This window comes from Sphingobacterium sp. lm-10 (assembly GCF_023554555.1).
Taxonomy (GTDB): Bacteria; Bacteroidota; Bacteroidia; order Sphingobacteriales; family Sphingobacteriaceae; genus Sphingobacterium.
Genome location: NZ_JAMJWC010000001.1, coordinates 1,787,814 through 1,903,156, shown reverse-complemented (window position 1 = coordinate 1,903,156; position 115,343 = coordinate 1,787,814). Strand labels below are relative to the sequence as shown.

At 42.2% G+C, this 115,343-nt stretch carries 109 protein-coding genes (1 of these 109 only partly in view); 65 read left to right on the top strand and 44 right to left on the bottom strand.

Translation table 11 applies throughout. The features are described from left to right. Positions 1–74 precede the first annotated feature (74 nt). From M8998_RS07770 to M8998_RS07750, 5 genes are all read right to left on the bottom strand, one after another. Positions 75–890, bottom strand: a complete 816-nt coding sequence (locus M8998_RS07770) for an endonuclease/exonuclease/phosphatase family protein (RefSeq protein ID WP_249992007.1) — start codon at positions 888–890, stop codon at positions 75–77. Positions 891–971: 81 nt separating this feature from the next. Continuing rightward, complete coding sequence (locus M8998_RS07765) at positions 972–2,582, bottom strand: RagB/SusD family nutrient uptake outer membrane protein (protein WP_249992006.1); 1,611 nt, start codon at positions 2,580–2,582, stop codon at positions 972–974. Between the two features lie 72 nt (positions 2,583–2,654). Then, positions 2,655–6,032 carry a TonB-dependent receptor gene (locus M8998_RS07760; RefSeq protein ID WP_249992005.1) on the bottom strand — a complete coding sequence of 1,126 codons (3,378 nt, stop codon included), beginning with the start codon at positions 6,030–6,032 and terminating at the stop codon, positions 2,655–2,657. A 144-nt stretch (positions 6,033–6,176) separates the two neighbouring features. Continuing rightward, the gene (locus M8998_RS07755; RefSeq protein WP_249992004.1) at positions 6,177–7,388 is read right to left on the bottom strand and encodes a FecR family protein; all 1,212 of its coding nucleotides are present in this window, start codon (positions 7,386–7,388) and stop codon (positions 6,177–6,179) included. Between the two features lie 62 nt (positions 7,389–7,450). Further along, on the bottom strand, positions 7,451–8,020 hold the full coding sequence (locus M8998_RS07750) for an RNA polymerase sigma factor (protein ID WP_249992003.1): 570 nt from the start codon (positions 8,018–8,020) through the stop codon (positions 7,451–7,453). A gap of 392 nt (positions 8,021–8,412) precedes the next feature. On the opposite strand from M8998_RS07750, the gene M8998_RS07745 reads away from it, so the two are divergent. The 3 genes from M8998_RS07745 (at position 8,413) to M8998_RS07735 (ending at position 10,453) form a co-directional block, all read left to right on the top strand. Continuing rightward, the gene (locus M8998_RS07745) at positions 8,413–8,985 is read left to right on the top strand and encodes a hypothetical protein (RefSeq protein ID WP_249992001.1); all 573 of its coding nucleotides are present in this window, start codon (positions 8,413–8,415) and stop codon (positions 8,983–8,985) included. Next, the gene (locus M8998_RS07740) at positions 8,975–9,829 is read left to right on the top strand and encodes an alpha/beta hydrolase (protein ID WP_249991999.1); all 855 of its coding nucleotides are present in this window, start codon (positions 8,975–8,977) and stop codon (positions 9,827–9,829) included. Before M8998_RS07745 ends, M8998_RS07740 begins: the two co-directional genes overlap by 11 nt. 129 nt (positions 9,830–9,958) lie before the next feature. After that, positions 9,959–10,453 carry a GNAT family N-acetyltransferase gene (locus M8998_RS07735; protein ID WP_249991997.1) on the top strand — a complete coding sequence of 165 codons (495 nt, stop codon included), beginning with the start codon at positions 9,959–9,961 and terminating at the stop codon, positions 10,451–10,453. Between the two features lie 49 nt (positions 10,454–10,502). On the opposite strand, the gene M8998_RS07730 is transcribed toward M8998_RS07735, so the two are convergent. The 5 genes from M8998_RS07730 to lon all read right to left on the bottom strand — a co-directional run bounded on the left by M8998_RS07730 (position 10,503) and on the right by lon (position 21,110). Beyond that, positions 10,503–12,005, bottom strand: coding sequence for a cryptochrome/photolyase family protein (locus M8998_RS07730; protein WP_249991995.1), 1,503 nt, complete (start codon positions 12,003–12,005; stop codon positions 10,503–10,505). Between the two features lie 177 nt (positions 12,006–12,182). Beyond that, a complete protein-coding gene (locus tag M8998_RS07725; RefSeq protein ID WP_249991993.1) occupies positions 12,183–13,679 on the bottom strand; it encodes a DUF4886 domain-containing protein in 1,497 nt (498 codons plus the stop codon). A gap of 33 nt (positions 13,680–13,712) precedes the next feature. Continuing rightward, positions 13,713–15,197, bottom strand: a complete 1,485-nt coding sequence (locus M8998_RS07720; protein ID WP_249991992.1) for a RagB/SusD family nutrient uptake outer membrane protein — start codon at positions 15,195–15,197, stop codon at positions 13,713–13,715. A gap of 22 nt (positions 15,198–15,219) precedes the next feature. Beyond that, complete coding sequence (locus M8998_RS07715; RefSeq protein WP_249991990.1) at positions 15,220–18,237, bottom strand: SusC/RagA family TonB-linked outer membrane protein; 3,018 nt, start codon at positions 18,235–18,237, stop codon at positions 15,220–15,222. Positions 18,238–18,632: 395 nt separating this feature from the next. After that, positions 18,633–21,110, bottom strand: a complete 2,478-nt coding sequence (gene lon, locus M8998_RS07710; protein WP_249991988.1) for an endopeptidase La — start codon at positions 21,108–21,110, stop codon at positions 18,633–18,635. Between the two features lie 330 nt (positions 21,111–21,440). On the opposite strand from lon, the gene M8998_RS07705 reads away from it, so the two are divergent. After that, positions 21,441–22,079, top strand: a complete 639-nt coding sequence (locus tag M8998_RS07705; RefSeq protein ID WP_249991986.1) for a tetratricopeptide repeat protein — start codon at positions 21,441–21,443, stop codon at positions 22,077–22,079. Between the two features lie 361 nt (positions 22,080–22,440). On the opposite strand, the gene M8998_RS07700 is transcribed toward M8998_RS07705, so the two are convergent. From M8998_RS07700 to M8998_RS07690, 4 genes are read right to left on the bottom strand one after another with little or no spacing between them, the layout of a single operon-like run. Further along, on the bottom strand, positions 22,441–23,868 hold the full coding sequence (locus M8998_RS07700; RefSeq protein WP_249991984.1) for an amino acid permease: 1,428 nt from the start codon (positions 23,866–23,868) through the stop codon (positions 22,441–22,443). A 9-nt stretch (positions 23,869–23,877) separates the two neighbouring features. After that, on the bottom strand, positions 23,878–24,018 hold the full coding sequence (locus tag M8998_RS16355; protein ID WP_502957356.1) for a FeoB-associated Cys-rich membrane protein: 141 nt from the start codon (positions 24,016–24,018) through the stop codon (positions 23,878–23,880). A gap of 19 nt (positions 24,019–24,037) precedes the next feature. Next, positions 24,038–26,140, bottom strand: a complete 2,103-nt coding sequence (feoB, locus tag M8998_RS07695; protein WP_249991980.1) for a ferrous iron transport protein B — start codon at positions 26,138–26,140, stop codon at positions 24,038–24,040. After that, the gene (locus M8998_RS07690) at positions 26,140–26,379 is read right to left on the bottom strand and encodes a FeoA family protein (RefSeq protein ID WP_249991979.1); all 240 of its coding nucleotides are present in this window, start codon (positions 26,377–26,379) and stop codon (positions 26,140–26,142) included. Before M8998_RS07690 ends, feoB begins: the two co-directional genes overlap by 1 nt. 100 nt (positions 26,380–26,479) lie before the next feature. Here M8998_RS07690 and M8998_RS07685 point away from each other — a divergent pair, with 100 nt between their 5' ends. After that, positions 26,480–26,944, top strand: coding sequence for a MarR family winged helix-turn-helix transcriptional regulator (locus M8998_RS07685; protein ID WP_249991978.1), 465 nt, complete (start codon positions 26,480–26,482; stop codon positions 26,942–26,944). Here M8998_RS07685 and M8998_RS07680 read toward each other — a convergent pair. Both M8998_RS07680 and M8998_RS07675 read right to left on the bottom strand, forming a co-directional pair. Next, complete coding sequence (locus tag M8998_RS07680) at positions 26,941–27,756, bottom strand: ZIP family metal transporter (RefSeq protein WP_249991977.1); 816 nt, start codon at positions 27,754–27,756, stop codon at positions 26,941–26,943. The two genes, M8998_RS07685 and M8998_RS07680, sit on opposite strands and share 4 nt — an antisense overlap. After that, complete coding sequence (locus tag M8998_RS07675) at positions 27,753–28,355, bottom strand: phosphatase PAP2 family protein (RefSeq protein ID WP_249991976.1); 603 nt, start codon at positions 28,353–28,355, stop codon at positions 27,753–27,755. The genes M8998_RS07680 and M8998_RS07675 overlap by 4 nt, the downstream gene beginning before the upstream one ends. A gap of 198 nt (positions 28,356–28,553) precedes the next feature. Here M8998_RS07675 and glmM point away from each other — a divergent pair, with 198 nt between their 5' ends. From glmM to M8998_RS07660, 3 genes are all read left to right on the top strand, one after another. Beyond that, a complete protein-coding gene (glmM, locus tag M8998_RS07670; RefSeq protein WP_249991975.1) occupies positions 28,554–29,936 on the top strand; it encodes a phosphoglucosamine mutase in 1,383 nt (460 codons plus the stop codon). Between the two features lie 255 nt (positions 29,937–30,191). Next, entirely contained in the window at positions 30,192–33,662 is a 3,471-nt protein-coding gene (locus M8998_RS07665; protein ID WP_249991974.1) for a SusC/RagA family TonB-linked outer membrane protein, read from the top strand. 22 nt (positions 33,663–33,684) lie between these two features. Further along, positions 33,685–35,112, top strand: a complete 1,428-nt coding sequence (locus M8998_RS07660) for a RagB/SusD family nutrient uptake outer membrane protein (RefSeq protein WP_249991972.1) — start codon at positions 33,685–33,687, stop codon at positions 35,110–35,112. A 158-nt stretch (positions 35,113–35,270) separates the two neighbouring features. Here the strand turns inward: M8998_RS07660 and M8998_RS07655 are convergent, their stop codons facing one another. Then, positions 35,271–35,576 (bottom strand): hypothetical protein, encoded by a 306-nt coding sequence (locus M8998_RS07655; RefSeq protein ID WP_249991970.1) that lies wholly within the window; start codon positions 35,574–35,576, stop codon positions 35,271–35,273. A gap of 168 nt (positions 35,577–35,744) precedes the next feature. Between M8998_RS07655 and M8998_RS07650 the strand changes: the two genes are divergently transcribed. Together M8998_RS07650 and M8998_RS07645 are read left to right on the top strand one after the other, a co-directional pair. Next, positions 35,745–37,028 (top strand): sensor histidine kinase, encoded by a 1,284-nt coding sequence (locus M8998_RS07650; RefSeq protein WP_249991968.1) that lies wholly within the window; start codon positions 35,745–35,747, stop codon positions 37,026–37,028. A 113-nt stretch (positions 37,029–37,141) separates the two neighbouring features. After that, complete coding sequence (locus M8998_RS07645) at positions 37,142–37,621, top strand: copper resistance protein NlpE (RefSeq protein ID WP_249991966.1); 480 nt, start codon at positions 37,142–37,144, stop codon at positions 37,619–37,621. Between the two features lie 66 nt (positions 37,622–37,687). Here M8998_RS07645 and M8998_RS07640 read toward each other — a convergent pair whose 3' ends face one another. Continuing rightward, the gene (locus M8998_RS07640; RefSeq protein ID WP_249991964.1) at positions 37,688–37,975 is read right to left on the bottom strand and encodes a hypothetical protein; all 288 of its coding nucleotides are present in this window, start codon (positions 37,973–37,975) and stop codon (positions 37,688–37,690) included. 118 nt (positions 37,976–38,093) lie between these two features. Between M8998_RS07640 and M8998_RS07635 the strand changes: the two genes are divergently transcribed. The 5 genes from M8998_RS07635 (at position 38,094) to M8998_RS07615 (ending at position 43,690) form a co-directional block, all read left to right on the top strand. Further along, entirely contained in the window at positions 38,094–38,600 is a 507-nt protein-coding gene (locus tag M8998_RS07635) for a pyridoxamine 5'-phosphate oxidase family protein (protein ID WP_249991963.1), read from the top strand. Between the two features lie 84 nt (positions 38,601–38,684). Next, positions 38,685–39,164: a glutathione peroxidase gene (locus M8998_RS07630; RefSeq protein WP_249991961.1), complete on the top strand. Its 480-nt coding sequence runs from the start codon at positions 38,685–38,687 to the stop codon at positions 39,162–39,164. Positions 39,165–39,220: 56 nt separating this feature from the next. Then, entirely contained in the window at positions 39,221–40,978 is a 1,758-nt protein-coding gene (locus M8998_RS07625) for an aromatic amino acid hydroxylase (RefSeq protein ID WP_249991959.1), read from the top strand. Between the two features lie 306 nt (positions 40,979–41,284). Further along, positions 41,285–42,412 (top strand): 4-hydroxyphenylpyruvate dioxygenase, encoded by a 1,128-nt coding sequence (gene hppD / locus M8998_RS07620; RefSeq protein ID WP_249991957.1) that lies wholly within the window; start codon positions 41,285–41,287, stop codon positions 42,410–42,412. Between the two features lie 9 nt (positions 42,413–42,421). Beyond that, positions 42,422–43,690: a Glu/Leu/Phe/Val dehydrogenase dimerization domain-containing protein gene (locus tag M8998_RS07615; protein WP_249991955.1), complete on the top strand. Its 1,269-nt coding sequence runs from the start codon at positions 42,422–42,424 to the stop codon at positions 43,688–43,690. Here the strand turns inward: M8998_RS07615 and M8998_RS07610 are convergent. The 3 genes from M8998_RS07610 to M8998_RS07600 form a co-directional block, all read right to left on the bottom strand. Next, a complete protein-coding gene (locus tag M8998_RS07610) occupies positions 43,685–44,041 on the bottom strand; it encodes a diacylglycerol kinase (protein ID WP_249991953.1) in 357 nt (118 codons plus the stop codon). The genes M8998_RS07615 and M8998_RS07610 overlap by 6 nt on opposite strands. Before the next feature lie 291 nt (positions 44,042–44,332). After that, positions 44,333–45,118, bottom strand: coding sequence for a response regulator transcription factor (locus M8998_RS07605; RefSeq protein ID WP_249991952.1), 786 nt, complete (start codon positions 45,116–45,118; stop codon positions 44,333–44,335). A 584-nt stretch (positions 45,119–45,702) separates the two neighbouring features. Next, the gene (locus tag M8998_RS07600; RefSeq protein ID WP_249991950.1) at positions 45,703–46,836 is read right to left on the bottom strand and encodes an NYN domain-containing protein; all 1,134 of its coding nucleotides are present in this window, start codon (positions 46,834–46,836) and stop codon (positions 45,703–45,705) included. 316 nt (positions 46,837–47,152) lie between these two features. Here M8998_RS07600 and katG point away from each other — a divergent pair, with 316 nt between their 5' ends. Then, positions 47,153–49,432 carry a catalase/peroxidase HPI gene (gene katG, locus M8998_RS07595; protein ID WP_249991948.1) on the top strand — a complete coding sequence of 760 codons (2,280 nt, stop codon included), beginning with the start codon at positions 47,153–47,155 and terminating at the stop codon, positions 49,430–49,432. A 162-nt stretch (positions 49,433–49,594) separates the two neighbouring features. Next, positions 49,595–50,497: a TIGR01777 family oxidoreductase gene (locus M8998_RS07590; RefSeq protein ID WP_249991946.1), complete on the top strand. Its 903-nt coding sequence runs from the start codon at positions 49,595–49,597 to the stop codon at positions 50,495–50,497. A 33-nt stretch (positions 50,498–50,530) separates the two neighbouring features. On the opposite strand, the gene M8998_RS07585 is transcribed toward M8998_RS07590, so the two are convergent. From M8998_RS07585 to M8998_RS07575, 3 genes are all read right to left on the bottom strand, one after another. Beyond that, positions 50,531–51,205, bottom strand: coding sequence for a YiiX/YebB-like N1pC/P60 family cysteine hydrolase (locus tag M8998_RS07585; RefSeq protein ID WP_249991945.1), 675 nt, complete (start codon positions 51,203–51,205; stop codon positions 50,531–50,533). 22 nt (positions 51,206–51,227) lie between these two features. Continuing rightward, a complete protein-coding gene (locus M8998_RS07580) occupies positions 51,228–51,434 on the bottom strand; it encodes a hypothetical protein (RefSeq protein ID WP_249991943.1) in 207 nt (68 codons plus the stop codon). Positions 51,435–51,788: 354 nt separating this feature from the next. Beyond that, entirely contained in the window at positions 51,789–52,952 is a 1,164-nt protein-coding gene (locus tag M8998_RS07575) for a metallophosphoesterase family protein (protein WP_249991942.1), read from the bottom strand. Positions 52,953–53,379: 427 nt separating this feature from the next. Here M8998_RS07575 and M8998_RS07570 point away from each other — a divergent pair, with 427 nt between their 5' ends. After that, entirely contained in the window at positions 53,380–54,207 is an 828-nt protein-coding gene (locus M8998_RS07570) for a M12 family metallopeptidase (protein WP_249991941.1), read from the top strand. A gap of 115 nt (positions 54,208–54,322) precedes the next feature. Here the strand turns inward: M8998_RS07570 and M8998_RS07565 are convergent, their stop codons facing one another. The 6 genes from M8998_RS07565 to M8998_RS07540 all read right to left on the bottom strand — a co-directional run bounded on the left by M8998_RS07565 (position 54,323) and on the right by M8998_RS07540 (position 60,494). Then, a complete protein-coding gene (locus tag M8998_RS07565; RefSeq protein WP_249991940.1) occupies positions 54,323–55,312 on the bottom strand; it encodes a beta-ketoacyl-ACP synthase III in 990 nt (329 codons plus the stop codon). 493 nt (positions 55,313–55,805) lie between these two features. Then, on the bottom strand, positions 55,806–56,450 hold the full coding sequence (locus M8998_RS07560) for a superoxide dismutase (protein ID WP_249992431.1): 645 nt from the start codon (positions 56,448–56,450) through the stop codon (positions 55,806–55,808). Positions 56,451–56,554: 104 nt separating this feature from the next. Next, positions 56,555–57,118 carry a Crp/Fnr family transcriptional regulator gene (locus M8998_RS07555; RefSeq protein WP_249991939.1) on the bottom strand — a complete coding sequence of 188 codons (564 nt, stop codon included), beginning with the start codon at positions 57,116–57,118 and terminating at the stop codon, positions 56,555–56,557. Between the two features lie 12 nt (positions 57,119–57,130). After that, positions 57,131–58,990: a mechanosensitive ion channel family protein gene (locus M8998_RS07550; protein ID WP_249991938.1), complete on the bottom strand. Its 1,860-nt coding sequence runs from the start codon at positions 58,988–58,990 to the stop codon at positions 57,131–57,133. A gap of 86 nt (positions 58,991–59,076) precedes the next feature. Then, complete coding sequence (locus M8998_RS07545; protein ID WP_249991937.1) at positions 59,077–59,676, bottom strand: alpha-ketoglutarate-dependent dioxygenase AlkB family protein; 600 nt, start codon at positions 59,674–59,676, stop codon at positions 59,077–59,079. Beyond that, positions 59,652–60,494, bottom strand: a complete 843-nt coding sequence (locus M8998_RS07540) for a methylated-DNA--[protein]-cysteine S-methyltransferase (protein ID WP_249991936.1) — start codon at positions 60,492–60,494, stop codon at positions 59,652–59,654. Before M8998_RS07540 ends, M8998_RS07545 begins: the two co-directional genes overlap by 25 nt. 183 nt (positions 60,495–60,677) lie before the next feature. Here M8998_RS07540 and M8998_RS07535 point away from each other — a divergent pair, with 183 nt between their 5' ends. Continuing rightward, positions 60,678–62,426 carry a chloride channel protein gene (locus M8998_RS07535; RefSeq protein ID WP_249991935.1) on the top strand — a complete coding sequence of 583 codons (1,749 nt, stop codon included), beginning with the start codon at positions 60,678–60,680 and terminating at the stop codon, positions 62,424–62,426. A 50-nt stretch (positions 62,427–62,476) separates the two neighbouring features. Here the strand turns inward: M8998_RS07535 and M8998_RS07530 are convergent, their stop codons facing one another. Further along, entirely contained in the window at positions 62,477–63,763 is a 1,287-nt protein-coding gene (locus tag M8998_RS07530; protein ID WP_249991932.1) for a deoxyribodipyrimidine photo-lyase, read from the bottom strand. A 211-nt stretch (positions 63,764–63,974) separates the two neighbouring features. On the opposite strand from M8998_RS07530, the gene M8998_RS07525 reads away from it, so the two are divergent. The 4 genes from M8998_RS07525 to M8998_RS07510 all read left to right on the top strand — a co-directional run bounded on the left by M8998_RS07525 (position 63,975) and on the right by M8998_RS07510 (position 69,031). After that, complete coding sequence (locus tag M8998_RS07525; RefSeq protein WP_249991930.1) at positions 63,975–64,838, top strand: SDR family oxidoreductase; 864 nt, start codon at positions 63,975–63,977, stop codon at positions 64,836–64,838. A gap of 102 nt (positions 64,839–64,940) precedes the next feature. Then, entirely contained in the window at positions 64,941–66,779 is a 1,839-nt protein-coding gene (locus M8998_RS07520; protein WP_249991928.1) for a UbiD family decarboxylase, read from the top strand. A gap of 169 nt (positions 66,780–66,948) precedes the next feature. Then, complete coding sequence (gene asnB, locus M8998_RS07515) at positions 66,949–68,637, top strand: asparagine synthase B (protein WP_249991926.1); 1,689 nt, start codon at positions 66,949–66,951, stop codon at positions 68,635–68,637. A 139-nt stretch (positions 68,638–68,776) separates the two neighbouring features. Next, positions 68,777–69,031 carry a hypothetical protein gene (locus tag M8998_RS07510; RefSeq protein WP_249991924.1) on the top strand — a complete coding sequence of 85 codons (255 nt, stop codon included), beginning with the start codon at positions 68,777–68,779 and terminating at the stop codon, positions 69,029–69,031. Positions 69,032–69,326: 295 nt separating this feature from the next. Here M8998_RS07510 and M8998_RS07505 read toward each other — a convergent pair whose 3' ends face one another. Both M8998_RS07505 and M8998_RS07500 read right to left on the bottom strand, forming a co-directional pair. Continuing rightward, a complete protein-coding gene (locus tag M8998_RS07505) occupies positions 69,327–69,800 on the bottom strand; it encodes an NUDIX hydrolase (RefSeq protein WP_249991922.1) in 474 nt (157 codons plus the stop codon). A 24-nt stretch (positions 69,801–69,824) separates the two neighbouring features. Continuing rightward, a complete protein-coding gene (locus M8998_RS07500) occupies positions 69,825–70,565 on the bottom strand; it encodes a hypothetical protein (protein ID WP_249991920.1) in 741 nt (246 codons plus the stop codon). 138 nt (positions 70,566–70,703) lie between these two features. Between M8998_RS07500 and M8998_RS07495 the strand changes: the two genes are divergently transcribed. Beyond that, on the top strand, positions 70,704–73,121 hold the full coding sequence (locus M8998_RS07495; RefSeq protein WP_249991918.1) for an alpha-ketoacid dehydrogenase subunit alpha/beta: 2,418 nt from the start codon (positions 70,704–70,706) through the stop codon (positions 73,119–73,121). A 72-nt stretch (positions 73,122–73,193) separates the two neighbouring features. Here M8998_RS07495 and M8998_RS07490 read toward each other — a convergent pair whose 3' ends face one another. The 5 genes from M8998_RS07490 to M8998_RS07470 form a co-directional block, all read right to left on the bottom strand. Beyond that, positions 73,194–74,087, bottom strand: coding sequence for an ROK family protein (locus M8998_RS07490; RefSeq protein WP_249991916.1), 894 nt, complete (start codon positions 74,085–74,087; stop codon positions 73,194–73,196). Beyond that, complete coding sequence (aroC, locus tag M8998_RS07485) at positions 74,077–75,168, bottom strand: chorismate synthase (protein WP_249991914.1); 1,092 nt, start codon at positions 75,166–75,168, stop codon at positions 74,077–74,079. Before aroC ends, M8998_RS07490 begins: the two co-directional genes overlap by 11 nt. Positions 75,169–75,268: 100 nt before the next feature. Continuing rightward, a complete protein-coding gene (aroA, locus tag M8998_RS07480; RefSeq protein WP_249991913.1) occupies positions 75,269–76,525 on the bottom strand; it encodes a 3-phosphoshikimate 1-carboxyvinyltransferase in 1,257 nt (418 codons plus the stop codon). Then, positions 76,525–77,631: a chorismate mutase gene (locus M8998_RS07475; protein ID WP_249991911.1), complete on the bottom strand. Its 1,107-nt coding sequence runs from the start codon at positions 77,629–77,631 to the stop codon at positions 76,525–76,527. Before M8998_RS07475 ends, aroA begins: the two co-directional genes overlap by 1 nt. Before the next feature lie 30 nt (positions 77,632–77,661). Further along, a complete protein-coding gene (locus M8998_RS07470; protein ID WP_249991909.1) occupies positions 77,662–78,495 on the bottom strand; it encodes a prephenate dehydratase in 834 nt (277 codons plus the stop codon). A 524-nt stretch (positions 78,496–79,019) separates the two neighbouring features. On the opposite strand from M8998_RS07470, the gene M8998_RS07465 reads away from it, so the two are divergent. The 5 genes from M8998_RS07465 to M8998_RS07445 all read left to right on the top strand — a co-directional run bounded on the left by M8998_RS07465 (position 79,020) and on the right by M8998_RS07445 (position 82,787). Next, positions 79,020–79,880: an EamA/RhaT family transporter gene (locus M8998_RS07465; protein WP_249991907.1), complete on the top strand. Its 861-nt coding sequence runs from the start codon at positions 79,020–79,022 to the stop codon at positions 79,878–79,880. Between the two features lie 79 nt (positions 79,881–79,959). Beyond that, complete coding sequence (locus tag M8998_RS07460) at positions 79,960–80,295, top strand: hypothetical protein (RefSeq protein ID WP_249991905.1); 336 nt, start codon at positions 79,960–79,962, stop codon at positions 80,293–80,295. A 35-nt stretch (positions 80,296–80,330) separates the two neighbouring features. Then, a complete protein-coding gene (locus tag M8998_RS07455) occupies positions 80,331–80,675 on the top strand; it encodes a hypothetical protein (protein ID WP_249991903.1) in 345 nt (114 codons plus the stop codon). Between the two features lie 167 nt (positions 80,676–80,842). Then, the gene (locus M8998_RS07450) at positions 80,843–81,073 is read left to right on the top strand and encodes a hypothetical protein (protein WP_249991901.1); all 231 of its coding nucleotides are present in this window, start codon (positions 80,843–80,845) and stop codon (positions 81,071–81,073) included. Between the two features lie 475 nt (positions 81,074–81,548). Beyond that, positions 81,549–82,787 carry a phage integrase SAM-like domain-containing protein gene (locus M8998_RS07445; protein WP_249991899.1) on the top strand — a complete coding sequence of 413 codons (1,239 nt, stop codon included), beginning with the start codon at positions 81,549–81,551 and terminating at the stop codon, positions 82,785–82,787. Here the strand turns inward: M8998_RS07445 and M8998_RS07440 are convergent. Beyond that, positions 82,759–83,082: a helix-turn-helix domain-containing protein gene (locus M8998_RS07440; RefSeq protein ID WP_249991898.1), complete on the bottom strand. Its 324-nt coding sequence runs from the start codon at positions 83,080–83,082 to the stop codon at positions 82,759–82,761. The two genes, M8998_RS07445 and M8998_RS07440, sit on opposite strands and share 29 nt — an antisense overlap. Before the next feature lie 20 nt (positions 83,083–83,102). After that, positions 83,103–83,864, bottom strand: a complete 762-nt coding sequence (locus M8998_RS07435; protein ID WP_249991897.1) for a S24 family peptidase — start codon at positions 83,862–83,864, stop codon at positions 83,103–83,105. Positions 83,865–84,076: 212 nt separating this feature from the next. On the opposite strand from M8998_RS07435, the gene M8998_RS07430 reads away from it, so the two are divergent. The 23 genes from M8998_RS07430 to M8998_RS07320 all read left to right on the top strand — a co-directional run bounded on the left by M8998_RS07430 (position 84,077) and on the right by M8998_RS07320 (position 103,072). Beyond that, positions 84,077–84,322, top strand: a complete 246-nt coding sequence (locus M8998_RS07430; RefSeq protein WP_249991895.1) for a hypothetical protein — start codon at positions 84,077–84,079, stop codon at positions 84,320–84,322. Beyond that, complete coding sequence (locus M8998_RS07425) at positions 84,322–84,606, top strand: hypothetical protein (RefSeq protein WP_249991893.1); 285 nt, start codon at positions 84,322–84,324, stop codon at positions 84,604–84,606. The genes M8998_RS07430 and M8998_RS07425 overlap by 1 nt, the downstream gene beginning before the upstream one ends. Before the next feature lie 192 nt (positions 84,607–84,798). Next, positions 84,799–85,581 carry a recombination directionality factor gene (locus M8998_RS07420; protein ID WP_249991891.1) on the top strand — a complete coding sequence of 261 codons (783 nt, stop codon included), beginning with the start codon at positions 84,799–84,801 and terminating at the stop codon, positions 85,579–85,581. Beyond that, entirely contained in the window at positions 85,581–85,892 is a 312-nt protein-coding gene (locus M8998_RS07415) for a hypothetical protein (protein ID WP_249991889.1), read from the top strand. The genes M8998_RS07420 and M8998_RS07415 overlap by 1 nt, the downstream gene beginning before the upstream one ends. Before the next feature lie 3 nt (positions 85,893–85,895). Further along, entirely contained in the window at positions 85,896–86,993 is a 1,098-nt protein-coding gene (locus M8998_RS07410; RefSeq protein WP_249991887.1) for a hypothetical protein, read from the top strand. Positions 86,994–86,996: 3 nt separating this feature from the next. Then, positions 86,997–88,160 carry a hypothetical protein gene (locus M8998_RS07405; RefSeq protein ID WP_249991885.1) on the top strand — a complete coding sequence of 388 codons (1,164 nt, stop codon included), beginning with the start codon at positions 86,997–86,999 and terminating at the stop codon, positions 88,158–88,160. Positions 88,161–88,308: 148 nt separating this feature from the next. Then, positions 88,309–88,680 (top strand): hypothetical protein, encoded by a 372-nt coding sequence (locus tag M8998_RS07400; protein ID WP_249991882.1) that lies wholly within the window; start codon positions 88,309–88,311, stop codon positions 88,678–88,680. 132 nt (positions 88,681–88,812) lie between these two features. Next, complete coding sequence (locus tag M8998_RS07395; RefSeq protein WP_249991880.1) at positions 88,813–90,348, top strand: DEAD/DEAH box helicase; 1,536 nt, start codon at positions 88,813–88,815, stop codon at positions 90,346–90,348. A 1-nt stretch (position 90,349) separates the two neighbouring features. Beyond that, positions 90,350–92,908 carry a bifunctional DNA primase/polymerase gene (locus M8998_RS07390; protein WP_249991877.1) on the top strand — a complete coding sequence of 853 codons (2,559 nt, stop codon included), beginning with the start codon at positions 90,350–90,352 and terminating at the stop codon, positions 92,906–92,908. A 136-nt stretch (positions 92,909–93,044) separates the two neighbouring features. Continuing rightward, positions 93,045–93,368 (top strand): hypothetical protein, encoded by a 324-nt coding sequence (locus M8998_RS07385; protein WP_249991875.1) that lies wholly within the window; start codon positions 93,045–93,047, stop codon positions 93,366–93,368. A gap of 2 nt (positions 93,369–93,370) precedes the next feature. Further along, positions 93,371–93,640, top strand: a complete 270-nt coding sequence (locus M8998_RS07380; RefSeq protein ID WP_249991873.1) for a hypothetical protein — start codon at positions 93,371–93,373, stop codon at positions 93,638–93,640. 243 nt (positions 93,641–93,883) lie between these two features. Further along, positions 93,884–94,645 carry a BRO-N domain-containing protein gene (locus M8998_RS07375; RefSeq protein ID WP_249991871.1) on the top strand — a complete coding sequence of 254 codons (762 nt, stop codon included), beginning with the start codon at positions 93,884–93,886 and terminating at the stop codon, positions 94,643–94,645. A gap of 51 nt (positions 94,646–94,696) precedes the next feature. Further along, entirely contained in the window at positions 94,697–95,356 is a 660-nt protein-coding gene (locus tag M8998_RS07370; protein WP_249991869.1) for an Ig-like domain-containing protein, read from the top strand. A gap of 66 nt (positions 95,357–95,422) precedes the next feature. Further along, positions 95,423–96,091 (top strand): Ig-like domain-containing protein, encoded by a 669-nt coding sequence (locus M8998_RS07365; protein ID WP_249991867.1) that lies wholly within the window; start codon positions 95,423–95,425, stop codon positions 96,089–96,091. A gap of 46 nt (positions 96,092–96,137) precedes the next feature. Then, on the top strand, positions 96,138–96,521 hold the full coding sequence (locus tag M8998_RS07360; protein WP_249991866.1) for a lipocalin-like domain-containing protein: 384 nt from the start codon (positions 96,138–96,140) through the stop codon (positions 96,519–96,521). A gap of 3 nt (positions 96,522–96,524) precedes the next feature. Further along, on the top strand, positions 96,525–97,133 hold the full coding sequence (locus tag M8998_RS07355) for a hypothetical protein (RefSeq protein ID WP_249991864.1): 609 nt from the start codon (positions 96,525–96,527) through the stop codon (positions 97,131–97,133). A 10-nt stretch (positions 97,134–97,143) separates the two neighbouring features. Next, positions 97,144–97,707 carry a hypothetical protein gene (locus M8998_RS07350; RefSeq protein ID WP_249991862.1) on the top strand — a complete coding sequence of 188 codons (564 nt, stop codon included), beginning with the start codon at positions 97,144–97,146 and terminating at the stop codon, positions 97,705–97,707. 535 nt (positions 97,708–98,242) lie between these two features. Beyond that, a complete protein-coding gene (locus M8998_RS07345) occupies positions 98,243–98,608 on the top strand; it encodes a VRR-NUC domain-containing protein (RefSeq protein WP_249991860.1) in 366 nt (121 codons plus the stop codon). Beyond that, positions 98,605–98,994 carry a hypothetical protein gene (locus tag M8998_RS07340; protein WP_249991858.1) on the top strand — a complete coding sequence of 130 codons (390 nt, stop codon included), beginning with the start codon at positions 98,605–98,607 and terminating at the stop codon, positions 98,992–98,994. Before M8998_RS07345 ends, M8998_RS07340 begins: the two co-directional genes overlap by 4 nt. 13 nt (positions 98,995–99,007) lie before the next feature. Continuing rightward, positions 99,008–99,766 carry a terminase small subunit gene (locus M8998_RS07335; RefSeq protein ID WP_249991856.1) on the top strand — a complete coding sequence of 253 codons (759 nt, stop codon included), beginning with the start codon at positions 99,008–99,010 and terminating at the stop codon, positions 99,764–99,766. A gap of 12 nt (positions 99,767–99,778) precedes the next feature. Further along, positions 99,779–100,039, top strand: a complete 261-nt coding sequence (locus tag M8998_RS07330; protein ID WP_249991854.1) for a hypothetical protein — start codon at positions 99,779–99,781, stop codon at positions 100,037–100,039. After that, entirely contained in the window at positions 100,039–101,544 is a 1,506-nt protein-coding gene (gene terL / locus M8998_RS07325; RefSeq protein WP_249991852.1) for a phage terminase large subunit, read from the top strand. The genes M8998_RS07330 and terL overlap by 1 nt, the downstream gene beginning before the upstream one ends. Positions 101,545–101,572: 28 nt before the next feature. Further along, on the top strand, positions 101,573–103,072 hold the full coding sequence (locus M8998_RS07320) for a phage portal protein (protein WP_249991850.1): 1,500 nt from the start codon (positions 101,573–101,575) through the stop codon (positions 103,070–103,072). Between the two features lie 575 nt (positions 103,073–103,647). Here the strand turns inward: M8998_RS07320 and M8998_RS07315 are convergent. Next, a complete protein-coding gene (locus tag M8998_RS07315) occupies positions 103,648–104,667 on the bottom strand; it encodes a coiled-coil domain-containing protein (protein WP_249991848.1) in 1,020 nt (339 codons plus the stop codon). 144 nt (positions 104,668–104,811) lie between these two features. Beyond that, complete coding sequence (locus M8998_RS07310; protein WP_249991846.1) at positions 104,812–105,240, bottom strand: hypothetical protein; 429 nt, start codon at positions 105,238–105,240, stop codon at positions 104,812–104,814. A gap of 102 nt (positions 105,241–105,342) precedes the next feature. Here M8998_RS07310 and M8998_RS07305 point away from each other — a divergent pair, with 102 nt between their 5' ends. Together M8998_RS07305 and M8998_RS07300 are read left to right on the top strand one after the other, a co-directional pair. Continuing rightward, the gene (locus M8998_RS07305) at positions 105,343–106,500 is read left to right on the top strand and encodes an AbiH family protein (RefSeq protein WP_249991845.1); all 1,158 of its coding nucleotides are present in this window, start codon (positions 105,343–105,345) and stop codon (positions 106,498–106,500) included. 119 nt (positions 106,501–106,619) lie between these two features. After that, the gene (locus M8998_RS07300) at positions 106,620–106,850 is read left to right on the top strand and encodes a hypothetical protein (protein WP_249991844.1); all 231 of its coding nucleotides are present in this window, start codon (positions 106,620–106,622) and stop codon (positions 106,848–106,850) included. A 32-nt stretch (positions 106,851–106,882) separates the two neighbouring features. Here M8998_RS07300 and M8998_RS07295 read toward each other — a convergent pair whose 3' ends face one another. Then, positions 106,883–107,323 (bottom strand): hypothetical protein, encoded by a 441-nt coding sequence (locus M8998_RS07295; protein ID WP_249991842.1) that lies wholly within the window; start codon positions 107,321–107,323, stop codon positions 106,883–106,885. A gap of 223 nt (positions 107,324–107,546) precedes the next feature. Next, positions 107,547–107,777 (bottom strand): hypothetical protein, encoded by a 231-nt coding sequence (locus M8998_RS07290; RefSeq protein WP_249991840.1) that lies wholly within the window; start codon positions 107,775–107,777, stop codon positions 107,547–107,549. A gap of 204 nt (positions 107,778–107,981) precedes the next feature. Here M8998_RS07290 and M8998_RS07285 point away from each other — a divergent pair, with 204 nt between their 5' ends. The 11 genes from M8998_RS07285 to M8998_RS07235 form a co-directional block, all read left to right on the top strand. Continuing rightward, positions 107,982–108,629, top strand: a complete 648-nt coding sequence (locus tag M8998_RS07285; RefSeq protein ID WP_249991838.1) for a hypothetical protein — start codon at positions 107,982–107,984, stop codon at positions 108,627–108,629. A gap of 9 nt (positions 108,630–108,638) precedes the next feature. Further along, positions 108,639–109,037 carry a hypothetical protein gene (locus tag M8998_RS07280; RefSeq protein ID WP_249991836.1) on the top strand — a complete coding sequence of 133 codons (399 nt, stop codon included), beginning with the start codon at positions 108,639–108,641 and terminating at the stop codon, positions 109,035–109,037. Between the two features lie 6 nt (positions 109,038–109,043). Beyond that, positions 109,044–110,132, top strand: coding sequence for a major capsid protein (locus M8998_RS07275; protein WP_249991834.1), 1,089 nt, complete (start codon positions 109,044–109,046; stop codon positions 110,130–110,132). Further along, positions 110,132–110,383, top strand: coding sequence for a hypothetical protein (locus tag M8998_RS07270; protein ID WP_249991831.1), 252 nt, complete (start codon positions 110,132–110,134; stop codon positions 110,381–110,383). Before M8998_RS07275 ends, M8998_RS07270 begins: the two co-directional genes overlap by 1 nt. 3 nt (positions 110,384–110,386) lie before the next feature. Beyond that, positions 110,387–110,716: a DUF6706 family protein gene (locus M8998_RS07265; protein ID WP_249991829.1), complete on the top strand. Its 330-nt coding sequence runs from the start codon at positions 110,387–110,389 to the stop codon at positions 110,714–110,716. Positions 110,717–110,718: 2 nt separating this feature from the next. After that, positions 110,719–111,003, top strand: a complete 285-nt coding sequence (locus M8998_RS07260) for a hypothetical protein (protein ID WP_249991827.1) — start codon at positions 110,719–110,721, stop codon at positions 111,001–111,003. Between the two features lie 11 nt (positions 111,004–111,014). Continuing rightward, the gene (locus M8998_RS07255) at positions 111,015–111,491 is read left to right on the top strand and encodes a hypothetical protein (protein WP_249991825.1); all 477 of its coding nucleotides are present in this window, start codon (positions 111,015–111,017) and stop codon (positions 111,489–111,491) included. Positions 111,492–111,494: 3 nt separating this feature from the next. Further along, positions 111,495–111,935 (top strand): hypothetical protein, encoded by a 441-nt coding sequence (locus M8998_RS07250; protein ID WP_249991823.1) that lies wholly within the window; start codon positions 111,495–111,497, stop codon positions 111,933–111,935. An 89-nt stretch (positions 111,936–112,024) separates the two neighbouring features. After that, entirely contained in the window at positions 112,025–112,564 is a 540-nt protein-coding gene (locus M8998_RS07245) for a hypothetical protein (protein ID WP_249991821.1), read from the top strand. A 98-nt stretch (positions 112,565–112,662) separates the two neighbouring features. Further along, positions 112,663–113,154 (top strand): hypothetical protein, encoded by a 492-nt coding sequence (locus tag M8998_RS07240; protein ID WP_249991819.1) that lies wholly within the window; start codon positions 112,663–112,665, stop codon positions 113,152–113,154. Positions 113,155–113,440: 286 nt separating this feature from the next. Continuing rightward, a protein-coding gene (locus M8998_RS07235) for a phage tail tape measure protein (protein ID WP_249991817.1) crosses the window boundary here: on the top strand, positions 113,441–115,343 show its start. The gene runs 3,059 nt beyond the window's last position; 1,903 of the gene's 4,962 nt are visible here — the first part of the coding sequence; the start codon lies at positions 113,441–113,443; the stop codon falls past the right edge of the window.

The following is a 115,343-nucleotide window of genomic DNA, read 5'->3' as shown; positions in this document are numbered from 1 at the left end:
CGTTCGTTTACTATTGGTGTAGAAGTAGATTGTACTAAATGAATGTATTAAGATAGAAAAAATATTACAAAAAGTTAAAGAACCCATCGCAACAGGGCTGTGACAGGTAGGTGATCGGACGCGTAATGCTCCTGTACGACATGATGTGACACGACTTCCCAAGAATCTTGATTTCTTAACAAGATAAAATCAATCGTTTTCTTCGGAGTGATAACGGGGATAGTGAATCCACAGGTAGTGCAAGTCGGTTTGAGTACCTTTTCGAATAGTGCAAATGCCTCTTGATCTGTCGTCATATTAAGATCCCCGGCGATTACCATCGGATGCTTGCTGTCTCTTGCGATACGAACTAATTCTTTTGCCTGCAAAGTGCGGTTTTGCGGGTCTCTTTGTGCATCTAAGTGGGTGGTCGCAAAAGTAATTAATTGCTGATTTCCCAAATCGATATCAACAGTCGCCAAGATTCGAGGTTCAGCGTTGGAGCTGGCGATAGAAGGAAGATGGTGTATCTGCGGATTGTTAAATGGTCGTTTGGAAAGTATCGCTTGTCCGTATTCACCTCCATCAAAATCGATGGCTTTTGCAAAATAATAATGCATGCTCAACGCTTTCGCTATCTGCTTTGCCTGATCAATGTGACCACTACGTTTGGTGCGTACATCCACTTCTTGCAAAGCAACTAGATCTGGATCTTCATTTCTAATTACGGCAATAATCGCCTCTATATCGATTTTGTCGGGTGTGCTCGGTGGGCTGGCGTGATGAATATTGTACGACATAATCTTCAACTGCTTTCCTGTTGTATTCATGGCTTTTTGCTTTGCATGCAAAGCCGCAGATGCGGTTGACAATAGTAAGCATAGGATCAGAAATTGGTTTATTTGATTCATATTGGTCTTTTTGATGATTAGTTATAAATGGCACGGCAGTATGAAATCTGCCGTGCCAATGATGATGTAAACACGAAGGGGTTACCAACCGGGATTTTGGCCCAAATTAGGATTTCGTTCCCACTGGGTTTGCGGTACTGGCCACAGGTAATTTTTTGGACTTTCAAAGGCGCGCGTCCACTGAACGACTAAATGCCCATCGGTACTTTTTCTATAGGTAGCAGCATTCAATTGAGGGAACCAGCTTGCTTTTACGCCTTCAATATCACGACCCAGCAATTCTCCTTGTTGCCAACGTCGCACATCAAAATAGCGGTGTCCTTCCAACGCCAATTCTACCCGACGTTCGCGCCTGATTTCTGCACGAATATCCATACCATGCTGTGCCAGAAAGCTTAAGTTCATGTGAACCATACCGACGCGATCGCGCAGTAGGTTAATGGAGATGTCGAGATCAGCTTGTGTCAATTTATTTTGCTCCAGTCTAGCCTCTGCGTAGTTGAGCAATACCTCCGCATAACGCATATGATGGATGTCATTATCATCTCTACTCACCAACCCTACGGCAGAAGGCTCCACATATTTTTTGTAATAATAACCCGTTGTCGTGACCGATCCGCGACCGTCTTGGCTAAATTTTGGCACTTGAAAGATGGTCGGGTCTGGATTTTGTGCTACCGGTCTACCATCAAATCTGCCACCCCACTTGTCACCCGGGACTAAGATGGTTTGGGTCATGCGGGGGTCTCTGTTTTTAAACACATCTGCATAGGCGGCATCGCTGTATAACGGAGACTTATCAATAGGAAGTCCATCGGCACATAGATAGGACTCTACGAGTGAACGTGTCGGCACAAAACGTGCAAATTGGTCAGGTACCTGGATTTCCCTACTTAGGTTATGCATAATCACATCCGTCAAATGTAGGCGCGCAAAGATGGTTTCTTTATTTCGTCCTCCAGCCAGTTTACCCGCACGGGTAAATAACTCCCAATAATTCGTTTGTGGATCACCCGTATTGTACAGTTCGTAAACGCCTAAATCCATTACGGCTTTAGCAGCCTGTTCAGCCACTTCATAGCGTCCGTAAGTAAGTGCGATGCGTGATTTCAGTGTTAAAGCCGTGCCCTTGCTTACGCGACCAAGATTCTGTCCGGTAGGAATAGCGCTAGGTAGTGCTGCGGCTGCAGCATCCAAATCCCCTAATAGGAAATCGACTACCTCTGATTGCGGAGTACGATCGTCGTATAGCTCTGGATCGTCGGGATTTAATGTTTTTGTGAGCAAGGGAATATCGCCATAGAAGGAGGTCAAGAAGCTATAGGCCAGTGCACGAATCACACGCACCTCTGCTGCTAATCGTTCTTTGGCACCAGGTTGGTTTTCGCTCGCTCCGGCGTAATTCTCCAAGAATGCATTGCATTCCCGAACATCTCGGTACATATTAGCCCATTCGCTGTTCACCGTAGGTTGTGTAACCGGAAATACTCCAGAACCAATATCCTTGTATTGATTGGTTGTTGGCCACATGGTATTCTCTGCTAAGTTTTCCATGTCCACGAAGTTTTTCGCTTTTACTCGAGAGTAAATAGCGGTCGCTGCCATCTCCAGATGTTCCTGCGTTTTCCAATAAGTCTCATTGACAATCTCATCTTGCGGCACTCGGTCCAGAAAATCGCTGCAACTTGCCATGCTGATTAGGCTGATTGCCGAAATAGCGAATGCCAACCTATTGTATGTTTTATATCGTAATGTCATTGCCGTCTATCTTAAATTTAAATTAATACCCAATACATACGTCTTTACTTGCGGATAGTATCCGCCCGTATTGCCGACAGGAACCTCTGGGTCATATCCATAGAAAAAGTCAGTTCTGGTCAGTAGATTATCTGCCGAAGCATACAAGCGCAATTTGCTGACGCGGAATCTTTCCATCCACTCCGGAGAGAAGGTATATCCAATCTGTATATTCTTCAGTCTTAAATACGAAGCATCTTCAATCCATTTGGAAGACAACCGCGTATTATGATCACGTAGGTATACCAATCGAGGATAGGAAGCATCTGGATTATCCGGGGTCCATCGATCCAAGTGCACCTCCTGTGGCATGGCACTGTTGTTCATAAATGGGTGTCGCGCGTTACCGGCGAGGTATCCATCAGCCTTACCTACGCCTTGTAGGAAAAAACTGAAATCTATGTTTTTATAGGATAAGTCGCCACGGAAACCATACGTGTAGCGTGGAATATCACTACCCAATACATGGCGATCGTTACCTACTGTGATTTCTGTTGCTTCGGGATCTGTCGGTACGTAGATCAAATCGCCCGGTCCCACAAGATCTCCGCGCTGAAACGGGAAGTTGGGAACCCGCTGCCCATTGACGATGCTGAAGTCGCTTTCCTGTGCGATACGGTCTACTTTGAATCCATAAAAAGCATCTAATGGATGGCCGACCAGACGGACACGATCCCCGAGGTTTACCGCGTAATCGTCTAAATGGGTAATTTTATTTCTGACGTCGGATAGGTTGAAGTTGGCGCGATAACTAAAATCACCGATATGATCTTGCCATCCGACGACCACTTCCCAGCCCTTATTTTGCATGGCTCCTGCATTTTGGGCAGGATAACCGGTGCCCACACCGATCACATCAGGTAATGGTGTATTGAGCAACAAATCACGGGTATTGTTGACAAAATATTCTCCCGTTACGTTTAATCGCTGACTGAAGAAGGCGAGGTCCATACCGATATTCATCTTTTCGGAAGACTCCCAAGACACGAGCTGGTTTGGAATAAAAGACTGCCGAAAGCCAACGCGACCGATATTACCGATTGGATTATTAGAGTTGACTTGGGCAGAAGATAGAATAGCCATAAAAGGATGATCGCGCCCAACGCGGTCATTGCCTTGCGTTCCATAAGAGAACCGGATTTTACCGAAATTCCATGTGTCGCGCAAGCTTTCAAAGAAGGTTTCTTCTGTAAATACCCATCCCGCGGAAAAGGAGCCAAACCAGTTCCAGCGAACATCCGGATGAAACCGAGAAGAACCATCCCGGCGGAAGTTACCTTCCAAAAGGTAACGGCCTTCATAGTCATAATTCACGCGACCGAAGAAAGACATCAAGGCATTTTGACTGCTTGAACTCTGATTTAGCTGGTTTTCGGTACCTAGCGCTAACGAAGGGAGATCGACCGGAAGATGTGTACGTGATGCACCAAAATCTGCTCCCACATTTTCTTCGACAGAATAACCCAATAAGCCGGTCAGGTGATGTTTTTCCTGAAATGTTCGGTCATAGTTGGCTGTTCCAATAAAGGTTTGGTATGTGCCAGAATAGTGATCCATATTAATTCTATTCGGAAAATTGGTTTGGTAGATCAGCTGGTCGTCATCTGGACTATAATAGTTGATGGTTTTAAGAAGCGTCGTTCTTTTTGAATTGTACTTCACTAGGCCGTACTGGCCTTTCAGATCCAAACCTTTTGCGATGTTTAATGTAGCACCCAAATTGGCGGTTATTTCCTGCGAGGTAAAACTATTTGTACCGCCATCTGTCGCAATGGCGACTGGATTGCTTTGTCCACCGTGGTAACCCCAGCTATTATTAGTAAACCGAACTGGCACGAGCGGGCGAATGCTTAATGCAGCTGAAAGTGCTCCTGTGCCCGATGCACTGCCATCATTAGAGCGATCTACATATCCAAGGTTACCGTCTATTTTAAGGCGATCTCCAATTTGTGTGTTCAGGCGGATACGCGCATTGTGACGGTGCGCTTTAAAATTGTCGCCTACTACTAATCCCCCTTCGTTGAGATAACCATATGATGCATAATATTGCGTGTTGTCGCTTCCACCGTTCAGACTTAGGTTGTGGTTTTGCTGTGGAGCACTTGCCCGGTATACTTCGTCAATCCAATTTGTGTTAGCGAAGTAATTGGGGTCGCTACCATCGCGTGCCATGGCAATTTGCTCTTCTGTGTAGGTTGGGTTAGTGCCGGCATTGATATTGGCTTCGTTTTGCAAAGTCATGTAATCTGCCGAACCTAGAAACTTAGGCAGAGCCGTAGGTGTTTGCTGCCCGAAATAGCTATTCAGGCTGATATTAGTTTGGCCGGATTTACCTTTTTTCGTGGTAACAATGATGACACCATTTGCACCTCGTACCCCATAAATAGAGGAAGAAGCGGCGTCCTTCAATACGGAAATACTTTCTACATCATCCGGGTTTAAGATATTGATGTTTCCTCCCGGAATACCGTCTATAACGATTAATGGATTCGCATCTCCCCAAGTGCCGACTCCACGAATACGAAATTGCGGTGCACGGTTGCCCGGTGTTGTATTGCCTGTATTTCTTACCGTCAAACCCGGCATCTGCCCCTGCAGGCCTTGTCCGATATTAGCAAGTGGTCTGCTTTCCAGTGCTTCGCCAGATATCGAGCTTACCGAACCCGTCAAATTTGCTTTTTTCTGTGTTCCGTAACCCACAACGACGACCTCGTCGATATTATCATTGCCTGGCTGCAAAATCACATTCATTTCGCCTGATCCTTGCACAGCTTGCTCTTTTGTGACAAAGGAGATATGCTGAAACACCAAGGTTGCATTAGGTTGACTTACTGCAAGACTAAATCTGCCATCCTGATCGCTTCCGGTACGTTGGCTTGCCTGACCTTTTACGGCAATATTTACTCCCTCAACAGGCTGAGCTGCCTGGTCAAGTACAACACCTCTTATGGTATATTGTTGCGTCTGGAATTTACGTGTCGTTGAGCCCTTTCCGCGGCGGATGATGATGTAGTCATCAAAAATTTTGTAATCAAGACCCTGCTCAGGAAGTAACCTATCTAATCCTTCCGTTAGGGCTACCGACTGGAGGTCGGTAGCTGGAATATAGATTTCTCCGATCTCTGAATGGTCATATACGAATCGATGTGGAATCTGCTTTTCAATCTTGCTAAGCAAGATGGTGAGTTTGGTCTGTGGCTCTCGTAGCGTAAATCGCTGTGCGTAACTGGTGGCGCCAACATTTGAAATGGATAGCAAAAGCGCTAGCACTACATATTTTGTAATTTCTAGGAAGCGATAAAATATATTTTTTACACTTCCACACACATTCAAATCAAAATGCATATTTTTAAATGGATTTTTGTTCGTTAAATAGGTGATTGGTACAGTTGCTTTAGGAACAGATCATTTTTTCAGAAGGTGTTGCTGCACCTTCTGTTTTTTTATCATACTGCCTAGCATTTTAAATAGGGGTTTTATTTCATAGGCTTAAGGATTTTTAATATTAACAGTGAGGTTGTTGTTTTTGTAACTCGATTGTAATCCCAGGTAATCCAACATTTCAAGCATTTTTGAAAGCTTCACGTTGCGCGATATGGTTCCGTTGATTGCTGTATGCTTGCGTTTTCCAGTAATCTTCACGTCGATATCGTACCATCTTTCCAATTGACTGGCTATTGTACTGACATCAGCGCGATCAAAATGGAAGTATCCATCTTTCCACCGTGTCATATCTTTTACATTCGGGTTATAGGCTGTTTTCATGTTGCCATTTGCCGCAATGGTCGTTAATTGATTTGGTGACATTTGTACCGCACCTGTGGCGGTTTCTAAGCGAATAGCACCGCTCAATAATGCAGCTGTCGTTAGGTTCTTATCATACGCGTTTACGTTAAATTTTGTTCCCAAAACTTCGATCGCTCCGAATTGGCCTTGCACCAGAAAATTGCGACCTTCCGATTTGGTCACTTCAAAATATACTTCACCGGTCATGTGTACTACCCGATCTGCCGTACCTAAATTAGAAGCAAAACGGATAGAAGATTCTGCATTCAACCATACTTTTGTGCCATCAGGTAATAGAAAATTTATTTGTCCGCCACGTGGCGTTTTTACGGTATGCTGCTCTATTTGAGTATTGTCGGAGTTTGTATACTGAATTTCGCCCGTTTCCAATCTTACAATAGAGAAGGTTTCTCCAGCCTCAATAATGCCGACCTGATTGCTATCTAATGCGATTTGCTCCCCATCTTCCGTTAGGAATAACGCGCGATTACGACCGGGTTCTACGTCTTGTTGATTGGTGTGTTTTTGCGCAAAGGGTTGAGGGATCACATCTTCGTTACTATGTGTGGAGTACATAAACTTCACACCAAAGCTTATTAGGATCAATGCAGCAGCAGTAGAAATCCATTTCACTATTTTCTGAGAGGGTATAGTCTTTTTACGAGGTTTGACTTGATTATTGCCTGCATCGATAATTTTGTGGAACAATTGATGAGATTCTGCCGAAGAAAAGGGTTGATTCAGGGGTTTATCTTTTTCTATAGTTCGATCCCAAACGATCTCAAACAAGGCTGCTTGTTCCAACTCAGGAATTTGGATTGAAAGGTGTTTGAGGCGAATCGATTCTTTTTGTGTAATCGTTTCGTCAATTTGTTTCTGTACTAAATCAATAAATTCTTTTTTCTCTTGATGCATGTATTGGTGTTCAAGCTGATGCTTTACACTTAGAGGACAATGCTATTCGAGAAAAGGGGGTATTAAAAAATAAGAAAAGTAAAAAAAAGACTAACTATGGAGTCACGATGCTTGGTGAGGTAGGTTTTGATAGATAAGCGCGCAAGCTGCAGGTATTTCTTAACCGACTCTCGGGAGATATTCATTTCAGTCGCAATTTCTAAATATTTTTTTCGTTTAAACTGGCAAAGAATAAAGGCTTTTTGTTGTTGCGCAGGTAATTGCGCTATTGCTTGATCGATCCAAGGTAGGTAACGCTCTTCCGCGGAAGTCTCGTCGGTATCTTCTTCCCAAAGATCTTGCTGCTGGACGAAATCTATTTCTACTTTGGCTCTACGTATGTTGCGCCGCAATTGATTTAACGAAGCATTTCGTGCTAATACGAATAGGTAGCCCTCCAGGTTAGCGATAGAAAGAATACCTTCTCTTTTATTCCAAATCGTAGTAAATACATCCTGCAATACTTCTTCGGTTTGGCTTTTATCTTTTAAAATATGAAAAACTTCGGTTGCCAGTCGGTAGAAATGAGCGTGATAGAAAGCTGCAAATGCCGATTCATCTCCCTTGGAGATAGCCGTCAGATTTTTTTGCATTTGATGTCGCTTTAGCATCGTTTTCATCAGTAGATAGAGCGTCACAAAAGTACCATTATCTTAAACCCAACGGCTTCACCATTGCGTTAAGTTTATATTAATAATAACGTGACGTGTTCATAATTCCGCTATCCGGAACGGTCGTTAGTTTCATTTGTATTGTTATAAATCTAGGTAATTTTTTTGAAGAATTACAAAATAACACTAAGCGTTTTTGAGCGCAAGCTATGCAGGTATACTCCGTTCCATACCCGCATTACTCATTTTTGTTAATGATGGTTAAAATTCTTTTAATCAGTATACTATGCTGTTATCTTCATTGAAATTATCACGACCTATTGAAAAAGCTATTGATCCTTTGTAACTATTTTATAGTCTTATCTTTTACGACGTTGCTCGCAAAAGATGCTGCACATCGCGTGTTGATATCAGGAGCCGCCGGGACTTTTCCAGAATTTACCGCCCAGCCTTTTTCATTCAGCGTGTTTAAGAGTTCAGCATCATCAGAAAGTTATGCAGATACTGTGATCTTGGAAGAGATACATATACATCGTAAGATCATCCATCCGGATAGTCTTCAAGTGCATGATTATCTTAAAAATTTGTCCAAAGGATCATCACCGAGCTGGAAGAAGGTTTTTATAAATCGCTCCTCCCTGAAAACCCCTGTTCTGCCAAATCGAACCGGCACTACTTCCAGTTTGGTATATGTAGACCTATTAACTTTAATCGGAGGAATTGCAAAAAAGAAAAGGTCGAAAGTTGAAAATCAATCTCTGCTGGATGAGAAGGAGCGCTACATTGAGCAGCATTTTGATTCCACCTTGGTCAAGCAATTGACCGGACTTTCGGGTGATGCTATAAGCGAATTTGTCCGGATAAATCGGCCATCGGCAGATGATCTCTCAGATACGATTGTTTACGAACTTATGAAACATATTAAAACCAAGTACTATGATAGGTAAACCAATAATCTTTAGCTTTCTGCTACTATTATTTTTAGGTAACAGCGCATGCCGCGAGGAAAAGGAGGCCGGAAATGAAACGAAGCAAGAACCAATACGGGTTACAGAACTTGTTTACTCAACACATGTGCGAGATACGTTTGCCATCAGCACTCAATACCCTAAAGCATATGATAAAGACTCTTTAAGTAACTATCCGGTTGTAGTACTTACAGACGCTGATCTGTATTTTCCGTTACTAGCGCCCATTCTTCACCAATATGAAGAGGTGGGTATTTGGCCTCCCATAATTCTGGTTGGAATTGGTTATGGATCTTTTGAGCGGATGGATTCTCTGCGAAATCGCGATTATCTCTATCCGGAGGCATTAGCATCCGACGAAATTACAGGACATGCTGGAGGAGAAGATTTTTATCAATTCCTCACTCAGGAACTGATTCCTAAATTGAAGGGGGATGGACTAACGCATCCGAAACGGATGTTAATGGGACATTCATTTGGAGGATATTTTTCCTTGTATGCTTATTTGAGACAGGCTGAATTGAAGAGACAGGATTTCGCTGGCTTTCTATCGGCTAGTCCTTCTTTGTGGTATCATGACTTTTATCTTTCAAAACTGCTGACCAAGCAGCTATCTGTATCGGGTGATCAGGAAATTTTTCTGACTGTAGGAGGGCAAGAAGATGCGGAATGGGGATTGAAACCCTTTGATCAAATAGTACAGGGCTTGGAAGAATTAACGGCAAGCCAAAATTTACATAGTCAAGTGTATACTGGACTGGGACATATGGATGTCGCATTAATTTCTTTTTTGCAGGGAATTCCGCTATTGCTTGATCAATAGTGGGCTCTTATGGGGGCATAAATTATCGCATAATTGAGCAATGAGATTGTTTCTGCTACAGTAATATCCTGCAATTTTTCGTAGGTGCAAAAAAGATAGTAAATTAGTGTGTTTCCAAAATATACTAACATGGATAATAACCTAATTACTTTAAAAAAATACGAATCTGCGGATTTTGCTGATTATTATAGCATGGTTGGGGAATATGCGGTGATGAGGTACATTACTGAAAAGGCTTTGAGCGAGGAAGAAGCGCGAGATAAGTTTGATAGTATATTGAAAATAAATGCTGAAAACAATCGGTTGGGGTATTTCAAAGCGATAAATGAGGAAGGGTTATTTATCGGAGACTGTAAGCTCGAACCTTATCCGCAGGACAGGCGCTGCCTAGAAGTAGGGTATATCCTAAAAGAAGTATTCTGGGGTAGGGGATATGCTACGGTGCTTTGTAAGAGAATGCTGGAATTGGCAGATTCAATAAAGCCTGAAGCGGATATTATCGGAATCATCGATCCTGCGAACGTCGCGTCGAAATACATCTTGCAGAAGGCCGGGTTTGAAAGCTATTTTATAGGTACAGAAGATGACTTGCCTACCGAGAAGTTGAGGTTGTCAAGACAATAAACGTAGAGTAATGAATGTTTTGATGGGAAGTATCATCACTAGAATAGGATTAATCAAGCGATAGCTGCCGCAAAAATCCAGCAGCCCGATCCAGATGTTTTTTGCGTTTTTCGCTGTCCATTTTGTCGAACGTGCTCAATAGCATGCCGAGGCGCGGATTTTTGCTGAATACGGCTCGATGTTGGTGCATAAAACGCCAGAAAAGCCCATCCCATACTTCCTGCCATTCCCCTTTTTCCCAATTCCCCATCTTAAGTAAATAATTGCTGCCGGATATATAGGGTTTTGTTGTCATCAGTCCGCCATCGGCATATTGCGTCATACCGTAAGTATTAGGTACCATCACCCAGTCGTAGCTATCTACAAACAGTTCCATAAACCAGCGATACACCTCGTCGGGATCAAACTCACACAATAACATAAAGTTTCCAAGTACCATTAACCGTTCGATATGATGGCAGTAACCATATTTCAATACCCTTTTAATGACAGTATCTACAGGATGTATACCCGTATTGCCCGTCCAAAAAGACTTGGGAATCTTCCGCTTGAAGTTCCAGAAATTTTTAGTGCGCTGAACCGAACCTTCTCTCTCATAAACCAGATGGATGAACTCTCGCCAACCCATAACCTGGCGGATAAAGCCTTCTAGGGAATTGAGCGGAATTTCGTATTCGCTAGCATAAAGTAAGGCTTCATCGATGATTTGTTGAGGGTCTAGCAATCCGATGTTGAGCATGGGGCTCAGTACCGAGTGATGCAAGAAACCTTCAGATACGACCATCGCATCCTCATAGTCTCCGAATTGAGCGAAGCGATTCTCGAAGAAATTTTGTAGCCATTTTTTCGCGTCAGCATGGGTTACCGGATAGAAGTTGACTTGATCATTCAGCGGATCGGTGGACGAGCCGTAATTGTTTGGATAGTGCTTTTCTACCCATTGGCCTGCTTCTTTAACGAATGAGTTTTCCGCAAGGGTTCCCAAAGAGGGGATTGGTTGCTTTGCGGGGAATCTTTTTCTGTTCTCCTGATCATAGGACCACTTTCCTCCCAATGGTGTTTGATCTTGCTCCAGTAGTATACCTTTTAACTTTCGTTCTGCGGCATAGAAATCTGCTTGAAAATATCTTTTTTTCTGATCAAAGAAATCATGTTCTGAAGCGTCGTTGAGGAAATTTGGAGTCTTAAATTTTTCGTGGGCAAGACCTTCTGTTTCACAAGTTGTTACAATCCGTTTCGCAAGCCAATTGTCGGTTACGTCAGCATAGAAAACAATTTCTACGCCATCTTTTTTGAGTTGCTTCAGTAGAAAACGCACATCTGAATTTTCATCCGTTGCCTCCATATACCGTACCTCATAACCATCCTTTTTTAAGCGATCGGCGTAATACTGCATACTTGCACGGTGTAGCATCAGCTTTTTCTTATGAAATGCGTACTGATTAAAAAACAGCGTTTCTTCTATCAGGTAGATTGCTCGGGATTTTTTAATCGCTGGATGTTTAGCAAAAAGCTGATGCGGAAAGATGAGGCAAACCTGTGTGTTATCCATGCCGAATAAACATGGATAGTTCGTTTTAGGTTTTGAAAATTATTGGCTTTGAAAGCAGGTGATGCTTCCTAGCCAAGCATCATCAGGAGAAGTAATTACAACAAAATGGGCTAACCAATTAAGATTAGCCCATGCTACATTACGCTAGTTTCTCAACCTCTTTATCTAATTTGCATGTTATGTTGCCGGTTGAATCCGCATTGCAGAGATATAGTAAAATTTATTAGCATTATTATTATTGGGGCCAGCACCTACGGTAACAAGTATTTCTCCCTTCGCATTCGGACGAATACCATTGGTACAAACTACTTCCGAACGATTTCTGGAGGTATTGGAATAGACTGTTGCCTCATTTGCTCCGGTTGATGTGAAGGCTGTTTCTCGGTTGTCGTTCACCGCATCTCGAGAGCCATAATAACATATGTCGTAGGATTTGGCAGGGTCAAGTCCAAATAGGCGCAATATGCTTTTCTCTACCACCATCCCGTTGAATGCTGTCCCAGCATTTCCAAATAGTGAGTTTCGCGCGACGCTTTCCGGCATATTAAATCCTGTACTTGTATTCAAAACCCCGTTATTATTGACGCCGTTAAATCTGGAATCTATGCTGAATGAAATGCCCGTAAAATCACCATTCCTATCTTTTAAGTTGGAGATGGCAAACCCAGCCATAAATCCGGTTACTCCATTCCAGCCACTCGCAGCAACAGACTGGCCAAAATCCAGGTAGATGGGACGCGTAAAATCAAAACTACCACCCCAATCTTTATAATTCACCATATCGGTAACCTGTAGTGGTGTGGCTAAGGCGGTGTGCGCTGCTTGCTGAGCAATCTCCGCTTCGTACTTAGACATGCCTGCGGGCATGTAACTATTGCCTATGACGCTTTGCCCAGTTAATGCTTCAAACCAGGTGCAGGCAGCAGTATAACGACCAATATTGGGATCGAGATGGTATCCATCGGAAGTGACATTGTCGCCGATGATACTTGTGCGAAGATTTTGAATAGCCGTACCTGCAGGCACCACTTGATCGATATGTACTAGTGATTTTGCTTTTTCTACGGCTTCCACGATCGCTTTATACATCACATCTTGATCCCTGTTGTACTGCACAAAACCATCGTGTGTAGATGTTTTGGCATAAGCCCATGTTTGGTGTAAAAGGAATTTTGCGGACGTATTCTTCGCACGAGGTGCTGTATACTCATAGATTAAAGGGAGCGATGTTTCCCATGTAGGATACTGCCCAGATAATTGGCTAACCTGCTGGAAGCTAATGTGCGTCCAGTTTTCATCTGCCAGTGCACGCGCGATGGAGTAGCCAGCCGTTATTGTTTTCTCACCTGTTCTGTTTATTTTCCGATAGCTGTAGGCGCCGGCATTCTGCCGAATATTATTCTCGTGTTGTAGAAGCGAAGCTCCTGCGATATACAAGTTGCCAATAGTCAATGGAATGCCCGCTGCCTGCGCTAGTCCGGATAAATGATGTTCCACTGCGTCTTCAGAAAAGCTGTTTCCAACGGTCAGTATACGGATGCTGCCGTCATCTGCCGGATCGGGGATAATTTCGGCCATCTGCGGCCTATCCATCTTTTGGCAACCGCCAAGTCCTATGTTTAGCAGCGCCATGGTTAGCCCTGCAAATAGACTAAGTATGCTATGTTTTTTCATGTTATTCTTATTTCGCTTGAATAAATCAGCTGATTAATAATTGGGGTTTTGGATCAAAACGCCATTCGAACGGTCGATTTCCGGTTGCGGGATAGGGAAGAAGCGGTGTCTCAACTGGTAGCTGTTATGCCCTGCAGCGTGCATCGTAGCTACATCGACATTCCAGCGTATCAAATCGTAAAAACGTTCATTTTCCATGCCTAACTCCACTTGCCTCTCATGTCTTATGTTTTGGCGCAATGGTTCCTGATCGCGCGTGGTTATCGCAGGAAGGATTGCCTGATTAGTTCCTCTAGCGCGTGCACGAACCATTTCAAGATAGTTCAGCGCTAGATCTGTATTACCGACTTCATTCGCTGCTTCGGCAGCTAACAAGACGATATCGGCATAACGGATGATACGCACATTGAACCATTGCCCCATTCGGCTACCATATCTCGCACGTAATGCTGGATTGGTATATACTTTTTTGTTCCAGTACGGCCGTGGTAGGTTATCTGGAAGGTTTTCACCATAAGGTGTATTGGTGCGTCCGCTGTACAATACCGTGGTTTCTAAACGAGGATCGCCCGCTTCGAATGCATCTATCAATCGCTGGTGAGGCACGTTCCATCCCCAACCCATATCCCATTGTCCGGATCCACGAACACCCTGTCTACTAGCATAGGTTACGCCGAAATTTTGAACACCATCGAACAGCGCCTGGATTTCGAAAATGGATTCTCGGTTATTCTCACTTTCTTCTCGAAAAATCATGTTATATGGGGTATTTAAATCGTACACACCAGATTGGATTACGGCTTGTGCATGAGATAGTGCTTCACTATAGCGTTGTCTGGCCATCAAGGTTTTTGTTTTGACCGCATGAGCAGCACCGCGCGTTATTCGCCCAGGATGATTGGGCCAGGTGTCTGGAAGGTGCGTGATGGCATGAGCCAGATCGGCATCAATCAACTGGTAGATCGCGTCGATAGTGGATTTCGGTCTGTTAGCATCTGCCTGCTCGATGATCCGAAAATCAATCAGCGGGACTTCACCAAAGGTGCGTACCAGATTGAAATAAGCCCAAGCGCGAATAAATTTGGCCTCGCCAACATTTGTCATTGTCACATCCGTGATATTATCAATCGAGTCTGCTGCCGCAATAACATTGTTAGTTAGGTTGATGAGCGTATAATGGCCAGTCCAGTAGCTGTTGGTTAGCCAGTGTTGCAGCGGATAGTTGAATTCATCGTAGATGGGGCCAGCCGCCGCATAATCTCCGGCATTGCTTCCTAAATGAACATCGTCGGCGCGGATGCTGTGCGCAGCGACATACGGCAAGCCGCTGGTTGCTTCGCTGCGCAAGCCAGAATAAGCTGCGAATACCTGTCCTTCCAGATTACCAGAGGGCAGGTCTTCTTCTGTAAATCGCCCTTTTGGCTGAATGTCCAGCCAATCGGTGCCGCAACTCCCCAGTAGGATGGTGGAAATTAGCAGCGTTAGTAGACGTAGGGTGGTGTATATCGTGATTTTCATCCTAAACATGTTTTTAAAAAAATTAGAAATTGAGGTTTAAGCCGAATGTATAGATTGCAGGCACGGGATAGGTGCCGTTGTCTACGCCAAAGGAAATCGCACTGCCACCGATTTCTGGTGTGAATCCGGTGTTGTTGGACCATGTTTTCACGTTTTGCGCGTTGAAAAATAGACGTAAATTAGTCAAGCGCATGCGCGATACAGTTGCTGTGGGAAAAGTATAAGCAATGGTGATGTCACGTAAACGGAAGAAACTTCCATCCTCCACAAAATAGCTTGAGTACACTCGGTTTGAAGCACGGCCCTCATGCAAAATGGGCTCCCAGTTGCTGGTGCCTGGCCCATTCCAACGTGCGGCACGATCTTGCAAGAAATTGTAAGTAGCAAACTGATTCTGATTCCACGTACGCATAATTTCATTACCGTATACGCCTTGAAATTCCATACTTAAATCAAAACGCCTATAGGAGGTTGCCAAAGATAATCCATAGTAAAAATCGGGAGTCGGATTTCCGATCATGGTGCGGTCATTTGCATCGATTACCTCATTGCAATCTTCGCTAAGTGTAATGTTGCGGTAGCGAATATCACCAGGAATAAACGGCCCGCCGCCCAATCCATTGGTTGGACTTTGATCAATCTCGGTTTGGGTCTGGAAGATACCATCGTGAATATGCCCAAAGAAATAGCCAATTGGATATCCTGCTGTAGTGCGTGAAGGGCCGCTGATAATTTCATGCCCATCTCGTACGAGTTCTTTCACTGTATTTTTTACCGTCGTGATGTTACCGCCGGCGCGGAATGTCCAGTTTTCAGAGAGGCGTTGATTCCAGCTCGCAGAGGCTTCTAATCCTTTGTTTTCGATTTTCCCCTGGTTGCTAAGTCCTGGTACACTTCCCAATAATCCTGGAACGGTTACCAATAGGCCATCCGTTTCTTTCTTGTAATATACCACTTCCATGTTCAAGCGGTTGCTTAATGCTGTCAATTCAAAGCCGGCTTCCCATGAACTAACGATCTCCCAAGTCAAGTTAGGATCTGGAATGTAGGCCGGAGAATAAGCAGGGATCAGTTGATCACCAAATACAGCAGAGTTTCCGGCTACTAATTGAGGATACATAGGATAGCGATTGCCGCCTACATTCTGATTGCCCAGTGAACCCCAAGAACCTTTGAATTTAAGATTATCAATCATCGATTGATTTTGCATAAATGCTTCGTTGGAAAGTACATATGCACCACCTACGGCATAGAAATTCTGCCATGGCCTACCCCCTTTTGCAAAGGCGGAAGAACCATCGCGACGGAATGATGCATTTAACAAATATTTTCCATCGTAATTATACAAGGCACGTGTCATGTAAGATACTGTCCTGAATTCAGATCCTGTACCGTTGCCTGTTTGAGTTTCCGGATCGCCAATACCTACGTACCACTGATTTGGATCGTTCGGAATTTCCATACCTCGCCCTTGGGTTCTGGAGGCACTTACGCTCTCTACACCTTGCAGGTAGGTTGTATATCCGGCCAAAGCATTGATACTATGTTTATTAATTTGGTTTTTGTAGTTCAGTAACCAATCAGTCTGATATTTGTAATGCTTGTTTTGTTCCTGACTCAAACTTGTTAGCAAATTACCGATGGGCTCCGACTTGTCATCACCCGGGATATCTGGATTGTATACCGACACCAAGCCTTGATAGTTACGAAATTGGTTGAAGCCATAGTCCGCTGATAGGTTGGCACGGAAGGAGAAATTTTCTAAGAAATCGATCTCCGCGAAGCCATTGGTTACGATACGATAATTGGTGCCAATAAAAGTGTTTTTACGATCTTCAATAGATACCAATGGATTATTAACTTGTGCACGCTGAAAGTCTGGAAGGCTATGATACAGTCCAAAAGCCTCATTGTATACGGGTGCAATCGGACTTGCCAGTATAGCGCCGAATACATCTCTATTTTGAGGCAATTGTGCACGGTAACCGTTCATTACAATACCTGTACGGAAGTTATCTGTAAGACGTAGCTCATCGGATAAATTAAAGGTAAATTGCTTATGTCTTTCGTGCGCGATAATACCCTCATCGTGTGCATAACCAACGCCTAAACGGAATGTATTGCGTTCTGTGGCACCGGCTACACTGAGGTTATTGTAATTAATGATACCATTTCTGAAAATCTGATCCTGCCAATCCGTATCGCCAGTCCAGTTAGTATAGTCGTAACCCAGGTTGCCTTGATTAAAAAGCTGCTCATCATATAACTCTTTAAATAGGGAGGCGTTGGCTAACTTCATTCGATGATTCACGTCTTTAATACCGATACGGGAACTGAACTCAAAATTTAATTGTCCGTTACGTGCGCGTTTTGTCGTTACCGCAATGACACCGTTGGCTCCACGTACACCAAAGATGGCTAGTGAAGAAGGATCTTTTAACACTTCAATGTTTTCAATATCCGAAGGGTTTAGAAAATCGATGTTATCATTTAGTAAGCCATCTACTACGTATAATGGTTTTACTGCGTTAATGGAATTGGTTCCGCGGATGCGGATATCCGGTTCCTGTCCTGGTCTTCCAGAGTTAGTAACCTGCAAACCTGCTACCTTACCTTGCAAACCTGCCACGGGGTTTGTGCCGGGCCTGTCAACAATCTCAGATCCTTTAATTTGTGTGATTGAGCCCGTAAGATCGCGTTTTTGGGCAGTACCATAGCCGATAACGACGACTTCGTCCATGGGAGTTTCGGCAGAGGTCAATGCAATCTCCAACGCAGTTTGATCGCGAATAACCAGCGTGTAGGGTGTATATCCTACGTAGTTGAATTGTAATTCATCGCCAGACCTAGCCTGAACGGTAAATTGACCTAGCTCATCGGTCTGTGCAGCCTGACCTGTTCGTGTTACGCGAACGGTGGCGCCAGAGATTGGAGTATGGGTAGCTACGTCTTTGACCAAACCTGTAATGGGTCTGGTCTGTGCGTACACAGCGGTATAAGCCCAAAAAGTTAGGAATGTTAATAGGAATAACGTTCTCATTTGATAGTTATTGGTTTATTGGTTTGTATTAGTTTATATTGGTATGTTGATCTGTATGGCAGTCAACAAAACAAATATAAGTAGGTAGTTAGCTAATGTTCCCCATGAGCAGGTCGAATGAGGAGTATTATTGGCTTCACATTACTACACACACGATTTTTTCAAGATAGTAATGTTTCTAATTTTATTTTTAAAATTCTGATTTTCAGAGTTATAAATTTAATTAGTGTTTGAAGGAGTATTTATGGTAAGAACGAAATAACACGCGGCTTTGAGAGGAGATGATGTAGTCTTTTGGGTACTAGCGTATACATTTTTACCCCAATTTAGCCCTTTACTAAGCAAGAAGACCCGACGTTTCCGCCGGGTCTTCTTCTTTTTCGGTGCAAATATTCTTATTTCTTACTTTGATCTAGTCCCACATAGGTCAGGTCTTTAGCATGTGTTACCTTTTCGTCTAGAAGTGCAATCTTGATGACATCGCGCATATCTTTTACGTAATGGAAGTTCATGTTCTTTATGTAATCTTCTTTGATCTCCAAGATATCTTTCTCGTTGGATTTGCACAGGATGATCGTATCAATGTTAGAACGCTTTGCCGCTAAAATCTTTTCTTTAATACCACCTACTGGCAATACTTTACCTCGCAACGTTATCTCACCAGTCATAGCCAGCTTTTCCCGAATTTTACGTTGCGTAAATAAGGAAGTCAAGGCGGTCAACATCGTTACTCCGGCCGATGGCCCATCTTTTGGTGTGGCTCCTGCAGGTACGTGGACATTTACATCCCATTCGTCGAAAATACGGTAGTCAATGCCAAAGTCTTCCGCATGCGAACGCAGGTATGCCATTGCAATTGCGGCAGATTCTTTCATGACGTCGCCTAAATTTCCGGTAAGGCTCAGCTTGCCTTTTCCACGGCTCAGGCTAGACTCAATATACAGAATATCACCCCCTACTGCAGTCCATGCCAATCCGGTGACTACTCCGGCAATACTATTATCTTCATAAAGGTCTTTATCAAAAATCGGAGCTCCCAAAATCTCTTCGACCTGCGTAGCAGAAATAGCCGTCTGGTAGGGTTTCTCCATCACGATTTTCGTTGCGATACCGCGTACTACACTACCTATCTTTTTCTCAAGACCGCGCACGCCCGATTCCCGGGTATACTCTTCAATGATTTTTTCAATAGTTTTTGCATTCAGAGAGATATCTTTGGTTTTCAAGCCATGCATCTCTCTTTGTTTCGGCAACAAGTGTTTCTTACCAATTTCTACTTTCTCTTCAATGGTGTAACCATTCACCTCAATGATTTCCATCCGATCGAGCAAGGCCGGTTGAATGCTGCTTAACGAGTTTGCTGTCGCGATAAACATCACTTTAGAAAGGTCGTATTCCATTTCCACATAATGGTCATAGAAGTTGGTGTTTTGCTCTGGATCCAACACCTCTAAAAGTGCGGACGATGGATCTCCTTTAAAGTCGGAGCCAATTTTGTCGATCTCATCCAGTACAAATACTGGGTTGGACGAACCTGCTTTTTTCAATGACTGGATGATACGCCCTGGCATCGCACCGATGTACGTCTTGCGATGGCCTCTTATTTCTGCTTCGTCGCGTACGCCACCCAATGCCATTCGTGTATATTTACGGCCCAATGCCCGTGCAATGGATTTACCCAGAGAGGTTTTACCCACTCCCGGAGGCCCTACCAAACACAAGATTGGCGCTTTCATATCATTTTTTAGCTTGAGTACCGCTAAGTATTCTACAATACGTTGCTTTACTTTCTCCAAGCCATAATGATCTTTGTCCAACGTTTTCTGTGCGCGCGACAAATCAAAATTATCCTTGGTATAGCTATGCCATGGAAGTTCCAATAGCAACTCCAAGTAATTGAGTTGTACGGAATAATCCGCTGCTGCAGGATTGATACGGGCTAACTTTTCCAGTTCTTTATCGAAATGAGTTCCTACATCCTTCGGCCATTTTTTGGATTTTGAACGGGTTCGCAAGCTATCTATTTCCAGATCTGGGGTATTCCCACCTAATTCCTCCTGGATGGTTTTAAGCTGCTGGTGTAAGAAATAATCTCGCTGCTGTTTGTCCAGATCGACACGCACTTTGTTTTGAATCTGGTTCTTCAGCTCCAACATCTGAATCTCTGTAGTCAGATGCTCCAAAAGCAATTTCGCACGTTTTACGAAATCCACTTTCTCCAACAATTCTTGCTTACTGGTTAGTTCCAGCGAAAGGTTGGATGAAATAAAGTTTACCAAGAACGTCGGGCTATCGATGTTCTTGATCGCAATGCCTGCTTCACTTGGAAGGTTTGGAGAGAGCTGAATGATCTGCTGAGCCAATTCCTTAATAGAAGAGATCAACGCTTTGAACTCTTTACTACTGGTTTTCGGCTTCTCTTCATCGTAACGCTCTACTTGCGCCAGCATATACGGTTCTGTCTGCACCACCGCATTCAATTTGAAGCGTTGTTTACCTTGAATGATGACCGTTGTGTTGCCATCCGGCATCTGTAGCAATTTTATGATATTGGCCACCGTACCTACCGTATTCAATTCTTCGAAGGCAGGGTCTTCGACCGTCATATCTTTTTGCGCTACAACACCAATGGTGCGATCGCCTTTGTACGCTTCTTTGATTAATTTGATAGATTTATCACGGCCTACTGTAATCGGTATGACCACGCCTGGAAACAATACGGTGTTTCGCAATGGAAGAATGGGCAATACTTCAGGAATATCGGCATTACTCATTTCTTCCTCATCTTCCTGACTAAGAAGTGGGAAAAACTCTGTTTCTTCGTTTATGATAGGTAGTACGTTATTAAAATCGAAAGTGTTGTCTTTGCTCATATATTAGCTTACGCTTGCTGACATCTTGTCTTCGTGAAAATGCTGCTGCGAATCTTTAAATTGTAAAATGCAGATGCTGCAACCGGAGTGCCAAAGTTTATTTTGGTACTATTTATGCTTATACCCTCTCTAATAACTGCAATATCGTCAGTTTTGTTCGCGCTGATGTCAGACGGATTGACGTGAATTGCAAGTATGGTTAAATGCCTGATAGGAAGAATGTGGAAATGTTTATAAATATTGATTGGACGATTAAACTATTTGCCACATTTTTACTCCATACAGGGGATTTATTTGAAGGTGTTTTGTAACTAAAGTAAGTGATTGAATATGAGAAAATTAAAAATTGGAATGGCAGCCTTAGCGCTTGCATTATCTGTTTACTCGGCGGAAGCACAGCAAGCAGAACATAAAAACCCGAATGTACGTGCGGGAGAGAAGGCCTTGATGGGTGGAGATTTTAAAACCGCAATAACTCACTTGCAGAAGTCTCTGCCTGCAGAAGCAGCGGATGCAGATGTACACTATTTGTTGGGATATGCACAATTCCAAAATGGAGATTTTAAGAAAGCGGCAGAGTCTTTTACGAAGGTAGTAGCATTAAACCCTAAAAATACGTCTGCTTACTATTACAAAGCTAAAGCAAACAATGCAGTAGCGGTTAATAATGAGGAGAAGATAGATGCGAAGCAACGTCAAGCCTTGCTAGAGTCAGCGATCGCTGATTACACAAAAGCAATAGCGATGGACGCGCAAGACGCAAAATTGTACCAAAACAGAGGTACAGCTTACCGTGACTTGGGAATTTTGAGAGGGAATTCAGGTGCCGGTTACAATAAAGCAGTGGCTGCTGAATCATATAATAAAGCAGTAACGGATTTCGAGAAGGTATTAACGTTTGATGCGTCACGCAAAGACATCCAAACAGAAGTTAAGAAAGCGAAAGTATACCGCGACAACTTGAAATAGATCAACCAGTCAACAATTAAAATCCAATAAACGTTAAAGTGCCCCGATGTTTCACATCAGGCACTTTTTCTTTTTATTTGCCACGTCCTTGCGAAGCCGAGGCACGAAGGCTGTGGCAATCTTTTTCTATAGCTGTAATTTAGATAGATTGCTTTGTCGTACCTCCGCGCAATGACGAAGGTTTTTAATAGCACGGTTTGTCTTCAGTGGTTGTTTTGCGCTCAATTCCTTGAATGAGAGTGGACGTCCTTGCGAAGCCGAGGCACGAAGGCTGTGGCAATCTTTTTCTATAGCTGTAAATTAAATAGATTGCTTTGTCGTACCTCCTGATTAGGAGAGTTTCAACACAATCTGAAAGTAATTACTGTTGTACCTTCGATTTTCTTTGTACAATAAATCGATAGCAGATCCAGAGGATTAAGATCCATACTGGCATCAGGAATACAGAGATTTTGAACACGGTGAAGCACATCATCACCAATACCCCACTTAGAAATATAAGAGATAAGTAATTGGTAAACGGGTAAAAGATGGTCGGAAACCGGGTAACGGTTTGCTGCTTTTTCATTTCTTTCCGAAAGAATATGTGCGTCAGCGTGATCATGATCCAGTTAATGACCAATGCGGATACCACCAAGGACATCAGAATTTCCAAAGCCTGTTCTGGAATCAATTTGTTAATCAATACCGTAACAGCGACAAATATCGCTGACACCAGAATTGCATTGATCGGAGAGTGGCTCTTATTGAGTTTAGTCAAAAATTTGGGAGCATTCCCTTGTTTGGCCAGGCCATAAAGCATGCGAGAATTGCTGTATACACAGCTGTTGTATACCGACAATGCTGCAGTCAACACAATCATATTAAGCGCGTTAGCAATTAGGTTCGAAAAAGAAACCATATGGCCAAAGAAGCTGAATTTCATGGCATCCAATGAAGCAAATACCGTTACAAATGGACTGGTATCTCGATCGATCTGCTGCCAAGGGAGCAAAGAGAACAAGATCACTAATGCTCCGATATAGAAAATAAGGATCCGAAACAAAACCTGATTCGTTGCTTTTGGAATATTTTTTTCGGGATTCTCTGCCTCGGCAGCGGTAATGCCCACCAATTCCAATCCCCCAAAAGAGAACATAATCACGACTAGGGCGACCAGCAAACCTTCATAGGATCCGTCCGGCAGCTGCGCGATGAGACCTTTGGGGAAAAATCCACCATCTTGGTATAAGTTGCTGATAGAAGCTTGATCGCCACCCGTACCGCTAATCAATAGGTAAGAGCCGAAAAGAATCATACCAATGATGGCGACGACTTTAACGATGGAGAACCAAAACTCTGTTTCTCCATAAATCTTGACAGAGGCCAAATTGATCAGATTGATTATCACAAAAAATACTAGGCTGGAAACCCATAGTGGCAACTCTGGCCACCAATAATTCATGTATTTACCAATTGCAGTTAACTCTGCCATACTGACCAAAATATAAAGTATCCAATAATTCCATCCTGAGGCAAATCCGGCAAAGGATCCCCAATAACGGTTTGCGAAATAACTAAATGAACCGGATACCGGTTCGTGCACCACCATCTCACCGAGCTGGCGCATAATTAGGAAAGCAATAATTCCGGCAATACCGTATCCTAAGATTACGGCGGGCCCTGCAAGTATGGCCGCTTGGCCAACACCTAAAAATAAGCCTGTTCCGATAGCGCCCCCTAGCGCAATCAATTGGATATGGCGGTTGCTTAAGCCGCGCTTAAGCTGGTTGTCGTTTTGTTCTTGCACGTTAGTTAGCTATTTCTTCTGAAGTCCCGTATCACATTTGCAATTCCCACCACAACCCGCATCAGTAGACTTTTTAGGGAATACATGACGAACTACTACGAGGAGTGCTATTAAAAATAAGATGCCGATAATAATGTATTGTACAATCATAAATAATAATAGTTGGTCATTATTTTAATAGCTGATAGGCAACTAATGCTGCAATATAGGCGATTCCGGTCATAAAACCAAGTTGTATTAGCGTCCATTTCCAAGAACCCGTTTCTTTCTTTACTACCGCGATTGTCGCCATACATTGCATAGCAAATGCATAAAAGAGTAATAAAGAGATGCCCGACGCAAAGTTGTATGCAGGGCGTCCGGTATTGCGGTTTGTTTCATTTTTCATACGCTCAAAAAGTGTCGCGCGCTCCCCGTCATCTTCAATGTCTACATCGTCGCCCAAACTATAAACCACCGCCATCGTCCCTACAAATACTTCGCGCGCCGCAAAAGAAGAAATCAGACCGATACCCATTTTCCAGTCGTAACCGAGTGGCCGCACGATTGGTTCGATGCCCATGCCAATATACCCTAAAAAAGAATGCTCCAACTGGTAAGACGCTACGGCTGTCTCTAACTCTTCACCTTCCAGCTCTGGCTGTTCCGTTGCTACATAACTTTCTGCGTCGTAAAAACGATCATTCGGTCCAAAGTTTCCTAAAACCCAAAGAATAATAGAAATAGCAAGAATGATTTTACCAGCACCGATTAGGAAGCCAGATGATTTTTCCCATACATTCGTCACTACATTCTTCCAATCCGGAACTTTGTACGTAGGGATTTCGAATACGAGATAACTTTTATGAACACTTTTAATAAAGATGTTCAGTAACCAGGCCGAAGCCAAGGCACTGACAATGCCTAGTAAGTATAGTCCAAACAATACTAAGCCTTGGATATTAAATCCTAAGAAAGTTCCTTCGGGAATTACCAATCCAATAATTACGATGTAAATTGGAAGTCTTGCAGAACAAGTCATGAAAGGAGTGACCAACATGGTTAGTAAGCGTTCTTTCGGATTCTCAATATTTCGAGCCGACATGACCGCCGGAATTGCGCAGGCGGCTCCAGACATCAAAGGAATCACTGATTTCCCGTTGAGTCCGAATGGGCGAAGCCATCGATCCATTAGGAATACGACCCGGCTCATGTAGCCGGTTTCCTCCATGAATGAAATGAAAATAAACAAGATAACAATTTGTGGAAGAAAGATGACGATGCCACCAATACCGGTCACGATGCCATCAGTAAGTAGTGAACTCAAAGGCCCTTCCGGAAGCTGTACGCTCAGGTAGGCCGCGAAGTCACTAAAGGTATTGTCGATCCAATCCATTAATGGTGCCGACCAGGCAAATATTGCTTGAAAGATCAGTAACAAAATTCCTAGGAAAATCGCGTAACCTACCAGAGGATGCATTAAGAACCTGTCAATTTGATCGGTAGTTTTTAATGCTTTACTTTCGCCACGCGTTACGATAGGCTCTAGTGCCTGTTCTAATTCTTGATTACGAATCAGCGATTCGTCTCGTTGCAGTTGTTGTGCTGCAATCGAGTGCTGCTGACGGATTTGTAGAATAGCCGTTCGTTGATCGCTAGTCAGTGCTTTAGAGTTTTCTTTCGCCAGATAGAGCCAAGTTCCATACTCTTTTGCTAGCGGGAAAAGTCTTTTTGCTTCCGTTAGTGCAGTCGCATATTTTGCAGGTACTTGAAAAGAACTGATATACAAAGACGGCTCATTGTCTAAGCCTTCGATCAATTCAGGAATACCTTTACCCGTTCGGGCATTCGTCTGATATATGTCTGTGCGGAGAAGTTGCCGTAATGCTTCAAAATCAATACTTATGCCCTTCTCGACCATTTCATCGACCATATTTAACACGAAAATGGCGGGCAATCCCATCTCTCTAACCTGCTGATACAACACGATAGCACGTTTCAGAGTCGCTGGTTCTGCAACAACCACTACTAAGTCGGGATAATACGGTCCATTTGGATCGGAGAGTGTATCATACACCACTTCTTCGTCCAAAGAGTTGGGATAAATGGTATAGGTACCGGGTAAGTCTACAATCTGATACTTTTTGTCTTGATGAACCAGTGTACCCTCTCTTTTCTCGACAGTAACACCAGGGTAATTTCCAACTTTTTGATTTAATTTGGTCAATCGGTTGAATAGAGAGGTTTTCCCTACGTTTGGATTCCCAAGTAAAGCGATGACTTTTTTCTTCATTATATTCTTTCTGCAGTAATGCGTAATGCTTCCGATTTGCGTAATGCAATAAGTGTGTTATTCGCGATAATATTGATACAGATAGGTCCGTGAAATGGTGCTTTGTGTTTTATCTCAATCAGCGCGCCAGGTACAAAGCCCAACTCATAAAATTTAGCGGGTAAAGACTCGGTGTCTAACTGACTTATTTTTGCTCTTTCACCAGAAATTAAACTTCCCAGATTAACATTCTTTTGCATTTTTTGTTATTTTAGTACTTCGTGAATGGCAGACTACCTATGCAAATATAAATAAATGCCCACTATTTGCTATTTTAAATCACGTATATATAATCTAACTATGGCAAGATTGGAAGATAAGATTCAGGCTAAGAAGTTTAGCAGCGAGTGGCATAAGGCCACAATCAATATCGTGTATACCCACAATTGGTTGACCAATCTGCTAGAAGAGCGTGCGAGTAAGCATGATCTGACGCTACAGCAATTTAATGTGTTACGTATTCTGCGTGGACAATACCCCTTGCCTGTAAAGAATTCACTTTTACGTGAACGTATGCTCACTAAGACTTCCGATATTTCACGATTGATTGATAGAATTATAGCAAAAAAATTGGTCTCTCGCACGTCGTGCGAAAAAGATAAACGTGCGGTAGACCTCCTGATTACCCAAAAGGGATTAGATCTTCTGGAAGAGATTGAAGATCAGATGATGCTGGTTGACGTGCTCCCGCATAATCTAACCGAAAAGCAGTGCTTAGAACTCAATAAATTGCTCGATAAGTTTCGGGGTAAGGATATGCCCTAATGGACGTGGTCATGTCCTTCGTGATGATCGTGATGCTCATGCTGGTGTCCTTCATGGCCATCCTGGCCGTGAAGCGAGTGATCATGACCATCAAATAAGAAATTAGCCAGTGATACCAATATGCCCACAATGATGGCAATCAGCTTCTTGCGGTTGAATTTGTGATGATCTGCAGAGCCGGATTCAAAAAGTATCGTAGTAGAAATATGCAAAAATATACCAATAACGATAGCCATCAATTTATCGAAATGCTGTGAAATCTCTCCAACACCCCCCGAACTGATGGTCTTGCTAGTCATAAAGCCAAGTGGCGTCATGGCGGCGAAGATACCGAGATACAACATGATTTTTGCTCTGGATAAGTTGGTATTCAATAATAAGCTTCCTAAAGCAAAGGCCGCAGGCACATGGTGAATCGCAATGCCAAATACCAATTGATTCTGATGACCCGCCACAAGCGGCATTCCTTCCAAAAAGGCGTGTAAACACAAACTTATCAAAATTCCTAACGGAAATATTTTGTAATCATGCTGATGTATGTGCCCATGCTCGATGCCTTGTGAAAATTGCTCCAACAGCAGCTGAAAAATAAATCCTCCTAAAATATATAGTCCGATAATCTCTGGTGCAGTCTGCCCGCCCATGTAAGCATGTGGTATCAGATGCAATACGGTGATGGCAAATAAATAAGCACCACTAAAAGATAATATTAGTTTTAAAAACTGTGCATTGTCTCTCTTCACGAAAAACACACTGATCCCAGCTGCAAAGGCGGAGATAAAAAGAATAGAGACAATAGATGCCGGACTCATATAGATGTAGTTACTGTATTTTGCTGTTTAGGCGTAAGAAACGTGGGGAAAAAGCGATGAAATAGGTAGCCATTGAGTACTCCAATGCCCGTGCCTAATAGTGCCCCAAAAAGAATATCTAAGGGGTAATGTACGCCTACATAGACCTGAGAAATAGAAATCATAAATGCCCACAGAAAGCCTAACCAAAAAATGTGTTTCCAGCGTCGGCGAAACAAGACAATCCAAAAGAAAGCCATGGCAAAGTGATTGGTGGCATGTGAGGATGTAAAGCTATAACCACCGCTACAACGTACCCTCAGATTAATACTCTCTTTAAATGTTTCGTCGTTACAGGGGCGTACGCGTTTCACCGTTTTCTTAATCAAGTGAGAGGATACCCCGTCCGATATACCAAAGTTTACTAAAGTCATTGCGACAATCAGGATCCCCATCTTGCCATAGTGTTTGATGAAAAATATAACCAGGAATAAATAGAGCGGCGCCCAGGTAAAAGGGTTTCGCAGGATCGGCAATAGCCAGTCGAAAACTGGATTGCTGGCGCCCTGATTGAACATCAGAAAAACTTCTTGATCTATTTGTATGATTCTTTCAAGCATAATGATAACAATTTCACAGATAGTAGCTGGATCTATAAGGATCCAAATCTATAAAATATTTCATTGCAATTTACCTTTTGGGCTTCAAATGAAACAATGTTGCGACAAAGATACTCCGACAATTCGAATTTCAAAATTAAAGTTTCAGTTTGTAGGAATATTTCGTGTATTTTAGCCCTAAAACTTATTTAATTACGTATGACATTAATAAAGTCTATATCGGGAATACGAGGTACTATCGGCGGTAGGGCGGGAGATAACCTTACACCGATTGATATTGTAAAGTTTACAGCAGCTTTTGGTAAGATTATTATCCAAAACAGTACATCACGCACGATTGTAGTCGGAAGAGATGCACGCGTCTCCGGAGATATGGTCGCCAGATTGGTTATTGGTACTCTGCAAAGCATCGGGGTAGATGTGGTAGATCTTGGTTTATCTACTACACCAACAGTAGAGTTGGCGGTGCCATTGGAATCTGCTGCTGGAGGCATCATCCTGACCGCTTCTCATAACCCTGGCCAATGGAATGCTTTAAAATTATTGAATGCACAAGGTGAATTTATAAATGATGTAGAAGGACAGGAAGTGCTTTCTTTGGGAGAAAGTCTGGAGTTCGATTTTGCGGAATATAACCAGTTAGGTCATGTGCGTGCAGACGATAGTTACCTGAAAAAACATATTGATGCTGTGCTAGCGTTGCCGCTGGTAGATGCAGATGCTATTCGCCAAGCCAATTTTAAGGTGGCAGTCGATGCGGTAAATAGCTCCGGCGGAATTTACATCCCGGCGCTGTTAGAAGCATTGCGAGTACATACCATCTATCCGATTCATTGTACGCCAAATGGAGAGTTTCCACATAATCCGGAGCCACTAAAGGAGCATTTGGTCGATCTGTCTCAAACAGTGACTGAGCAAAATGCTGATTTAGGAATCGCTGTAGATCCAGATGTAGATCGCCTGGTATTCATGATGGAAGATGGTGAATTGTTTGGAGAGGAGTACACCTTAGTTGCTGTAGCTGATTATATTTTGTCAAAACAACCGGGCAATACGGTTTCCAATTTATCTTCTACGCGTGCGTTAAGAGATGTAACCCTTCGTCATGGCGGACAATATTATGCTGCTGCGGTTGGGGAGGTAAATGTGGTTTCCAAAATGAAAGAAGTAAATGCGGTGATCGGAGGAGAAGGAAACGGTGGTATTATTTATCCGGATTCGCATTACGGTAGGGATGCGTTGGTGGGGGTAGCTCTGTTCCTCACACATTTGGCTCAATTGCAACAGAAACCTTCTGCTTACCGCGCTTCGTTGCCACAATATTATATGTCTAAAAATAAAATCACGTTAACACCAGGGCTTGATATTGATGGGTTGCTCGCAAATATGCAAGAAAAATATGCACACGAAACGCACAGTACCATTGATGGTTTAAAGATTGATTTCGAGCAGGAGTGGGTGCATTTGCGCAAATCTAATACAGAGCCGATTATTCGGATTTATAGCGAAGGGGCGACCAAAGAATCAGCTGAGGCTATTGCGCAAAAAATCATCAACGAGATCCATGCTATTATTGCATAAATTTTTTTAGGGATTGGCCTTCTTCAGGGCTAATTTTATCATACACCTGCACGGAGCACACCTCGCTCGGTTCAGGTGTTTTTTTATGCGAAAAAATCAAACAAAGTAATTGTTAATTGGTTAGGTGATAGGAAAACATACTAACGTAACAATTTAGATATAGTCGAGAGGACCTCTGAACATCCATTAGGATATTTCAGAATAATAAAGTAGCAATACCCATTACCACCTCCGTTCAGACACGCACTACAGATTATGAAACGAACCATGGCGAAACACAGCTATCCCATCATTCTATTGACCTGCATTTTTGTGTGGGCCTTCAATACACTACATGCTCATGCCTTACCTCCGCTCGGGTCGACTGTTTTGGCAGATTCAATTCAGGTACAGGGAAAAATAACAGATTCCGTAGGTATGGCTATCGCCGGAGCAGTAATCACTGAAAAAGGGACCTCCAATTCAGTTACTTCCAATGCCGCAGGTGAGTTTAAAATCGACGCCAACCCTAATGGTGCTTTGCTAGTGTTAAAATCTCCCTACGCAGTAAAGGAGGTGTTCATAAACAACCAAAGACAGCTCGATTTTGCCTTGACTGTTACCGCTGCCGCAGAGCAATTAGCCGCAGAAGCACGAGCAGACAGCATCCGAAATGTGACAGATACCGTCAGCGCAGTAGCCGCACAATCCGAGGATAGCACTAGGGTATCTACACCAGTTGCTGCGACAGATACCGTCATTGCTGGTTCCAGCAGAAGCGGCGTTGTATCAGGGCCCTCTGGCCCACTCGGTGGTGTTAGTGTACAAGTGCAGGGTACTTCTAACACGGTATCAACCGATAGCGAGGGGCGTTTTCAATTAACCGCGAGTAGCGAGCAAATTTTGGAATTCACCTCTTTAGGTTTCCAACCTGTGCGGCAGCCTGTAGGTGATCGTGCTACTATTCAAGTCGTCATGACGCCAGAGACTAACACCATTGAATCGGTGAATGTCGTCGCTGTGGGATATGGTACGATGCGCCGAGAAACCTTGCCAACAGCAGTTTCCAGCATCGGGTCTGATGAGATAGAAAATGAAGTTTTACCGAGTATCTCTCAAGCAATACAAGGAAAAGCGGGAGGTGTACAGGTTACGCAAAAATCCGGATCGCCGGGTGGTGGACTAAATATCCGGGTGCGTGGTACTACTTCGATCAACGCCAGCTCAGATCCATTATATGTGGTAGATGGTATTCCTGTCAATAGTACCACGAACTTTACAGGTGGGTCTACATTCGATTTTGGTGGTGGTACTCAGGGGATCAATATCTTAGCGTCCATCAATCCTTCGGATGTACAATCCGTGGAAATTCTAAAAGACGCCGCCTCCTCATCCATCTACGGTGCAAGAGCGGCAAATGGTGTGGTATTGATTACGACTAAGAAAGGTACCGCCGGTACCAGTGAATTTAGTTTTAATATGTACGAAGGTTTCTCGCAAGTTCCACGTGAACGCTATTATGATATGATGAATACCAGTCAGTATCAGGATTATATGCGTGACTTTTATGCACAATTGCAGCGGCAAGCACAAGTGCTGGATCCTAATGCTGTCGTCACTATTCCAGAACAGATACTCAGTAATTCTAATATAAATACCAATTGGCAAGATGAAATCTTCCGAACGGCACCTACACGTAATTATGAAATTTCTTCCAGGGGTGGCAGCGAACGAACACAATACTATACTTCCTTTGGATACATGCGCCAGGGCGGTACCCTACTTTACTCGGACTTTAACAGGTTAAGCGGACGCTTAAATCTGGATCACCAGCACAATGACAAACTGCGTTTTTCTACTGCCGTGAATGTAACCCGAGCGATGAACCTTCGTGTGCAAGAAGAAAACTCCCGTGAAGGAGCCACCAAAAGTGGATTTGTATCTCCACCAAACCTACCTGTCTTCGACGAAGCGGGCAGATATGTATACGATGAAGTGATCACTTCTCGAGAGAATCCGGTAGCCATGCTACAACTCCCTACCAATGAAGCGCAAACATTTAGAATTCTGGCCAATGGACAGGTTGATTATAACTTCATCCCTTCTTTAACTCTAATGACGCGTTTCGGAGTGGATGTGAGTTTTATAGATGAAACGTTTTTTATGCCACCTACGGGTTTGCGTGCGTTCACGGCTCAACGCGGCGTCGGTGCGCGGCGTAATACCCGCGATCAGCTCTGGATTAATGAAACTACGTTAACTTTCGATAAGCAATATGGTGATCATCATATCAATGCTTTGGCTGGTTTTTCACTGCAAGAGTCCCGTTTGGAATTTGTGCACGGACAGCGATCCAACTTTGTGGACAACGATGTCAATCAAATTGTGGCAGGCGGAATTATTACTGGTGCAAATGCCTTTCCTGAAGAGTGGGCTATTGCTTCTGGATTCGGACGTGTTAATTATGTGTTACAAGATAGGTATATCCTAAATGCAAATATTCGATGGGATGGCTCTTCGCGCTTTGGTGCCGACAACCGCTGGGCAGTATTTCCAGCGTTCGCTGCCGCATGGCGTATTTCCGAAGAGGATTTTCTAAAGGATTCGCAAACGCTGAGTGATTTGAAACTTCGCGCCAGCTGGGGAAAGACGGGTAACCAGAATATTGGAAACTACGCTAGCTACACACTCTATTCTGCCGGCAATAACTACATAGGTTCTCCAGGTTTCATACCGAATATTCTGGGAGATACGCAGTTGAAGTGGGAAACCACTACGCAGACAGATATCGGCGTGGATTTTAGTTTGTTTAATAACCGCATTTCTGTCTTGGCAGACTATTATTACAAGCGCACGTCAGACCTGTTGATCAGTGTTCCGGTACGCCATAGCTTGGGCTTTACCAACCGTTTTACCAATTTTGGAGAGATCGAAAACAAGGGTTTTGAGTTTGAATTGACTTCCCGCAACTTAGTAGGTGATTTCCGGTGGACGACCTCTTTCAACATGACATTTAACCGCAATAAAGTACTGTCTCTGCCAGATGGTGTGGATGAGATGCTTGGTGGTGTTGGCGACTTAAATATAGCTCGGCCAGGGTTGCCGCTAGGATCGTTTTCAGGCTGGCAAACCATTGGTGTGAATCCACAAACAGGGATGATCGACTACTTGGGTGTAGACGGAAACGTAGTACTACCAACTGAATACCGCGACCGTACCGTTATTGGCGATCCCAATCCAGATTTCTTTGGCGGAATTACCAATAACTTCTATTATAAGAACATTGATCTTAGCATCATGGGACAATTCTCTTACGGTAACGATATCTTCAATTACAATCTCTTCACCGCTTTATCGGGTTTCAATAATAGTAGCAATGGTTTAGTGGACTGGGTAGACAGATGGCGCCAGCCAGGTGATATTACCGATGTGCCGCGAGTATCTCCTGGAGATCTGAACAATGCAACTGTATCCGACCGCTTCGTAGAAGATGGATCTTTCTTTCGCTTACGCAATATCACATTAGGTTACACATTCTCCGAAGGATTGAACTCACGCCTACGTACTAAAGGCTTGCGTTGGTACTTCACGGTACAGAATGCCTTTGTATTCACTAAGTACCGTGGCTATGATCCAGAAGTAGCATCTAGTCATGGCGGTGCTAACACAGGTCTGATTTATGGATATGACTACGGTAGTTATCCACAACCACGGATTTTTACAACAGGTATCAATTTAACATTTTAACAAACATCCAGATTTCAACAATATGAAAACCAGCTATATCATACCCTTATTTTTAGCCGTTGTATTGACGACTTTTGCGACATCCTGCAACGATTTTCTGGATAGAATGCCTGTAGCACAACGTTCTCCGGATAATATTTTTACCTCTGAGGAGAGTGCCAATGCGGCGGTTAGCGGCATGTACCGCTCGATGATGAACAGCTTTTCCTATGGGCAAGCGATATTAATGATTCCAGAGTTTTCGGCCAATCACCTGGCGCATGTCAGCAGTTTTCCAGAATTTGAAAATTTTGCCACACACGGAATTCTGGATGCCGGTGGTACCACACCTCAGCCCTTGCCGCCTTCCAATATCTGGCTGGCAAACATGTGGCAAGCTACCTATGCGACCATCAATGCTGCCAATGGAATTATTGCATTAGTTCCGCAGATGGATGCCGCAGTAATCAGTGATGAAAGAAAAAGTCAGTACGAAGGAGAGGCAAGATTTATCAGAGCATTGCATTACTTCTTTTTGGCGAGGGCATTTGGGAACGTCCCTTTAGAGATAGAACCTACCAGTGAAGAAACGGATGTATACGTTGCCCAAGCAAATACAGAAGAAATTTATGAACTAATTATAGCCGATCTCAATCGGGCAGTGGAGCTCTTGCCTTTGTCGGCAGGTTCAGGTCTGGCAGAAAAAGGAAGAGCTTCGCGCTGGGCAGCAAAAGGATTACTGGCTAAAGTTCAGCTGTATCATGCCAGCCTTTTTAGTAATGATTTCACGGAGGCCGCTCGATTAGCGGAGGATGTCATTAATAATGGGCCTTTTAGTCTGGTGGATAATTTTATCAATATCTGGCAATCAGAAAATACGACAGAATCTATTTTCGAACTACAGTTTGAAGAACAAGCTACCAACCCCTGGGCCAATGAGATGGGAGATAACGATGGCAACCGCACCTTTGCGCGTGGAAATATTGTATCTAACTTATATGATTCTTTGGATCTACGTAGGGCGGCAACCGTTTGGCTGGGCACTCGGACAGGCTTGACCGATCGCTGGTACATTGCTAAGTACCCTAACCTCGTGCCAGCAACTCAAAACTTTACCATTATCCGCCTGGCAGAGATATACCTGATTCATGCGGAAGCGCGTGCTCGTATCGATAACGCCGTTAGTACAGCGTCTTACGCCTCACTATCGGCCGTGCAAACACGAGCTGGTGTATCCGAGCCAATAGGCACATATACCAGTCTTGCCGCTTACATTATCGCGATTCAGGAAGAGAAAGAAAAGGAGCTGATGTTTGAAGGAGAGACCTGGTTTGACTATTGTAGGACAGGTTTAGCACTCACAAAATATAGTACACTAACAGATGAACGCTATTTTATCTATCCTATTCCAGCGGCACAATTTCAGGTAGATCGTACCTTGGTGCAAAATCCAGGTTACAATCCCGCATAAAATTTAGCTTATCATGTATCTTTAACCGGTAGATCGTTTGTGAATATTAATTAGTGTGATAGCGCTATTGTACAAATATAAATTACATCATTAAGCCGCCTGCTCCAACAGCAGGCGGCTTAATGATGTAATAGTCATATCTCTGATTTTATTTCATTTTAAAATGATTCATCTCGCGTATTGGAATCATTAAATGCGGCAGTAAACTCTTCTTTCTGTGCAGCCTCTAAGCCATCCTCGAAAAGTAAAGACATCTCGTAATCACTGAAATTGTCTCCTTCCGGCAGTGATTTACTAATCTGTTGTAAATGCTTTTCTACCGCATTGCTGATAGCAATTTTGTCGTAGTGCTGTTCATCTAAGGTCGAGGTGCCAGATTGGCTGCTGCCTTCGATACTCCACGAAAGCTGTTTGTAGTCTGATTCGTAAAATGAGGCGACGTTAATATTGATCTCTTTTTTCATGGCTTCTCCGTTTATTATGTACAACGACCATGACCTCAATATGTTTTCGTATAAGGTACATAGAGACACCGGGCTTGCTGGCTACATTACTTTATACGAGTTTTGAATGATCATTGATTTTGGATAGATAATATATAGTAATATTAGCTATTTTTGCCCGTTGGAATTATGGATAAGATGACGTTTTCTCGCCTTTGGCGAGCTCTTTCTCATCTGGGGGTCGATCCTCAAATGACTTATATGGAGATTAAGCGTGTGCATATGGTAAACCTGATTGCCATTAGCTGCGTACCTGCTATGTTTTTTTTCTCCATCGTCAATTTTTTCGAAGGCCGTTATTTCTTGTCATTGATCAACATGGCCAACTCCCTTTTTTGTCTTTCTGTTTTATTTCTTCAACACTATAAACGGCAGGAGTTGGCTAAAATCATCTTGTTGGGGGTGAGCTTTTTTTTCTTCTACTTTGGAGCGCTATTCTATGGTAATGCCGGTGAGAATTTCCTGCTCTGCATCATGATTGTTTGCATGCTGTTGTACGATAGTCGCGTTGTACAATGGTCTGTCGGTATTTTAGTGATAGCAGGCATCGTTTCTATCAAACTATTTCCAAAAGAAGTGTTGTTCACCAACCATGTGCCCCAAAGTCGGGTATTAATCAACACGATTAGTTCTCTCGTTTTCATTGTTATAGCGGTGCACTTCTTCAAAAATATTATCTACAATAACATGATGCTGATAGAAGAGCAGCGGCAAAAACTACAATTGCTCAATCATGATAAGGAACGTATTTTTTCCATTGTAGCACATGATATTCGGAGTCCGCTGTCTACGTTGGATGGGATGGTGCATTTGCTGCATAAACAAGTGATCGACGGCGCCGTATCCGAAGAATACATTCTACAGCTACAACGACAAATTGCGAAGCAGAAAGAAGTGTTGGATGATATCTTGAGCTGGAGTAGTCGCAGCATGCTCGGAGTGCCTAAACCTAGCGTGACTACTCGTGTTGCAGATGTTATAGAAACACTAGTGCTTGTTTTTAAATCAGCTTGTGATATGAAAGGAATTGAGCTTTTGGTGGAGATCGATAAAGTTTTTCATGTATATGTGGATCGAGATCACCTCATAATCATTCTACGAAATCTACTAAGCAATGCTGTTAAATTTAGTCATACAAATAGTGTCATAAAAATTTCGGTTTCCCACGATTTGGGGTACGGATTTATTCATGTTACGGATAGCGGTATAGGAATGCATAAAGATCAGGCAGAATATTTGTTCCATACCATTCAGCAGCGTTCTGTAGGGACCGATAATGAGCCTGGTGCTGGGCTTGGTTTGCTACTTTGCAGTGAATTGATCAAACATAATAACGGCATCGTGCACGTGGATAGCGTGCTTGGCAGCGGTAGTCGGTTTACAGTTGGTTTTCCTATTTTGCTGGATGGATAAGCATTAGAAAATCAACATTGGGTTTTGTGGCGAAAAAACATGATTTATCTTATGGAAAGGAATTTATAGATTATGGCAAGGAATTTGCAAAACACATAGGAAAAACAAATGATATGAGATACATCTTCAGTTACTTAATAGGAATAGCCGTCTTAACAGGATGCGGGCAGTCTAATACAGATAAAGCCAATGACGCAGCTACGTCAGAAGAATCAATGGGAGCCACTTCTTCAGAAGAGGGAGCAGCGCCAATCGCCGAAACTACGGGCGAATGGCCCGGTACGTATGAAGGCGTATTACCTTGTGCAGATTGCTCTGGTATCAAAACTACGGTAGTATTAAATAGCAACGACACGTTTCGCATTACAGAGGATTACGCAGATAGCGACTATAAAGTGGACGATAATGGGCGCATTATGTGGCATGACGGAGGTAAAGTGGCTCACCTAAAGGGTACGACTATCGATACTAAATTCAAAGTTGGTAAAGATAATTTGAAACAGCTGGGTGAAGATGAGAAGGAGATAACTGGTGCTCTGGCTGAGCACTATGTTTTGAAGAAAATCAAGGAGGCGGAGCTACCGACCGAATAATTTACAATAGTTCAATATTTGTACTAACAAAAAAGATGGGGTAAAGCCCCATCTTTTTTGTTAGTATTATTTAGGTATGGCACACACTCTATATGTGCTCGATCCGATCGTTTCACAGTAGGAAGCATTTTCCTCAATTTTTTTATACCGCTCCATGAATTTTTCGTGTCCATCGGCATCGCTTATTGATAATAGGGCAGGATCACTTACGTCTGCGGTATTATTATCCAAAAAAATAGAAAATTCCTCATTCTCATCTACTAAGTGAAAGCCTTTGTCTTCCTCGATACTATTGCCAGCTACGCGATCCTGGTAATACGCTTTGCCTTTGTTGATTGCTTCTTGTTGCGTCATGTTTTCTAGGTTTATAGTTTACACAGGATAAACAACCAATTACCGTATTTGATTTTTTTAAATGCAACCTAACAAATGCCTACGCCAGTTGTTGTAATATCAAACAAATAGATTTGATATGAGTACAGAAAATCTTCACAACCAAGAAGCTATAGATAAACTAAAAGAATTGGTCGATAAAATTGATATCGGTATGTTAGGTAGTTATCCTTCGGGAAGTAGTTATGTACATGCAGTGCCGATGAGCCGCCAAGAAGTCGATGAGTCTGGAAACATTTGGTTTCTATTTTCTTCTGAAAGTGACACACATTCACATCTCGAAGCAAATGATCAGGTCAGTCTTTTATATGCTGATGTCAGCAACTATAGCTTTCTAAGTATCAACGGACATGCAGAAGTGTCAAGAGATCAAAGCCGAATCGATAAGTATTGGAATAAAATGGTCGAGGGATGGTTTGAGAAAGGAAAAGAAGATCCGCGCATACGCGTATTACGTGTAGCACCCAGTGAAGCGCACTATTGGGATAACAAGTCTAATAAACTCGTTACCTTTTTTAAAGTAGCAGCGAGCGCAGTGACTGGCGCTAAGAAAGACATAGGACGCCAGGGAGATCTAAGTATCTAGCGAATATTTCCGACATTTATTTCTAAATTTAAAAGAGCCGTGTCACTATTTTGTGATTTCCGGCTCTTTTACTTATCCATTAAGATGATGCAAACATTTTATGATTTAAGTGCCCACAAGCCTAATGGTGAGACACTGGCTATGGACAGCTTACGCGGTCAAGTGGTTTTGATTGTGAATACAGCTACTAAATGTGGCCTAGCACCCCAGTTTGAGGGCTTAGAAAAGCTGCATCAAAAATATGGCAAGCGAGGGTTGGTTGTACTTGGCTTCCCTTGCGATCAATTTGGTAATCAGGAACCCGAAACCGACCAAAATATGGAGACCACTTGCCAAATTAATCACGGGGTCACTTTTCAGCTGATGGCAAAGTCAGATGTGAATGGCGCCGACACAAATCCTATATTTCAATACCTTAAAAAGAATCTATCTGGGTTTTTGGGTGCTCGTATCAAATGGAATTTTACCAAATTCCTAGTAGATAAAAATGGAAAACCTGTTAAAAGATTTTCACCGATTACCAAACCACAGGCGTTGGAAGCGGAGATACAAAAACTCTTATGAACTTAATTTACAATTGAGTTAAAAAGTCTGTAGATTTGTTTTTCAACCGATTGTAAATGGAGACGTATAATAACCCGGTGTTGGACGCATTACCAACACATCTAAGACAGTTTGTCGTGCCACAATGCTACTCGCGCTATTCTTCTATAGATCAGGCAGTGTGGCGGTACGTTATGCGACAGAACTATGCGTATCTGAAAGATGTAGCCTATTACCCTTATATTCCTGGTTTGCGCAAAGCGGGATTATCAATAGAGCGTATTCCCGATTTGCAAGCAATGAATGATAGCCTGTCGCAGATAGGCTGGGGAGCCGTCACCGTGGATGGGTTTATTCCGCCATCGGCCTTTATGGAATTTCAAGCACATCGCGTTTTGGTGATTGCAGCGGATATACGGCAGCTTGAACACATAGAATATACGCCAGCTCCAGATATTATCCATGAGTCTTCTGGCCATGCGCCAATTATCGGCGAACCAGAATATGCCGATTACTTACAATACTTTGGAGAGATTGGTAGCAAGGCCATGTTTTCAGCACAGGATTTCCAGCTATATGAAGCGATTAGGCAATTGTCCATTTTAAAGGAACGTACAGATGTTACTTCCGACGAACTGGCAACAGCAGAAAAATCCTTGGCGGATATTCAGCAAAATATGGGCGAACCATCGGAGATGACGTTGCTGAGCAGGTTACATTGGTGGACGGTAGAATATGGATTGATAGGAACGGTAGAAAATCCCAAAATTTATGGGGCAGGGCTGTTATCTTCTATTGGTGAGAGTGCCAGTTGCATGCAACCCAGCATACCTAAGCTCGATTATACCATTGAAGCCTTGCAGTACACATACGATATTACCACGGCACAACCACAATTATTTGTAACGCCAGATTTCGCACATCTGCGTGCAGTTTTAGATGACTTTGCGGATACGATGGCTTTTAGAATCGGCGGGAAACACGGTGTTGATAAGGCAATTGCCAGTGGGAATACCTGTACGATCGTGTACAGCTCAGGATTGCAGATTTCTGGTACATTTCAGAAATCTGGGCGAGCAGATATGCTATCATATATCCGTACGGAAGGCCCAACTGCATTGGCATATGACGATCAACAGTTATCAGGGCATGATAAGTTGACACATCCGAATGGTTTTGGTAGTCCGGTTGGTGCTGTCGTAGGATTGGAAACTGAGTTGGAAGATTGTAGTGCAAAGGATTTGGCAGAGCGCGGATGGATATCAGGGAACTCTGTTGTGCTACATTTAGAATCGGGCATAACCGTTCGCGGCCAATTAGTTGATCAAGTTTTTAAAGAATCAAAGTTATGTTTGCTGAGCTTCAGCGATTGTACTGTAGAGGATACAATTAGCGGAGAACTCTATTTTGAACCCACATGGGGAAGATACGATATGGCAGTGGGGCAGAAAATCATTTCTGTATTTTCTGGTGCAGCCGATAAGACTGCTTTTGAATCTAAGGTAGCTATGTCTGCACATAAGACGATCGTCGCTGCGGAGAGTACGGAAAGGCATCAGAAAATACAACTTTACGAGAAGATCCGTATAATGCGCGAAAAGGGTGATTGGATAGATCTTGAGCATTTTTATAACGGAAATGATCAGGAGTTGTCTAAAAATTGGTTGGCATTAATCGAATTATTGGAGCTAGCGGTAGACGACTGCCAAAAAGAGGCCGCAACTACCATAGAGCGTGAGCTAAACGTATTGTCAAAGGCAAATCCATCTTGGAAAAAACTCATTTCGGATGGCATTCGCTTAGCAAAAAATAAGGAAATGGAGATCTTGTTGTAGGTAGTCTATTTCTCTTTTCAATGGAGATGTTAATTTGGGGTTAAAACTTGTATTTTAGATTCCTCTTAGCTATATTTGGATAAGAATGAACCACTTATGAACAGTACACACATATTAGCTGCTGTCTTATTTTCGCTAGGTTTAGCCTTGCTTCGCAAAGCATTGCTAGCAGATTTGGTATTTGCACAATACTAATCACAAAATTTCTTTGTCTGGCTCTCTTACCAGATAGCGCTTATCTTAAGCAAAGTATTCTTAGTGTAAATCACTAATTTCTATACACCAATTCACTATAAATCCATTATTATGGCACAATCATTTGCCGAAAAAATCTCGCACGCTGCAGATTTTTTGCCGATCAATGGCACAGATCACATCGAATTTTACGTAGGCAATGCAAAACAGGCAGCGCATTTTTACAAAACTGCCTTTGGTTTTCAATCCGAAGCATATGCCGGGCCGGAAACCGGAGTTCGGGATCGCTGTTCCTATGTTTTAAAGCAGCATAAAATTCGACTAGTACTCACTACTGCCCTACATTCCGACCACCTCATATCAGAACATGTGAAGAAGCATGGCGATGGCGTAAAAATTCTAGCGCTATGGGTAGACGATGCCTACAAATCTTTCGAAGAAACAGTCAATCGTGGAGCGCGCGTCTATCAGGAACCACAGGAACTATCCGACGAGCATGGGGTCGTGCGAACCGCAGGAATTTATACCTACGGGGAGACTGTTCACTTGTTTGTCGAGCGCAAGAATTACCAAGGGCCCTTTATGCCTGGGTTTCAGACTTGGAAAAGCGATTATAATCCAGAAGAAACGGGACTGCTCTATATCGACCATTGTGTAGGCAACGTGGGTTGGGATCGCATGAACGCGACAGTAGAATGGTATCAGGATGTGATGGGGTTTGTGAATATTTTATCCTTTGATGATAAGCAGATCAATACCGAATATTCTGCACTGATGAGTAAAGTGATGAGCAATGGCAATGGTTATGTAAAATTTCCTATTAACGAGCCTGCCGAAGGTAAAAAGAAATCACAGATTGAGGAATACTTAGATTATTATGAAGGCGAGGGCGTACAACATGCCGCATTGGCTACCAATGATATTGTGTCTACTGTGCGGGAACTGAAATCCCGAGGGGTTGAGTTCTTGTCTGCTCCGCCAGAAAGTTATTACGATATGCTGCCAGACCGTGTTGGCGCGATAGAAGAAGAAGTGAAAACCATTCAGGATTTAGGAATCATGGTCGACCGGGATGAGGAAGGTTATCTCTTGCAGATCTTTACCAAACCAATAGAAGACCGGCCAACCTTATTTTATGAAATTATCCAGCGAAAAGGAGCACAAAGTTTTGGTGCAGGTAATTTCAAAGCACTTTTTGAGGCGATCGAACGGGAACAGGAAAAGCGTGGTAATCTATAATTATAAGATATGAAAGGGTTATTGTCAACTTTCGAGGACAAATGTCCCGAAATCGTTTTTGAGTGGAAGGATACCGAAACAGAAGCAGAGGGATGGATTGTTATCAATTCACTTCGCGGTGGTGCCGCCGGTGGTGGCACGCGCATGCGTTTGGGGCTGGATCGGCACGAAGTGGTCGGCCTGGCAAAGACAATGGAGGTGAAGTTTACGGTTTCCGGACCCGCCATTGGTGGCGCGAAGTCTGGGATCAATTTCGACCCTTCCGATCCTCGGCGTTATGGTGTGTTGGATCGATGGTTTAAGGTGGTGACACCTTTACTTAAAGCCTACTATGGTACGGGTGGAGACCTCAACGTAGATGAGATCCATGATGTAATTCCCCTTACGGAGCAATACGGATTGTGGCATCCGCAGGAAGGTGTATTGCACGGGCATTTTAATGTGCGGGAAAATGCGCGCATTCATCAAATTGGCCAATTGCGGTACGGCGTTTCTAAGGTGATTGAAGATGCTTTGTACAGCCCTGATCTGAAACGTAAATACAGAATAGCCGATATGATCACGGGATACGGCGTAGCCGAATCTATTCAGCATTTCTTTTCGTTGTACGATGGATCGTGTATAGGCAAGCGGGCAATAATTCAAGGATGGGGCAATGTGGCTGCTTCTGCGGCATTCTATCTTGCACGAATGGGCGTTCGTGTAGTGGGTATTATTGATCGAGTGGGAGGGCTTATCAATCCAGAAGGCTTTACTATGGAGCAGATCGAGAAATTGTTTTTAGATCGTGATGGGAATGTACTTTCATCAGACCAGCTTAGGCCTTTCGAAGAAATCAACGAGGAAATATGGCAGGTTGGGGCAGAAATATTCGTGCCTGCGGCGGCATCACGTCTTGTTTCAAAAGATAATGTAGAAGTACTTATAGCGCATGGCCTGGAACTTATCGCATCTGGAGCAAATGTTCCTTTTGCTGATCGGGAGATATTTTATGGTCCGGTCATGGAATTTGCAGATAGTAGGGTCGCTGTGATTCCAGATTTTATTGCTAACTGTGGCATGGCGCGTGTATTTTCGTATCTCATGCAGCCAAATATTGAAATTAGCGATGATGCTATATTTTCAGATGTGTCCAATGTGATCTTTAATGCTTTATCTGCTATCAGGAAAGAACAGGCAGATGGTCTATTAATGTCGTCTAAAGCCTACGAATTAGCTTTGAAGCAGCTAGTCCCAGCTTTTCCAGAGTCTGAACAGCTAGTGAAGGTGGAATTATAAGAATGCCCAAATCTTGGGAGCAAAGACTAAGATGCCTACAGCAGCTGCGGCCAGTGCACTAATCAGCACAGCGGCAGCTGCTACATCTTTTACCTGTTTTATCTGTTCGTTTCTTTCTGGAGAAACGAAGTTAGCCAGATACTCGATCGCGGAATTAATGCACTCCATACTAATGACCAGCCCGATGCATAATATGATCACCGCCCATTCCCAATTAGCAATATTCAGTACATAACCTGCTATTAATACCAAAACAGTAGCCAGCACATGTATCTGCGCATTGGTTTCTCTCGCGAATACAGAGCGTATTCCTTGCCATGCATATTGAAAACTTCGGATTCGCCGTTTCATATTTTTCATCGGTTTAAGCTGATGACTAATATATACACTATTTCTGTACCAAGAGCGAGAGATCACGCTAAATGTAAAAGAAAAAGGCCTCCGATCAGGGGATCAAAAGCCTTTTAAACTAACTAATATTAACCTAAAATTATGAATACATAAAGATAGTGTTTAAGTCATTATAAATAAAATAATTAATTTATGATAACAAATTTTTTACATTTACAAATTTTTATAACTAATGAGTAATATTGAAATAAGGCTTTTCTATCGCATGCAGAATCTATACTAGATTCCAAATTAGGAAACATTGGCGGATTGCTTCATTTTATATATAAATTCTTTAGGGCTGATACCAAATTGTTTTTGAAAGTTTCTGGTAAAGTGAGATGGCGTACTAAAGCCTAATTTATTTGCAATTTCATATACCTTATATTCCTGATTTGTCAATAGTTGGGTAGCTTTCTTTAATCGGGTAATATTGATTAGCTCATTTGGTGATAGGTCAGAAAGTGCTTTTATCTTACGATATAATGTTGGTCTACTCATACACATCCGCTCGGCCAGCATATCTACACATAGACTTTGCTCAGACATATTTTCCAAGATTAAAGCATTTAGTTTTTTTAGAAATACTTGATCCCCTTTGGTATGCGCTCCTATCTCAATCGGTGTAGAAGGAGCCGAATGATAATGCTCCCGCAATGATTTGCGATTACGTAGTAAACTTGTGATCTGCGCTTGCAGAAAATTGGGCGAGAAAGGTTTTTCTATGTATGCATCAGCTCCAAATTCCAATCCTTCGATTTTCGATTGCAGACTGTTTTTGGCAGTCAACATGATAAAAGGAATATGACTGTATAATAGATCATCTTTTATTGCAGTACAAAACTCATAACCATCCATTACGGGCATCATCACATCACTCACAATGAGATCGACAGGGTGCAGCCGTACATATTCTAAGGCTTCCCTTCCGTTCGTTACTTTTATCACATGGTATTGCTCTTCGAGATCTTCGGCGATAAAGTCCAATATGTCTTGATGGTCGTCGGCTATCACGATGGTGGCCTTAGTAGGATTCATCGAATTTATCATAGATTTATAAGGTAGCTCTAAAACAAATATATCAAATAAAAAAGGAAATCCTGAAATAGGGTGGGGCAGGGTTTTATCAACCTATGAGGTAATATTTACATTATGATACTTAATGTGACAAATAGCATCGATATGATTGGATGATTTAAGCTTTAGTCCTGCAAATGCCTCCGAATAACATCGAGACCATTTTAAAATGAATATGTCAGACAAAAAAGAAAGTCTTGAAATGGGAGTTTCAAGACTTTCGACAAACCAATTATTAACCAAACACGATAGATAAAACAATATTTATGCCAGCTATGAGAATTTTAAAATATTTTTTTATTTGTGATAATACTGATATGGAATATGCGAGGAGAGATTAGAAATTATTGCATAGGCATTGAATGCGGATAGTATTGTAAAAAAGAAGTCCTGAAGTGGGGAACTTCAGGACTTCTAACTAACTAACCAATTATTAACCTATTATTAACCTATTATGAAAAAATTACTACTGCCTATAGAACGCAGCTAATCTTCAAATAGTACAATCAGCGTCTTAGCTTAACTTTTTTTAACATCCAACATGATTAAGTTGTTGCCTTGGATAACTTATACGTCGTTTCATTTATTCTCTGCACCAAATAGGTGGTGTCTTCTGCTAGTCCCAGCTGTGCAGCGGCCTCTTTTCCGAGATTTAATACATCAGATCGATCTCTACGATGAGAGAATGTGCATTCAAACTTGTCTTGAATAATAATCGTGATCTTACGGGTGCGCGTTGGAAAGAGCGGCTTAAGGTCTTTGGTGATGCGAATTTGATTCTTCCGTACATCATCTGCCGTAATCTTATTCCTCGGGGAAGGCAACGTAGCTTGATCTGCTGCTGGCTCCGTTGCAGGAGTTGCAATTACAGGTGTTGTGTCGACAGCTGGCGTTTCGTTCGTTAGGATATTGCGTACATAATATAGTTTATTCTTCGATTTTTCTGTGGTGCGCTCATCCACCTCGAAGTCTACTGTCCGAGATTTAAATAAATGTGATATCTTTTCAAATCCATAATTTCGGGCATCAAAATCTGGTTTGCGCTTAATCAGTAAATTGCCTATTTCTCCAAGAAATGCCCATCCGCTTTCATCTGCGGTATCATCTACCGTATCTTTCAATAACAACAGGGTGTCATCATCCAACGGATTACTTTCCTTTGCGGAAGGCCGAGGATTTGTCTTAGTACCTGTAGAAGGAACATTGTTTTCCGTTGCTTTCTTCTTGGAAGCGGATTTATGGTCGAGGATTTCTACGTAGATGAATTTATCACAGGAAGCGATAAACGGCTTTGGCGTTTTACGTTCTCCAATACCGATAACCAGTTTTCCGGATTCGCGTAGCCGGGTCGCCAATCGGGTAAAGTCACTATCACTGGATACAATACAGAAACCATCTACCCGGTCCAGGTGTAGAATGTCCATCGCATCAATAATAAGGGCTGAGTCGGTAGAATTCTTTCCATGCGTGTAGCTGTACTGCTGTATGGGTGTGATAGCGTGTGTTAATAAACTGGGTTTCCAGTTCTCTACAAATGGACTCGTCCAATCACCATATATTCTTTTTATAGTTGGTATGCCGTAGCGATTCACCTCATTAAGAATTTCTTCTATTTTTTTGTAAGACACATTGTCTGCGTCTATCAACATTGCTATTTTTTGGTCTCTGCGATCCGCCATGATGTACTGCTCAAAGATATATGCGATTAAAGGTAATTGTAAATGAGATAATCTGCAAGCAACTTCGTCATACAATAAATGGATCAGCTTGCTGATGCAGTAAGAAGAGGGTTAACTTCTTAATCATGAAAGACATCTGGATGTATCATTGTGGCAACGAATTTGTGCAGATCTTGATGCGTATAAATAGTCAATTAATAGTTTTTAACTATGTTATTATCGAGTTAATTGATTTTCATTAATTTACGTATTATCATATCTTTATGAAGATTGAAGAGGTTATTAAATAAAATATATTAAATCATACGTTATAAAAATGGAAAAAGAATCGAACGATTTAGGGAAATGCCCATTTCATAATGGCAATGGAGCGATTAAACAAGAGGTCGGTGGCAATGGTACAAACAACAGAGACTGGTGGCCAAAGCAATTAAAGTTAAATATCTTAAGACAGCATTCTACGCTTTCCGATCCGATGGATCCGGATTTCAATTACGCTGATGCTTTTAACAGCCTGGATCTTGAGTCCGTGAAGCAAGATTTGCATGCGCTGATGACAGATTCTCAGGATTGGTGGCCAGCCGATTTTGGTCATTATGGTCCTCTTTTCATCCGTATGGCCTGGCATAGTGCAGGTACGTATCGTGTAGGAGATGGGCGTGGTGGTGCTGGAGCTGGGCAGCAACGATTCGCACCATTAAACAGTTGGCCAGATAACGTTAGTTTGGATAAAGCACGTCGGTTACTATGGCCTATTAAGCAAAAATATGGGCGTAACATTTCCTGGGCAGATTTATTGATCTTAACAGGGAACGTGGCACTAGAGTCTATGGGATTAAAAACCTTTGGATTCGCTGGTGGCCGTGCAGATGTTTGGGAGCCTGATGAGGATGTATATTGGGGATCGGAAACAACCTGGTTAGGTGGCGATCTTCGTTATGGACATGGATCTGATGGCGCCGAGAAGCAGCACGGCGTCGTGGTATCAGACGATGATGCCGATGGAGATGTGCACTCTCGCAATTTGGAGAAGCCTTTGGCTGCGGTACAGATGGGCTTAATTTATGTAAATCCAGAAGGACCAGATGGTAATCCGGATCCTATTCTAGCAGCGAAAGATATTCGTGATACCTTTGGCCGTATGGCGATGAATGATGAAGAAACAGTCGCCTTGATCGCAGGAGGCCACACCTTTGGGAAAACACATGGTGCTGCACCGGCAGATGATCACGTGGGTAAAGAGCCGGAAGCTGCGGGATTAGAATTACAAGGGTTGGGTTGGCAAAATAGCTTCGGATCGGGTAAAGCAGGTGATGCCATCACCAGTGGATTAGAAGTAACCTGGACAACGACACCAACCAAATGGGGAAACAACTTTTTTGAAAACCTTTTTAATTTTGAGTGGGAGTTGACTAAAAGCCCCGCAGGCGCACATCAATGGGTAGCAAAAGATGCTGAAAATAGTATTCCTGATGCTTTTATAGAAGGTAAAAAACATGCCCCAATGATGTTAACTACCGATCTATCGCTGCGCTTTGATCCAGAATATGAGAAGATTTCTAGAAGATTTTTTGAAAACCCAGAGGAGTTTGCGGAGGCATTTTCTCGCGCCTGGTTTAAGTTGACACACCGGGATATGGGACCGCGCGAATTGTATCTCGGTCCAGAAGTGCCAGAAGAAGTGTTACTATGGCAAGATCCTATTCCAGAAATAGATCATCCATTGGTCAATGATCAGGATGTATCCAATCTCAAAAAGCAAGTTTTGGAATCTGGTCTTTCTGCGGCAGAATTGATTAGCACAGCTTGGGCTTCGGCTTCTACTTTTCGTGGATCAGATAAGCGGGGTGGTGCTAATGGGGCGCGGATTCGCTTGGCGCCACAAAAAGATTGGGAAGTCAATAATCCTGCTCAACTACAAAAGGTATTAGCGAAGTTAGAAGAGATACAAGTATCCTTTCAACAATCGCAGTCGGAGGGCAAAAAGATATCTTTGGCAGATCTAATTGTGCTAGCAGGCGACGCTGGTGTGGAGCAAGCTGCACTAGCCGCTGGTCATTCTCTGCAAATTCCATTCCGCGCAGGCCGTATGGATGCGCTGCAAGAGCAAACGGATGTCGAATCTTTCGGCTATCTGGAGCCTATTGCTGATGGTTTTAGGAACTACCATCCTAAGCAATACAGCGTGTCATCAGAAGAGCTATTGATTGATAGAGCGCAATTATTGACGCTTACCAGCCCAGAACTAACCGTGTTGGTAGGAGGTTTGCGTGTGTTAGGTGCTAATTATGATGGTAATTCCGACGGTGTATTTACTGCAAATCCGGGCAAACTCACGAATGATTTCTTTGTCAATTTGTTGGATATGAGTACCGAATGGAAAGCCCTTTCAGGAGATAAGCAACGTTACGAAGGGCGTCACCGCTCGAACGGTGACGTACGATGGACTGCCAGCCGTGCCGATCTTGTATTTGGCTCCAATGCCGAGTTACGTGCTGTTTCAGAAGTATATGGTAGCGCTGATGCACAAGATAAATTTGTGCAGGATTTCGCTAAAGCATGGACTAAAGTGATGAATGCGGATCGCTTTAATTAAAACCGTATCAATTTTGTAGATTAATAAAGGCGCGGATTATTTTTTCCGCGCCTTTTTTGTGTGGTGCTATGGTTCAAAGTGTAGCATATTAAAGAGAACAATTAGGAATGTTTGGCTGTTGTTCTAGCAATACATTAGGCGTTATTCAATAGACATCAAAAGATGAAAAATATTCTGCTATCCGGAGGAACCGGTTTTATTGGTACTAAACTAGTGTCACATCTTTTAAAGGCATTTAGCGACGTGCATATTACCGTGTTAATCCGGGATGAGAAAGACCAGAGGCAGGAGTCACGAGTACGTTACTGTTTATGGAATGTACAAGATGAATTTATTTCGCCGGATGTGCTGCAGGATATTGATACGGTTATTCATCTGGCGGGAGCCAGTATAGCTGAAAAACGCTGGACTGCTGATCGCAAAAAGGTGTTATTGGAAAGCCGTACAAAGAGCACACAGCTTTTAGTAGACTGGATTACTACTCGTGGGAGTCAAGTAAAAACTTTTGTCTCCGCTTCTGCCATGGGTTGGTACGGTGCTGCCACCGGTAAAATACCTTTTGTAGAGCAAGACCCTGCAGGTGATGATTTTTTAGCCCATGTATGTGCCGAGTGGGAAGCTGCTGCTAAGCCATTACGGCGCACCGACGTGCGTACGGTTTGGATTCGGACAGGGTTAGTATTGCATCCTGATGGTGGCATGTGGAAGGAGATGAAAAAAGCATTTGCATTTCGCGTAGCACCCCGTTTTGGCCATGGTAAGCAAGTGTTTAGTTGGATCGGCCTCGACGACCTGCTTCGTATGTATACTTTTGCCGCAGTCACCACTTCTATAACAGGGCCGATAAATGCGGTTGCCCCATATCCTGAACAGCAGGCAATACTTACCAGAAAGTTGCTTAAAAAATCATCGGGCATTACCATTGGGTTACCAATACCAGCTTTTGCCCTTAAGATAGGTTTGGGCGAATTATCGCAGGAATTGTTAAAAAGTGCCCCAGTATCATCAAAAAAAGTAGAGGATGCTGGTTTCACTTTCTTACAGCCGAGGCTAGAAGATTTGTAATAGTTCTCCTTTACGAAAAGGAAATCAATTCACTTACCATTGGCCAATATAATCCAGTTTGTCGCTGGCCGCCATGCCATTTGGATTACAGCCGGGTAGCCCTTCGGGTACATCTATCTGCAATTTTTGGTAGTAAGACTTCCAGAACGTGTCCAGCTGTTGTGTTTCGGGATTTTTGAACGTCATGGGTTCAAGTTCAAAAATATGATCTGCCCGAAATATACGCTCAATAAAATCAGAACAATAAAGACTATCATCATTCAATATATAGGTGTGGTTGTACGGACGACCCAATAGTTTTTTGGCTTGCAATAAGGCATTCGGAATTGCTTGCTGATAGTCAGGCTGCAAGCGATACACACTGTAGTGTTGTTGACGATCTTTTTGATCTATCAAAAAGTCAGAAAGCAATTCTCTTACAGATCCTGCTCTCGTATTGGCGTGTAAAATAAATATGGAATCCGATGATACTTCTATTATTGCAACATGATCTAATGCCGTTTTTGCACTTGTCTGTGTTACCCGATCTATTGCTCCGGACAGATTGGCTGTTGAAGCTCCTACAAACAGCAAATCTCCGTTATGAAATTCGATATCAGGAACTCGTGGCAATGTTTTGCTTTGAGCAAACGCGATCTGTATTATGGTAATATACATCCCAAAATAACATAGGAGCGTACGAAATGTGCCTTTTTTGATGGTGATCATATACAAATGTCGTTATTATACATTAAATGGAGGCAGAGCTGCAAAATGGAAATAAGAAATCTAGGTCTCCTTCCATGTGTAGGGCTATAAAGCAAAGAGAGGTGGCCGCATAGCGACCACCTTCTTTTATAGTTGGTGTGATAGTGTCTTTTTGTAAAGCTACTTTAAAGTATGGCAACTTATACAAGTCCCAATTCTTTGGCTTCAGCTCTTTATTCGCAACAAACATGCCAAGATCGTTTTTTCAAGAGTTAAATTCAGGTCTCTGTAGGTTATGCTGTAAGATCTTATCGAATTTTTAGAAGACATCTTATGAAACAAAAAAAGGCTTTCAACCGGGGAGGTTGAAAGCCTTTAACTAACCAATTATTAACCTAAAATTATGAATATACAAAGCTACAAAATATAGGTGTAAACACCAATTAATTATTGAGTGTCCCGCCTATATAGTGCCACAAATTTTATGCTAATTGGTATTAGCTGTCGATTTTAATGGTGTTTAAACGTGTAAAAAATGTTAAATTCTATAATCGATGATTTCGTATCGCACTGAGCGAGAATGGTATGGCTTATAACTTATGCTTTAATCAAAGCAATTCTCCACTTCGTTTTTGTCTATCAAATTTTTAGTCGTTAAAAATGAAAACTTATCCACACATTCAGGAGTTTCATTCGCATCAAATTTGCCTTTTAACGCAAAGTAATATCCTGAAATTTGTAAATCATTGGTCTCTTTTACTTTCTCTATGGTAAGCGACAGAAATCCGAAACGCGTATCACAATAACTCTCCAGTGTTACATTTCCATATTGCTCAGGCAGAGGAGCTACGCTATTATCCGATCGGTTCGCTACTGTATGAAGATCAGCATACCCACCTGCTCCGGCCACTATATACGGGACATCCTTACCTTCATAATGCTTTACAAAACGCTGATAATTATGTACGTGGCCGCTAAATACGGCATCGGGAAGTATATCTATCTCCTTAAAGGCTTCCTCAAGCAGCTCAATCATCGGTATGCTGGAGCCGTGGTTGCTGTCTGCCGAATAAGGGGCATGATGTAAGCAGATAAGTAATGCTTGCTTCTCTGGATGCTCTTTAGCACGTCGTAGTTCTGCTTTAAACCATTTCTTTTGTGTATCATCAATCATCCCATGCTTGTTTACATTCCCATAAAGTCCAATGATACGAGCTAAAGGAGTCTCTAACGTCCAATACACATTTGGTTGTGTTCCAGTAAGCCTTTTACTATTCTGTCCGAAGCGTATCGGTGTGGGCTCTTTACTACAAAATACATGTATAAAAGCATCGAGACTCTCATAAGGTTCGGCCTGCGGATTAATATCGCCATCGTGATTGCCTGGAATAGCAAAGATTGGTGCTTCATACATCTCATAATGCGATAAAAACTGCTGATGGTATTCTGATGCTTCACCATGATTGTACACCACATCGCCCAAGTGGTATAGGAAGGCAGGTGATTCTTCACTTTCCTTACGGTGAATATTGATATTTGCAGCCAATACAGATTGAAAAGGGGAATGTCTTGCACTGCCGGTATCACCTACCAAATGAAATGTCATTATGTCTTTTAGATCTTCCAGCTGCTCTTCTGTTACAATCGATGTTAATGGTAAACTATAAGGATATGCCCCTGATGGTGGCGGTAAAGGCTTGAAGGCATGGGCATCTTCAGTGATTCTATTTAATGCTACAGGTACTGTATATTTTGCTGAATTCGACATAAGTGACAAGTTTGTTCTCCGCTTTTAAAATAAGTATAACTTGTTTTATAAAAGAAAGATTTTCAAACGGGGAGAATGAAAATCTTTGCTAACCAATTATAAACCTAAATTTTTGATACTACAAATGTACATTACATCGGTGAGGTTAGTATGCTTTTCAATGTTAAATTTTTGTGAAGTTTTTATTTTAATATATTCTCAATATAGAGGTGCTTTTACATGCTTATTGTGTAATTTTTAACTTCAAGTTTTTTGTAAGTCGGAATGATTGGTGTAATTAACGTTGTGTTTTCTTTCAAAGAAATTCATCATTATGGTATTTTTATAATATTTTATTTTTAAATTAGCTCAACTAACAGCTGTAATTTCTTGCTCTTTCCATGGGTTAAGAAAAAGAAATTACGTAAACACACTAACTAAAAGAAATATGATTAAAAAGCAAAGTATTTGGAAATGGTCCGCAGCGGTAACGCTATCGGCAATGGTTACAATTTCCTGTCAAAAGGAAGCGTCTCAGGTAGATTTGGATGCTATCTCAGAAGAAATCTCGAACGTGAATGCGGTTAATTATGATCAGTATGTGGGAGATCCTCGGGCAGAAGCGTGCCGCATCGTTGGATTGGATGGTGAAACCGAACCCCGTGGCGCCGCACTTACGGCCAAACTTTGGCGTCGTGGCCAAGTGATTACCGTAAGTTTTATTGGAGGGACCAATTTTGTGCGCCAGAAAGTAATTGCTTATGCAAAACAGTGGGAACAGCATGCTAATATCACCTTTAACTTTGTGGCGAATAATGGTATGTTGCGGGTATCATTCAGACAGGGACAAGGCTCTTATTCCTATCTAGGGACTGATGCACTGCGTATCCCTACCAATCAAGAAACAATGAATTTTGGCTGGTTTAACAACAATACCTCAGATACCGAATTTAGTCGTACCACTATTCATGAATTCGGACATGCTTTAGGAATGATCCATGAGCAACAACATCCGGAAGCGCAGTTGAATTGGGATCGCGAATTTGTATATGACTATTATGCGGGTGCCCCAAATTATTGGAGCAGACAACAAGTAGATGTCAATCTATTAAATAGATATAGTGCTTCTCAGACGACCTACAATACCTACGATCAATTATCTATTATGCATTATCCTATTTTGGGCAGGATGATCAATCAAACTCAGAATACGCCTAACAATTCCGTTTTATCTAATGGCGACAGGCAGATTGCAGGTATATTATATCCATTTTAAGTGAACTAATTTTTCTGGATCATAAAAAAACGGTGCAAAATTTATTTTTTGCACCGTCCTTTTATTTTTAGCCTCCTTATCGGCTGTTGTGCCGTATAGGATATCCAAATGTGAGTTACTCAATCATCCAACGCATTAAACTTGCTCCCCAAGAGAAGCCAGCTCCAAAAGCGGTAAGCATCACCAAATCTCCTTTATTTAGCTTCTTTACATTTTCCCAGATACACAGTGGTATGGTTGCCGCAATCGTATTTCCTAAGTATTCAATGTTAGAAAGTGTTTTTCCTTCTTCAATATTGATCTCTTTACCAACCGCGTCGATAATTCGTTTATTCGCCTGATGTGGTACCAACCAGCGGACATCCTCAATGGTGAGATTGTTTCTATTTAGCACATGTTTGCAGGCATCGCTCATAGATTGTATAGCTTGTTTGAAAACTACTTTGCCATCCTGACGAATGTATTTTCTTTCGTTTTCCACGGCATCTCCATTGAAAGGGTACAACGACCCTCCGGCTTCGATGTTCAAATACTCTTTTCCAATCCCATTGCTCTGTAAGAAAGCATCCATAATACCCTCCTCCTGAGATGGTTCTAGCCATACTACGCCGGCGCCGTCTCCAAAAAGAATATTGGTAGAGCGGTCTTCAATGTTTACAAATGAGCTAATGTTATCCGCACCTACAACAATTACATTACGGTAGCGATTTGTCTCCACTAGGGAGGCACCCAAGTCTAGCGCATATAAAAAGCCTGAACAAGCGGCGTTGACATCAAAAGCCCATACATTAGTAAGACCTAGTTTTTCTGCGATCAAATTTGCTGTAGCAGGCATCAACATATCAGGTGTAGAAGTAGCAACGATTATCGCATCGATATCGGTGATATTTCTATTGTAATCTGCAACCATATTTTTAATTGCCGCTACTGCCATATCAGATGTAGCTAGATCCTTTTCTAATATGCGTCTTTCCTTGATTCCGGTACGCTTTACAATCCATTCATCTGAGGTCGCGCAGGATTGCTCTAAATCATGATTTGTTCTTTTTTGCTGGGGAAGGTAACCACCTATCGCTGTGATCGAAGCGTATTGTCTATTGTACATGCTCTGCAACTGTATCTCTCCTGTAAAAGTTTATTCTGTGTAGTTATTGTTTTTTGTGACGCAAATCTCTTCGAATGTTTAGTATGCGTTATCATCTTAACTGTAAGGAAGTGCATACTTACTTGCCTGTGCAAAAATACATGCAAATATCGTTAAAACTTATTGTAAATCGTAAGTTATTTTTTTCTATTATAAACTTTACCTGAAATGGATTAATGCCCAAAACGTACGCTTTTGCTTCTTTTGCCTAAAGAAATCATCTTCGAAAAAAAGAAGTGTTAGCTTATAAGATAGGCCATCAATCCAGCGGCAATTACTGCCGATTTTTTGGCACTACCTGCTTTAACAGCTCAATCAAATATAATCTGCCTATTGGGTAACTTAGTTTGGATGTAAGCATCAATACAACTTATATAGAAAATAATAGGGCTTACTTTCGAATATAGAAAGCAAGCCCTATTATTACAAATTACTTATCGCAAGATCGAAAATATTACTTCTTTTTGATCATCTGAAGAGCCTCATCATAACGACGACTAACTTCTGGCCAGTTCACGATAGTCCAAAACGCGGTTAAGTAATCCGGTCTCTTGTTTTGATATTTCAAGTAGTACGCATGCTCCCATACATCAATACCCAAAATTGGCGTTCCTTTTTTCTCTGCAATATCCATCACAGGATTGTCCTGATTGGCAGTAGAAGACACAAATAGTTTACCTTTGTTATCTACAGATAACCAAGCCCATCCAGATCCGAAGCGATCTGCTCCTGCTTTATTTAATTTTTCTTTCAAGGCATCCATAGAACCGAACTCTTGGTTAATGGCAGCTGATAGTGCAGCAGTAGGTTTCGTGTCTTTATTCGGTGTAAGGATTGTCCAAAAAAGTTCATGGTTGTAATGTCCACCGGCATTGTTGCGAATAGCATCACTATTTGACGATACTTTTGCAAGAATTTTTTCAAGACTTTCTTTCTCCAAAGCTGTTCCGGCAATTGCTTTATTTAAATTGCTCGTATAAGCCGCTCCATGTTTCGAGTAATGTATTTCCATTGTCTCGGCATCTACTGCACGTTCCAATGCGTTGTATGCATATGGAAGTGGAGCTTGTTTGAACTGTGCTATAGCCGCCTGACCCATGATCAAAGCAGAAATTAGAAAAGTAGCTTTATAAAATTTCATCGTTTTATTGTTTTTGTTTGTTGTTTAACAAATAAAGATAGGTATAGTTTTGTATAAGACACCTAACTTCCTTTACGAATTCGACTCAAACTTACTTGTGTAACGCCTAAATAAGAGGCAATAAATTTCAACGGAATACGCTGTATAAGGCGCGGATGCTCTGATAGTAGGGTCTGATAGCGATCTGTGGCAGAGCGCAATTCTCTCGATATCGCTCGACGTTCTGCCTTTATCAATTCATACTCTGCTAATTTCCGACCCCAATTCGCCAGGTGAATATCACTTTTATATAGCTCTTGAAGATCAAACTTTGCGATTTGATAAAGAGTACAATCCTCAATAAGCGCGATGTTTTCGTAGCTAGGTATATCCATTACATAGCTGGCCATTGATAGAATCGCTTCTCCTTCTTGACCAAACCAAAATGTAATCTCACCTTTTTCGGAATCAGCATATGCTCTCACGACACCTTTTTTAATTAGATAAAGATGTTTTTCCAGGCGATCTGCTCGCATCAGCAAATGGCCTTTTTTTAGATTAATTAACGTAATCTTCTCTTTTAGACGCGCAATGGATTCTGGCGGGAGTGGATATATTTTTTCTAGTATATGCTTTACAGCATCCATGATTTGGTTGATTTAATGCTGCGAATCTTTTGGCGAAATAAAGGCGTCTGGTATGTCGGGTTTATTGCCATCCCGTATCGCACTATAATGTGGTGACAACAATTCTATACCTGCCTCATGAAAGACGTCCATCAAACTTTTGTGCAACTCCGAATAGATCTGAGCCTGTTTGTTAGGATGCTTAGTGTATGCATTGATTTCATAGGTTATGTAAAAATCATCCAGACTGTTTTGCAGCACAAATGGTGCCGGTTCGGCTTCGATCAGTTCTACTTGTAAAGCGGCTTTTTTAGCCAACTCATGCACCACCTGCCAACGTGTTTCGTAAGACATTGTTAAGTTGGTATGTATGATCAGGCCCTTTTCTTGAGAATCCGCGCTGTAGTTAATCGTGTGGCTATTCATGACCTGAGAGTTTGGGACAGAGATAACCTCATTCTTCGTTGTACGAATACGAGTTACGAGTAGCGATTTTTCAATAATGTCTCCACTGATATCTCCGATTTTTACACGGTCGCCCAACGAGAAAGAACGCATATACGTCAACACCAATCCTGCTACGATATTTCCTAATGCGCCAGCGGAGCTGAATGTAAATAGCACACCGATAAAGACGGAAACACCTTTAAAGATAGAAGAGTCGGACCCTGGTAAGTAAGGAAAGATCACGATCATTAGAAAAGCCAGCAGTAAGACACGTAAAATGTGATATGTAGGTAAGGCCCAATCCGGGAAAAATCCAGGGATATGTAATGCACCACTTCTCAGCTCTCCAGCAAAAAATTTTAATACCTTGAGTGCGTAGAAAAATACGATACAAATGACGATTATCGTGATCAAATTTGGGAAATAAGCGATCACGGAAGCGCCAATATCGTGCAAAGGATTCAGGAAATAACTCAACAAAACAGGGGCGTAACCTCGCGTGCTAGGAAACAGATTGAGCATCATAGGTAATGCCAAATAGAAGGATGTAAGGATTAACAGCCATTTAGCTCCTGTAATCAGTATCCACAAAATGCGAACCTGTCGCTCAGGGGATATCAGCTGATAGCCACGCACTCGAATTCCGAGCAGCCTTTTTCCGCGGTTGCCAATTAATTTACGCCGGGTCCAGGCTGCCAATTTATTCATTCCAATCAGGAGCACCAATAAGACCGTAATGATAAGCGCAGCTTGTAAGATGGAGGTCAGCAAGTTTTTTAAACTCGTTTCTTCTCGGTACTTAGTAATTGCAGATTTAATATCCTGAAGTTTCATTTCCGCGAGCGAGGCGATATCGGTGTTAGTCCATAGCGCATCCTGATCATTGAAGCTCATAATCATCTGGTCATTCCATGCAATGATCCAATTGTTTTCGTTTTGCCAAGCGCGCAAGGAGTCGACTTGAAAGTCGAGGTTTGCAGCCAAATTTCTAATACGATCTTCGATCGCTGATGCTCGATCCCGAGCAGTGTAGCTGCCTAAACTGGTGTAGATGCGAAAAATAGTGTCACGAAAAGGGACTACAGGTGCGCCGTTGTTCAGCAGTTTTAATGAGTCGACCTTTTGTTTTCGACGTGCCAACAAAATGGAATCCCGGCTGCGTAGCACATGTAATTCCTCTACCAGTTGTTTGTTTTCTTTTCGGTCGCTCAATTGTATGGTGAGCAATTGGTTCTCCAGAGCAAGCCTTTTTACAGAATCACGCCGTTGCTGTTCCAACAATTGCATGAGATCCACAGACCGTTGATTGATGGCCGATACAGTATCAGCACGAGATTGTAGTGTGTCTTGCGTCAGTCTTTGGTTAGCAAAGGCTACCGTATGGCAAAACATGCCTAGTAAGAGGATAAGAACAGAGGTAACAGGCTTACTTTTAAATAATATCATACACGGAATATGCCGAAAGGTAAACGTTCGATTCTGGGTAAAAATACGATATTTCAAACATTCGACCTAAGCGAGTGTGGATTTGTTTACCGCTTTACAATCGTTCGAAAGGTAAGATTCACCCGCGGACCGTGTATTTTTTTGGTAGGAGGGATGCGATGCAACCAGTGTTGCTGCGTTGTGCCCGACATCACCAACAAACTACCATGCTCCAGCTGTATATCTATCTTTTCTTTGGATGCTTTGTGCTTGAAAGCAAATTTGCGCTGCGCACCAAAACTGACCGATGCAATCGCGCCATACTTCTTCAACTCAGATTCGCTATCGCTATGCCAGGCCATCCCTTCCGAGCCATCGTGGTAAAGGTTTAATAGGCAGGAATTAAAAGTTTCTCCGGTAACTAGTTCTACCTCTTGCTTAATGCGTTGTAGAAGTGTGGTCCACGGTAGCGCTCGCTTCGTAGTATTCGAATAGGTATATTCGAATGGATGATCACCGTACCACGCTACCTTTCTTTTGGTAAGAATGCGCTTGCCAAACATAAGTGCTTCGTCTTGTTTCCACGCTATGTTTTCGAGCAGTTCCATCAAAAAACCGTTCGCCTCTTCAGTGCTCCAGATCGTGCCATAGTAAACACTGCTCCCGTCTTGCGGTAGGTATTCTACTGTTTCTTCGCGGCTTCCCATCCAATAATTGCTTTTTTTCTGTTTATACCCCACATATATCCTCCGATGCCACCCGCCGATTGAATAACGCGGTGGCATGGTATTAAATAGGCTACAGGATTACTGCCAATGGCGGTACCAACCGCTCTGGAGGCTAAGGGTGTGCCTATTTCATGTGCAATTTGTCCGTAACTACATAGTGATCCTTTCGGGATTTCTAAAAGGCATTGCCATACCTTCAGCTGAAAATCTGTACCCTTTAAGTGTAGTTTAATTTGTGGCATATCTGCCCAGTCATGATGAAAAATCCGTAGTGCCTGATCTTGCATTTCGTTGCGTCCTGCGGTGAAAGTAGCTTCAGGAAACTTTGCTATTAATGCTTGCAGACTCTTTTCCAAATTGTGTTCTATAAAACTCAGATAACAGATGCCTTTCCACGTGGTAGCAATCAGCACTTCTCCAAAAGGCGTGTTGTCAACACGGTATTCGATGTGTAGGTTTTTTCCACCTTGTTTGTATTCTGCTGGTGTCATTCCTTCCAGTTGTATGAAAAGATCATGTAAGCGGCTTGTACTGGATAATCCGGTGGCCTGCGTTGCTTCCCACAGGGTAGCTCGCTCTTTACTTAGTATTTCTTTAGCATATTGCATGCTGATGTATTGTAAAAAACGCTTGGGAGTGGTGCCGGCCCATTCCGTAAACAGCCGTTGAAAATGGAAAGGGCTGAGATGTACTTGCTCCGCAATTTCCTCCAAACTTGGCTGTCGCTCAAAGTTAGTGCTAATAAATGCGATCGCCTTCTCAATGCGTTTATAATTAACTGCGGCCGAATTTTCCATATTCATTTATTTATTATCCAAAGTTCCGAAAGATAACACGTAAATAAAATCCGAAATTTGCTGAATTCCAAACACAATCCCTAATTTTGTACGTAATTACTCACTACGTTATCCATTCCCGTAATTGAAATGAATATATCCCCCAAACTCTACCGCTTCATAGATCAATTGAACAAGTGGCGTATGCAAAAAATTTCAAATCGAAATTTTTTAATCTTGGTCGCATTGCTGGTGGGAATTGTGGGTGGTTTGGCTGCAGCACTGCTAAAAGGCATGACGCACGGCATTGCTGCGTTTTTGCAAGACGAGGTACGTTCTCAGTACAAGTATTACCTCTACCTGCTTTTTCCATTGGTAGGTATTCTTTTGAGTGTGGTGTACGTACGTAGATTTATCCGTAAAAAAGAACTTGGACATGGGATGACGCCAATTATGTACGCTATCTCCCGAAACTCAAGTAAGATTGAGCCACATAATATCTATTCGCAAATCGTGACCAGTGCCATCACGGTAGGTTTTGGAGGGTCTTCTGGTTTGGAAGCGCCTATCGCATATTCTGGTGCCGCGATTGGTTCCAATATGGGACGTTTCTTCGGTTTAAGCTACCGTGAAGTTACTTTGCTACTTGCTTGTGGTGCCGCGGCAGGTATTTCTGGAGCTTTCAATAGCCCTGTAGCAGGTATGATTTTCGCGATTGAGATTCTACTGCCCGAGTTTTCTATTCCGGTATTTATACCACTACTTATTTCAACAGCAACTGCTGCAGTGATATCGCGCTCAATCTATAGTGAACCCTTATTTCACCTGGTTACCGATGATTGGGTATTTAGTGCGCTATTCTTCTATATCCTACTCGCCATCATTGTCGGCGGCTTCTCTATTTACTTTGCTAAGCTCGCAGGATGGCTTCGATTACAATATAATAAGGTACACAATCCATATCGCAAAGTATGGATTAGTGGTGTCAGTCTGGGCATTTTAATATTTATCTTTCCGGCGCTCTACGGAGAAGGCTATTTGGCCATACAGCAAATACTGGACGGAAATCATACCGCGATGCTGGAGAATAGTATTTTTTCTGACTACAGCCATACGGGCATCATGGTAGTTTTATTTGCTTTGTGTACCGTATTTGCTAAATCATTTGCTGCGCTCATCACCTTGAATGGTGGGGGTAATGGTGGTGTTTTTGGACCAAGTTTAGTAGTCGGTGGCTTGTTGGGTTTTGCCTTTTCTTACGGTCTTAACCTAACCGGAATGGTGGATCTGAATATTACTAACTTTACCGTGGCAGGTATGGCGGGTGCCTTGGCAGGAATGATGCATGCGCCGCTCACGGCCATCTTCCTGATTGCAGAGATTACAGGTGGTTATGCTTTGATGGTACCGCTGATGCTAGTAACCGCCATCGCGTATTTTATAAATCGTGTCGTGCTAAAACACTCTATTTATACTAAAGGACTAGCGGAGCAAGGCGATTTAATCAGTCATGAGGATAAGGACCGTACCGTGCTAAGCATGATGAAGCTTCGTTACGTTTTGGAAAATAATTTTACAATCCTGCGCCCAAATGAATATCCGCAGGAAAGAAGCCACGATATCATTCACACAAAAAGAAATATCTTTCCAGTAGTTGATCTCGACGGAAAATTTCTGGGCGTAATCTACAGCGAACGATTGTTGGAAATTCTACTGGGAGAGCAGCCTGAGGGGTTGAAAAAGACCATGGCCGAACTAGCAGAAAAGCCGATGGATACAGTTTCTACAGATGCTAATATGGAGTTAGTGATGCAAAAGATGAACCGGGAAGATGTATGGATATTGCCGGTACTGGATGCTGATGGTCGCTATCAAGGCTTTGTTTCTAAATCTGCCGTTTTCAATAAATACCGTGCCCTATTAGTGAGACAGGCATCCTACTTCGATCAATAGGATTGAAGTACTAAAAGAATTCAATAGAGAAGGAAGTTAGGCCATACGAATTACATGGGTATTTCTCCGGAAAGTTTTTCAAATTGCAAACCTTTTGGGTATTGTTTTGATAGGGCATCTTGCCAACGTGTAGTGCTTAAATTATCCTTTTTGCTCGTGCCAACACCGGCAAGATGAGCCCAAATGCCATAGGTCGTGGCCGGACTATAATCCAATAGGTGTTCCTCAAAAAAAGAAGCACTTTCCAGCCAGCTGTTTGGAGTTTCCTGCAACAAATAAAGACCCAGTATAGTCCTGGCTTCAGAAGGTAAATTCCCGGTGTTCGTTAATATCTGAATGGCTTCATCGATAAAGGGCTGTCCAGTGTTTCCTGATTTCCAATTGTTTTTCTGGTCTTCATCCATTACAGCAGGCGTCTCTGCTGGAGGAGTGCCTTGGTGTCCTAGCGGTTTAAAGTATACGTTAGGATATTTTTTTAGCATAAATCGAAAATAATCGCGCCACAAAAGACGTGCTGTTCTCCTTTCCAATCGTTTCTTATTCGTTGGCGTCATCGCGGCATGCATTCGATGATAAACGAGGATGGGCGACAAGGCGCCTGTAGCCATATAGGGCGACAAGAGGGTGAAGTCGTGAAAACCTTTGTAAGAGTCATTTAAAATCAAATCCAAATTTTCCAGGCCATGCTTTTCTCCTCCGATCAACTGTTTTTGCGTTGTAGACGCAATCTCTTGTTCCGAAAATCCTAGCTCCGCTAAATCAGGAATCTCGGTGGTTTCTAAGTGTGCCGGAATTAAGATTTGATCAATTGCTGGTAATACAGGTCTTACTTGGCTTTCTCGCTCTATCTTCTTTTTAAACAGCGGAAAGGAATCAGGAATATCACGTACCGGAAAAGGAAGATCCTCCTTATGATACATGGTGTGTCCGATAAAATGTTTGAGGTTAATGCGATTAGATTGCCACAACGCAGACTCTACTTTCTCTGAAATTTTAGTTTCTCGCTGAGCTACCTCTCGGTGATGATATACTTCATCGGCATCGTATTTCGCCGCTAGTCTAGGAATGATTTCCTCTGGATATCCCCAGTAGGTCATCAGATCTCCCTGAAGGCTGCGCAAGCTTTCTTTGAAAGATTGTACTGTTTCTCGGATAAATTGCGCACGAACAACTCCCGTATTTTTACCACCATATTTATTAGTAGTATAATAACGGGGATCGAAGCAATAGACAGGAATAACCAAATCGGCCTTCTGGACTGCTTCGAGTAGAATCTCATTGTCATGTAAACGCAAATCATTCCTGAACCAAACAAGAACAACTCTCTTTTTATCCATAAAATATGTGAATTTGACCGTATACAAATATAAGTTTTCAATACTGCAATCGCGTTAGAGGTCTTATATTTGACACGATTACGACATTATATAGCACGTATAAATTCGTGAAGCAAATAGTACTAAAACAAAACGTTTGACGATCGTGTTCTAATGATGATGTTTAATTCTACTGTATAAAGTTCAGTTAGAACGCAATTAATAATAATATATGAGTATGCTTATCAGCGGACTTAATAGCTACTTGGGGAGGCGAGCAGCAAGTAATTTAGCCTCAGACGACTGTCAGGTGTACGGTCTGATTAGAGATGCTAAGCTATTTGAGGCTACTGGTTTTGAGCCGGTAACAGCAAAGCTGCTGCCGGTCGATTTGCTGAGAAAAGAGCATGCCTATACCGATTGTGCTTTAGAAAATTTGGAAGTTGGTATTTGTTTCGCACCATCTACCAATCTAGATGATCACGTAAGTTTGCAAGTGGAGCTTACCCGATTAAAGAATTTTATTACCCTATTGCAAACCAATCAGTGTAATCGGGTCGTGTACTTCGCTCGCTTAGTAGATCGCGACTATATCACCTATATTCAGCAATTATTTGTAGAATACCAGATCGATTACACACTTGTATTAGCAAATATTGCACTGGGCAAACATAGCCTTGCCGATCGTTATTTCAGGCAATTAATGATGGAAAAGTACGTGTGGTACGATGAGGCTCTCGCTAATGTGGAGTTTCGGCCTATTGCCGCTTTAGACGTGCTGCGTTGGATTCGTACCATCAACTGGCAGACTGATTTTATTAACCAAGTGCTCGAATTGGGCGGTGTGCAGCAGATGAGCGTGCGTGAGCTATTCAGGATGTATAAAAATCTAAATGACGTTAGTAGCGTAGGCGTTGCCGTACCACATTTTATTTATTCTTTATTCTTTCAACGCAAACGTAAACTGCAAAAAGAAGATCATTTAGAAATAAAGCGCATGTTTCGCTATGAATACCCGCTCGATAATACTACTTGGGCCAAACGCGTATCCTTCTCTTTTACGCCGATTGAAGAGGTCATTCTTCAGGATCAATAAAGAAGTCAAAGGCTTCTTCTACACTTTCTGCGTATTTTTTACAGTTTTAGACAAAGGCGCTAATTATACTGCTATTTTTGCAATAGCTACATATATTATAATATGGGATACAAAAGTTTAGCAGATTGCGTTGCCGATCTGGAGCAGCATGGTCATTTGATACGGATAAAAGAAGAAGTAGATCCTTACTTGGAGATGGCCTCCATACACATGCGGGTGTATGATGTAGGTGGTCCAGCGATTTTTTTTGAACGCATTAAGGGGAGTCGCTTTCCGGCGGTATCTAATTTGTTCGGCACGTTGGATCGATCCAAATTCATGTTTCGTGATTCACTAGCTAACGTAAAGAAGTTGGTGGATGTGAAAATGGATCCGATGTCGGTTGTGAAAAAACCTTTTTACTATGCCGGCTCGGCAATGACAGCGCTTGGAGCACTTCCTTGGAAGAAAAAAAACAATGCGCCAATCCTGCATAGCCGTACCACAATCTCAGAATTGCCACAAATAGTGAATTGGCCGATGGACGGCGGTGCCTTTGTCACGATGCCACAGGTGTACACGGAAGATGCAGACCGTCCGGGTATCATGAATGCGAATCTCGGTATGTACCGAATTCAGCTTTCTGGCAATGACTATATCGCTGACGAAGAAATCGGCTTGCATTACCAACTCCATCGTGGGATAGGAGTGCACCAAACTAAAGCCAATGCGCTTGGCCAACCACTTAAAGTATCCATCTTTGTGGGAGGTCCACCATCACATCCACTATCGGCGGTGATGCCACTTCCTGAAGGATTGTCTGAAACGATCTTTGCCGGTGCACTGGGAAACAGAAGATTTCGCTATTTCTATGATGAAGAAGGATTTTGTATTTCATCTGATGCCGACTTCGTGATTACCGGCACGGTGTATCCAAATGAAAATAAGCCGGAAGGTCCTTTTGGAGATCATATTGGCTATTATTCACTCACACATCCGTTTCCACTGATGAAAGTCCACAGCGTGTATCACCGTAAAAATCCTATTTGGTCATTTACGGTTGTCGGTCGTCCACCGCAGGAAGATACAAGTTTTGGTGCGTTGATCCACGAAATTACCGGATCCGCAATTCCTATGGAGATTAATGGTTTGCATGCCGTGCATGCGGTAGACGCCGCTGGTGTGCACCCACTTTTGTTTGCGATTGGCAGCGAAAGATATACGCCGTACCAGCAGGTAGAGCGCCCGCAGGAATTACTGACGATTGCCAATCAGATTTTGGGTAAAAACCAATTGAGCCTGGCAAAATATTTATTCATTTCTTCTCATGAGGATAATCCAACATTGGATATCCATGATGTTGTAAGCTACTTAAAACATATTTTAGAACGCATCGAATGGGATAGAGATGTGCATTTTCATACTAACACGACGATTGATACATTAGATTATTCTGGCGATGGATTGAATGCTGGCTCCAAGGTTGTGTTTGCTGCGGTCGGCCTTCCTAAGTATGCATTAGCTACGGAGATTCCGGTCGGTTTAGATTTCCCACGACCATTTGGGTATGCCAAATTAGCACTTCCTGGAGTGGTAGTCGTAGAAGGGAGTGCCTTCGAGAACTACGAGTCAGAACAACTCAAGATAGACGCTTGGTCAAAATCCATAAATGCAGAGACATTGGATGGAGTCCGATTAATTGTACTGGCAGATGACGCTGCTTTTACAGCAGATTCACCTGCCAATTTTGTATGGGTCACCTTTACGCGTAGCAATCCGTCGCACGATATATATGGCGTGGATGCTTTCACTCGTTTCAAACATTGGGGGTGCAATGGGCCGCTTATTATTGATGCACGAGCCAAGCCGCATCACGCTCCTGCATTAATTAAAGATCCGGAAATTGAACGTAGGGTAGATCAACTCGGCGCTAAAGGAGGATCGTTACATGGTGTGATTTGATGTTTGTTTCAAGTATTTTGTGGAAATGATACGATATAAATAGTTAATATTTGTTTATTTTATAAATAATTCAATAAAACTTAATAAATGTTATGAATTTAATTTTTTAATCTGTTTCTTTGTTATAGAGTATTGACAAAAGGTTCGATTCGATTAAATTTTAAACATTATGTGCGGGATTATTGGAGCATTTGATATAAAGAAAAAAGAAGAAGTATTAAGACCTCAGGTCTTGGAAATGTCCAAAAGGATCCGTCATAGAGGGCCAGATTGGTCTGGTATTTTCAGTTCTTCTAATGCACTTTTGGCACATGAGCGATTAGCTATTGTCGATCCGCAATCAGGTAGTCAGCCGCTGTATAGCGAAGATAAACAAGTAGTGCTTGCTGTAAACGGTGAAATCTACAATCATCGGGAATTGCGTGCCACTTTACCAGACTATCCATTCGCTACACAGTCGGATTCAGAGGTGATACTAGCGCTTTACCTAGAACATGGAGCTTCTTTCTTGGCCGACTTAAATGGGATTTTTGGATTTGCTTTATACGACGCTAGAAATGATAGCTTCTTAATCGCACGCGATCATATGGGTATCATTCCGCTCTATTACGGATATGATGAGCATGAGCAGCTATTCGTAGCGTCCGAACTGAAGTCATTAGAGGGTTATTGTACTCGAATAGAGCAATTCCCTCCAGGACATTATTTGTATAGTGCGGAAAGCCTGGTTCCTCAACGTTGGTACACCAAAGATTGGGAATCCTATGATGCCGTGGCAGAGAATGATACCGATTTAGATGTTTTGAAGCAAGCGCTCGAAGACGCCGTCCATCGTCAGTTAATGTCTGACGTGCCTTATGGGGTATTACTTTCCGGCGGATTGGATTCTTCAGTGATTGCTGCAGTAACCAAGAAATATGCTTCCAAGCGAATAGAATCTGGCGATGCTGAGGAAGCTTGGTATCCACGCTTACATTCATTTGCTGTTGGATTGGAAGGCGCTCCAGACCTCATTGCTGCAAAAAAAGCTGCTGATCATATTGGGACGATACATCATGAAATCAACTTTACCATTCAAGAGGGTCTAGATGCGGTTCGCGACGTGATTTATCATTTGGAAACTTATGATGTTACCACAATAAGAGCATCTACTCCCATGTACTTGTTGGCCAGAGTCATCAAATCGATGGGGATTAAAATGGTACTTTCTGGAGAAGGTTCTGATGAGCTGTTTGGCGGTTATCTTTACTTCCATAAGGCACCAAATGCACAAGAATTTCATGAAGAAACAGTACGTAAGCTCAAAAAACTTCACTTATATGATTGTCTGCGAGCCAACAAATCATTGGCGGCATGGGGAGTAGAAGGTCGCGTGCCGTTCTTGGATAAAGAATTTATGGATGTCGCGATGCGTATAAACCCTGCCGACAAAATGATTAAAGATGGACGTATGGAGAAATGGGTCGTACGTAAAGCCTTTGAAGACTACCTTCCGGAGAGTATCGCATGGAGACAGAAAGAGCAATTTTCGGATGGCGTAGGCTATAGTTGGATCGACACCTTAAAAGCACAAGCGGAATTAAATGTAAGCGATGAAGCTTTTGCCGCTGCAGCTAGTCGTTACCCTATTAACACTCCGAAAAGTAAAGAAGAGTTCTATTATCGTTCCATCTTTGAGTCGCATTTTCCTTCTGAAGCTGCGGCTAGTACCGTGCCTTCTGTAAAATCAGTCGCATGTAGCACGCCAGAAGCACTGGCTTGGGATGCTTCTTTTCAAAATATGAATGATCCCTCTGGACGTGCGGTAGCAAACGTGCATAACGACAGTTATTCGAAAACACCAGAACAGGTAGTATGACTTTAATTAAGTATTAATTTATAGATGAATGATAGAGGCGCTTAGGCGCCTCTTTTTGTTTAAATCTACTTGATTATTGTCTAAATAATTTATTTGTTCTCAAAGAAATAAATTTATCATTATTTTTCTATATTTGAAAATGCGTGATAAAGCAGAGAAATTCTTAGAACATTATTTATTGCATCATAAAGTGGCCGCTACGCTTGAGCCAGATGATTTAATGTTATTAAGAAAGGTATTATACAACTTTATTGAGGCCAAAAAAGATTTTGTTGCCTTCAGTATGTTGCTATCATACTGCTCTCATACCTTAACCAGTAAACAAAGTTTCTCCAAGGATTTGGCAAAAATAAGTATTAGAGCGTTGGAGATGATTTTAGATGTTGAAGAATAATGTCTGACAGGCTAAACAAAAAAGGCGATACGGGGAGTATCGCCTATAATCACACTAACTATTAATAAAAACCCTATGGAACTAGGTGTTTTTCGAATCTAAAAGGCCGGATGAAAATTAGGTAAAACGTTTGTGCTTTACGATATATTTTCCCATCTAGCGATAGATAAAGATAAATAGTTATGGGATATAATACAATAGTATCGAAAAAAAAACGTTGCAAAACACTTGTAAATTTTTAAATCACTGAATATCAGTATTTTAAAAATTTATCATGCTTTGTATTGTCGATAACTTACAGTGATAATCTATCAGACTCTTTTAAAATGTATGTTTCCCAAGCCACTTGGTCTGTCTTAAAGGTAAAATTTTTCGTCTTATTTTGACTCACTGGGACTAGGCGAAAAATGATTTCTTTGTTTGGATTATCTGCAGCAGGCATGGGCAGAGGAGCAAACATCGGGTGGTCCAATGTTAAATTATGTCCCGACTTGGGACGTATTAAGTAATAAATAGATATAATCTGACTATCATTGAAGGACGACTTCTCAAAAAAATCGGTGGTGTACAGGTGCTTGATGATTTCAATCTCCAGATTACACTCTTCCAAGAATTCCCGCTTAAGTGCATCGATGATACCCTCCCCGTATTCCAGTCCACCACCAGGGAATTTAGTGAAGGCAAAATTGCCCAATTGTTCATCACTGACGAGTACTTCGTTTTGCTTGTTTACCAATATCCCATATACCCTTACGTTGAATAAAAACATGTTTGATTGTTTTTTGAGATGCTGTTAGATCTGTGCAAAACCCGATTCGACACTCAATTCATCTACACCAGCGATAGAGTAATGTCTTGGTAAGAACCAGGAGATGGTATTCATGACCTGTACATAGGCATCTTGTGTGGCAAACAATTTTGGGGTTATATTGAAAATCAGGTCCTGCGTCATGTTTTGTTCATCCTCATAATTTCGCGCAATCAGCATTACCTTACCATTATTCATGCCGGAATAGGCCAGGAATTCCCGTAAATGTGTTCTCGTCTGAGCCGGCAAGATAGCTTCCGAAGGTTGGCCTACTAAAACTTGTTCGTCTTTTGGTAATACAAAATCCTTACCGTGTTCAGAGAAGGCACTTTCATCGGTGTAAAATTCGTTGTTGAGCTTTAAATTTAGCAAATCTCCATGAGAGAATATCCAATCTGGTTGATCATTGTGTGCATTAATGACCAAGCCAAAGCCGTTAGCCAGAATAGTGTCGAGTTCATTTCGAATTACGAATGCTTTGAAATTTGTTTCTGGAGCTACTGTCCGCGCATTCATGTAGGGAAAGCTATCATTGGCCACTGCCACCTCAGGCTCTGCCAGTTGTAAATTACACTCGTCTATGTTATCTAAAAAATCTGCTATCCAATTCGCATCGCGATTCGGTAGAGGAGTCTCTAGCAAATGCTGCAGGTTGATGGTCTTTTCTAAGTTTCCTAAAGAACCTGAAGAACTCTTATTGGCATCAAAAAAATGAATCGTACTCATATCGTTTAAAAGAGGCTAAAAGTAAGTAATCTTTGCCAAATTTCGTCCCAAATATATTAATATAGGCGCTTTTAATTAGAAGAACGTGTATAGAACGATATAAAATTTTACTATTTTTGTTAGAAACCATATTTAATAATGTCTAATACGAACGCTACCCACACCGTAGATTTTGATTCATCAAAGCTCAGTTTCGAAGAGTTTCGTGATCTGATCATTAATGATTACCGCCTGGCAGTTGAAAGTAGGCAGGTGAGTTTGTTAGGTCGAAAGGAGGTGCTTACTGGGAAGGCAAAGTTTGGCATTTTTGGAGATGGAAAGGAGCTCGCGCAAATTGCATTATCTAAAGTTTTTCAGGATGGCGATTGGCGTTCTGGTTATTACCGGGATCAAACCATGGCGCTGGCATTAGGATTTACTACTGTATATCAGTTCTTCAGTCAGTTGTATGCAACACCCAATCTGGATATTGAACCCGCATCGGGAGGCCGACAAATGAATTGTCATTTTTCTACGCAGCTCTTAGATGAGGATGGACAATGGTTGAATCAGACGCAGCAAAAAAACTCTGCTTCCGATATCTCGACTACCGGCGGGCAAATGGCACGTGCTGTAGGTTTGGGATTGGCTTCCAAATATTATAGAGGGAATGAATCGCTTCGCTATTTGCAATACTTCTCTAATAATGGTGGTGAAGTGGTTTTTTGCAATATAGGAAATGCCTCCACTTCCGAAGGCGTCTTTTGGGAAACTATTAATGCTATCGGTGTAAAGCAACTGCCTATGGTTGTGTCGATCTGGGATGATGGGTACGGGATTTCAGTACCTAATGAAGTGCAGACGACAAAATCAGATATTTCGCAAGTGCTCAAAGGGTTCCAGGCAGATGAGTATGGTGAGGGCTTCGAAATTTTCAAAGTATGTGGTTGGGATTATCCTGGATTGTGCGAAGTATATAAGAAGGCGACGGATTTAGCGCGCGAGAAACATAAACCTTGTATCGTTCATGTTTACGAGATGACGCAGCCACAAGGCCATTCCAGCTCCGGCTCTCATGAGCGCTATAAGACACCGGAACGTTTAACTTGGGAAGAAGAATACGACTGTAACCTAAAGATGCGAAATTGGATGATCGAATCCGGTATCGCCGACGAAGAAACTTTAGTATTAATTGAGCAAGAGAGCAAGCAAACCGTGCGGGCGGAGCAACGACGCGCATGGACCGATTATCAGCAGCTCTTACAGGCTGACTTTGATCAGGCAATCGAATTGTTAGGTAAGATAAAAGATGAGCGAGTAGAGCTGCCATTGAAGACTTTGCAATCATTAACTGAATATGCGTTGCACGAGATTTACGGCAATGTGCGTCGCGTGCTTCGAGAGTTGCGTGGTGAGGATGTTGCGGGTAAAGATGCTTTAGTGAGTTGGTACAATCAACAGAAAAAAGTCAATCAGAATAGATACAACGATTTTCTGTTTTCCAACAGTAGCCAGCGCCCATCGTTGGTTGATCATATACAACCAGAATACAATGCAGAATCGCCTATTGTGGATGGAAGAGAAATTCTCAATGCCTGTTTTCGTGAGCATTTCGCCAAGGATGATCGTATGATCGCATTTGGAGAAGATGTGGGACAAATAGGGGATGTGAATCAGGGATTTGCAGGATTACAAGAGCAATTTGGAGCAGCGCGTATCTTTGATACCGGAATCCGCGAATCCACGATTATTGGCAAAGGAATAGGTTTAGCAATGCGCGGCTTACGTCCGATTGCGGAAATTCAATATTTAGATTACGTATTATATGCGCTTCCAGTATTAAGCGATGATCTAGCCAGTTTGAGTTACCGTACAAAAGGCAGGCAAAAAGCACCTTTAATCATACGTACTCGTGGTCATCGTCTCGAAGGCATATGGCACTCCGGCTCTCCCATGTCGGTATTACTAGGCGCACTAAGAGGTATTCACCTGTGCGTGCCTCGTAATATGACACAAGCAGCTGGTATGTATAATATGCTGCTCAAATCAGACGAGCCAGCACTCGTGGTAGAGTGTCTAAATGGATATCGATTGAAGGAGAAAATGCCTCAAAATGTTAGCGATTTCACAGTACCTCTTGGATCGGCAGAAATCGTACGCGAAGGGCAAGATATCACCGTTGTATCCTACGGTTCTACTTTACGAATCGTGCAGGAAGCCGCATTGGAATTAGAAAAATTGGGTATCTCATTAGAGATTGTTGATGCGCAATACCTCATGCCATTCGACCGTGATAAGATTTGCGCTACTTCTCTGCAAAAAACCAATAAACTATTAGTCGTGGATGAAGATTTTCCCGGTGGAGCATCTGCCTATATTTTAAGCAAGATTTTGGAAGATCAGAAAGGTTATTATTTATTAGACTGCCAGCCTCGTACCTTAACTGCCAAAGCGCATCGTCCTCCGTATGGTTCAGATGGCGATTATTTTACAAAACCTTCTTTAGACGATGTGATCGAAACAGTATACGCCATGATTAGTGAAACTAATCCGCAAAAGTATCCTGCCATCTATTAGCCGAAGAATTCAGCTCGTATCAATAAAAGATTTTTTGAGGCAGTCGAGAGACTGCCTTTGTTGTGCGTGTATTTATCGTGCTTTAATGACTGTCTTGGATTGCGGTGTATTGAATAGAGAAGCCGCGCCGATAATAGCAGCATGCTCTTGGTACTTACCCAATTCAATATTGTATGCCGCCAAGGCAGTTTTCTTACCTACGCAGATCTTTTCCCATGCTTTGGTGATATTACCTCCAATGATGAAGTTTATGGCCTCATGTTTTTCGCTGAAGTAGGCTAGAAAATCGAGCAGATGCTGCACATATTCTTCCAATAAGATCTTTGTTGACGGAAGTGCATCATGATTTTCCAAAATTTCTTTCAACCCAGGCTCCTGAATACCCGTAAGTTCTTCAAATCGTTTGGTAAACCATCGGGTCACCAGAAACTCTTCGAAGATAGATTCTCGGAAAGGCGCTTCCCATAATGCAGCATCAAAGGCTTTCTCTCCTTTAGTCCACACCGCACTACCTAAGCCGGTGCCAAGCGTAATACCTAGAACGCGATCCTTGTGCTCTAATCCTTGTGCAAAGATTTCGCCTTGTAAAAATGCCGCTGCATCATTTATATAGGATATTTTCTGAATGGGTAGGCCTGCCAAATTATCTTTAATGGGTTGTGTGACCAACATTTTATAAAGGCTGTCATACTTAGTCTGCCCAATCATCAAAGCACGGCCCTCTTCATAGTCGAATGGACCGGGCATGGCGATTCCGATCTGTTGAACTTCCTGGGGACTCAATGCTATGCAGTGGCGCATGCAATCAGTCCAATTTTGTAAAATCGATTTAGCATCTGAGGAAGAATCGACGTGCTGACGTGTAATCGTATCCTCCAGAATTACCCAGTTATCGGTATCTACAATAGCAGCAGTTATATGAGTTCCGCCAATATCACAGGCCAGAACAAAGCGTTTATCGCGCATTAGATTGGTGTTTTAATAAATGATCGGCAATCACTAAGGCAGCCATCGCTTCAACAATAATCACCGCACGTGGTACTACGCAAGGATCATGTCGGCCTTTGCCGGATATGGTTGTTTCGCTACCGCTTTCGTCTATAGTAGCCTGATCACGCATAATGGTGGCAACCGGTTTAAAGGCGGTACGGAAAGTGACATCCATCCCATTCGAGATACCACCTTGTATGCCTCCCGAGAAATTCGTCGTAGTACGCGCCTGCTTGCCTTCTTCGGCAACAAAAATATCATTGTGTTCAGAGCCTAACATTTCTGATCCGGCAAATCCCGAGCCGTATTCGAAGCCATGTACTGCATTGATACTCATCATCGCTTTACCGAGATCCGCATGCAGTTTGTCGAAGACGGGCTCGCCCAAGCCAACCGGTAGTCCGCGGATTACCGTTGATATTCTGCCGCCGACGGTATCGCCATTTTTTCGGATTTGATCGATGAATTCGATCATTTCAGCTGCCGTAGCCGGATCAGCACAGCGTACTATATTACTTTCACGGAGGTGCACTAATGCCGTTAGATCCGTTACATCTAGATTTGGTGATTCTAGCTTACCGACTCCCGATACATGAGCAAAGATCTGAATACCATGTTGCTGCAGAAAGAGCTTGGCAACCGCACCAGCGGCTACCCTCGCTGCGGTTTCGCGCGCAGATGATCGGCCGCCACCCCGGTAATCGCGGATACCATACTTAACCTGATAGGTGTAGTCGGCATGCGAGGGGCGAAACTTATCCTTGATATGAGAATAGTCTTTCGATCGTTGATCTTCATTGGGGATGTGAATAGCAATTGGAGTTCCTGTAGATTTTCCCTCAAATACACCCGACAAGAGCTGTGCTACGTCACTTTCCTTTCGTTGCGTGGTAATCTTGGACTGCCCAGGTTTTCGTTTGTCCAGCTCCGCCTGAATGAATTCTTCATCTATATCAATCTGTGACGGACAGCCGTCTATGATAACACCAATAGCTTTTCCGTGAGACTCACCGTAGGTGGTTATACGGAATAGATCGCCAAAAGAATTTCCTGCCATAGTTAAGTTTAGGTTGTAAATATATTAATTCGGCATCAAAAATATAACTTTTGATGCCGAATTATTTGTAAGGATTTGGTGCTAATCCACTAAAAGACTACTAAGTCAATGTGAATTGTTGCTCTTGTAAATGTTGCCAAAAGTCTGGGTATGACTTGTTTACTACTGCTGGTTCTTCGATGGTAACTAACGGAAAATGAAGTGCAAGTGGGGCAAAAGCCATTGCCATACGGTGATCTTCGTAAGTCGAAATCACCAACTCGTCGGGTACAACATATTCTGATGTAACCAATTTGTAGATTCCATCATGTTCAAGAAGCTTACAACCGAATTTTCCGATTTCGGTCTGTAGGGCTGCTATCCGGTCCGTTTCTTTGATTTTCAGTGTTTCCAAACCGGTAAATGTTGTTGGAATACGTAGGGCTGCAGCGATAACTACTATCGTCTGTGCCAGATCCGGACATTCCTTTAAATCTAGAAAAACAGGTTCGCGTGTAAGCGTTGCTTTCTGAATAAAAATTCCATCTTCCTGAAAAGTAGTATGTACGCCAAAATGTGTCATGATGTTTGCAATAGCAATATCACCTTGCAAGCTGTTTTTCTTCAAGCCCGGAAGAAAAAGAGATCCTTCTTTCGCTAAGGCAACCATAGCGTACCAATAGGAAGCGGCGCTCCAATCGGGCTCCACATAGAGTGTTGCCTGACCGAATGACTGTGCCGGGATAGTAATTGTTTGCTGATCCCATTGGTATTCAATTCCAGATTCGCGCAGCATATCCAGCGTCATTGTCACATAGGGCTTTGATGTTAGCTCCCCTTCAATATGAATGGTTAATCCTTTCGGAAGCGCCGGTGCCAAAAGTAATAGAGAAGATATATACTGGCTGCTGATGTCGCCTGGGATAGCCACTGCCGTTTCGGTTTGATCTAGTGGGCCATCGATGTGCAAGGGAGGATATCCCTTGTGTGCAGCGTAACTGATTTTTGCACCAATAGCCTGCAAAGCGTCTACCAGCAATTTGATGGGTCTTTCCTGCATTCGCGCACTGCCAGTAAGTTCAAACGATCCTGTTGCTAAGCTTAGAAAAGAAGTCAGGAATCGCATCGCGGTGCCAGCGGGTCCGATGTCGATCGTAGTGCGCTCATTATTTGTCGAAGATCTTTTTGCCAAAGAAAGCGCTTCGTTCATCGTGACCGTGTCGGCTGCTTCTGATAGATTGGAAACACGAACGCTACCTTGGCTAAGCGCCTGAAGGATAAGGGCTCGGTTGCTCTCGGATTTGGAACCCGTGAGCACTACCGTACCGCTTATTGTCTTGATGGCGTGCGACAACGTAACCTTTTTGACGTCGCTCATTATGCCTCTGCAATAGTTTTGCTATTCATCACTTCATTTTGCTTGCGGATAGACTCATTGTGCAATAACTCTAGGTACTTCACAGCAAATTCTTCCCCAATATTCAGCGCTTTAGCAAGCTGTACACGTTTTTGTACAATCTCATCCCAACGGTTTACTTGTAAGATAGTGACATTATTATCGCGTTTGTACTCTCCGATTTGCTCTGCAATTTTCATGCGGTCACCGATCATTTTGATAATGTCGTTATCCAGTTTGTCGATGTTCTGACGTAACTCAGACAGCTTATCTTCGAACGCAGGATTATTAGACTCTGCTTGGCGTACCGCGATATTGCTCAACATATCCGAAAGTGCTGCAGGCGTCAATTGTTGTTTTGCATCTGTCCATGCCACGGATGGGTCAATGTGAGACTCAATAATCAATCCTTGCATATCCATATCCAACGCTTTTTGAGAGATGTACGGCAGCAATTCGCGGTTTCCACAAATGTGGCTTGGGTCATTGATGATCGGTAACTCTGGGGCGATAGTTTTTAACTGGATGGCGATATCCCACATTGGTTCGTTGCGGAATGCTGTCTTTTCGAAAGAAGAGAAACCGCGGTGAATAGCCGCTAGCTTTTTAATTCCTGCGCGGTTTACGCGTTCCAGTGCACCAATCCATAGTGATAAATCTGGGTTAACTGGGTTTTTTACAATAACAGGTACATCTACACCTTTCAATGCATCCGCAATTTCCTGCACGGTGAATGGGTTTGCCGTTGAGCGCGCGCCGATCCATAGTACATCTACACCTGCAGCCAATGCTTCCTCTACGTGCTTCGCCGTAGCTACTTCCGTTGCTGTAGGCAATCCAGTCTCTTCTTTAGCTCTTTTTAGCCACTCCAAACCAATACTTCCGATTCCTTCAAATTCTCCTGGACGGGTGCGCGGTTTCCAGATGCCGGCACGCAATACATGCACTTTGCCCGTATTGGCCAATAGATGCGCTGTTGATACTACCTGCTCTTCAGTTTCAGCACTACATGGTCCAGCAATTACCAAAGGCTTGTCGCCCGTATCGATCCATGAACTTAACGGTAAGATGTCTAATGAATGTTTCATTGTTATATATGTTTTTATTTTTTTAAAAGTTTAAACGCGCTCGTTTTTAACGTACTCACCCATGATATTGAAATTCACAGAATGCTTTAATACTTTGCGGATAGCAGCGTCATAATCCGATTGTTTTTTCCATTCCACATCGACATAGAAGTCGTATTCGTTTCTCTTGCCCACTACTGGCATCGACTGAATTTTGCTTAGATTTACATTTTGCTCAGCAAAGCATTGTAGTATGATGGCTAACGAGCCTACCGCATTTCCGGTCTGGAAGGAGAGAGAAGCTTTATTGGCATTCTTTTGTTCCACCACTTCGTTTGAAAGAATAAGGAAGCGAGTAGCATTCTTTTTATTAGTTTCTATGCGACGTTCTATAATATCCAAACCATAAATCTTCGCTGCAGCTTCTCCAGCTATCGCTGCTGTGGTGGTCAATTTTTCAGACACAATGCTTTGTGCACAGGCCGCCGTATCCATACCCTCTTTTACGATCCATTCTGGATGCTCACTTAAAAATTCGTCACACTGGCGAATGGCAATCGGGTGTGATTCCACAAATTTGATGTCGGCCAATTTTGTGCCTGGCAAAGCCAACAGATGCTGCTGGATATGTAAATGTACCTCTCCTAAAATATGAAACCGATAATCTCGCAAGAGATTATAGTTTGGCAATATGCTTCCGGCAATAGAATTTTCGATCGCCATCACTACGAAATCTGCCTTGTCTTGTTTCAGCAATTCGCAGGTTCTTTTGAAGGATTCACACTCTAGTGTTTCGATGTCATTGCCAAAGTACTTGTAAGCTGCTTCTTCGTGAAAAGAGCCCTTGACTCCCTGTATTGCAATCTTTAATTTCTCAGTCTCCATGTGGATTTAATCAAAAAAAAGAGGCCCCGTTTTGTTTCGGGACCTCTGTTTACTTTTTATAGTATGTACACAATAGTATCCCCATTATTATTCGTGATAATAAAAGAAGCTAAAATACTGCTGTGTGTAAAATCTATTCATTTGTCTCGTTCTGTTTCCAAAAGTAGTGCAAAAATTGATAACTGCAAAATGTTTTATGTTTTTTTATAGAAATAAATGGATTTTTGAAGTAAATAATAAGATAATTTATGGGTAAAAAAGTGTGATTTTATCACGATATTTTAGTGGTTTTATTGGTTATAATTTGAAATATAATTTATGTAAAAGTGCTTTAAATAGCCTTTAATGTATTTTATGTCTTTATTGTCGAGCTATTTTTGTTTCATAATTATGGTGATATATTGATTTAAAAAAGATCATTTTTTTAGTGTTAAAATAGACTATTTTTATGATATATTTCGAGATTATTTTTTCGATTTGTTGTATTTTCCGCTTCGAAATATGTTTCCTAATTTTGCTACAGCATGCATTTTGTACTTATTAGCGTTTTATGTTCGGTATCTGTTGCCGTACTATTAAAATACGCACGGCGGAAAGGTTTGGATACCTGGCAAATGATTGTCTGGAATTATCCGGTAGCGGTGTGCCTAACTTATTTTATTTTTCAGCCTGATTTTTCGGCGATACCGATGCTTTCATTGCCTTGGCATCTCTATATTCCTGTTGCGGTCTTGCTACCAGCATTGTTTATGGTCTTATCACATTCTCTACGTTATGCCGGTTTAGTACAAACGGAGGTAGCGCAACGGCTGTCGCTAGTCTTATCTTTAATTGCAGCGGCGTGGCTTTTCCATGAAGTATTTAGCGCTGTTCGTATTGCAGGTATCATCATCGGGCTTATGGCGGTTGCTTGCCTAATTGGTTGGCGTAGAAGCCAACAGCAGGTTAACCAATCTCGTTATATACTTTTTCCTTTAGTGGTATTCGTTGGATATGGTGCAATCGACATTCTATTCAAAATGGTCGCCTTGCAGCCTGTTATCCCATATACGACCTCTATGTTTTTGATGTTTTCGGGCGCCATGTTACTCGCTTTAGGCTATCTGGCGTACCAACTATCACGGAAGAAACTCGTGCTTTCTGGAAAAGCGATGGGCTGGGGTTTTGCTTTGGGATTTCTAAATTTTGGCAATATATTGTTTTATATGAAAGCACATCAAGCACTGTCGGATAGTCCATCTGTAGTTTTCACAGGCATGAATATCGGTGTGATCGGACTAGGGGCGCTGCTAGGTGTTTGGCTTTTTAAGGAAAAGCTCTCGACCATGAATATAATTGGTATTGCACTTGCTGTTGTCTCCGTGTTAATGATTGCTTATCTATAGATCTGATTGGGGATAACCAATTAATACGATTTGTATTTTAGAGCTCTGCATCTTCTGGTTTTTTATTTATCTTAAAGACATGAAAAAGATACTAAGCGTTATAACCTTTCTTATCCTAATTTTTTCTTCTTGTGCAATACCCGCACAATGGTCTCAAAGATTAGATGAGTGGAGAGGGCAGCCCGAAGATTCAGTTTATTTGGTGTATGGCGCGCCGACCCGATCCCAAGAGCTAACCGACGGTAGAAAAATTGCAACCTATGACTATGAAAACATCAGTGATGGTTCAAAGATATCTGGACAAATTAGTTTTGCGATTACTGATGGTATAGTAGAAAAGACATCCGTAAAAGGTAATCGATTTGCGCTAAGCGGTAAAATTAAAGGGCCAGACGATAGGAAGATGTTTGATTAGTATTACGCAACCCACAAAATATAACTGATTAATCTATGATGAAGTTATTTTACGGAGTGGTAATCCTAATTACCGTGGCATCTTGTATGACGTATCAGCAAATGCCTGAGAATTGGCCAATTATTATGAGTGAGTGGAAAGGGCAGCCGGAAGATCAGGTTTATTTGATTTATGGCGCTCCATCACGTAGCCAGACACTGGAAGATGGTAGGAAAATCATTACATACGATTATGCAGGATCATATGATGGTGATGCGTATAATGCCGATATCACCTTTGGAATTACTAACAAAGAAGTTACTACCGCCAAGTATAATGGGAGTGTGTCTTTATTGAGAGATAAGATTAAGGCGCCGAGTGACGATCCCATAATTGATTAATTGGGTAGAATCGTTCTTAGCTCCGTGTTTCGATAAATCCCCACATTCAACGTATTTCTTTCAAAAAACAAGCTTAATACCCCTTCTTGCCTTTACGAGAACGATTTGTGAAGCACGCTGTTGTTAAGATGATTAGATATATAAACATCATCTTTAAATAGAATAATATGGCTTTAGAAACAGGAAATGAAGGACAAGTAACCAAGAAGATAGAGAGCGTAACCTCTAAAATCCCATCTGCTACATTCCTTATTGCGGCAGTGGCTGCCATGGGAGCATCACTAACACTGAAATGTTTATGCAAAGACAAAAACGCATTATTTGTAGGCCAGTGGGCAGCACCTTTTTTGCTGTTAGGCATCTACAATAAGATTGTGAAAACAGAAGGACACGACTAACGTCCGGAAAAGTAATTAGTACATGAGTCAGCATAGAGAGCCTCCTTTTTCAGGAGGCTTTTGCTTTTAGTAGGGTACTACACCACCACTACTTATTAAGTCGGAGTAGTTTTTTGTATTAAATCTTTTTCGAAAGGAGATGGAGGTAATGTTTTCTGCTATTTACTAGTATATTCTTAATGTATTTAAGACCTTTGTGAACGGTCACAATTTGATCTTAGAAAGGGCACAACATCGGTAGAGGAACATAGATTTCAGCAGCCGCTATTCTCATACAGAAAGTCAGTCCATTTTTTTTATTATACAATTATTAGGATTATTTGAGTCTATTTGAAGATACAAGTTTTGAAATTTCACTTTCCCTTTTTTAGTGTTCACAGCAGCATTATCGAGCAATTTTTAAACCTTGTAACGCTATAATGTTCCTGTAAGCTGACTATTATTTGTAAATTTGATTTACAAATAATTTACAATAATGGCGACGGTAAGAGCTGTAGTTTTAAAGCATCATAAGAAGAAGGACGGAACGTGGAATGTGAAATTAGCTATCAACCTACATTCATCCACAACATATATTGAAACTCATGCTTTTGTCGATAAAACGTATCTAGATCGCGCTGGAAAATTGAAACAATCTTATATAGAAAGGTATTTCGCTTCCAGGTTATCTCAATATAGAGATTTGATTACTGGATTAGGTACCAGAGTGAATTACATGACTTCTTCAGATTTGAAAGATTATTTAGTTCGCTCATCTCGCGAAACACATAGTGCGATTGAAATATTTTCGGAGCTTCAGAAAGAATATGACTATTGCCTTGAAAAAGGACAATCAACTAAATCGAAGTTTGTAAAATCTGTCCTTACACATTTAAAGTCTTTTACCAATCGAGAATCTCTTACTGCAATCCATATCAATTCAACCTTTGTTAAGGATTTCGAATCCTACTTAATGAAGTTGAAATTGTCTAATGGAAAGCCTTTGGCCGTTAATACCATCAATGGATATATGTCCCAGTTCAAAGCTTTCTACAAGAAGCTTAGAGATGAAAAAAATGATGCATCTATAAATCATTTTCCTGTGCCTGTCAATCCCTTTGAAAATTACAAGAAAATGAATGCGGAGGTTACTTTAAAACGAAATCTAAGTTTGCCTAATATCGCCGCAATAATGAAATACAATCCCGAAACCCAATATGAAGTGTTAGCGAAAGATATGTTTATAATCTCCTTTATGATGTGCGGAATGAATACAAAGGATATGCATACCTATTTGAACAATCCTATCGTGGGCAATAGCTTAGAATATCGACGTGTGAAAGTTATGCGTCAAAGAAAAGATGGCGCGGTAATAAATGTTTTAATCCCTGATCAGTTGAAGCCGCTTATTGAGAAATATGGTGGTCAGATCCAAAAAAGACATAATACAGTTCACTCATTGAATACTATCCTTTACTATGGCTGGAAGTCAATCTCGGAAAAGATAGGTTTTAAATGCACTATGTATTATGCTAGACACACTTTTGCTAATATCGCGCGTCAGGTTTGCAAATTTAGTAAAGAGGAAGTATCTATTGCTTTAAATCATAAGACCGGTGCCGATATCACCGATGTATACATTGATCCTGATTGGTCGGTAGTGCACAAGGTGCAATTGGGAGTAATTAAAGCAGTTGAGGATTATATCAAGACTTCTGATCAAGAGCCTTCATAACCTTCGATAGTTGTTGCTCTACCAAGGCTAACTTATTTTCAACTTCGGCTAAACGGTATGATAGAGATTGCTCTTTACTATGGAACCGTGAAGCGTATGTTAGATCCGCTACATCCATACCTAACTCCGAAAGCTTTTTAATTACTCCGGCGTTTGGTCCTTGTTTACCATTTTCGATTCTGGAAAGTGTTACTGTTGATATACCTAATTTGGACTTTAGTTCCTCAGCAGTCCAACCTTGGTCATGCCGAAAGCTGGCAATAAGCTTTCCTACTTCTGTAAAATCTGTGCTCATTTTGTGTAAATGCGTATTGTTTATTCTAGTACTCTTTTCACTACATTGTAAATCTGGATCAGATCATCCATTTTAATCTCGTAATCTGGGTACTTATCTTTATTAGGGTTTAACGAACGAAGTGTTAGTATTCCGTTTTCTAAATCTTGCTTGGCGACTTGTTTAACAACTATGCCCTCTTGTCGATGAACGAATACGAAGTTAGGCCAAGAGTGAGTATGCAACTTACTCTGCCAATATTGACGGCTGACCTCCCTACACAACATCACAGTACCATCTGGAATGGCTTCGCGAATATCTCCATTGTCCATGCTATCTCCTGATGCTTCAATAAACTTGTATGTTCCGGTTACATATTTATTCACAGTAGTAGTATATAGAGGTAGAGTGTCGATGTATTCTTGATCTTGATATCCCAATAGATAGCCCGCTTGTGCATGAATTGGTATCAATTCCGCGGTTAATAGGTAATAACCAGGACTGATCTCTTTGAGACCCTGATCAGTTGGAGCTTGCTTGATCTCTCCGATTGCTTTGGCGTTGCTGGCTGAGACCTTTGGCAATACAATTTCCTCTTCCTCAGATGTAAGAGGTATTGCGTTAACCACAGCTCTAACTTTAGCAATGTCATCATCTTTCTGAAAATCACCGTTTTTCAATAGATTAATAAGAACACCTCTACTAAAACCTATGTAGCCCTCACGATCTCTATCGGTCAGATCTTCTTGTCTAACGCGATATTTTTTCAAGAGGGATTTCAAAAATTGCCCTTTATGTAACATGTGTGTGTATATGTGCTAAAATTATTCGGTTGACTGCCAAAGAATTAGCTGTTTATTCAAAACATTTAAAACAATAAATATCTTAAATGTTTTGAATGTTCATAATGTTATCTATCTTTGTATTGTCAAGTCAAACAAATATAACATTTTAAACTGCCTTTGTGCAATGTGTGTACCAAGAACTTAATTAGAAACAAAAATGAACAAAAAAGATGATTGAGATAACTGATAAGGTGCCATCGCCAGTTAAAACGAAACTGGGAGGCATCATGGAAAAATTGGAGGTCGGGCAATCGTTTCCGATTGAATATGGTAGAGAGAAACAAGCTCGTCAGGAGGCTTGGAATTTATTCCACCGAATCAATCCAACCACCAATCTACCCATGAGCGAAAAGAAATTCACCGTAAGACGTGATCCAAACGATGTTGCAAACTTTAGATGTTGGAGGGAAGAATAATGAATACGATACCAATGGATATAGGGTTAGCGGCTATGCTCAAAGAAGCTGCAAAGGTAGGCGCAAAAGCAGCGTTAGTTGAAGCGGGTCTGGAACGTGAGAATGTTTCTTATACCTATGCTTGCAAAAGATACGGCAAAGCACGTGTAGATAGATGGTTGCAATCGGGACAGCTGAATTACCGTCAAGATGTATTTGGGTCAACAAAGCGCGAGCTCAGCAAAGTGGATTTGCAAGCGCTGAACTCTGGTGAAAAAATGGTTGGACATATTAAAATAACGTGAACAAATGACCAAGGAACAAATAAGAGAGATTCTCGAACAATTGCTATTCGAGATCCGTGATATTCGCAAAGCAGTATCGGAAATCAGAGAAGATGCAGAAGCGGCTGATTTAATTTAATGAAAATGCGCAGCGGGAGGCAAACTAAAGCGCTATTAAAAACCGGGCAATGGCCCATTAAACTCTAACAAAGAATGAAGGGACGTATTTCGTCACGGGGTGTGCAGCAAGGCAGTACATTACCCGAAATCGGCAGAATTAAAGTAGGGGAGAAATCACAGAGAGGATTACCTACATCATTAGACTATTTCCGGGCTACCGGAGATTTTGCAAATAGATTCCACAATCTATTTGGAGAAAAACCTACAGAATTACACGTAGCTTTTGTATCGAACGACCTTTCAGAGGTATGTAATGAACAGTTCGAAGCCTGGGAGAAGGGCAAGCGTTGGGGATATGGTAATGGAGAGACTTTCACCATATGGGATGCCACCGGTGGTGCTGATCGTAAAGGCGGATATATCGCCGATGTACCAAAGGATGATCCACGAGTGAAGGCAATCAAAGGATGGGCACGAACATTAACACTTCGTTTTGTACTGCTTGAAATGAAGGGGATTTTGGGTTATTGGACGTTTTCTACGAAGGCTAAGGAGACAACAATTCCTTCGATAGTCAAGGCATTTGATATGGTTATGGAGCGCAGCGGTTCGATAATTGGATTTCCGTTTTCATTAATGGTGAAGAAAGTTCAATCCTATTCCCCAGGAATGGCAAAGAACTACCCAATAGTTCAACTGGTACCAAATTTTACAGAAGAAACTATTGAGGCGGTACGGGCTTATGTGGAATCAGGAGCAGACTTGAACCGGCTTACGACAAATATGATCACATCTGGGAGTCTGTTGCAGCTGGGGTCGGGGAGTGCGAACGGTGCGAATGCAGTTGAGGATGTAGAACCGGAGGAGGTGAAGTAATGGATCTGCAAGTAAATCTATCAAAAAACCTGAAACTACATTATCTAGAAGAAAATGTAGTGAGTGAAGATAATCAGTTAGTTTCTATCCAATTCAATTTTACATTTTTTGGAGAGTATTGTCATGCTGTTATTTCGAGAAAATGTCTTGAATCAAGCAATGGAAGCGTAGTGTTTGCTGAATCTCCTAGCGAATTACATGATTCATTTATTGAATCCATTGAGGATACTCATTGGGATAAACTAAAAGATTATTGGAGAGAATTTGAAACCCAATACAATTGCGAAAATCAAAAACAACAGGAGGACTAACCCATGTCAATTACATTCGAAAATATAAGCACGGACTGGTTTAACGATCAAGCCCTCCGTTTACCCAATTATAAAGTAGGTCGTGTAAACTTTGGCCAAGGTCGTAGCTACATTCGACTAAATCAAGATGGCGCACCGGTAGAATCCCCTTTGCGTTTGTACACTAGCCTTACCACAGCCATTAATGCGTGCGCGCCTATGGAGCAGCCATTGCTTGAATGGTACGTGAAGCACGGTTTAAAAGAAGCTGGCCGTTTGCTGGAACTTAGTCAGCATTACGGTACCATGATGCATTTAGAAATAGGAAAGTTCCTAATCAATGGCGAATATGACTTTGATCGCGTCGAGTTCGTCGTGGAAGATTACCTATCCGCAGAGAATTACTATCAACCCGATACAAAAGAATGGCCGGAAAAGCTACGCAATGACCTAGCGGCATTCATCCAATTCTACATAGACTACAATATAGTACCACTGGGTATTGAATACGTTTTGCTAAGTGATCGAGGATACGGTACGCTCATAGATTTGGTCTGCAATATGACTATTCAGGTTGATGGATTCTCAGATACTGAGGTGTATAAGTCCGGCCCTAGAAAAGGGCAACCAAAAGAATGTAAAGTGCCTCGCCAGATCCGTGCAATCATCAACTTTAAATCAGGTCGTCATGGATTCTATCGTACCAATGGCCTACAGTTAGAAGCAGAGCGCCAGCTTTGGGAAGAGAATTTTCCAGATCTTCCGTTGGATGCTGCATGTAACTGGTCACCTAAAGAATGGCGAGGTGATACGCCAACCTACAATTTTAAAGATTGGACTGGCGATATCACCACTGCTGAGGTTGATGCGGTAATGACTTTGGCTGATATTCGATATGCATCCAAAGCACAAGGTAAAACCTACACCAGTATTGGCGGCACTTTTTCGATTGCGGATCGCGGGCGGGGTTTGTCTGGCGTAATTCGTAAAGAAGGAATCGGTGAATATGTCGGCCGCAAGTTTGGGCATGCTTCACCGGATATGGAGCCAATAATCCGGCCAACTGCAAAGGCAGGCTCTACTTCGCTTATCGAACCAACCCCTAACCCTTTACCGTTTTAGATCATGAGTACCACTCAACCGAACACGGCGATCATGCCATTCACTCAAACAGACCTGCAAAGTGCAGGATCTGTTTATCATATTGCTGTAGGTTTCCAAGAAAAGTATCGCGCTAAGCAGGTCGCTTTGCTCGCCAAAGCAGCTGCCAATGGCGCTAAACTCCCCAAGGAACTGGATGAGGAATTGATGAACTGGCAGGTATCTGCAAAAAAGGCGGTTAAGCATATCGAAGAGCAGCGCAAACCATTCACCGAGAAGGCGCATGCATTTATCAAAGCATTTACCGGTATTGAAAATACGTTGGGTAAAGAGCTTTACGATCCAATCCAGCAGCTGCGCGATAAGTCTGCCAAAATACATGCGGAAGAAGCTGCTGCAGCACGAGCCAAAGAACAGGCAGAGCTGGCCGCAAAGCAAAAGCGAATAGATGATATCGCGCAGCTGGAGGCTCAACTACGTAATGGTTATGCAGCTCACTTGACTAACGTTAAGCAGACTATGCTCACGGTGTATAGCGGAGCGACACTCGGCCAAATTGATGAAGCAAAGGAAGTACTAGAGCAATTCGTGGGAGCCGCGCTATCAGATGAATCTTGGAATACCATTGCATTGGTTGGCGATGCTGAGCTGATCGCAGAGGTGCGCACACAAGAACGCTTTGATGCATGTGCTGATCATTTTACAGCAGAAATAACCAAATATGCAGAATATCTGCTATCGCTAATCCCACAGCGTCGCGCAGAATTGGAAGCCGGAGTGGCCGAGAGTAAAGCGGCTGCTGAGCTTGCTCGCAAACAAGAGCAGGAAGCCGCTGCTGCCCAACTTGCCGCCCAGCAAAAAGCAGATGCAGATGCTGCTAAAGCTAAGCAGGCAGCGACAGTTACCGTTATGGTAGCTCAGGCTAATCGCGAAGTGGAATCGCCCAAGGCGATTGAGTCTTATTCGATGGTAGTGGGTAGCATCGATGGCTGGCGTGCGGTGGTAGAATACTATCTAACAAATAGCGGTACCGGTGCGGATGGATTGGGCAAGATAAAGCTCGATCAAATGGCAGCATTTGCCGAACGCCAGGCTAAAGCAACTGGAGAAATGATTACTCATTCTGGTGTTACCTACGAGCCGAAATATAAAGCAGTTGCTCGAGCCACCAAAAGAAAGGTAGCGTAATGGTAATACTCATTAAAATAATTGTTGTGCTAGTGGTTTTTCGGTCAATCGGGTATAGAGAACGTAAACCAAAAAACAACCAGTAAACACACTAGTGTGTTGCGGTGTTCTACCATAATAGAATTGTATAATTAAAAACTAAATAAAGATGTCGAATAGAACATTAACAGGGTCAATTGCCCTAACAAAATTGCCTCAGGCTGTTATCGTTGATAAAAAGAATAAGGCTGGAGAGATGGTAAAATGTGTTTTGCTTCCAATCGATGGAAACAGCATGACCGAAAAAGATGGTGCCGTTTATATGGATGTCCGTGTAGTGATTCGCGAGGAGCAGGATCAGTATGGCCAGAATGGGTTTATCGCAAAATCATTGCCTACTGAGGTATACAAAGCCAATAAAGACAATGAGAAATGGATTAATGATCATCAGCCGATTTTGGGCAATGTGAAAGATTGGTCACAAGGCAGTAACTCCGCTCCGGCAGAGACTATCGCCGAAGACGACGATCTACCTTTCTAGTCGAGCAAACCTTAGTAGCGGTTGAGGGAGGCAACCCCTTCCGCTACTTCTTATTTAAATCTCTAACAATACTAGGTCGGCAAAACTGGAGGCCTGGTTTAAGAATTATACAATGCGAAATCAGCAGATTTTTTGCACGATACCTACATGGAAGGGGGTACCGGCATGAAAGTGACTACACCAATCAAACTCCGTCCATACCAACAAACATTCGTAAACAAACTCGCTGTTGCGTTGCGTGATCACCGCAGGGCAATTGCATGTGCGCCAACTGGATCCGGAAAGACTAAAATGTTTATTGAAGTGGCACGCAAAGCAACTGCCAATGGCCGGGCCGTAGTGATCATCAGCGAAACGGCAAAGATTTACGATCAAATCATTAATGAGGCTGGCGGCCATGAAATTGCCAAAGGAGTAAAGCATGTGACGATCCGCGGTGGTGAGCTCTATATTGCTATGGCGCAAACTCTCACGCGCAGGCCGCTCATCCTACATCAACTTTCTGCACTTGAATTTCCTCCGCTGATCATTGTGGACGAGGCTCATATCGGTACACCATCAAATATCATCCGACAGTTGATCGAGGTGAGTAATCCATATATCTTGGGTTTTACTGCCACTCCAGATGGCCGCGTGGCTAAGCATCTGGCCGAACTGTATAATACTTGCGTAGTTTGCTGTCAAGTCGATGAATTAATCCAGCAAAGTTTTCTTTGCTCGTATCAGCACCTAGCCAGGACAAAAGCAGATACGGATATTTTGGAATTGCGCAATGGTGAGTATACTGAGCAATCACAGGCCGCTGCTTTCTCAACTGCTGCTGTCTATGATGGTATTTTCGATGACCTACGCACCACTCCATTCACTAAGTGCATGATCTTCGTTGCCTCAATTAAGCACGCAAAAGATATGAACCATCGATTGCAGGCAGAAGGCTTTGCATCAGTTGAATATCATAGTCAGCTGGAAAATGGCGCGTATCAGCTTGCGAAATTCACGCAACTAGGCGAAGCCGATATATGTGTATCAGTTGCTAGTTTGACTAAAGGCTTCGACTGCCCAACTGTGGATTTAGTGATCCTAAATCGAGCCACTACCTCATTGCCGCTTTATTTGCAAATGATTGGACGCGGATCACGCCCAGTATGGAATGCAACCGGCCAGCTAATCAAGTCAAAATTCCGAGTTCTGGATTATGGTGGTAACTGGGAGCGACATGGTTTATATTTCGAAGATCGTGATTGGGAGAATATGTGGGAAGTGAAAAAGCGTAGCAAGAAAGGCGAAGGCGTTGCACCGGTTGCCCTGTGTCCAGAGTGTGAATCGATCATCCCAACTACGCAGCGCATTTGCCAGTTCTGCGGACACGAACGTCCACTTACAGCAAAAGAATTGGAGCAAGGTGAGCTAGTCGAGGTTACTCGGCATTATACGGACTTAGTAGGACGTAGAGTAAGTGAGCTTTCGCCCAATGAGCTTGCCGTGTATGCAAAAATGAAAAAGAAGCAGCCTTTTGCCGCGCGTGTAGCTCGGGCTAAAGATCAAGAGCGTCAGGGCTTCCTTGAAGCGTTCACCGCTGCTATGGGCTACAAGTCCAGTTGGGTAGACCATCAGCGGAAGATGATCGGGGTAAGTAAAATTGAATTCGTAGATATTACATTAGTTTAGCATGGCTGTAGAGTTGGCAAATATTTGGGCTGAGATATTGCCATTAGTTAAAGATGGCGTTTCTCTGATTGCTGTAAGGGAGAAGGAAGAAAAGGGAAGGCCAGCAAAAACACCTTACGGATTCTGGACTGAGTACCAAAAGCGGCGCGCGGATGAATCCGAGTTGTGGCACATTTTGGAGAGCCATGACACTAATGCGATAGCTGCGGTTTGTGGTGTGATTTCAGGTAACTTAGAATGCATAGACATTGATAGTAAATACTATCCAGGGATCGATGCACAGTTGCTTGCAGATATCAACAAGTTCTATCCTCATTTGTATACCAGACTTAGGATCCACCGCACCCCTAGTGGCGGATATCATATCGTGTATCGTATCAGCGACCGAGCACCGGAAGGAAATCAAAAGTTAGCTGGCAGGCCAACGACTCAGGCGGAACAACAAGCGCAGCGAGATCGTGGAGCAAAGCGGCCTAGCAAGACAGTAAACTTCTTAGAAACTCGCGGAGAAGGTGGATACTTTCTATATCCTCCATCGATGGGTTACGCTGTGGTGCAGGACATGCCGATACCGATAGTAACTTGGGAGGAGCGATGTAGTCTAATAAACTTATGCCGCACGTATGATGAGGTTGTTCGTATTGCGCCAATGCCAAAGCCGACACAATCGCAAGAATCCTACTATACAACTAATCCATTTGAGGACTATAATTATAGGTGCGATCCACTTGAATTGATGCAGTCCCAGGGCTGGTCTTTTCTGCGAGAAAACCAACGATTCATTTGGTTTACCCGCCCGGATAAAACCGACGGGGTGTCGGCCAGCTGGAATAAAGAAAAACGAGTTTTCTATGTGTTCACTACCTCAACTGATCTGGAAGCAACGCGCGGCTATAACCCTGCAACATTGCTAGCGGAGTTCACCTTTGATGGCGACAAGAAGAAAGCATTTCGTTGGCTAATAGATCAGGGTTTTGGAAAGGTAAAACGTGCCGTAGAGCAGTCAATTATCAAGAAGGCAGCTATCAATGGTACAGCAGCCATACCCGCTAATTTTTCTTCAGAAGCGCAGGAAGAATTTATACAGCTTCAAGATCAATATAGCAAACAACATCCGCATGGTATATTTTGGGAGTATGATGATAAAGGTAAGTTTGTCATCAGTAGACAAGCCTTTTTGTATGTAGCGAAGGAGCTGGGGTTTCGGTTATATAAATCCGGGGCGGTTCAAATCAACGGAAGTTTTGTGATGCGCATTACTTTGATAGAATTCTTCAAGCTAATGAAAGAATATATTCAAGAAGAGGAGGCGAATGTATATGATGACATCTGTGATGCCTACGAAAAGTTTATTCAGGCCTCTGGCAAGTTTATCTTGGATTCACGACTTGAACAGTTTGAGGATGCAGATTGTGTACAGGATTCGAGCGATGTATGCTATAAGTTCTACAATAACGTTGCGGTAAGAATCACGGCAAGCTCCATTACTCCAATTGAGTACGATAAGATCGACGGATTTATTTGGGCAGATAAGATGCTCTCACGGAACTACCAAAAGGACGCTACCGCAAGCGACCTATACGAGCGATACCTAAAAAATGCAACCGGCATTGACGATAGTGGCAAAGTCAAAGACTACGTACGTAATATCATTGGATTTCTATGTCATGATTACAATTCACCTATAAGCCTTTATGCGATTATTCTTACTGAGATGGTTAACGATCCTAGAAAGGGTGGAGGTAGCGGTAAAAACATCTTTGTCAACCTACTTAAGAATTTCATTGGTGTAAGTACAGCTTCTGGAGCAATGATCAAGTGGGATGATAAGTTTTATGCCGTATGGAACGACGCTTCAAGGATTTACTTCATCCCGGACATTCCACGGAAGATCAATTGGGAATTTATAAAAAGTACCATCGAGGATCCTTACATCAATAAGAAATACAAAGGGGAGTATTCTGTAAATATCCAGGATTCGCCCAAAGTAGTTTTTAACACAAACTATTCATACGAAGATAGTGATGGTGGTTTGCACAGAAGATTTCGGCCAATAGAATTTACAGACTACTACACCGTCAATGGCGGAGTAGATGTAGTGCATGGGAAACTATTCCCTGACGGTTTCGACAGTGCGGAATGGAAGGGTTTCGATGACTTTGTGCTTGGCAGCATAAAATACCACCTAAGCCAAGGATGCAAAATAGAGAGGATTGATTTATCAGATAATGGCTGGGAAAAGAAATTTACTATTCAGTACGGCGAAAAGACTCTGGAATTCATCAGCGATAATATTTCTACCTGGCTAGCATCAGAATACGTTGAGGTGTCCAACTTCCAGAAATCTTACGATGACTACGTGGCAACGGAATTGAAAGAGAAATATAAGTTAAGCCAAAGGACGTTGAATAGTGCAGTTCGCGAGTTTTGTGAGCGGCATGAGATAACTTTTGATCAGTCGGTCGTTAAAAAAATAACTCATACCACTAAAAGGGTGCACGTCTTCAAGGGAGAATTTAAATGCGTGATTGAAACATCTGGGGAAGAATACCCATTTTAGATAAAATATAAAAAACAACTAAAATGTTTTGAATGTTCGGAATGTTCTGTATATTTGTATCATAACAAAGAGATAGAAGGGGGAGGCAACCCCCAACTATCAAAAGCGTATAAATCTCTAACAAAGAATAAATACAATGCAAAGTAAACAAAATCTAACAAAGCAAACAACTCCGGAGGCAAACGGAGTTGTTTCATTAGCCCAGAAGCTGCTACCAGATCTTGATGCGAATGAAATCATTATGGTGATTAACGAATATCAATCTGATAAGCATCTCACCGTATGCCCGGAGTGTTCGGCAGAAGTTTCCTCAGACGATCTAACTTATGCGATTGATCGACATGCTACCCGGGAGGAACCAGAAGACGGACATAATCAATGTCCAGAATGCTTCGTTAAGCTCTCTCAAAGCGACCTAGAAAAACCAACCTTCGAACTCTGGCTTAAGCTAACAGCGTAAATATGGCTCACAAGAAAGTTGTGGTGGGGAATCTTCATAGTGAGGAATCTCCACATACTAGACGCGCGAATGGTTTTCAGAACGCTATCGATCGTTACAGCAGAATTCAGCGGCACAATCTGCGCAACACGTTCCGAAATCATGTGGAGGATCACCGTATTTCAGACGAAGAACACGAAGTTATCCAATTCTGTAAAGGGTTTCTGGTAGCTGTATTGATCTTCGGGGGCTTTGTGACTCTCGCATACCAAATTCTAAAATACACATCATAGCTATGGATACATATACACAATTACCATATGCTTTTTATGCCTCCGGCCTGAACATCATTTCAGTTGATAGCAAACCATACCTATCAAATGGCCGAAAGCTAGTTCGTCTACCTAGAGCTCCGTGATCACCGGAGTTTTTGCGTGTCGTGATTTTTGTTGAGTTTGGTTTGAGGGTGGAGTTGGGGGAAACCGTAAGGGAATGTTGCGAGTAGTATCGAGGTTTGTGAAAAACCAAAATCAACTATGCAATTACAAATTTTCAAATTTCGGTCTGATGAAGAACGGGTTTTCAATGAAATCACAACAGTAGATATTGATGGTGATGTCTGGTTTGTAGCATCTGATGTCTGCACAACATTAGGCCTTTCAAATCCTACAGAAGCGTTAAGAGGTTTAGATTCTGATGAAAAGCTGACCTCAGAAATGCTTAGGGCAGGTCAAAAAAGGAAGGTTAACCTAATAAGTGAGAGCGGCTTATATGCCCTAGTTTTTAAGAGCAGAAAGCCCTCAGCGCTTAAGTTTAGAAAATGGATCACAAAGGAAGTTATTCCGAGTATAAGAAAAAAAGGCTTCTACGGAAAAATAGATCGTACTACTCTTCCTAATTTTATCGAGCGCTATAAAGACAACTTCCATAAAATTCCAAAAGATCATTTTTCAGTTATTAGCGAGATGTTTGCTCGCATGTATATTGAACTTGAGAAGGTTGGATATGTAATTCCTGATAAGGCAATCGACGGTAGGAAATTGGTACCAGATATCTCAGTAGGATTAGGTTTTGCCAAATTTCTTAAAGCAAACAATTCTGAATTCTATGGTAGCGCGAAGAAATACAAGCATACTTTTCCTGATGGGAGGGAAGTGGATGCGAACATGTATCATATCGATGCGTTGCCAATGTTCATCAGGTACATCAATGAAAAGTGGATTCCTGAAAAAGCAGAAGCCTACTTCCAGTCCCGTGATCCATTAGCATTGGACTACTTGCCTAAACTGATTGGTTAGAAAAGAAACGTCAAATTATATTTTCCTATATTTATAGAAAATTATGATGTTATGACTAACTTATTTAAAACAAGCACCTTGCTTTTGGTGTGTTTCCTTCAATTTGGATGTTCTAAAGACGATCCAAAACCAATTCCAGAGTTAAATATCACCGAAGCTACAATCAAATTCGATGAAGATGTTAAGTTTGGCGTCGCTAACTTCTCCAACGTAGAATGGTCTAGTAGTGATGAGTTTGTAGGCGGTATCAACATATACGGTATTTTTTCTGGAAGACACGTAGGAGAGGCAACAGTTACAGCCCTAGTAGACGGGTATACACTTACGGCGAAAGTTGTTGTCGAACCTTCAGTCACCAGTTTTGAAGAGCCGTTAATTAATTTTGGTGCCGATGTGCAGACAATAAAGGACCATGAAAAAAGAAATGCATATATTGAAAATTCAGCATACATTATTTACAATGGTCGGGGCACTCATGAAAACCATTTAACGTATTATACATTTAACGGCCAAATGACCGGTGCGATCATAACGTTTAATAATGGTCAAAGCATTATTCAAGACGCAGTAAAGTTTTATACAGAACGATACCGATATCTAGGCAGACTTGAAAACGGTAGAATTTATTATGAAAGTGCCGATGGGTCTTATCGAGTCTTCATAGGTCAAAATTATGCGTCTTACACTAAGGATCCATATCCGGGGACATAATCTAAGAAGGTGACAATTCGGAAAGCACATTACTTATTTTCCTATATTTGTAAAAATTATTAAATTATGAATTTTACAATCAGACTGACAACTGTCATTTCTTTGCTATTCCTTTGTTTCGCATGTTCGAAAGATGAGCTATCAACTATTAATGAATCTGAGGTTCGCTTGAATTATGACGAGGAGTTTCTATTTAGCGTAGGCAACGCGTCTAATGTTGAATGGTCATCTAGTGATGAGTTTGTTGGAGTTATAGAACAGGATGGCAAGTTCTCGGCTAAGCACATCGGGGAAACTGACATCACAGCTAAGGTGGGTCAGCACATTGTCACTGCCAAAGTAATTGTTGACCCTTACATTACCGATATCATAGTGCCGGTACTTAAGTTTGGTGTACATAGTGAGACGATTAAGAGTGAGGAAACAAGGGCGTTTATCAGTGAGGATGCTTCACAGATCCGCTTTTATGGTCAGGGGAGTCGTGAGAGCCGAGTTTATTACAATTTGAGAAGGGGTGTCGTAGATAATAGTGTTATGCATTTCGATTATAGCCAAAGCATTTTTAATATTCTGCTTATTTTCCTTGGTGAGCGATATGAATTATTGGAAGTTACGCCAGCAAGATTAACTTATGTTAACAAGGAAAAAACAATTGGAGTAAATGTTACCGGTAGTTCAAGTTCGGGTATTCGCGCGACTTGGGTGCCTAGTTCTTATACTGTCCCGAAGTCATAGGTTGATTAGATCGTTTACATAGGACACCATTAAACCAATTTTTATTATGAAACTGACAAGACTGCTCTCTCTACTGGTTGTCACATTGGCTATGCTTATAAGCTGCTCAAAGGATGATGATCCTCGAGAACAGGAAATAATCGGAACATGGCAAATTACCCATTATGACGGCCGAGTAACCGCGGATCACCCAGAGGAGTTTCCGGAAGGTAGAACCATAACTTTTCAATCAGGAGGCACTTTTTATGAATCTGGATCCTTTCGCGATGGCTCAGGAACTTATGTTATCAAAGATCGAGATTTAATCGTCACCATAGGAGGTAATACTGTATTTACTTATATTATAATGTCAATCACAGAAGATCAGTTAATTTTGGATGAACTAATGGCCGGTACTGCTATTCGTGTTCAGTTAAAGAGAGTAAGGTAAAATATGAGAAAGATAAATTTGATGTTGGTTGCGGCTTATATGTTTTTAGCGATCTCTGCTAGGGGGCAGGATGCATCCATTGTCGTCCATCCAGATGGCTTAAAATTCGCCAATGGTGAAACGTACATGGTAGTGGAAAGTTCCGGCACCGCTGCCGAAATTACCTCCGCTATAGAGCGTAGCGTTAAGACCAAAAGCAACTCCAAAAACTTAACCGTGGAAGTTTTGGACGATGCGGTTATTATACGGGATTTCGTGCCTGGGTATACGAAGACGGATCGTTTGTTTGGAAGTGCTTACTTACTTGACTTGACTTACAAGGTCCTGGTTGAGGTAAAAGATGGAAAATATAGAATTAATGCTCCAGAGCTTACCATCGCTGCAAATCAGAAGAATGATGGTATAGTTGGCATAGTGAATACTGGTTATGACTTTACGATTAGTATGGAGTTAACAGAAAGTAGCTCTGCTAAAAAGAGTAAAGATGTAAAGTTCTTTATTTTCAATAAGAGGGGCAAGCTCGTTGAAAAATCTACGAAGGAAAAGTTAGAGAAGGATCTATCTGACATTGTCGGTTTAGTAGCAGATCAAGCAAAGAAGGCTGATTGGTAAAATAAATATTATGAAAAAAATATTACTTATCACTTGTGTTGTTTTAGCTGCTTTTGCAACTAGCGCGCAAGATTATGGCCAAAGCGTAGGTAGCCTAAATGTAGCTGTCGACGGCAAGAAGGCGAAAGATTATGTGTATAAAGATGGAGATGTTGAAATAACGATTTCAAGATTGGCAGTCAATCAGGTTGATTTTAACATTAAGAACTTGACAGATAAGCCTATTGACTTTTTTTGGACTGACAGTTATTTCATAGCTTCTGGAAGATCTACCGCTTTTCAGAATAGCGGAAATGCTATGGAGTTGTTGACTGGCGTAGCTGGAAAGGAGATAAATTCAACATCTCCGAAAACACGTATAGCTCCAGGAACCTATATTACAATCAAGACTTCCTCAAAGGAGACATATCTTTTTGATTTCAATTATGCTAATAAAAACTATAAAGAAACGGGGAATACTCCTGAAAACGCAGCAATAATTGCTCTCGGAATAGATGGAGAGATGAAAGAAAAAAGAATTAATTTCCAGATGTATACTTCTAGAATAATTAAGGAGTTGAAAAAAGCTAGATAAAAATTGCTCTTACACATTTCACATCAGCCCCTTTATAGGGGCTTTTTATTTGCCTGATAAATGACGATAATATTTGCAAATTACTAGAAAGGTTACAGGTTACGCCTATTGGTTACAAGAAGGTTACAACTCAGATGGTAACCAAAAAAGCTTCTGAGGTATATTTAATGCCTGTTTTTATAGAAGGTTACAGGAGTTACAGCATTTTTGATATAAAGCGGCTAAAAATATAAATGCAACAATGTAGTGTTCATAGAACACCCATATTTAGCGAGGGTAAACGTATTCACATTTATGTTTTTATAGAGGTTTGTGAAAATAGGTGTTTTTCTGTAACTTATTTTTAATTGGTTGATTATTAGCAATCTAAAGTTGTAACTTCCTGTAACCTCCGAATTCTTTCTGTAACCTATCTAGATTATAATATTTATTTTGACATGTCACGATATGTCTTTATATTTGTGCTGTGTATATGTGTTCATGCAGGGTGACTTTAGGGTCATTCTGCATCTTTTAATCCACGGTACAATTAGTTATGACAGAGATACAATTGCAAACCGCCGCAAATACCTGGTTGTGGAATACCTACCCACAAACAAGACGTAAATTCTTCCATGTCCCTAACGGCGGAAGTCGAAATGCAGTAGAGGGGATGCAACTAAAAGCCTCAGGCGTTGTAGCTGGTATACCAGACTGTATCCTAATCCACAAAGGATCAGCATACGGATTTGAATTTAAAACCAACACCGGTACAGTATCACCAGCCCAAGCGAAAGTCCACCAAGTATGGCAGCAAGATGGTACTCCTGTCTACATCATTCGTAGCGTAGAGGAATTTCAGTCGGTCATCACTTCTATTATCGGGCAACCCGTATCGGCTGTAAAGGAGGTAGCGGCATGATTCCAACGACAATAAATATCCAGCAATACCTTCAGCAATATCACCCAGATATAGCAAAAGAAGTCTACTCACGTTTCAAATCTATCCCCTGTACTCCTGAGGTGATACAGCAAGTCCACCATCACACCATTCCACATGCACACGAGCATTGGCAGGTGCAAATAATATCGATAGCAGCAGCTCTACTTCTTGTGTCTCCTGAGACCATCTACACAGATTGTGGTATACGTCGCAATAGTGGAGTAGCAACAATACTTGGTAAACAGATTGGAGTTTCAAAGCAGGTGATCAGTAAGAAGGTAGAGAGAGCGCGTCATTATTACACTCATGTTAGCTGGGCACGTGAAGCAGTAGATCAAATTGTAAAGGAGGTGAGGAATGGGTAATGAACAAACCGAGGTGAAGTTGACAGTCAATCAGCGTCGTTTCGTGGAGGAGTACTGCAAAGATTTTAATGCTACACAGGCAGCAATACGTGCTGGATACAGTGCCAAGACGGCTGCTGTTGTTGGTCACGAAAACTTAAGAAAACCTAATATTTCGCAATCAATTACCGCTAGATTGGACGAATTGTCTTTATCAGCTGAGGAGCTTACCAAGAAGACTGCGGACATTGCCCGTGGTAACTTAGCGGACTACATGACTACGAGGATGGTTGAGCATACTCCTAGAGTACGTAAAGGTCTCAATGAGATCATTGCTGAGCTTGAATACGAGCTCATGCTTAAAGAGGAGTTCTGCGCAGAAAAGGGGTATACCGAAGAAGCTTATGATGAGTTTCAGGCGATGCTTGAGCCTAAGCGTGATCAAATCCTTGCTTATCAGATTGAGCTGCGAAGAAATCCCTTTGCTACTCGTTTAGTAAGCGGTGAACCGGAACTAGTGCCTCAAGTAGAAGTTGATATGCAAAAGTTGATAGCCGACAAAGAGCGAGGTATTATCAAATCTTTCAAATATGGAAAGAACGGTTTAGAGGTTGAGCTTTACTCAGCGGATGCGGCGATGGATCGTCTAATGCGCGTTCGTGGGATGTATAAGGACAAGTTGGATATCACAACCAAGGATCAATCATTAAACGAGAAAGTGTCTCCTGAGGACGCGCAACGATTGTTACAGCAGCTTGCGAGTGGGCAATACAACATGGAAAACAACGTCTAAAAAACTATCTATATGAGCGAAAAATTAAATAACGTCGTTAGCACCTTAACTGGAAACTTTAAATTGTCCAAAAGTGAAATAAGAGAATTGCAGATTAAAGAGGATTTGTTTGCTTCATTTCTAAAATTCACCTTATCACGTCCTTCGGATATAGACTGTGATCATTTTAAAAAGTTAGATGTAAGAACCATGTCCAACATTAACGATTTATTGAAAACGGGCTTTGCATTCGAGGATATCAAAGGTTACACAATTTGGTTGAAGGGTGAATAATGATAACAAACGCATCCTTTACACGTCGCGATATCGTCGCACTATGGTGCAAGTCATCCATAATGAACTACACGCAGTACTTCTTTCAAAAGCAGTATTCGCGTGGTTTTGTGGTTGGTGATCATCATGTGAAGATTGCAAAAGCTTTAGACGATGTTCTGATGGGCCGAATCACACGTTTGATCATCAACATTGCCCCTCGATACGGTAAGACGGAGTTGGCGGTTAAAAACTTCATATCGGCTGGCCTAGCTATCAATCCAGCATCAAAATTTATTCACCTAAGCTATTCAGATGACCTTGCCTTGGATAACTCGGAAGCAGTTAAGGATCTGGTGACTAGTGAAGCATATCAGCAGCTATTTCCGGATGTAGAACTCAAGCAAGGATCTGGCGCAAAAAATAAGTGGTATACGACACAGGGCGGTGGTGTTTATGCTCGCGCAGCTGGTGGACAGGTGACAGGTTTTGGTGCTGGTCAAGTTGATACAGAGCCTAATGATGCGCAGTTGCAAGATGACGAGCTAGAGTTGGATGAAATGCTTGCTCTGGGCGGTGAACTCTTTGGCGGTGCACTAATCATTGATGATCCGATCAAGCCGGATGATGCGGATAGCGAGATAAAGCGTGAGCGCGTGAACAATCGATTTGATAGTACGATAATCAACCGTGTAAACTCTAGGAACACTCCGATCATTATCATTATGCAGCGTTTGCATGAGAATGATCTATGCGGCCATGTACTTGCGAATTATCCTGGTGAATGGGAGGTACTTAGTTTGCCGTGCATAATTGTAGAGGATGGGCAGTCACTTCAGGAAGGCAAAGCACTTTGGGAGTTCAAGCATACGCTTAACGAGCTGCTTAAAATGAACGATATCAACCCGATCAACTTCGGACGCCAGTACATGCAGAATCCGCAACCCAAAGAAGGATTGATGTACCGGCCATTCAAAGAATACTTGAACATACCACCATCAGGTAAAATCTACCGAAAAGCTTATGTCGATACCGCCGACACTGGTAAGGATTATTTATGCAGCATTGCATACACTGAAACTGATCTTGGCTGCTATATACAAGACGTTCTTTATACGCAAGATCCGATGGAGATCACTGAGCCAGATACTGCGCGACAGTTAGCAACATACCGAGTGACCGATGCAAAGATCGAATCAAATAACGGTGGTCGCGGATTCGCTCGGAATGTGGAAGCACACCTCGTAACTCTCAAAGCATTTGATTGCAAAGTGAGTTGGTTCCATCAGGGAGATAATAAGCAGGCGAGGATCTTCACCAATTCTGCAAAGGTCAATATGCTCATCCATATGCCAGCGGGATGGGAGAAGATGTGGCCGCAGTTTCGTAAGCACATTACCACCTACACCAAGAAAGGGAATAATCCGCATGATGATGCTCAGGATTGTTTGACAGGGATCGCAGAGAACTTTGGCATCAACAATGAAAGCAACATCGACGATTCGATCATAGGCATGTTTGGTTAGCTAGACACGCCATAGCAAGCAGGAAATTATGAAAGAGACTAAGCAAGCACAGGCAGTGGTTCAACCCAAACTCATTGAAGAAATGGGGAAAAGAGCTGCGCCAACATATGAGGTAAAGCCGGAGATCAATCCCGATGATCATGCTATTCACGATGAGCAGAAGAGGAAGAAGAAGGCGATCGTCAAGAAGGTGATGGGGGCGGATGGCAAGCCGGTGATGATGGCCGATGGTCAGACGCCTACAACGCAAACTACTTACATCGATCCTGCAAGGCTTTCATTATCCCTTCAGGACATCATTGTCACCAGGCGTGTGGCATTCATGAACTTAGGTAAGGTGAAGCTATTTGCAGAACCGGCCGACACAGGTGAGGAACGGGCGTTTGCTTTACTTCAGCGTTTGCGCGAAAACAATAAGGTCGCTTTCAAAGAATCTGAAATTGCAAACCTTATGAACCGTGAGTTGCAAGCTGCTAAGTTGTGGTACTCTACCGATACAAACGATGCTACCCATTGGGGCGAATATAGTGCGGTTAAGAAGAATTTTAAAATGCAGATCCTTGCGCCAAGCAAGGGCGATACGTTGCTTCCGGTGTTTGACAACCATGGTGACATGGTGTATTTCGGTAGGGGTTATGAGATCGATGCGCAGCAGGAAGATGGCGGCGGTGCTAGTGGTGGCGGAGCCGATAAGAAGATCAAATGCTTGGACGTGTACACCATAGATAAGCTTTACCGCTTCCAGCAAGGTGCTGCGGCTGTTGGTGGATCCGGAGCAGGGGAGGGATGGACATTAATTGATACGGTCGATCTTCCATATGGAAAGATTCCTGTGATCTACTACAGTAAGGATCGTCCGATCTGGGCAAATGTTCAACCACTTATCGAACGCCTGGAAACGGTGATTAGCAACTTTGCAGACACCAATGATTATCACGCATCACCAACGCTTGTATTCAAAGGTGCAAGCGGTGCGCAAGCTCAGGAGAAAGGCGAGAGTGGCAAGGCTGTTTTGCTTACTGGTGAGCATGCAGATGCGAAATACGTTACCTGGGATCAGTCAGTCGATGCGGTTAAGCTGGAAATCGATACTTTGGTGAACTTCATCTACTCGCTAACCCAAACACCTAACATCAGCTTTGAAGAAATGAAAGCCTTGGGTAATCTATCTGGAGTCGCTTTTGATCGCGTGTTTATCGATGCGCATTTGGCTAGTCGACGTGAGATTGAAGGCGGCTACGGTGAGTTGATCCAGCGAGGTATCAACCTGGAGAAAGCATTGCTTGCAAGTATGGATACATCGGTGTCTGGCGCAATGCAAACCCTTAGCGTTACCTTCGAAGCACCACACTTCCAATTGGAGGATTTGGATGCTGATGTTGGCTTGGCGATTAAAGCGAAAGATGGTGGGTTGATCAGCGTGGAGACGGCAATGGGTATCAGTGGCCTAGTGACAAACGTGCAGGATGAAATGGAGCGGATGAAAGGGGAGCAACCTGCCGATAGTGCAGATGATAAAAATATTTAAAATAATTATGACATGTCGTGACGTGTTTTTATGTTTGGATGTGCGAGTGATCGCAGTGACATGCAGCAACAGGTTTCGTTACGGAAAAGGCGTTGAACCTTGTCGGGTTCAGAGTTCGGTGGTTAATAGTGATATATGGTTATACTGTTGTTGGAAAGTTAAATAGTCCGCATATCATGAGAAGGGTGTGACGTGTAGATTAGCATAATCCTATTATCCACAAAGACTGGCAGATCGGAAAGACGGTTATCTGGGGCGTTTCTGCATCGGGCAGGTGGTGTCGGTTCGAAACCGTTGCGCTCCACGCGGTTAAACTAAAAAAGTCTGGTTGGCTTTTTATGTGTCCCTTGTTTTAGCGGTTCGATTCCGCTAGTTCATAATTTAGGTTAATTGGTTAGTTTAGCCGTGCGATTCTCCCCGTTTCTCACGGCTTATTTTAATTGTTTAAATCAATTGTAAACTTAATTTTCTTATATATTCCAAGATGCTCTGAATGCACTTAAGGTTATTTACAAATATTCAATTTAGACATTAAATCGTAATATCTGTTTGAAGGGAGGATCTACTCGGAAATTTTATCCAAAGATAACAGTGCTTACGCCCTCGATGGATGATACAATGCTTCCTACATCGTTAGGATGGGAATTGGAGGGGGTGTTGACTGTTATAGCAAATCGATCAAAATGATTCGGGAATTCTTGATATGAAAGTACACTGATACCTAGTTTGCGAAGGCTATCTTCAATTAAAACTATTATTTTTTTGTTATCGTAACCTTCTTTGACATACACAGTCATATAATCATAAGAATAGTTTGTTTTTTCATTTTCTAAACGTTCAAAATTTTCTGTAAACCAACGCCTCGTATCTATAGGTAAACGATCAATAGCTAAAAGTTCGCCAATTATATCTGAATAGATATTATTACCATTCTTTTTTCCTTTAGACTGAAGATTAACAATGAAATTCTCTAGCTGGTCAAGAAGCTCCAGATGACTATTTGTTATGAGATTTAATTTGCTTTGATCCAACTCCTTTTGAAATGTTAAAGTGTCAATTTTATTTTTGGCACTCTTGATGTCTAAAGCGTAATTACTTATCGTTTTATTTCTGTCATCCAACTGGTTGTTAAGAAGCTCTAGTTGCTGATTTAGGTCTTGCACTTCTCTGTAATTAGCTTTGGTATTCTCTATCTCACTTTGTTTTCTCGCATAGGCTTTCTGGTTTTCATACTCTGCTAGGACTAGTTCTCCTTCTCTAGTGATACCATCCTTTTTAGGCTTTGCATTTATATTGTCAAAGAAACTTTGCACCCGAGGAATACCAATTGTATATACTATTGCTGAAATCAAAGGGGCTACCACGAACATGATTACAGAGTACCAGTGACCTTGTGTATCGCTATAATAATTCGAACTTATATAGTTGATTCTATCTTCTATGGTACTGATAGATAGTATAAATATGGATAGAGGTTTCCAATTTATCAGAGTGAACGAAACCATAAAAGACGCTACAATTGGATTATTGACTCTGTCCTTGATAGGAATAATAACATTACCTTTCGTGATATCGGATATTTTGGAGGATTTCATGTTTTAAGTTCTTAGTTTTTTGAGAATATGAGGTTGTAACAATTTTTTTGAGTTGACTATGATAATAAAGAACTAATTATCCAAAATGCATTCCACCTCAATACACATAAATATTTTGAATTTATTTTAAAGCCTTAAGGGTAATCATCTTTGAAATAGAAAATACCCAAAAAGAAGCACTACTGCAATTGTCGAATATATACTTAGTAATGAATACCAATTGGTATTTATTTGCATCCTTCCATATCTGTCTATCTCGGTTCTTGGAACGGTTGTTATTCTCGATTGAAGCCTGGAGCGCTTGAGCATTCTGTAATCAATATTTAAGAGCATTATAGAGTTAGCAACAGGGATGATAAGGATCCAATTAGGTATATCATTTCGAATTGCTATCAAAGCGAAATAGGCGGCTATAAGGATGTTGTTCATACTAAATACTTTGTCGTGCATACGGTCAAAATATTTTTGAGTATCCGCTACACCTGTGTCTTCCAGTTTTTCAAAAAACAGCTCAGACTTTTCCATCTCTTTGTCTGTCGGAAGCCCTAATTCTTTCCATTCGTCGTCAGTCATAATTGATATAGGTTAGTACACCCAAATATACTATTCAATTTTACTATCCTCCATACGGGAAACCCTATTTTTTATTTGTAGGGAATGGTGTAGATTAGATTCATGAACAAACTAATCATTATCGGAAATGGATTTGACCTAGCACATGGATTGAAGACAAGCTATGGACAGTTTCTGAAGTCTTATTTAATAAATGTTTTTGATGACGCATTAGAAAATCATATTAATAGCGATCAGCTTATTTTTCAAGTAGTTTTCGAAAGATACGATGCTTATTCTGGTGGCGGCTACAAAGTCATCGCTAACTCTGAGGATTTGTACGACCTATTTACTGACGATTACACAAAGTTCTCGCGAGGAATTCCAATTGGGTATCGTAGTGAGAACAGCAATAGAATAAGATCAATTTCTAATGTTAAGATTTCTACTAATAGTAATTTGGTACGGAAGCTTCTAAGCACGGGGAACTCATTATTATGGGTTGATATTGAAAGGATATTTTACGATGAACTAAAGAATATTTTAGTCAATAATAGTCTTTCTCAAAACAAGGTTGTTGAAAGTTTAAACGTATTAAACCAAGAACTTGAAAACTTAAAAAGCGCTCTATTAGTGCATTTGAACAGCGAAATTAAAGGGGCTGAAATTAACGATATTTTCGAAGATTTGGCTATGGAACCTATTGAGTCGTATAAAATTTTAGAGAGAGATTTTGTTAACGGCAGTTATTTTGATAAGGAGAATCTCGATTTTAAAAAAGTCACTTTTTTAGATTTCAATTACACGCATTTAATCAGGAAAATAAATTTAAACAAGATTAAGCACGATTTCATACATATACATGGTGTGCTAAAAAGTGATAAGCTACCTGTCATTTTTGGATATGGTGATGAGATAGATGATATTTATCATGACATCGAAAAGACCAACATAAATGAATACATGACACATATTAAGTCATTTGGTTATTTTAAAGCTGAAAGCTATTCGGAGCTAAAACGCACAATAGAGTCTGAACCTTTTGTGGTATATATTTGGGGGCATTCTTGTGGACTGTCCGACAGAACTTTGTTGAACATGATTTTTGAGAATGACAATTGTGTTGGGATAAAGATTTTTTACTATAATAAACCTGATGGTACTGACAATTATGATGAAATCACCCAAAACATAAGCCGACATTTTAAAAATAAAACGAAAATGCGTAATAGGGTTTTTAATAAGCGATTTTGCAGTAGTTTTCCACAAATGAACCAATGATTACCCGTACTTCTCCCAACCATCCCCGCCAAATACCTGAAATTGGTATACAAGTAAACCAATCCTATCCACACGTGTTCTCCTATCAGACATATTCATCAACTTAAAAGCATACTATTATGGCATTTAACACAGGGAATGAAGGAGAAGCAACAAAGAAAATTGAGAACGTCACATCAAAAGTTCCATCAGTAGTGTTTTTAGGTGCAGCTGTGGCATCTATGGCTATATCTGCAACATTGAAATGCTTGTGCAAAGACAAAAATGCATTATTTGTAGGTCAATGGGCGGCACCATTTCTACTGCTGGGAATCTACAACAAGATCGTTAAAACAGAGGGGCACGATTAGTGATGAGTGATTGTTTTATGTGAAAGCCTTCCTTAGGGGAGGCTTTTTTGTTTAAGATGGTCTGCTATGTCAATCAGATTGTCAACTACTGGTTTGAGCACCAGCTTTACATATTGAATATCATTGATAACCCCATCTTGATGTATCACTTCAATCTGTACGATCGCAGTTTTCGATGTCATGGGTAACGCATACTCGGATGTTCCCGGCAAAGTTACGTAGGATCCCGCAGCTGAATTCTTCACCAACAGTTTTCTATCTTCAGAATCATACAGAAAAAGATAATACGGCAACCCGCTGGATTCGCTACTTACAGCTGTAGGATCATTCCAAGACTCCAATTTTCTTAAAATTGCCATCTGTAGTTTGTTTTGGGTGATTATTTCCTTCTTAATGCCTGCTGTGTTAGCACATAGTACGAAAAAGCATATTAAGATAATTAGTGATAAGGCGAAGGCTAGTAATTCGATCATAACGTGTTGTTTTTTAACACAAACGTATATATCCAGCGGGTATCTTTTTTACGGAAAACCGTATTATAAATCGCTGTTTATTGCATAATACCGCTTTTAGACAAAGATGATAGCTTACGGCTTGGTAAGGTATTTACCGCTAATCAAGGAATAGGGTAAATGCAATTAACGTTGATGTAGAGCCCTGTTATCTGAAGGGCTCTCCTTGGCCGAGGCTTATTGATTACACCTCTGATATTTCTGAATTGGTTTTTGATTTTTTGATCAAATCGATTAACATATCAAGTCTGATCATAGCTTCGATAGATTTTCCGCTGATAAGTTCAATGTGTGTGCCATTCACATTCCCTTTCTCTTCGCTTCGTTCTCTGTACGAAACTATTGAATCTGTGTAGATAATATTAGTAGCACCATGAATGTCTTTTACTCTGATAGCACTTTTTGTCTTAGGCATTCTATATTTTGTTTAGTATACAATAATACCAAAACTCGTATTTGCAATTATTGTTTAAGTCAGTTTTAAAATATTTAAACAGTTGACACAACCCACACAGTCAACCCCTAACACTTTAACCCACCACAACCCCTCCATACTTTTGTACTAGGCGTACACGTATGAGCAGCGCAGCTCTATGCGGTTATAACTAAACATTTAGAAATGGACTTCAAAAAACTAATTAGAGCATTACTTCAAAGCAAGTTTGGAGGCGCTCAACTCTCAGATGCTCGTGTAAATGCGATCATTGAAAAGGTAAAAGACAAGGTCACAACGGAAGAGGAACTGGAAGCTAAAATGGATGCTTTCAATGAAGCTTATGCGTTTACAGAGATCGCTAAAGATGACGACCGTTACCGCACTAAACAAGCTGAATTGGATAAGTTGAAAAAGCCGGCCGACGATCCAGCACCAGTAGATCCAGCCAAGACCACCACAACTGAAGAGATGCCCTCATGGGCGAAGGCTTTGGTAGATGGTAATAAGGCATTACAAGACACAGTGCAGGCTTTGAAAGGTGAAAAGGTCGTAGGTGATCGTCGTTCAGCGATTCTTGGAAAGCTGAATGGTGCTGACGAAGCGTATTCTGGCAAAGTGCTTCGTGATTTCTCACGTATGTCATTCGCTGATGATGCTGCGTTTCAGGAATACCTGGGCGAAGTGGAAACAGACTACACCACTCATACCCAGACCGTAGCTGAGAGTAAATTAGGGAATGATGCTCCGTTTCGTGGTGTCGGTCAAGACGGCAAAATAACTGAAGCAACTAAGGAAGAGTTGGATTCGGTAATGGGAGAAATAGGATTATAAATTAATCAAATGGGAACAACTATAAATTTAGACAACGACGGTACCATCGTCGATGCTTCCAAGGATACGGTGATTGTCACTAAAAACCTGGAATCTGTTCGTGGTGGTCGTGCTCTTGATGTCACGGGCTTCGCTCCGAAGGTCGTCAACGCAGGTCACGTGATCATCACAGATACGGCTACGAAGAAAATCTTTAAGCCTATGCCTGTGAATGCGGCAGGTGATGCATATGAGACTTTGCCTGATGGCTACGAGTATGCACATGTGCAAATTAATACTGTACTGACATCGAAGGCTGCTGCAGGTTTGTTAATCCGCGGTACAGTAAACCACAAAGCGTGTGTAATTGAACCAACAGCGGAAGCGATGGAAGCATTAGGACCATTAATCATTTTCAAAGAGGACTAAGAACTTATGGAAAAATCATTATTTATTCAGTGGGTACAAAAGTTCTTTCCGGGAATTATTGTGCGTACGGTCGAAACATTAAACGATACCAAGCGGCCATTGGCTTACTTGCATACGACGATGTTGCGTCCGCTATTCTCTGTTACAGGGAAGTGGGAAAGCCTATCAGCATCCTTTAGCTTAGTTGCTGCAGATGTGGTGGCCATGGATTCGGAATTACCGCTTAAGTCGCGCGATCAAATTTCGCAAGCGAGCGGCGATATTCCTAAAATGGGTATTGAGCTTGCCTTGAATGAGACTGAGCTTACGCAGCTTGACACATTGATTGCAAATGGAGCGACGAACGGACAGGTGATTGCGAAGCTATTTGCTGATACTCCGCGTGCTATCGGTGCAATTTACGAGCGTAACGAAGCCATCTTCTTGCAAGGGTTTTCTACCGGTATCACCGTAGTTGATGATCCTGAAAATGTTGGTGTAGGTGTACGTTGTAACTACAAGTACAAGGTTGATCATAAATTTGGTGTAGAAGCGGTTTATACCGACAAAGCGAATGCGAAGCCGTTTGACGATTTTCAGAAAATTGTGGACAAAGCAACTGAAGATGGTAATACCATCATATCGGTTTACACGGATACGCCGACAATCAATGCTATTGCTGCTACTGACCAAGCGAAAGAGTATTATTCCTTTAACCAGAATAGTACTGGCAACAAAGAGATTCCAAACCTCGATTTTGATCAGTTAAATTCTCTAGTCAGCAAACGTTACGGCTTTACATTCATCAAAGTAGACCGTACGGTGAAGGTTGAAAGGAATGCAAAACGTACTACCATTAAACCGTTCGCGGCAGGTGCTATGGTGTTTGTTTCTACAAATACTGTAGGCGAGTTGGTTTACGCGCGATTGGCAGAGGAAAACCATAAGCAAGCTGGTGTGGAATATAGCAAAGCCAACGAGTACATCTTGGTGAGCAAATTTCGCCAGACCACGCCATCGTTGAAAGAGGTGACACGCGCTCAGGCACGTGTGGTGCCGGTGGTTACGGCCATCGATGAAATCTATTTGTTGGACACTAAAACTATTCAAGCATAATGGCAGAGGATAATACAAAAGCAGGAGCGGAGGCAAACGCTCCTGCATCTAATGCGCAAGGCGCAAATGAGGCAGCAGCAACCACAAACGCAAGCAAGTCAAAAGGCAAAGCAGCCAAATACACCGTGCTCACTCCGTTTGCTGATAAAGACAATTTCGGCAAAATGTATAAGGAAGGCGATGATGTTTCTCATTTCGATGAGGACCGTTTGGCTAGCTGTGTTAAACGTGGATTGGTAAAAAAGGGTTAAGATATGGCAAGCGTTAAGGAAGTCTTGAAGGCATCAATGGGATATAAGTTTCCAGATGCTACGGTCACATTAATTTTGGAAGAGCACGGTTTGGCGCCAGACGCACCACGTGAATCAAGTAACAACAATCAGACTAAATCTATGGATCTGTCTCGCGCTGCACTTCTTGACTTTCTTATCACGCTACCTAAATCTGTTCGTGAACTGGATTACCAAATTACCCAACAAGATGCAGATGCCTTGACCGATATGCGTCGCCGGATTCTTGCTAAGTGGGGAATATTCGACACGCCGGTGGACTCTGGCTTTGTAGACCTGTCAAACACGCATTAACCATGTTTCCAGATCAATATCCAGATAAGTTAGTCAGGCAAGGTGAAACGATCGAGCAAGCGTTGCCTTGTAGATTCTATCCTAACTCACGTAGTCGTGGGATGAAGAAGGTCAAAGACGGGAACGAGGTTGATGTGATGTACACAATTTCTATGCCGGAGGAAACTCCAAATCTTTCCATTGGTGAACTGGTCACTGGGTACGATGAAAGAGGCAATGTGATTGTGTGGAATGATACGGTAGCACTATTTCATCATGGGCAGTTTCATTGTGTAGCGTATGTGTAACTGCGGCGGTAATGTTTAGATTGGAATTAGACATGACTCCTGCAGAATTGGACGCGATGTATCGCGAGCAGTTAGAGGAGATGGACCGCCATACCCTAGATGCATTCAAGCGAGTGTTAGCCCGAGCATTACAAATCCAGCGTGCGAAGATGCGGCCGGATGGCGGATATGATGATCAAACAGGCCAATTGAGATCTTCTACAGGGGGTCTTATTTATCGTGATGGGTTAATACTTCATGAGGATTTTCAGTTGTCACCATACGGTACCGATAAAACACCAGGCATTGATGCCGGTCGTGAATTGGCATTACGTGAGGTAAAGCTATCACGCAGTAGTGGTGATTCGGCAGGATGGGGTATTACTTTAGTCTCAGGAATGGAATATGCAAGTTGGGTACAAAATGCGCACGGCAAATCAGTTGTCGAAGATGCTTTTTTAGAAGTTGCAAAGAGTTTGGACCAGGCGTTTAGAGAAATTGATGTATAGGCTATGAAGCGTGAATTGAAAAGTTCAGTTGATGGAATGGAAGATGTAAAGCTTGTGCTTTTTAGCGCTGGCATTGCAGATATGCTTTCTGGTGAAATCAGGCTTCTACAGCGGAAGTTGAACAGCGCTAAAGAAGATTGTGTAATCAACACGCTCATTTGGGATGCCGATCAAGTTCAAGGTGGCATATTGAATGTCAACTTCCATGTGCCCAATCTTACTGGCCAGCGCGGAGACAACCCGACAGCGGTAGATAACACACAGCCTAACATACCACGATTGCACGAATTGGGTAAGGTAGCAGCTACAGCTTTAGATGGGTTCGAAGGTTTTGACTTTTCACTGAAGCTTCGTGATCCTGGGCAAGTCGATAATCACGGCAATCAGTGGATATACAATATTCAGGTGGAGTATACTTTTCTACGGACGGAATTACAAGCCTAGCAGCATATTTATAGGGTGGCGACCATTCGCCGGTTAATTAACAGAATTACACGAGGAGGCAACCTCGTTGGTCTCTAACAAAGAATAATATGTTTCCAGTAAAAGGAGTAGAATCTATTGAATTTGCACCAGTTGGTGCAAATGGAACTTTACCGGCCGCTGGTTGGGTAAAGTTTACCGACATCGAGGATGGATCGGTATCATTCAATGTCCCAGAAGCGACACTTACCAAAGTTCGCGTTGAGGACAAAGATGGTGTTTGGGCAATTGTCGGCGAAGAAGGTGATGGCGCGAGTGTTACGGGTAAGTCATTGAACCTTGATCCAAAGATTGCGGATTTACTTTTTAAAGGTATTGCAAATTCCACGGCCACCAATAAGTTTGAAGCGCCAATCAACAGCGCAAATGTTGTCAATCTTGCTGTTCGTGTCACCTCCCGTCCACGATTAGGCCATAAGATGGTGTTCGTAATTTTGAATGGGGCTGTTGTGGCTCGTATTGAAAATCCATTGACAAAGACTGGTGCAGAATTCCTTTCATTAGGATTCACGGCAGAAGCAACAGCAGTGAGCGACGCTGACGGCGATGCGGTAGCGCCTTGGTACTACGAGAAAGTAGCGGTTGCTTAATGGCTAAGTAGCCGATGTAAAGAGAAATCCCTCCTTGCCGCAATAGCGATAACAGGTAGGGATTTTTTTATTATCCTGAAAATGAAACACTTTACAAAATGACACAAAGAGAAATTGCAAATACATTTACGGATCAGCCTACTTCAATTGGTGAGCTACGATTCCAAAAATGGGGAATTATCGGCGACCTTTTAGGGTTGTATCGCAAGGAAGAGCTTTCAATATCCGGCCTGCCATTGGGAAAGGTTCAATTGATTGCTGCGGAGTTCAACGATATGATGGGTGGAGAGCAAGTTGAAGGGATGATCCAATCGGATCAAATTAATCTACTGCTTAAAACTAACTTGCCTAGCTTAATCAAAGTAATTGGTATTGCTGCGAGTAAAGGGAGTGAGATGCCTAGCAAGAATTTGCTATACGCCTTAAACGAACAATGGACGATGCCGCAACTTGCGGAAGCGATATCAGAAGTCTACCGGAGGTTAGACCTTACAACTTTTTTCGGCATTATGGCTTTGACCAAAAGCCTGAATCTAAACGATACCCAGGATCGGGAAGCCCATGGGCAACAGTTATCAACACAGCCATAGCTACCAAAGGTTGGTCTGAACACCAACTAATTTGGGAGACATCCTATCAAAATCTTTTGCTTTACACATTGTGCATGCCGTCTTCTTCCGATGATGAGAGTAAGGAAGGTGGTCGTGCTGGCGGAGACGGAAAAGTAATAGACATGTTTGCTATGTTTGAGAGCAGGGACAAATAGCTTTTCATCTTTGTTTAGTGGTTGACTCCCTGCCTGTTGTCAACCCCCTTCGCTTGCCCCGCGGCCCGGTTATCGGGAACTTTGAAATGCCCACCAAAAGCGGGTGAAGGATGGCAGATTTACGTTATAGGGTAGTTGTTGATGATGCTGAAGCTCGCAGAAGATTACGCGAGCTTTTGTCGAATACGGGTGTTTCGTCTCAAGCAGGATCTGGCGGCGGAGCAGATGATACAAAGAAAGCTGCTGCAGGAATAGAGGATGTCCGTCGCGCGCAAGTTAGTTTGAAGGAAGCTCAAGAGGCAGCCGTAAATTCACTGCGTGTTCTTCGCGAGGAAAGATCCAAAGAAATTGGCGAGCTGAATACTCTAAAGCAATTGGAGCAGGAGGCTAAGGCAATCCTTGCCGAAAAAAAATCTACCACCGAGCAGTTGACCCAAGCGCAGAAACAAGCTAACATCGAACTTCAAAAAACCCGGAAAGATTCGCTTGAGTACAACCTAGCATTAAAAAAGCAGGCAGAGGAACGTCGCAAAGCCACTGAAGAAGAGCGCAAGGCCGAGAAGGTTCTTCGCGATGCGCAGAAAGTATTGAAAGATGCTGAGCGTCAACAAGCGCAACATGAAAAGGCATCCGCTCGGCGTAAAAAACAACTTGCTCAGGAAAGTAGCGAATATTACCAACTTAACAAGGCGTTGGGCAATGTTCGTAAAGAAACTAAAGATCTTCTGGCCGAGATGTTCAAATTGGAACGCCAGGGCAGGGGTAATACTGTGGCGTATGAACAGCTCCGTCGAAAAGCCGAAGAGCTAACCAAACAAACCCAATACCTCGATCGTGGAATTAAGAAGATTGATGCTACTCTAGGTTTACATCAGCGTAATGTCGGTAATTATGGCGATGCTCTTAGCCAAATTTCACCAATATTTTCATCTGTCAATGGAGCACTACAATTGTTAGGAACTTCAATACATGAATTAGCGGAAGGGGGAGGAAGTTCTATAACCGAATTAGGTCAAATAATCCTTGAGTTCGGATCGAAGATAGGCAGATTTCTTTTAACGCCTATTGGGTTAGTGATTACAGTGTTAGGTGGTTTGTTTATGCTTTTTAAAGCTAATAAACAAACCGTTATTGATTTTAACAGTGGTTTACTTGACGTAAGCAAGACTACCGGCCTAGCTGGTGCGGAGTTGCAATCCCTTTCCGATGATATCATCAAGCTTTCTAGATCGCTAAAAACGGTAAGCACGGATAAGCTTTTAGAATATGCTACTGTTGCTGGTCAATTAGGTGTTAAGGGATCCGCGAACATTCTCGCATTTACTGAGGCATTGGCCAAGCTTGAAACTGCTTCCGATATCAGCGGTGAAGAAGGCGGTGCGCAGATCGCTCGTTTGCTTACCCTCGTGGATGGTGGAGTACAAAATGTAAAAGCCTTCGGGGATGAAATAGTAAACCTGGGTAATAATTTTCCAGCCACAGAAGCCGAGATATTAGCCAATGCAACGCGGATTGCACAATCCACAGGTGTTTATAAGATCGGTCGCCAAGAAGTGCTGGCCTACGCTACTGCGACTAAATCTGTTGGTGTGGAAGCTGAGCTTGTCGGATCCACTATTGGCCGTACTCTCGGAATCTTGGAAAAAGTGATTCGTACTGGGAAAGGAGTCTCCACCGTATTAAAATTGGTTGGGGGAACTCAGGCTGAATTGGGTGCCAGATTCCGCGCTGATGCAGCAGGCGTATTAACTGATTTCATTGGCGGACTTAGTAAAGTAGAAGGTGGTGCAGCAGGGGTCAATCAAGCTTTATCAGCGGTTGGTATTAGCGCAATTAGAGATAGAACGGTACTTGGAGCGTTAGCCACTAATGGTTACGATGCCCTCTTAAACTCCATGGACAAAGTGCGCAACGCAGCTGGAGCGATGGACGAAGAGTTTACTACTGCGGCTGGTAAGTTGGTAAATCAAGGCGAACGGATCGGTATTGCCTGGGATAATCTTGTTCTTAGTA

Bases quoted from the DNA above. Each gene is read 5' to 3' on its own strand.
- M8998_RS07770 (WP_249992007.1), bottom strand. From the start codon at position 890: ATGAATCAAATAAACCAATTTCTGATCCTATGCTTACTATTGTCAACC.
- M8998_RS07765 (WP_249992006.1), bottom strand. From the start codon at position 2,582: ATGGCAAGTTGCAGCGATTTTCTGGACCGAGTGCCGCAAGATGAGATT.
- M8998_RS07760 (WP_249992005.1), bottom strand. From the start codon at position 6,032: ATGCATTTTGATTTGAATGTGTGTGGAAGTGTAAAAAATATATTTTAT.
- M8998_RS07755 (WP_249992004.1), bottom strand. From the start codon at position 7,388: ATGCATCAAGAGAAAAAAGAATTTATTGATTTAGTACAGAAACAAATT.
- M8998_RS07750 (WP_249992003.1), bottom strand. From the start codon at position 8,020: ATGCAAAAAAATCTGACGGCTATCTCCAAGGGAGATGAATCGGCATTT.
- M8998_RS07740 (WP_249991999.1), top strand. From the start codon at position 8,975: ATGATAGGTAAACCAATAATCTTTAGCTTTCTGCTACTATTATTTTTA.
- M8998_RS07735 (WP_249991997.1), top strand. From the start codon at position 9,959: ATGGATAATAACCTAATTACTTTAAAAAAATACGAATCTGCGGATTTT.
- M8998_RS07730 (WP_249991995.1), bottom strand. From the start codon at position 12,005: ATGGATAACACACAGGTTTGCCTCATCTTTCCGCATCAGCTTTTTGCT.
- M8998_RS07725 (WP_249991993.1), bottom strand. From the start codon at position 13,679: ATGAAAAAACATAGCATACTTAGTCTATTTGCAGGGCTAACCATGGCG.
- M8998_RS07720 (WP_249991992.1), bottom strand. From the start codon at position 15,197: ATGAAAATCACGATATACACCACCCTACGTCTACTAACGCTGCTAATT.
- M8998_RS07715 (WP_249991990.1), bottom strand. From the start codon at position 18,237: ATGAGAACGTTATTCCTATTAACATTCCTAACTTTTTGGGCTTATACC.
- lon (WP_249991988.1), bottom strand. From the start codon at position 21,110: ATGAGCAAAGACAACACTTTCGATTTTAATAACGTACTACCTATCATA.
- M8998_RS07705 (WP_249991986.1), top strand. From the start codon at position 21,441: ATGAGAAAATTAAAAATTGGAATGGCAGCCTTAGCGCTTGCATTATCT.
- M8998_RS16355 (WP_502957356.1), bottom strand. From the start codon at position 24,018: ATGATTGTACAATACATTATTATCGGCATCTTATTTTTAATAGCACTC.
- feoB (WP_249991980.1), bottom strand. From the start codon at position 26,140: ATGAAGAAAAAAGTCATCGCTTTACTTGGGAATCCAAACGTAGGGAAA.
- M8998_RS07690 (WP_249991979.1), bottom strand. From the start codon at position 26,379: ATGCAAAAGAATGTTAATCTGGGAAGTTTAATTTCTGGTGAAAGAGCA.
- M8998_RS07685 (WP_249991978.1), top strand. From the start codon at position 26,480: ATGGCAAGATTGGAAGATAAGATTCAGGCTAAGAAGTTTAGCAGCGAG.
- M8998_RS07680 (WP_249991977.1), bottom strand. From the start codon at position 27,756: ATGAGTCCGGCATCTATTGTCTCTATTCTTTTTATCTCCGCCTTTGCA.
- M8998_RS07675 (WP_249991976.1), bottom strand. From the start codon at position 28,355: ATGCTTGAAAGAATCATACAAATAGATCAAGAAGTTTTTCTGATGTTC.
- glmM (WP_249991975.1), top strand. From the start codon at position 28,554: ATGACATTAATAAAGTCTATATCGGGAATACGAGGTACTATCGGCGGT.
- M8998_RS07665 (WP_249991974.1), top strand. From the start codon at position 30,192: ATGAAACGAACCATGGCGAAACACAGCTATCCCATCATTCTATTGACC.
- M8998_RS07660 (WP_249991972.1), top strand. From the start codon at position 33,685: ATGAAAACCAGCTATATCATACCCTTATTTTTAGCCGTTGTATTGACG.
- M8998_RS07655 (WP_249991970.1), bottom strand. From the start codon at position 35,576: ATGAAAAAAGAGATCAATATTAACGTCGCCTCATTTTACGAATCAGAC.
- M8998_RS07650 (WP_249991968.1), top strand. From the start codon at position 35,745: ATGGATAAGATGACGTTTTCTCGCCTTTGGCGAGCTCTTTCTCATCTG.
- M8998_RS07645 (WP_249991966.1), top strand. From the start codon at position 37,142: ATGAGATACATCTTCAGTTACTTAATAGGAATAGCCGTCTTAACAGGA.
- M8998_RS07640 (WP_249991964.1), bottom strand. From the start codon at position 37,975: ATGACGCAACAAGAAGCAATCAACAAAGGCAAAGCGTATTACCAGGAT.
- M8998_RS07635 (WP_249991963.1), top strand. From the start codon at position 38,094: ATGAGTACAGAAAATCTTCACAACCAAGAAGCTATAGATAAACTAAAA.
- M8998_RS07630 (WP_249991961.1), top strand. From the start codon at position 38,685: ATGATGCAAACATTTTATGATTTAAGTGCCCACAAGCCTAATGGTGAG.
- M8998_RS07625 (WP_249991959.1), top strand. From the start codon at position 39,221: ATGGAGACGTATAATAACCCGGTGTTGGACGCATTACCAACACATCTA.
- hppD (WP_249991957.1), top strand. From the start codon at position 41,285: ATGGCACAATCATTTGCCGAAAAAATCTCGCACGCTGCAGATTTTTTG.
- M8998_RS07615 (WP_249991955.1), top strand. From the start codon at position 42,422: ATGAAAGGGTTATTGTCAACTTTCGAGGACAAATGTCCCGAAATCGTT.
- M8998_RS07610 (WP_249991953.1), bottom strand. From the start codon at position 44,041: ATGAAACGGCGAATCCGAAGTTTTCAATATGCATGGCAAGGAATACGC.
- M8998_RS07605 (WP_249991952.1), bottom strand. From the start codon at position 45,118: ATGAATCCTACTAAGGCCACCATCGTGATAGCCGACGACCATCAAGAC.
- M8998_RS07600 (WP_249991950.1), bottom strand. From the start codon at position 46,836: ATGGCGGATCGCAGAGACCAAAAAATAGCAATGTTGATAGACGCAGAC.
- katG (WP_249991948.1), top strand. From the start codon at position 47,153: ATGGAAAAAGAATCGAACGATTTAGGGAAATGCCCATTTCATAATGGC.
- M8998_RS07590 (WP_249991946.1), top strand. From the start codon at position 49,595: ATGAAAAATATTCTGCTATCCGGAGGAACCGGTTTTATTGGTACTAAA.
- M8998_RS07585 (WP_249991945.1), bottom strand. From the start codon at position 51,205: ATGATCACCATCAAAAAAGGCACATTTCGTACGCTCCTATGTTATTTT.
- M8998_RS07580 (WP_249991943.1), bottom strand. From the start codon at position 51,434: ATGTTTGTTGCGAATAAAGAGCTGAAGCCAAAGAATTGGGACTTGTAT.
- M8998_RS07575 (WP_249991942.1), bottom strand. From the start codon at position 52,952: ATGTCGAATTCAGCAAAATATACAGTACCTGTAGCATTAAATAGAATC.
- M8998_RS07570 (WP_249991941.1), top strand. From the start codon at position 53,380: ATGATTAAAAAGCAAAGTATTTGGAAATGGTCCGCAGCGGTAACGCTA.
- M8998_RS07565 (WP_249991940.1), bottom strand. From the start codon at position 55,312: ATGTACAATAGACAATACGCTTCGATCACAGCGATAGGTGGTTACCTT.
- M8998_RS07560 (WP_249992431.1), bottom strand. From the start codon at position 56,450: ATGGGTCAGGCGGCTATAGCACAGTTCAAACAAGCTCCACTTCCATAT.
- M8998_RS07555 (WP_249991939.1), bottom strand. From the start codon at position 57,118: ATGGATGCTGTAAAGCATATACTAGAAAAAATATATCCACTCCCGCCA.
- M8998_RS07550 (WP_249991938.1), bottom strand. From the start codon at position 58,990: ATGATATTATTTAAAAGTAAGCCTGTTACCTCTGTTCTTATCCTCTTA.
- M8998_RS07545 (WP_249991937.1), bottom strand. From the start codon at position 59,676: ATGGGAAGCCGCGAAGAAACAGTAGAATACCTACCGCAAGACGGGAGC.
- M8998_RS07540 (WP_249991936.1), bottom strand. From the start codon at position 60,494: ATGGAAAATTCGGCCGCAGTTAATTATAAACGCATTGAGAAGGCGATC.
- M8998_RS07535 (WP_249991935.1), top strand. From the start codon at position 60,678: ATGCAAAAAATTTCAAATCGAAATTTTTTAATCTTGGTCGCATTGCTG.
- M8998_RS07530 (WP_249991932.1), bottom strand. From the start codon at position 63,763: ATGGATAAAAAGAGAGTTGTTCTTGTTTGGTTCAGGAATGATTTGCGT.
- M8998_RS07525 (WP_249991930.1), top strand. From the start codon at position 63,975: ATGAGTATGCTTATCAGCGGACTTAATAGCTACTTGGGGAGGCGAGCA.
- M8998_RS07520 (WP_249991928.1), top strand. From the start codon at position 64,941: ATGGGATACAAAAGTTTAGCAGATTGCGTTGCCGATCTGGAGCAGCAT.
- asnB (WP_249991926.1), top strand. From the start codon at position 66,949: ATGTGCGGGATTATTGGAGCATTTGATATAAAGAAAAAAGAAGAAGTA.
- M8998_RS07510 (WP_249991924.1), top strand. From the start codon at position 68,777: ATGCGTGATAAAGCAGAGAAATTCTTAGAACATTATTTATTGCATCAT.
- M8998_RS07505 (WP_249991922.1), bottom strand. From the start codon at position 69,800: ATGTTTTTATTCAACGTAAGGGTATATGGGATATTGGTAAACAAGCAA.
- M8998_RS07500 (WP_249991920.1), bottom strand. From the start codon at position 70,565: ATGAGTACGATTCATTTTTTTGATGCCAATAAGAGTTCTTCAGGTTCT.
- M8998_RS07495 (WP_249991918.1), top strand. From the start codon at position 70,704: ATGTCTAATACGAACGCTACCCACACCGTAGATTTTGATTCATCAAAG.
- M8998_RS07490 (WP_249991916.1), bottom strand. From the start codon at position 74,087: ATGCGCGATAAACGCTTTGTTCTGGCCTGTGATATTGGCGGAACTCAT.
- aroC (WP_249991914.1), bottom strand. From the start codon at position 75,168: ATGGCAGGAAATTCTTTTGGCGATCTATTCCGTATAACCACCTACGGT.
- aroA (WP_249991913.1), bottom strand. From the start codon at position 76,525: ATGAGCGACGTCAAAAAGGTTACGTTGTCGCACGCCATCAAGACAATA.
- M8998_RS07475 (WP_249991911.1), bottom strand. From the start codon at position 77,631: ATGAAACATTCATTAGACATCTTACCGTTAAGTTCATGGATCGATACG.
- M8998_RS07470 (WP_249991909.1), bottom strand. From the start codon at position 78,495: ATGGAGACTGAGAAATTAAAGATTGCAATACAGGGAGTCAAGGGCTCT.
- M8998_RS07465 (WP_249991907.1), top strand. From the start codon at position 79,020: ATGCATTTTGTACTTATTAGCGTTTTATGTTCGGTATCTGTTGCCGTA.
- M8998_RS07460 (WP_249991905.1), top strand. From the start codon at position 79,960: ATGAAAAAGATACTAAGCGTTATAACCTTTCTTATCCTAATTTTTTCT.
- M8998_RS07455 (WP_249991903.1), top strand. From the start codon at position 80,331: ATGATGAAGTTATTTTACGGAGTGGTAATCCTAATTACCGTGGCATCT.
- M8998_RS07450 (WP_249991901.1), top strand. From the start codon at position 80,843: ATGGCTTTAGAAACAGGAAATGAAGGACAAGTAACCAAGAAGATAGAG.
- M8998_RS07445 (WP_249991899.1), top strand. From the start codon at position 81,549: ATGGCGACGGTAAGAGCTGTAGTTTTAAAGCATCATAAGAAGAAGGAC.
- M8998_RS07440 (WP_249991898.1), bottom strand. From the start codon at position 83,082: ATGAGCACAGATTTTACAGAAGTAGGAAAGCTTATTGCCAGCTTTCGG.
- M8998_RS07435 (WP_249991897.1), bottom strand. From the start codon at position 83,864: ATGTTACATAAAGGGCAATTTTTGAAATCCCTCTTGAAAAAATATCGC.
- M8998_RS07430 (WP_249991895.1), top strand. From the start codon at position 84,077: ATGATTGAGATAACTGATAAGGTGCCATCGCCAGTTAAAACGAAACTG.
- M8998_RS07425 (WP_249991893.1), top strand. From the start codon at position 84,322: ATGAATACGATACCAATGGATATAGGGTTAGCGGCTATGCTCAAAGAA.
- M8998_RS07420 (WP_249991891.1), top strand. From the start codon at position 84,799: ATGAAGGGACGTATTTCGTCACGGGGTGTGCAGCAAGGCAGTACATTA.
- M8998_RS07415 (WP_249991889.1), top strand. From the start codon at position 85,581: ATGGATCTGCAAGTAAATCTATCAAAAAACCTGAAACTACATTATCTA.
- M8998_RS07410 (WP_249991887.1), top strand. From the start codon at position 85,896: ATGTCAATTACATTCGAAAATATAAGCACGGACTGGTTTAACGATCAA.
- M8998_RS07405 (WP_249991885.1), top strand. From the start codon at position 86,997: ATGAGTACCACTCAACCGAACACGGCGATCATGCCATTCACTCAAACA.
- M8998_RS07400 (WP_249991882.1), top strand. From the start codon at position 88,309: ATGTCGAATAGAACATTAACAGGGTCAATTGCCCTAACAAAATTGCCT.
- M8998_RS07390 (WP_249991877.1), top strand. From the start codon at position 90,350: ATGGCTGTAGAGTTGGCAAATATTTGGGCTGAGATATTGCCATTAGTT.
- M8998_RS07385 (WP_249991875.1), top strand. From the start codon at position 93,045: ATGCAAAGTAAACAAAATCTAACAAAGCAAACAACTCCGGAGGCAAAC.
- M8998_RS07380 (WP_249991873.1), top strand. From the start codon at position 93,371: ATGGCTCACAAGAAAGTTGTGGTGGGGAATCTTCATAGTGAGGAATCT.
- M8998_RS07375 (WP_249991871.1), top strand. From the start codon at position 93,884: ATGCAATTACAAATTTTCAAATTTCGGTCTGATGAAGAACGGGTTTTC.
- M8998_RS07370 (WP_249991869.1), top strand. From the start codon at position 94,697: ATGACTAACTTATTTAAAACAAGCACCTTGCTTTTGGTGTGTTTCCTT.
- M8998_RS07365 (WP_249991867.1), top strand. From the start codon at position 95,423: ATGAATTTTACAATCAGACTGACAACTGTCATTTCTTTGCTATTCCTT.
- M8998_RS07360 (WP_249991866.1), top strand. From the start codon at position 96,138: ATGAAACTGACAAGACTGCTCTCTCTACTGGTTGTCACATTGGCTATG.
- M8998_RS07355 (WP_249991864.1), top strand. From the start codon at position 96,525: ATGAGAAAGATAAATTTGATGTTGGTTGCGGCTTATATGTTTTTAGCG.
- M8998_RS07350 (WP_249991862.1), top strand. From the start codon at position 97,144: ATGAAAAAAATATTACTTATCACTTGTGTTGTTTTAGCTGCTTTTGCA.
- M8998_RS07345 (WP_249991860.1), top strand. From the start codon at position 98,243: ATGACAGAGATACAATTGCAAACCGCCGCAAATACCTGGTTGTGGAAT.
- M8998_RS07340 (WP_249991858.1), top strand. From the start codon at position 98,605: ATGATTCCAACGACAATAAATATCCAGCAATACCTTCAGCAATATCAC.
- M8998_RS07330 (WP_249991854.1), top strand. From the start codon at position 99,779: ATGAGCGAAAAATTAAATAACGTCGTTAGCACCTTAACTGGAAACTTT.
- terL (WP_249991852.1), top strand. From the start codon at position 100,039: ATGATAACAAACGCATCCTTTACACGTCGCGATATCGTCGCACTATGG.
- M8998_RS07320 (WP_249991850.1), top strand. From the start codon at position 101,573: ATGAAAGAGACTAAGCAAGCACAGGCAGTGGTTCAACCCAAACTCATT.
- M8998_RS07315 (WP_249991848.1), bottom strand. From the start codon at position 104,667: ATGAAATCCTCCAAAATATCCGATATCACGAAAGGTAATGTTATTATT.
- M8998_RS07310 (WP_249991846.1), bottom strand. From the start codon at position 105,240: ATGACTGACGACGAATGGAAAGAATTAGGGCTTCCGACAGACAAAGAG.
- M8998_RS07305 (WP_249991845.1), top strand. From the start codon at position 105,343: ATGAACAAACTAATCATTATCGGAAATGGATTTGACCTAGCACATGGA.
- M8998_RS07300 (WP_249991844.1), top strand. From the start codon at position 106,620: ATGGCATTTAACACAGGGAATGAAGGAGAAGCAACAAAGAAAATTGAG.
- M8998_RS07295 (WP_249991842.1), bottom strand. From the start codon at position 107,323: ATGATCGAATTACTAGCCTTCGCCTTATCACTAATTATCTTAATATGC.
- M8998_RS07290 (WP_249991840.1), bottom strand. From the start codon at position 107,777: ATGCCTAAGACAAAAAGTGCTATCAGAGTAAAAGACATTCATGGTGCT.
- M8998_RS07285 (WP_249991838.1), top strand. From the start codon at position 107,982: ATGGACTTCAAAAAACTAATTAGAGCATTACTTCAAAGCAAGTTTGGA.
- M8998_RS07280 (WP_249991836.1), top strand. From the start codon at position 108,639: ATGGGAACAACTATAAATTTAGACAACGACGGTACCATCGTCGATGCT.
- M8998_RS07275 (WP_249991834.1), top strand. From the start codon at position 109,044: ATGGAAAAATCATTATTTATTCAGTGGGTACAAAAGTTCTTTCCGGGA.
- M8998_RS07270 (WP_249991831.1), top strand. From the start codon at position 110,132: ATGGCAGAGGATAATACAAAAGCAGGAGCGGAGGCAAACGCTCCTGCA.
- M8998_RS07265 (WP_249991829.1), top strand. From the start codon at position 110,387: ATGGCAAGCGTTAAGGAAGTCTTGAAGGCATCAATGGGATATAAGTTT.
- M8998_RS07260 (WP_249991827.1), top strand. From the start codon at position 110,719: ATGTTTCCAGATCAATATCCAGATAAGTTAGTCAGGCAAGGTGAAACG.
- M8998_RS07255 (WP_249991825.1), top strand. From the start codon at position 111,015: ATGTTTAGATTGGAATTAGACATGACTCCTGCAGAATTGGACGCGATG.
- M8998_RS07250 (WP_249991823.1), top strand. From the start codon at position 111,495: ATGAAGCGTGAATTGAAAAGTTCAGTTGATGGAATGGAAGATGTAAAG.
- M8998_RS07245 (WP_249991821.1), top strand. From the start codon at position 112,025: ATGTTTCCAGTAAAAGGAGTAGAATCTATTGAATTTGCACCAGTTGGT.
- M8998_RS07240 (WP_249991819.1), top strand. From the start codon at position 112,663: ATGACACAAAGAGAAATTGCAAATACATTTACGGATCAGCCTACTTCA.